The organism is Chryseomicrobium palamuruense, from assembly GCF_042649045.1.
Lineage (GTDB): Bacteria > Bacillota > Bacilli > Bacillales_A > Planococcaceae > Chryseomicrobium > Chryseomicrobium palamuruense.
The window spans coordinates 115,344-220,730 of record NZ_JBHSEF010000022.1 but is presented as its reverse complement, the minus strand read 5'-3'; the positions used below and the strand labels follow the sequence as shown (position 1 = coordinate 220,730).

112 protein-coding genes, 2 pseudogenes and 1 riboswitch (1 of these 115 cut by a window edge) are annotated in these 105,387 nt (G+C 42.0%); of the genes and pseudogenes, 94 read left to right on the top strand and 20 right to left on the bottom strand.

Annotation, left to right across the window (positions count from 1 at the left end):
• Window positions 1-163: 163 nt before the first annotated feature.
• The 12 genes from ACFO0S_RS09520 to ACFO0S_RS09465 all read left to right on the top strand — a co-directional run bounded on the left by ACFO0S_RS09520 (window position 164) and on the right by ACFO0S_RS09465 (window position 8,766).
• A complete protein-coding gene (locus tag ACFO0S_RS09520) occupies window positions 164-859 on the top strand; it encodes a glucosaminidase domain-containing protein (RefSeq protein ID WP_378141713.1) in 696 nt (231 codons plus the stop codon).
• Window positions 860-1,228: 369 nt separating this feature from the next.
• Window positions 1,229-1,582, top strand: a complete 354-nt coding sequence (locus tag ACFO0S_RS09515) for a flagellar protein FlaG (RefSeq protein ID WP_378141710.1) — start codon at window positions 1,229-1,231, stop codon at window positions 1,580-1,582.
• 15 nt (window positions 1,583-1,597) lie between these two features.
• Window positions 1,598-3,082, top strand: a complete 1,485-nt coding sequence (gene fliD, locus ACFO0S_RS09510) for a flagellar filament capping protein FliD (protein WP_378141708.1) — start codon at window positions 1,598-1,600, stop codon at window positions 3,080-3,082.
• 3 nt (window positions 3,083-3,085) lie between these two features.
• Window positions 3,086-3,445: a hypothetical protein gene (locus tag ACFO0S_RS09505; RefSeq protein ID WP_378141707.1), complete on the top strand. Its 360-nt coding sequence runs from the start codon at window positions 3,086-3,088 to the stop codon at window positions 3,443-3,445.
• Between the two features lie 15 nt (window positions 3,446-3,460).
• Entirely contained in the window at window positions 3,461-3,841 is a 381-nt protein-coding gene (gene fliS / locus ACFO0S_RS09500) for a flagellar export chaperone FliS (RefSeq protein WP_378141705.1), read from the top strand.
• Between the two features lie 16 nt (window positions 3,842-3,857).
• Complete coding sequence (gene motA, locus ACFO0S_RS09495) at window positions 3,858-4,676, top strand: flagellar motor stator protein MotA (RefSeq protein ID WP_378141703.1); 819 nt, start codon at window positions 3,858-3,860, stop codon at window positions 4,674-4,676.
• On the top strand, window positions 4,657-5,499 hold the full coding sequence (locus tag ACFO0S_RS09490) for a flagellar motor protein MotB (RefSeq protein ID WP_378141701.1): 843 nt from the start codon (window positions 4,657-4,659) through the stop codon (window positions 5,497-5,499). Before motA ends, ACFO0S_RS09490 begins: the two co-directional genes overlap by 20 nt.
• A gap of 5 nt (window positions 5,500-5,504) precedes the next feature.
• Window positions 5,505-5,921: a flagellar basal body-associated FliL family protein gene (locus tag ACFO0S_RS09485; RefSeq protein WP_378141698.1), complete on the top strand. Its 417-nt coding sequence runs from the start codon at window positions 5,505-5,507 to the stop codon at window positions 5,919-5,921.
• A gap of 55 nt (window positions 5,922-5,976) precedes the next feature.
• A complete protein-coding gene (gene flgM, locus ACFO0S_RS09480) occupies window positions 5,977-6,255 on the top strand; it encodes a flagellar biosynthesis anti-sigma factor FlgM (RefSeq protein ID WP_378141696.1) in 279 nt (92 codons plus the stop codon).
• The gene (locus tag ACFO0S_RS09475; protein WP_378141693.1) at window positions 6,252-6,632 is read left to right on the top strand and encodes a hypothetical protein; all 381 of its coding nucleotides are present in this window, start codon (window positions 6,252-6,254) and stop codon (window positions 6,630-6,632) included. The genes flgM and ACFO0S_RS09475 overlap by 4 nt, the downstream gene beginning before the upstream one ends.
• A 15-nt stretch (window positions 6,633-6,647) precedes the next feature.
• The gene (gene flgK / locus ACFO0S_RS09470; RefSeq protein ID WP_378141690.1) at window positions 6,648-7,904 is read left to right on the top strand and encodes a flagellar hook-associated protein FlgK; all 1,257 of its coding nucleotides are present in this window, start codon (window positions 6,648-6,650) and stop codon (window positions 7,902-7,904) included.
• A gap of 13 nt (window positions 7,905-7,917) precedes the next feature.
• A complete protein-coding gene (locus ACFO0S_RS09465) occupies window positions 7,918-8,766 on the top strand; it encodes a flagellin N-terminal helical domain-containing protein (protein WP_378141689.1) in 849 nt (282 codons plus the stop codon).
• 310 nt (window positions 8,767-9,076) lie between these two features.
• Here the strand turns inward: ACFO0S_RS09465 and ACFO0S_RS09460 are convergent, their stop codons facing one another.
• Both ACFO0S_RS09460 and ACFO0S_RS09455 read right to left on the bottom strand, forming a co-directional pair.
• Window positions 9,077-9,904: a flagellar hook-basal body protein gene (locus tag ACFO0S_RS09460; protein ID WP_378141687.1), complete on the bottom strand. Its 828-nt coding sequence runs from the start codon at window positions 9,902-9,904 to the stop codon at window positions 9,077-9,079.
• Window positions 9,905-9,915: 11 nt separating this feature from the next.
• Complete coding sequence (locus ACFO0S_RS09455; RefSeq protein ID WP_378141686.1) at window positions 9,916-10,749, bottom strand: flagellar hook-basal body protein; 834 nt, start codon at window positions 10,747-10,749, stop codon at window positions 9,916-9,918.
• A 239-nt stretch (window positions 10,750-10,988) separates the two neighbouring features.
• On the opposite strand from ACFO0S_RS09455, the gene flgB reads away from it, so the two are divergent.
• From flgB to nagA, 33 genes are all read left to right on the top strand, one after another.
• Window positions 10,989-11,390, top strand: a complete 402-nt coding sequence (flgB, locus tag ACFO0S_RS09450; RefSeq protein ID WP_378141685.1) for a flagellar basal body rod protein FlgB — start codon at window positions 10,989-10,991, stop codon at window positions 11,388-11,390.
• 5 nt (window positions 11,391-11,395) lie between these two features.
• Window positions 11,396-11,836, top strand: a complete 441-nt coding sequence (gene flgC / locus ACFO0S_RS09445; protein ID WP_378141683.1) for a flagellar basal body rod protein FlgC — start codon at window positions 11,396-11,398, stop codon at window positions 11,834-11,836.
• 12 nt (window positions 11,837-11,848) lie between these two features.
• Window positions 11,849-12,145, top strand: a complete 297-nt coding sequence (gene fliE / locus ACFO0S_RS09440) for a flagellar hook-basal body complex protein FliE (protein WP_378141682.1) — start codon at window positions 11,849-11,851, stop codon at window positions 12,143-12,145.
• 24 nt (window positions 12,146-12,169) lie between these two features.
• Entirely contained in the window at window positions 12,170-13,786 is a 1,617-nt protein-coding gene (gene fliF / locus ACFO0S_RS09435; protein ID WP_378141680.1) for a flagellar basal-body MS-ring/collar protein FliF, read from the top strand.
• 12 nt (window positions 13,787-13,798) lie between these two features.
• Window positions 13,799-14,827: a flagellar motor switch protein FliG gene (gene fliG / locus ACFO0S_RS09430; protein ID WP_378141679.1), complete on the top strand. Its 1,029-nt coding sequence runs from the start codon at window positions 13,799-13,801 to the stop codon at window positions 14,825-14,827.
• Between the two features lies 1 nt (window position 14,828).
• Entirely contained in the window at window positions 14,829-15,596 is a 768-nt protein-coding gene (locus ACFO0S_RS09425; protein ID WP_378141730.1) for a FliH/SctL family protein, read from the top strand.
• Window positions 15,577-16,902 (top strand): FliI/YscN family ATPase, encoded by a 1,326-nt coding sequence (locus ACFO0S_RS09420; RefSeq protein WP_378141677.1) that lies wholly within the window; start codon window positions 15,577-15,579, stop codon window positions 16,900-16,902. The genes ACFO0S_RS09425 and ACFO0S_RS09420 overlap by 20 nt, the downstream gene beginning before the upstream one ends.
• A complete protein-coding gene (locus ACFO0S_RS09415; RefSeq protein ID WP_378141676.1) occupies window positions 16,899-17,345 on the top strand; it encodes a flagellar FliJ family protein in 447 nt (148 codons plus the stop codon). The genes ACFO0S_RS09420 and ACFO0S_RS09415 overlap by 4 nt, the downstream gene beginning before the upstream one ends.
• Window positions 17,346-17,348: 3 nt before the next feature.
• On the top strand, window positions 17,349-18,689 hold the full coding sequence (locus ACFO0S_RS09410; RefSeq protein ID WP_378141674.1) for a flagellar hook-length control protein FliK: 1,341 nt from the start codon (window positions 17,349-17,351) through the stop codon (window positions 18,687-18,689).
• An 11-nt stretch (window positions 18,690-18,700) separates the two neighbouring features.
• Complete coding sequence (locus tag ACFO0S_RS09405) at window positions 18,701-19,153, top strand: flagellar hook capping FlgD N-terminal domain-containing protein (protein WP_378141672.1); 453 nt, start codon at window positions 18,701-18,703, stop codon at window positions 19,151-19,153.
• Window positions 19,154-19,167: 14 nt separating this feature from the next.
• A complete protein-coding gene (locus ACFO0S_RS09400; protein ID WP_378141670.1) occupies window positions 19,168-20,007 on the top strand; it encodes a flagellar hook-basal body complex protein in 840 nt (279 codons plus the stop codon).
• Window positions 20,008-20,025: 18 nt separating this feature from the next.
• Window positions 20,026-20,244, top strand: coding sequence for a flagellar FlbD family protein (locus ACFO0S_RS09395; RefSeq protein WP_378141669.1), 219 nt, complete (start codon window positions 20,026-20,028; stop codon window positions 20,242-20,244).
• A gap of 14 nt (window positions 20,245-20,258) precedes the next feature.
• Entirely contained in the window at window positions 20,259-21,143 is an 885-nt protein-coding gene (locus ACFO0S_RS09390; protein WP_378141668.1) for a flagellar motor switch protein FliM, read from the top strand.
• 5 nt (window positions 21,144-21,148) lie between these two features.
• Complete coding sequence (gene fliN, locus ACFO0S_RS09385; protein WP_378141666.1) at window positions 21,149-22,081, top strand: flagellar motor switch protein FliN; 933 nt, start codon at window positions 21,149-21,151, stop codon at window positions 22,079-22,081.
• A 16-nt stretch (window positions 22,082-22,097) separates the two neighbouring features.
• Entirely contained in the window at window positions 22,098-22,733 is a 636-nt protein-coding gene (locus ACFO0S_RS09380) for a flagellar biosynthetic protein FliO (protein ID WP_378141665.1), read from the top strand.
• Entirely contained in the window at window positions 22,730-23,419 is a 690-nt protein-coding gene (fliP, locus tag ACFO0S_RS09375) for a flagellar type III secretion system pore protein FliP (protein WP_378141664.1), read from the top strand. The genes ACFO0S_RS09380 and fliP overlap by 4 nt, the downstream gene beginning before the upstream one ends.
• A 15-nt stretch (window positions 23,420-23,434) precedes the next feature.
• Window positions 23,435-23,704, top strand: a complete 270-nt coding sequence (gene fliQ, locus ACFO0S_RS09370) for a flagellar biosynthesis protein FliQ (RefSeq protein WP_378141663.1) — start codon at window positions 23,435-23,437, stop codon at window positions 23,702-23,704.
• Window positions 23,704-24,486 carry a flagellar biosynthetic protein FliR gene (gene fliR, locus ACFO0S_RS09365; RefSeq protein ID WP_378141661.1) on the top strand — a complete coding sequence of 261 codons (783 nt, stop codon included), beginning with the start codon at window positions 23,704-23,706 and terminating at the stop codon, window positions 24,484-24,486. The genes fliQ and fliR overlap by 1 nt, the downstream gene beginning before the upstream one ends.
• Window positions 24,487-24,490: 4 nt before the next feature.
• Window positions 24,491-25,594 carry a flagellar biosynthesis protein FlhB gene (flhB, locus tag ACFO0S_RS09360; protein ID WP_378141660.1) on the top strand — a complete coding sequence of 368 codons (1,104 nt, stop codon included), beginning with the start codon at window positions 24,491-24,493 and terminating at the stop codon, window positions 25,592-25,594.
• Window positions 25,591-27,645, top strand: coding sequence for a flagellar biosynthesis protein FlhA (gene flhA, locus ACFO0S_RS09355; protein ID WP_378141659.1), 2,055 nt, complete (start codon window positions 25,591-25,593; stop codon window positions 27,643-27,645). The genes flhB and flhA overlap by 4 nt, the downstream gene beginning before the upstream one ends.
• Window positions 27,642-28,775, top strand: a complete 1,134-nt coding sequence (flhF, locus tag ACFO0S_RS09350; protein ID WP_378141658.1) for a flagellar biosynthesis protein FlhF — start codon at window positions 27,642-27,644, stop codon at window positions 28,773-28,775. Before flhA ends, flhF begins: the two co-directional genes overlap by 4 nt.
• Complete coding sequence (locus ACFO0S_RS09345) at window positions 28,750-29,595, top strand: MinD/ParA family protein (RefSeq protein ID WP_378141657.1); 846 nt, start codon at window positions 28,750-28,752, stop codon at window positions 29,593-29,595. Before flhF ends, ACFO0S_RS09345 begins: the two co-directional genes overlap by 26 nt.
• Before the next feature lie 12 nt (window positions 29,596-29,607).
• Window positions 29,608-30,366: a FliA/WhiG family RNA polymerase sigma factor gene (locus ACFO0S_RS09340; RefSeq protein ID WP_378141656.1), complete on the top strand. Its 759-nt coding sequence runs from the start codon at window positions 29,608-29,610 to the stop codon at window positions 30,364-30,366.
• 11 nt (window positions 30,367-30,377) lie between these two features.
• A complete protein-coding gene (locus ACFO0S_RS09335; protein WP_378141655.1) occupies window positions 30,378-30,887 on the top strand; it encodes a hypothetical protein in 510 nt (169 codons plus the stop codon).
• Window positions 30,884-31,312, top strand: a complete 429-nt coding sequence (locus tag ACFO0S_RS09330) for a DUF327 family protein (protein ID WP_378141654.1) — start codon at window positions 30,884-30,886, stop codon at window positions 31,310-31,312. Before ACFO0S_RS09335 ends, ACFO0S_RS09330 begins: the two co-directional genes overlap by 4 nt.
• 1 nt (window position 31,313) lies before the next feature.
• Window positions 31,314-31,673 (top strand): PilZ domain-containing protein, encoded by a 360-nt coding sequence (locus ACFO0S_RS09325; protein WP_378141653.1) that lies wholly within the window; start codon window positions 31,314-31,316, stop codon window positions 31,671-31,673.
• A 200-nt stretch (window positions 31,674-31,873) separates the two neighbouring features.
• Window positions 31,874-31,958, top strand: a riboswitch (cyclic di-GMP riboswitch).
• 92 nt (window positions 31,959-32,050) lie between these two features.
• On the top strand, window positions 32,051-32,686 hold the full coding sequence (locus ACFO0S_RS09320) for a LuxR C-terminal-related transcriptional regulator (RefSeq protein WP_378141652.1): 636 nt from the start codon (window positions 32,051-32,053) through the stop codon (window positions 32,684-32,686).
• Between the two features lie 191 nt (window positions 32,687-32,877).
• Entirely contained in the window at window positions 32,878-33,306 is a 429-nt protein-coding gene (locus ACFO0S_RS09315; RefSeq protein WP_378141651.1) for a hypothetical protein, read from the top strand.
• A gap of 51 nt (window positions 33,307-33,357) precedes the next feature.
• Window positions 33,358-34,131: a hypothetical protein gene (locus ACFO0S_RS09310; protein ID WP_378141650.1), complete on the top strand. Its 774-nt coding sequence runs from the start codon at window positions 33,358-33,360 to the stop codon at window positions 34,129-34,131.
• 61 nt (window positions 34,132-34,192) lie between these two features.
• On the top strand, window positions 34,193-34,939 hold the full coding sequence (locus tag ACFO0S_RS09305) for a hypothetical protein (protein WP_378141648.1): 747 nt from the start codon (window positions 34,193-34,195) through the stop codon (window positions 34,937-34,939).
• A 3-nt stretch (window positions 34,940-34,942) separates the two neighbouring features.
• Window positions 34,943-35,488, top strand: a complete 546-nt coding sequence (lepB, locus tag ACFO0S_RS09300) for a signal peptidase I (protein ID WP_378141647.1) — start codon at window positions 34,943-34,945, stop codon at window positions 35,486-35,488.
• Between the two features lie 249 nt (window positions 35,489-35,737).
• Entirely contained in the window at window positions 35,738-36,070 is a 333-nt protein-coding gene (locus ACFO0S_RS09295) for a MurR/RpiR family transcriptional regulator (protein ID WP_378141646.1), read from the top strand.
• Window positions 36,067-37,182: an N-acetylglucosamine-6-phosphate deacetylase gene (nagA, locus tag ACFO0S_RS09290; RefSeq protein WP_378141645.1), complete on the top strand. Its 1,116-nt coding sequence runs from the start codon at window positions 36,067-36,069 to the stop codon at window positions 37,180-37,182. The genes ACFO0S_RS09295 and nagA overlap by 4 nt, the downstream gene beginning before the upstream one ends.
• Window positions 37,183-37,264: 82 nt before the next feature.
• On the opposite strand, the gene ACFO0S_RS09285 is transcribed toward nagA, so the two are convergent.
• On the bottom strand, window positions 37,265-37,522 hold the full coding sequence (locus tag ACFO0S_RS09285; protein WP_378141643.1) for a DUF3006 family protein: 258 nt from the start codon (window positions 37,520-37,522) through the stop codon (window positions 37,265-37,267).
• A 230-nt stretch (window positions 37,523-37,752) separates the two neighbouring features.
• Here ACFO0S_RS09285 and ACFO0S_RS09280 point away from each other — a divergent pair.
• From ACFO0S_RS09280 to ACFO0S_RS09235, 10 genes and pseudogenes are all read left to right on the top strand, one after another.
• Window positions 37,753-38,088, top strand: a pseudogene (locus ACFO0S_RS09280) (YeeE/YedE thiosulfate transporter family protein); the annotation flags it as partial.
• Between the two features lie 182 nt (window positions 38,089-38,270).
• On the top strand, window positions 38,271-39,899 hold the full coding sequence (locus tag ACFO0S_RS09275) for a M20/M25/M40 family metallo-hydrolase (RefSeq protein WP_378141642.1): 1,629 nt from the start codon (window positions 38,271-38,273) through the stop codon (window positions 39,897-39,899).
• A gap of 176 nt (window positions 39,900-40,075) precedes the next feature.
• Window positions 40,076-40,708, top strand: coding sequence for a hypothetical protein (locus tag ACFO0S_RS09270; protein ID WP_378141641.1), 633 nt, complete (start codon window positions 40,076-40,078; stop codon window positions 40,706-40,708).
• On the top strand, window positions 40,705-41,592 hold the full coding sequence (locus ACFO0S_RS09265; protein ID WP_378141640.1) for an ATP-grasp domain-containing protein: 888 nt from the start codon (window positions 40,705-40,707) through the stop codon (window positions 41,590-41,592). Before ACFO0S_RS09270 ends, ACFO0S_RS09265 begins: the two co-directional genes overlap by 4 nt.
• A complete protein-coding gene (locus tag ACFO0S_RS09260; protein ID WP_378141639.1) occupies window positions 41,589-42,362 on the top strand; it encodes an ATP-grasp domain-containing protein in 774 nt (257 codons plus the stop codon). Before ACFO0S_RS09265 ends, ACFO0S_RS09260 begins: the two co-directional genes overlap by 4 nt.
• A 272-nt stretch (window positions 42,363-42,634) precedes the next feature.
• A complete protein-coding gene (locus ACFO0S_RS09255) occupies window positions 42,635-43,486 on the top strand; it encodes a MurR/RpiR family transcriptional regulator (protein WP_378141637.1) in 852 nt (283 codons plus the stop codon).
• A 6-nt stretch (window positions 43,487-43,492) separates the two neighbouring features.
• Window positions 43,493-44,617, top strand: coding sequence for an amidohydrolase (locus tag ACFO0S_RS09250; RefSeq protein WP_378141635.1), 1,125 nt, complete (start codon window positions 43,493-43,495; stop codon window positions 44,615-44,617).
• Complete coding sequence (locus tag ACFO0S_RS09245) at window positions 44,614-45,441, top strand: GNAT family N-acetyltransferase (protein WP_378141633.1); 828 nt, start codon at window positions 44,614-44,616, stop codon at window positions 45,439-45,441. The genes ACFO0S_RS09250 and ACFO0S_RS09245 overlap by 4 nt, the downstream gene beginning before the upstream one ends.
• Window positions 45,438-46,547, top strand: a complete 1,110-nt coding sequence (menC, locus tag ACFO0S_RS09240; RefSeq protein ID WP_378141631.1) for an o-succinylbenzoate synthase — start codon at window positions 45,438-45,440, stop codon at window positions 46,545-46,547. Before ACFO0S_RS09245 ends, menC begins: the two co-directional genes overlap by 4 nt.
• A 45-nt stretch (window positions 46,548-46,592) precedes the next feature.
• A complete protein-coding gene (locus ACFO0S_RS09235; RefSeq protein ID WP_378141630.1) occupies window positions 46,593-47,645 on the top strand; it encodes a YkvI family membrane protein in 1,053 nt (350 codons plus the stop codon).
• A gap of 430 nt (window positions 47,646-48,075) precedes the next feature.
• Here ACFO0S_RS09235 and ACFO0S_RS09230 read toward each other — a convergent pair whose 3' ends face one another.
• Together ACFO0S_RS09230 and ACFO0S_RS09225 are read right to left on the bottom strand one after the other, a co-directional pair.
• Entirely contained in the window at window positions 48,076-49,074 is a 999-nt protein-coding gene (locus ACFO0S_RS09230) for a bile acid:sodium symporter family protein (protein ID WP_378141628.1), read from the bottom strand.
• The gene (locus ACFO0S_RS09225; protein WP_378141627.1) at window positions 49,058-50,461 is read right to left on the bottom strand and encodes an FAD-binding oxidoreductase; all 1,404 of its coding nucleotides are present in this window, start codon (window positions 50,459-50,461) and stop codon (window positions 49,058-49,060) included. The genes ACFO0S_RS09230 and ACFO0S_RS09225 overlap by 17 nt, the downstream gene beginning before the upstream one ends.
• A gap of 102 nt (window positions 50,462-50,563) precedes the next feature.
• On the opposite strand from ACFO0S_RS09225, the gene ACFO0S_RS09220 reads away from it, so the two are divergent.
• From ACFO0S_RS09220 to ACFO0S_RS09180, 9 genes and pseudogenes are all read left to right on the top strand, one after another.
• Window positions 50,564-51,265, top strand: coding sequence for a FadR/GntR family transcriptional regulator (locus ACFO0S_RS09220; RefSeq protein WP_378141626.1), 702 nt, complete (start codon window positions 50,564-50,566; stop codon window positions 51,263-51,265).
• 79 nt (window positions 51,266-51,344) lie between these two features.
• Entirely contained in the window at window positions 51,345-51,959 is a 615-nt protein-coding gene (locus tag ACFO0S_RS09215) for a PH domain-containing protein (protein ID WP_378141624.1), read from the top strand.
• Window positions 51,960-52,025: 66 nt separating this feature from the next.
• Window positions 52,026-52,583 (top strand): annotated as a pseudogene (locus ACFO0S_RS09210) (UTP--glucose-1-phosphate uridylyltransferase); the annotation flags it as partial.
• 261 nt (window positions 52,584-52,844) lie between these two features.
• The gene (locus ACFO0S_RS09205; protein WP_378141623.1) at window positions 52,845-53,963 is read left to right on the top strand and encodes an SEC-C metal-binding domain-containing protein; all 1,119 of its coding nucleotides are present in this window, start codon (window positions 52,845-52,847) and stop codon (window positions 53,961-53,963) included.
• A 255-nt stretch (window positions 53,964-54,218) separates the two neighbouring features.
• A complete protein-coding gene (locus ACFO0S_RS09200) occupies window positions 54,219-55,079 on the top strand; it encodes a class I SAM-dependent methyltransferase (protein WP_378141622.1) in 861 nt (286 codons plus the stop codon).
• A 387-nt stretch (window positions 55,080-55,466) separates the two neighbouring features.
• Entirely contained in the window at window positions 55,467-56,009 is a 543-nt protein-coding gene (locus tag ACFO0S_RS09195) for a hypothetical protein (RefSeq protein ID WP_378141621.1), read from the top strand.
• Between the two features lie 428 nt (window positions 56,010-56,437).
• The gene (locus tag ACFO0S_RS09190; RefSeq protein ID WP_378141619.1) at window positions 56,438-56,737 is read left to right on the top strand and encodes a GGDEF domain-containing protein; all 300 of its coding nucleotides are present in this window, start codon (window positions 56,438-56,440) and stop codon (window positions 56,735-56,737) included.
• A gap of 46 nt (window positions 56,738-56,783) precedes the next feature.
• Window positions 56,784-57,128: a hypothetical protein gene (locus tag ACFO0S_RS09185; protein ID WP_378141618.1), complete on the top strand. Its 345-nt coding sequence runs from the start codon at window positions 56,784-56,786 to the stop codon at window positions 57,126-57,128.
• Window positions 57,129-57,257: 129 nt separating this feature from the next.
• Window positions 57,258-58,118, top strand: a complete 861-nt coding sequence (locus ACFO0S_RS09180) for a DegV family protein (protein WP_378141617.1) — start codon at window positions 57,258-57,260, stop codon at window positions 58,116-58,118.
• 1,224 nt (window positions 58,119-59,342) lie between these two features.
• Here ACFO0S_RS09180 and ACFO0S_RS09175 read toward each other — a convergent pair.
• From ACFO0S_RS09175 to ACFO0S_RS09165, 3 genes are all read right to left on the bottom strand, one after another.
• Window positions 59,343-60,887 (bottom strand): malate:quinone oxidoreductase, encoded by a 1,545-nt coding sequence (locus tag ACFO0S_RS09175; RefSeq protein WP_378141616.1) that lies wholly within the window; start codon window positions 60,885-60,887, stop codon window positions 59,343-59,345.
• Window positions 60,888-61,102: 215 nt separating this feature from the next.
• Window positions 61,103-61,600 (bottom strand): CarD family transcriptional regulator, encoded by a 498-nt coding sequence (locus tag ACFO0S_RS09170; RefSeq protein ID WP_378141615.1) that lies wholly within the window; start codon window positions 61,598-61,600, stop codon window positions 61,103-61,105.
• Window positions 61,601-61,717: 117 nt separating this feature from the next.
• A complete protein-coding gene (locus ACFO0S_RS09165) occupies window positions 61,718-62,887 on the bottom strand; it encodes a dicarboxylate/amino acid:cation symporter (RefSeq protein WP_378141728.1) in 1,170 nt (389 codons plus the stop codon).
• 192 nt (window positions 62,888-63,079) lie between these two features.
• Between ACFO0S_RS09165 and ACFO0S_RS09160 the strand changes: the two genes are divergently transcribed.
• Window positions 63,080-64,705, top strand: coding sequence for a BCCT family transporter (locus tag ACFO0S_RS09160; protein WP_378141614.1), 1,626 nt, complete (start codon window positions 63,080-63,082; stop codon window positions 64,703-64,705).
• Window positions 64,706-64,772: 67 nt separating this feature from the next.
• Here the strand turns inward: ACFO0S_RS09160 and ACFO0S_RS09155 are convergent, their stop codons facing one another.
• Window positions 64,773-65,111 (bottom strand): YflT domain-containing protein, encoded by a 339-nt coding sequence (locus ACFO0S_RS09155; RefSeq protein WP_378141613.1) that lies wholly within the window; start codon window positions 65,109-65,111, stop codon window positions 64,773-64,775.
• A gap of 200 nt (window positions 65,112-65,311) precedes the next feature.
• Between ACFO0S_RS09155 and ACFO0S_RS09150 the strand changes: the two genes are divergently transcribed.
• Both ACFO0S_RS09150 and ACFO0S_RS09145 read left to right on the top strand, forming a co-directional pair.
• The gene (locus tag ACFO0S_RS09150; RefSeq protein WP_378141612.1) at window positions 65,312-65,857 is read left to right on the top strand and encodes a DUF2179 domain-containing protein; all 546 of its coding nucleotides are present in this window, start codon (window positions 65,312-65,314) and stop codon (window positions 65,855-65,857) included.
• A 9-nt stretch (window positions 65,858-65,866) separates the two neighbouring features.
• On the top strand, window positions 65,867-66,484 hold the full coding sequence (locus tag ACFO0S_RS09145) for an HAD family hydrolase (RefSeq protein ID WP_378141611.1): 618 nt from the start codon (window positions 65,867-65,869) through the stop codon (window positions 66,482-66,484).
• Window positions 66,485-66,532: 48 nt separating this feature from the next.
• On the opposite strand, the gene ACFO0S_RS09140 is transcribed toward ACFO0S_RS09145, so the two are convergent.
• The gene (locus ACFO0S_RS09140) at window positions 66,533-70,321 is read right to left on the bottom strand and encodes a S8 family serine peptidase (RefSeq protein ID WP_378141610.1); all 3,789 of its coding nucleotides are present in this window, start codon (window positions 70,319-70,321) and stop codon (window positions 66,533-66,535) included.
• A 264-nt stretch (window positions 70,322-70,585) separates the two neighbouring features.
• On the opposite strand from ACFO0S_RS09140, the gene ACFO0S_RS09135 reads away from it, so the two are divergent.
• The 5 genes from ACFO0S_RS09135 to ACFO0S_RS09115 all read left to right on the top strand — a co-directional run bounded on the left by ACFO0S_RS09135 (window position 70,586) and on the right by ACFO0S_RS09115 (window position 75,691).
• Complete coding sequence (locus ACFO0S_RS09135; protein ID WP_378141609.1) at window positions 70,586-70,906, top strand: SCP2 sterol-binding domain-containing protein; 321 nt, start codon at window positions 70,586-70,588, stop codon at window positions 70,904-70,906.
• A 65-nt stretch (window positions 70,907-70,971) separates the two neighbouring features.
• Entirely contained in the window at window positions 70,972-71,262 is a 291-nt protein-coding gene (locus ACFO0S_RS09130) for a hypothetical protein (RefSeq protein WP_378141608.1), read from the top strand.
• Between the two features lie 300 nt (window positions 71,263-71,562).
• Window positions 71,563-72,609, top strand: coding sequence for an S-layer homology domain-containing protein (locus tag ACFO0S_RS09125; protein ID WP_378141607.1), 1,047 nt, complete (start codon window positions 71,563-71,565; stop codon window positions 72,607-72,609).
• A gap of 142 nt (window positions 72,610-72,751) precedes the next feature.
• Window positions 72,752-75,130 carry a bifunctional 2',3'-cyclic-nucleotide 2'-phosphodiesterase/3'-nucleotidase gene (locus ACFO0S_RS09120; RefSeq protein ID WP_378141605.1) on the top strand — a complete coding sequence of 793 codons (2,379 nt, stop codon included), beginning with the start codon at window positions 72,752-72,754 and terminating at the stop codon, window positions 75,128-75,130.
• A gap of 141 nt (window positions 75,131-75,271) precedes the next feature.
• Window positions 75,272-75,691, top strand: coding sequence for a hypothetical protein (locus ACFO0S_RS09115; RefSeq protein WP_378141603.1), 420 nt, complete (start codon window positions 75,272-75,274; stop codon window positions 75,689-75,691).
• Window positions 75,692-75,708: 17 nt separating this feature from the next.
• On the opposite strand, the gene ACFO0S_RS09110 is transcribed toward ACFO0S_RS09115, so the two are convergent.
• Window positions 75,709-77,289 (bottom strand): M14 family zinc carboxypeptidase, encoded by a 1,581-nt coding sequence (locus ACFO0S_RS09110; RefSeq protein WP_378141602.1) that lies wholly within the window; start codon window positions 77,287-77,289, stop codon window positions 75,709-75,711.
• Window positions 77,290-77,435: 146 nt separating this feature from the next.
• On the opposite strand from ACFO0S_RS09110, the gene ACFO0S_RS09105 reads away from it, so the two are divergent.
• Both ACFO0S_RS09105 and ACFO0S_RS09100 read left to right on the top strand, forming a co-directional pair.
• Window positions 77,436-77,882: a VanZ family protein gene (locus ACFO0S_RS09105; RefSeq protein WP_378141601.1), complete on the top strand. Its 447-nt coding sequence runs from the start codon at window positions 77,436-77,438 to the stop codon at window positions 77,880-77,882.
• Between the two features lie 99 nt (window positions 77,883-77,981).
• Window positions 77,982-78,995 (top strand): S-layer homology domain-containing protein, encoded by a 1,014-nt coding sequence (locus ACFO0S_RS09100; protein ID WP_378141599.1) that lies wholly within the window; start codon window positions 77,982-77,984, stop codon window positions 78,993-78,995.
• 32 nt (window positions 78,996-79,027) lie between these two features.
• On the opposite strand, the gene ACFO0S_RS09095 is transcribed toward ACFO0S_RS09100, so the two are convergent.
• Complete coding sequence (locus ACFO0S_RS09095; RefSeq protein ID WP_378141597.1) at window positions 79,028-79,588, bottom strand: biotin transporter BioY; 561 nt, start codon at window positions 79,586-79,588, stop codon at window positions 79,028-79,030.
• A 166-nt stretch (window positions 79,589-79,754) separates the two neighbouring features.
• Between ACFO0S_RS09095 and ACFO0S_RS09090 the strand changes: the two genes are divergently transcribed.
• Both ACFO0S_RS09090 and ACFO0S_RS09085 read left to right on the top strand, forming a co-directional pair.
• Window positions 79,755-80,282 (top strand): CAP domain-containing protein, encoded by a 528-nt coding sequence (locus tag ACFO0S_RS09090; protein ID WP_378141596.1) that lies wholly within the window; start codon window positions 79,755-79,757, stop codon window positions 80,280-80,282.
• 61 nt (window positions 80,283-80,343) lie between these two features.
• Entirely contained in the window at window positions 80,344-80,757 is a 414-nt protein-coding gene (locus tag ACFO0S_RS09085; RefSeq protein ID WP_378141595.1) for a pyridoxamine 5'-phosphate oxidase family protein, read from the top strand.
• Between the two features lie 40 nt (window positions 80,758-80,797).
• Here ACFO0S_RS09085 and ACFO0S_RS09080 read toward each other — a convergent pair whose 3' ends face one another.
• Window positions 80,798-81,256 carry a GDYXXLXY domain-containing protein gene (locus tag ACFO0S_RS09080; protein ID WP_378141593.1) on the bottom strand — a complete coding sequence of 153 codons (459 nt, stop codon included), beginning with the start codon at window positions 81,254-81,256 and terminating at the stop codon, window positions 80,798-80,800.
• A complete protein-coding gene (locus ACFO0S_RS09075) occupies window positions 81,253-82,425 on the bottom strand; it encodes a DUF2157 domain-containing protein (protein ID WP_378141592.1) in 1,173 nt (390 codons plus the stop codon). Before ACFO0S_RS09075 ends, ACFO0S_RS09080 begins: the two co-directional genes overlap by 4 nt.
• Before the next feature lie 202 nt (window positions 82,426-82,627).
• Between ACFO0S_RS09075 and ACFO0S_RS09070 the strand changes: the two genes are divergently transcribed.
• Together ACFO0S_RS09070 and ACFO0S_RS09065 are read left to right on the top strand one after the other, a co-directional pair.
• A complete protein-coding gene (locus tag ACFO0S_RS09070; protein ID WP_378141726.1) occupies window positions 82,628-84,280 on the top strand; it encodes a phospho-sugar mutase in 1,653 nt (550 codons plus the stop codon).
• Window positions 84,281-84,366: 86 nt separating this feature from the next.
• Complete coding sequence (locus tag ACFO0S_RS09065) at window positions 84,367-84,678, top strand: helix-turn-helix domain-containing protein (protein WP_378141591.1); 312 nt, start codon at window positions 84,367-84,369, stop codon at window positions 84,676-84,678.
• A gap of 110 nt (window positions 84,679-84,788) precedes the next feature.
• Here the strand turns inward: ACFO0S_RS09065 and ACFO0S_RS09060 are convergent, their stop codons facing one another.
• Window positions 84,789-85,250, bottom strand: coding sequence for an RNA polymerase sigma factor (locus ACFO0S_RS09060; RefSeq protein WP_378141588.1), 462 nt, complete (start codon window positions 85,248-85,250; stop codon window positions 84,789-84,791).
• A 245-nt stretch (window positions 85,251-85,495) separates the two neighbouring features.
• Between ACFO0S_RS09060 and ACFO0S_RS09055 the strand changes: the two genes are divergently transcribed.
• A complete protein-coding gene (locus ACFO0S_RS09055; protein WP_378141586.1) occupies window positions 85,496-85,966 on the top strand; it encodes a competence protein ComK in 471 nt (156 codons plus the stop codon).
• A 42-nt stretch (window positions 85,967-86,008) separates the two neighbouring features.
• On the opposite strand, the gene ACFO0S_RS09050 is transcribed toward ACFO0S_RS09055, so the two are convergent.
• Together ACFO0S_RS09050 and ACFO0S_RS09045 are read right to left on the bottom strand one after the other, a co-directional pair.
• Window positions 86,009-87,280: a S8 family peptidase gene (locus ACFO0S_RS09050; protein WP_378141724.1), complete on the bottom strand. Its 1,272-nt coding sequence runs from the start codon at window positions 87,278-87,280 to the stop codon at window positions 86,009-86,011.
• Between the two features lie 63 nt (window positions 87,281-87,343).
• Window positions 87,344-87,550, bottom strand: coding sequence for a hypothetical protein (locus ACFO0S_RS09045; protein WP_378141584.1), 207 nt, complete (start codon window positions 87,548-87,550; stop codon window positions 87,344-87,346).
• A 223-nt stretch (window positions 87,551-87,773) separates the two neighbouring features.
• Here ACFO0S_RS09045 and ACFO0S_RS09040 point away from each other — a divergent pair, with 223 nt between their 5' ends.
• The 3 genes from ACFO0S_RS09040 to ACFO0S_RS09030 all read left to right on the top strand — a co-directional run bounded on the left by ACFO0S_RS09040 (window position 87,774) and on the right by ACFO0S_RS09030 (window position 90,521).
• The gene (locus ACFO0S_RS09040; RefSeq protein ID WP_378141582.1) at window positions 87,774-88,991 is read left to right on the top strand and encodes a helix-turn-helix domain-containing protein; all 1,218 of its coding nucleotides are present in this window, start codon (window positions 87,774-87,776) and stop codon (window positions 88,989-88,991) included.
• Window positions 88,992-89,009: 18 nt separating this feature from the next.
• A complete protein-coding gene (locus ACFO0S_RS09035; protein WP_378141580.1) occupies window positions 89,010-89,162 on the top strand; it encodes a hypothetical protein in 153 nt (50 codons plus the stop codon).
• Window positions 89,163-89,297: 135 nt separating this feature from the next.
• A complete protein-coding gene (locus tag ACFO0S_RS09030; protein WP_378141579.1) occupies window positions 89,298-90,521 on the top strand; it encodes a tetratricopeptide repeat protein in 1,224 nt (407 codons plus the stop codon).
• Window positions 90,522-90,584: 63 nt separating this feature from the next.
• Here ACFO0S_RS09030 and ACFO0S_RS09025 read toward each other — a convergent pair whose 3' ends face one another.
• A complete protein-coding gene (locus ACFO0S_RS09025) occupies window positions 90,585-90,803 on the bottom strand; it encodes an antibiotic biosynthesis monooxygenase family protein (protein ID WP_378141577.1) in 219 nt (72 codons plus the stop codon).
• A 135-nt stretch (window positions 90,804-90,938) separates the two neighbouring features.
• Here ACFO0S_RS09025 and ACFO0S_RS09020 point away from each other — a divergent pair, with 135 nt between their 5' ends.
• From ACFO0S_RS09020 to ACFO0S_RS09000, 5 genes are all read left to right on the top strand, one after another.
• Window positions 90,939-91,622 carry a response regulator transcription factor gene (locus ACFO0S_RS09020; protein ID WP_378141575.1) on the top strand — a complete coding sequence of 228 codons (684 nt, stop codon included), beginning with the start codon at window positions 90,939-90,941 and terminating at the stop codon, window positions 91,620-91,622.
• The gene (locus tag ACFO0S_RS09015; RefSeq protein ID WP_378141573.1) at window positions 91,612-92,934 is read left to right on the top strand and encodes a sensor histidine kinase; all 1,323 of its coding nucleotides are present in this window, start codon (window positions 91,612-91,614) and stop codon (window positions 92,932-92,934) included. The genes ACFO0S_RS09020 and ACFO0S_RS09015 overlap by 11 nt, the downstream gene beginning before the upstream one ends.
• 58 nt (window positions 92,935-92,992) lie before the next feature.
• The gene (locus ACFO0S_RS09010) at window positions 92,993-93,577 is read left to right on the top strand and encodes a PepSY domain-containing protein (protein WP_378141571.1); all 585 of its coding nucleotides are present in this window, start codon (window positions 92,993-92,995) and stop codon (window positions 93,575-93,577) included.
• A gap of 88 nt (window positions 93,578-93,665) precedes the next feature.
• On the top strand, window positions 93,666-94,226 hold the full coding sequence (locus ACFO0S_RS09005; RefSeq protein WP_378141569.1) for a PepSY domain-containing protein: 561 nt from the start codon (window positions 93,666-93,668) through the stop codon (window positions 94,224-94,226).
• Between the two features lie 112 nt (window positions 94,227-94,338).
• A complete protein-coding gene (locus tag ACFO0S_RS09000) occupies window positions 94,339-94,824 on the top strand; it encodes a divergent PAP2 family protein (RefSeq protein ID WP_378141567.1) in 486 nt (161 codons plus the stop codon).
• A gap of 31 nt (window positions 94,825-94,855) precedes the next feature.
• Here ACFO0S_RS09000 and ACFO0S_RS08995 read toward each other — a convergent pair whose 3' ends face one another.
• Window positions 94,856-95,137, bottom strand: coding sequence for a hypothetical protein (locus tag ACFO0S_RS08995; RefSeq protein ID WP_378141565.1), 282 nt, complete (start codon window positions 95,135-95,137; stop codon window positions 94,856-94,858).
• 120 nt (window positions 95,138-95,257) lie between these two features.
• Here ACFO0S_RS08995 and ACFO0S_RS08990 point away from each other — a divergent pair, with 120 nt between their 5' ends.
• The 3 genes from ACFO0S_RS08990 (at window position 95,258) to ACFO0S_RS08980 (ending at window position 98,193) form a co-directional block, all read left to right on the top strand.
• Complete coding sequence (locus ACFO0S_RS08990) at window positions 95,258-96,070, top strand: DUF1206 domain-containing protein (protein WP_378141562.1); 813 nt, start codon at window positions 95,258-95,260, stop codon at window positions 96,068-96,070.
• A gap of 429 nt (window positions 96,071-96,499) precedes the next feature.
• Complete coding sequence (locus ACFO0S_RS08985; protein ID WP_378141560.1) at window positions 96,500-96,979, top strand: C40 family peptidase; 480 nt, start codon at window positions 96,500-96,502, stop codon at window positions 96,977-96,979.
• A gap of 146 nt (window positions 96,980-97,125) precedes the next feature.
• Window positions 97,126-98,193: a branched-chain amino acid aminotransferase gene (locus tag ACFO0S_RS08980; RefSeq protein WP_378141557.1), complete on the top strand. Its 1,068-nt coding sequence runs from the start codon at window positions 97,126-97,128 to the stop codon at window positions 98,191-98,193.
• A 48-nt stretch (window positions 98,194-98,241) separates the two neighbouring features.
• Here ACFO0S_RS08980 and ACFO0S_RS08975 read toward each other — a convergent pair whose 3' ends face one another.
• Entirely contained in the window at window positions 98,242-99,216 is a 975-nt protein-coding gene (locus ACFO0S_RS08975) for a proline dehydrogenase family protein (protein ID WP_378141555.1), read from the bottom strand.
• A gap of 157 nt (window positions 99,217-99,373) precedes the next feature.
• On the opposite strand from ACFO0S_RS08975, the gene ACFO0S_RS08970 reads away from it, so the two are divergent.
• The 4 genes from ACFO0S_RS08970 to ACFO0S_RS08955 form a co-directional block, all read left to right on the top strand.
• Window positions 99,374-100,573 carry an aminotransferase class I/II-fold pyridoxal phosphate-dependent enzyme gene (locus ACFO0S_RS08970; protein ID WP_378141553.1) on the top strand — a complete coding sequence of 400 codons (1,200 nt, stop codon included), beginning with the start codon at window positions 99,374-99,376 and terminating at the stop codon, window positions 100,571-100,573.
• An 86-nt stretch (window positions 100,574-100,659) separates the two neighbouring features.
• Entirely contained in the window at window positions 100,660-102,132 is a 1,473-nt protein-coding gene (locus ACFO0S_RS08965) for an O-antigen ligase family protein (RefSeq protein ID WP_378141551.1), read from the top strand.
• The gene (locus tag ACFO0S_RS08960; protein ID WP_378141549.1) at window positions 102,113-103,204 is read left to right on the top strand and encodes a glycosyltransferase family 4 protein; all 1,092 of its coding nucleotides are present in this window, start codon (window positions 102,113-102,115) and stop codon (window positions 103,202-103,204) included. Before ACFO0S_RS08965 ends, ACFO0S_RS08960 begins: the two co-directional genes overlap by 20 nt.
• 127 nt (window positions 103,205-103,331) lie before the next feature.
• Window positions 103,332-105,387, top strand: the 5' portion of a protein-coding gene (locus ACFO0S_RS08955) for an S-layer homology domain-containing protein (protein WP_378141547.1). The gene runs 677 nt beyond the window's last position; only the first 2,056 of its 2,733 coding nucleotides appear in the window; the start codon lies at window positions 103,332-103,334; its stop codon lies beyond the right edge, outside the window.

Below are 105,387 nucleotides of genomic sequence, written 5' to 3'. Positions count from 1 at the left end.
CCCATTCGTGATACCACGATCATACCGGGAAGTGCATTCGAAAAATATGCGTTATTTGAATTCGGGCTTACTTTCTTTTGGTTAAAAAATAGGAATTAGGACTTTGCAAATAAGTAGATGCTTAGTATCATAAAAGAAACACTTCGGAAATTAGGTGAACAATATGTCTTCAATTATCGATTCAAATTGGTTTTACTTGTCAACGATGCAATCGATCTCACAACCATTACAAGAACTTTCGAGCAAGGGTGCAACCACTTCAGCGCAATCAATTTTGTTTTCATCGATGCTGAATTCGATTATGAATCCAAACGAGAGTTTGAATTGGGTATCGTTACAAACAGAATCTCGACCGCAACCTCAATTTTGGAGTTCAGTCGCACCAGAAATGAACAACTCGATTGTAAGTACATTGAATTCTTCTATTGGACTAGACACCGCTACGTCTCAGCTTTCCTTCCAAGCAACTTCTCTGTTACAGTTAGAACAGAAATTGGGTGGGAAGCTAGCTGGCACAGCGAAAGACTTCATTGCGGCTGGACAAAAATTTGATTTAAATCCACTTTTTTTGGCATCCATTGCGATGCACGAGACCGGCAATGGAACCTCCAAAGCCATTCGTGAGAAAAATAATGTTGCAGGTATGATGGGACTAAACGGCTTGCGCACTTACGCAACTATGCAAGAAAGTATTGAAGCAATGGCAAGCAATCTGCGTAGAAACTATTTGAATCAAGGTCTCACAACTATTACTCAAATAGGAAACAAGTATGCTCCAGTTGGGGCGTCAAACGATCCGACAGGTCTTAACAATCACTGGGTCTCCGGAGTTAACAAAAAATTAAACTCGTTCATTTGATCAGACTCCTAGAGTTTGGTCTTTTTATTTGAAAAGCTTTGAAATACTAAATAAAAGTTTCTCTTATTTAATCTTTTTCAGAAGAGAATAAATCTGAGAAAATCATGAAGACTTCCGAAGAATCAGTGTGCCTTCGAGACCTCGCATGGGTAGGTAAAGCGCAAGCTTTGAGGAACCTGGAGGAGGCTTAAAGGTGCCCCCTTGGAAAAGCGAAGAGATTTTTCAGGATTTACTATTGAGTTTATGGTCAACCTAAAGGTTTAAAAGAATTATTAACAACAAATAATTTATTCTTTGCATATTCCCCTTCAATTTTCCTAGAAAACGCCGATAGTACATTTAAGAATCATAAAAAGGAGTAGTGCAACCATGGATATTCAGGGAATTACATTCGCAGAGGTCAAACCTGTCAAAGAACCTGTCGGCTCGCCTACAAATGAATTACAATCACAACAGCAGCAACCACAGCAAGATTTACCTTCTAATAAAACAATTCCTTCGCAAGAAGAAGCACAAAATAAAGTTGAAACTATGAATCAATGGATTCAACCACATTCCACAGCATTGAAGTTTCAATATCATGAAAAATTAAATGATTATTATGTTCAAGTAGTGGATAGTATTACGGATGAAGTGGCCCGTGAAATTCCAAGTCGAAAGTTTTTAGACTATTTTGCTGCAGTCGCGGAAAAATTAGGACTTGTCGTAGATGAACGTTACTAAGTGAGGTGAATGATAATGCGAATTACTGGTTTAGGATCAGGAATGGATATTGATTACATGGTCAAAGAAATGATGACCGCTGAACGAATACCAATGGATAAGCTGAGTCAAAAGAAAATTTGGACAGAATGGCAGCAACAAGCCTATCGTGAGTCCAATTTATCCCTTTCAAATTTCCGTACGGCATTTGAAAGTTTACGTTTTAGCCGCTCATTTAATGCGTACAGTGCGACTATATCTGGAGGAGCTGCTACTGCTACAGCAACAAGTACAACAGTTCCTGGAACATATTCGATTGACGTACAATCCCTTGCATCATCTGCAAAAATGCACAGTGCAAGTTCTCTAGTAGAAGGGGATGGCAGTGCGTCTACTGGTGCGTCTCCTTTGGGTATTGATGGAAAAGTAACTATTGAAGATAGCGCTGGTGAAATAGTCGAAATAAATCTAGTTGCTACGGATAAATTAAGTGATGTAGCCTCAAAAATTCAGACTGCAACAGCAGGAACAACGACAGAACTGAGAGCAGGCTTTGATGCGACCACCTCACGATTCTTTATTTCCACCAAAGGAATGGGCGAAAATCAAAACTTTACCATGAAGTTTGATTCTACTGCATTGGGTCAACGTCTTATGGGGGGCGCTGGAACGGACGTTTCGACAACATCAGGTGGAGCTAATGTTACTGCAGCTACTGATGGCAGTTTCCTTTATGATGGAATTCCAGTTACAGGGTTAACAGAGAATAAAGCTACTATTAACGGGTTGAACATTGAACTTAAAAGCATTGGAAATTCAACAGTGTCGATAAGTACAGACACAGAAGCTCCTTTCCAAACAATTAAAAAAGCAATCGAATCCTATAATGAAATGATTGAAAAATTTGAAAAGCAGGTTGTTGAAAAGCACTACAAAGATTTTCCTCCGTTAACAGATGATCAACGTAAAGAACTATCAGAGAGTGAAATTAAACTGTGGGATGAAAAGGCGCGTAGTGGACTTTTACGTTCTGACCCTATTCTACGGGAGACGTTAACAAATCTAAGAAGAGCTTTTGCTGACCCGGTAGAAGGCTTACCAGCTGGAAGTCTCAATACCTTATCAGCTATTGGGATTACAACAGGTAATTTTCGAGAAGGTGGTAAATTAAATATTGACGAAGCCAAGCTACGTCAAGCATTAGCAGAAAAACCAGATGAAGTGATGCAGTTATTTACTAAGAAAACAGCTGGTCAAGGTGTAGCTGAGCGCGTGTATACGGAATTGAATGATAGCATTCGTAAGTTAAGTAATAAAGCAGGTGCACCAACTGCATTAAATGACAATAGTACATTGACACAGAGATTAAAGCAGATGGATACTCAGATTAAGACTTGGCAAAGTCGTTTGGTTAGTATTGAAGATCGTTATTGGAAGCAGTTTTCAGCCATGGAAAAAGCCATGAACCAAATGAATCAACAAAGTTCATGGATTCAACAGAACATGATGGGTGGTATGTAAACAATGACAACCCTAACGCTCGACCCAATCATCGAGCTCACCCAGACGATTAACGCACACTGTGATGACATGAAATCACACCTCACGGATGAAAATTTTCTAGGGGCAATTGAGTTTCTTCAATCACTTCTTGATAAACGTCAAGTCATGATTGATAACTTAGAATCTCGAGATATGAATCAGTTTTCAAAAGACCAGAAAGAACAACTGCTGCAACTCGATATTTCTGCAAGCAAAAAAATAAATGCACTCTTCACAGCAACAGCCGAAAAAATGTCAAACCTACGAAGCCAACAACGTGCTTCAGAAGGCTATAAAGTGAATGCAAACGAACAAGGCTCATTTTTCGATGCCCGGAATTAAATAGGAGGAACTGTCATGAATCAAGCGTATCAAGTCTATCAAACCAATTCTGTTCAGACTGCATCTCCCCAAGAACTTTCTTTAATGCTTTACAATGGATGTTTGAAATTTATGAAACTTGCGAAGAAGGCTTTCGATGAAAAGAATATTGAAGCGAAGCATACGAATTTAACAAAAGCACAAGCTATTATCAATCAGTTCCGGATTACACTGGACATGGACGTAGAACTTTCAAAAGACTTAGATGCTCTTTATGAATTTATTAACGATCAACTCGTCAAAGCAAATATTCAAAACAATTTAGAAGCTCTTCAAGTTGCAGAAGACATGGTGCGTGAGCTTCGTGACACATGGAAACAAATGATGAAGCAGGGAACTGCTCCAGTGAGCGTATAGAAAAGAGGGGTCAACTATGGACCGTACATCATGGATAGGATTTATATTTGCATTCGTCGTACTTATTGGTGGGTTGATTTTAAAAGGATCAAGTCCCACTGTCTTGTTAAACGGTGCAGCCCTCGTCATTATTTTTGCGGGAACAGCAGCGTCCATCATGATCGCTTTCCCAATGAGCGAGATCAAACGATTGCCACAACTTTTCCGCGTCATCTTTAAAGAATCAAAAGAACTAACAGTTCGTGACTTGATTCCATTGTTTTCAGAGTGGACTGTCCTCGCTCGTCGTGAAGGGTTACTTGCTCTTGAAGAACCTTCTGAGCGTTTAGATGATGAATTCTTGAAACGGGGTCTTCGAATGGTTGTTGACGGCGAATCTCAAGAGATGATCCGTAACTTACTTGAAGAAGATATTGCAGCAATGGAAGAACGCCATACGGTTGGAGCAAAGATTTTTAGTCAAGCAGGTACATATGCACCGACACTAGGGGTGCTTGGGGCAGTTATCGGTCTCGTTGCTGCACTTAGTCACTTAGAGGATGTAGCCTTACTTGGAAAATCGATTTCTGCTGCGTTCATTGCGACGCTATTCGGAATTTTCTCGGGCTACGTTCTGTGGCACCCATTTGCAAACAAGTTAAAACAAAAATCAGCTGCGGAAGCACAAATCAAACAAATAATGATTGAAGGAATTCTTGCTGTTCAAGAGGGATTACCTGCACGTGTCGTTGAAGAAAAGCTGAAGACGTATCTACCGTCAAAAGAGCGTAATTTAGAAGCCGTGGGCAAAAAAGGGAAGGCAAAAGGAAAAGCAGGTGAGTCCGTTGAAGCGTAAGAAAAAACATGATGAACATATTGACGAATCGTGGTTGATTCCTTATGCCGATATTCTGACGCTCTTACTCGCTCTATTTATTGTTCTTTTTGCTGCGAGTTCGATTGATGCTCAGAAATTTCAAGCCGTCGCTGATTCTTTCGCTGCAGAGTTGGACGGAGGAACAGGGATACTAGATTCGAATTCTCCGACAGACAGCGAAGACAATGGAACCAACTCTGAACTTCCTTCTATAGTTGATCAAGAGAAAGATACGGAAGAAACAGAATCTGAAACGGAACCAGGTGCCGGTGGTGATTCAGACATAGAAGTAGACGGGGAACAGGCGTGGACTGCAGCAAGAGATCAAAAGGAACTCGAAGAAATGCAACAAGCCTTCCTTAATTATAAGGAAAAAAATAATTTAGAGTCCCGCTTAACAACGGAACTCGACGAAAAAGGCCTCATCATCAAAATTAAAGAAGGCACATTATTCTCTTCTGGAAGTGCGGATTTGAGTGAGCAGGCTGAACAATTTGCACGCGAGATTTCTTTAATGTTTGAGACGGAAATTCCACGTACTATTTTTATCGAAGGACATACAGATAATGTACCAACTAATCCTGAAAAATTCGCATCGAACTGGGAACTTAGTTCAGCGCGTGCCATCAACTTTATGAAAATCATTCTAGAGAATGAAGAATTGGATCCACGTAAATTTAGTGCGACCGGTTACGGAGAATACCGTCCGATTGCATCAAACGATACAGCTGAAGGGAAAAGTGAGAACCGTCGTGTGGAAATCTTGATTTCTCGAATTGCTGAGGAGGGGTTAGAGGAGTGAAACAAATGAAGAAGATACTCATTACGATCGTCGCCACTCTTCTCGTTTTGGCAATTGGGTATTTCGGGTATGGATTTTATACAGATTACCGTGTGAAAGCGCAAGAAGAGAAGCAAGTTGAGGAAATAGGTTTGAAACGGTTAACTACTGACACGGTAACAACAAACTTAGCCTCGAATGAATTCGCAGTTATCCAATTTGCGATTGAAATGGAAGAAGTAAAAGGGCGAGAACATCTCGATCATTACTTACCAGAAGTTCGTGCAGCAATCATTACCACGATGACCAGTTTGAATCGTAATCAAGTAAGTGGTCCGGAAGGATTAAAGTTACTTGAAGACACCATGAAACAAGCAGTGCAGGATATTGTGCCTGATTATCCAGTTTCACGTGTTATGGTAACTGAATTTAAAGTACAATAGATACTCTAAACAAATGACAAAACAAACCGATAATATAGATAAGGTGGTGATAGAAATGAATGTGGACAAAACAGGCAACTCGCCGTATTTACACTCTTACCAGAAGACAGCCAAAATTGAAAAATCAATCCCGTCTACACCGGTGTCGAGTGAAGACCATGTTCAAATCTCGAACCGCGCACAGGAATTGTATCAGCAGACAGCGAAAGAACGTGCACGACAAGAACGTGTGGCTGAAATTAAGTTACAAGTTGAAGAAGGTACGTATCAGGTGAATAGCAAAAAACTCGCTGATGATATGACAAACTTCTGGTTGGGAGGTTCTGCGAAATGAGTCATCCAGCAGAACGATTAATCTCCTCTCAACAACAACTACTTGATTTAGCCAAACGAAAAGAACAAAGTATTATCTCGCGTCATGTAGATAGAATAAATGAATTAAATAAACAAGAAGTACTAATTTTGAAACAAATTAGTCAACTTGAGAAAGAAGGAATTTCGAGTGTTTCCGAGGATCTCCTTCTAAAAAGTCAACAACTACAAGATGAATTGAAACAACAACTTGCATTAAATGAACAATTATTAAAAGATGCACTGCAATTTACCACTCAAATGATCTCCCATTTAACAGGCGATCATCAAAACCCAAACTATTCAAAATCAAATGAGTCAAAGTCAGCAAAATCAATGGCATTTGACAGTAAAGCGTAAAAAGGAGGCATCCAGATGTCGACATTTCATGGTTTAGAGGTAGGACGACGCGGAATTACAACAGCCCAGAACCAAATCAATACAACCGGTCACAACATGACAAACGCCGCAACGCCTGGGTACTCCAGACAAAATGTTTCTGCATCTGCGACAACCCCTCAGTCCGTGTTCACTTCGAGTTCCACTCCTGGTCAACTTGGCACAGGCTTGCTGACAGATGCCATTGTGCGTTTACGTGATCATTTCTTAGACGGTAAGTTCTGGACACAGAACTCCAATACAGGAAGCCTTGAAGCACAGGCACGTACGATGAAAGAGTTAGAGTCTATCGTGAAAACGGCAGGCGAAGGGACACTCCCACAATCCATGCAAGATGTATGGAACGCATGGCAAAATGTTGCGAATAATCCTACGGATGCTGGTGCAAAAAAAATTCTTCAAGAACGTGCAAAGTCCTTTTTGACAACAGCTCAAACAATGGACAAACAGTTTGCTCAAGTTGAAATGGACTTACAATCGAAAGTGGATTTTGCAGTTACGGAAACCAATCAATTGTTGCAGGGAATTCGCGACCTGAATGAAGTGATTCAACGATCGAGCGGAAAAGACAACGATGCGATGGATCAGCGGGATCGACTCATTGATCAGCTTTCTAAGAAAGTTGGGATTGACGTTGTTCGAACGAATAGTGGCATGGTACAGATTTCGTTAAAGACTGCGGATGCATCTGCTACGCCAACTATTTTAGTGAATGGCAGAGACGATATCACACCTATTGTGGATGGTACAGACATCGTATCTGGTGAACTTGCAGGACTTGTGAAAAGCCAAGACGATGTCGCTAATTACCGAGCAGAGTTTCAAGATACAGTGAAAAGCTTTATCGAATCGAATGGCATAGCTAATGATAATAGCCAACTGTTCGTTGGAGATGCTATAAGTTTTGATTTAGATACAATTACCGTGTCTACATCAAAGGCGTTGACGGAACCTACTACTGTTGAATCTGAAAAATACGCGATTCAATCTAAATGGCAATCAACAGTTGCGAATTTAGGGACCAAAGCCAATGGTGTCTACCGTGCACATCAGACAGCAGAGCTTGCAACTACTGGCATCAACAATGACCGACAATCAGTCATGGGGGTTTCCCTTGACGAAGAGATGTCCAACTTAATCAAGTTCCAACATGCATACAATGCAGCAGCTCGAATGGTTTCAACAACCGACCAATTACTTGATACATTAATTAACCGCTTAGGTGCACGTTAAGGAGGCGAATCTCATGCGAATCAGTCATCAAATGTTACATAATCAAACAATCAACCGCATGCAACAAAACGCATCGCGTATGGCAGAGACTTATGAGCAAGCCGCATCTGGTAAAAAAGTTGTCAGAGCTTCCGATTCTCCTCAAGCTGCAGTCGATGCGATGAAACTACACGGTCAGCTTGCAGAAATGGAACAGTTCAAGGCCAACCAAGATAAAGGTGTCTTGTTCATGGATGAACTCGATTCCAAACTACAAAATATGTCATCGATTCTTCAACGAATCAATGAACTTGGAATCCAAGCAAACTCCGATGTCCTATTCAATGGAGAACGCGATTTGCTTAATAAAGAACTTGGAGAATTGACGGAGGAATTGAAGTCCATAGCGAGTCACTCCATTCAAGGTGAATTTTTATTTACTGGCTCAGCTGCAACTGGGCTGGCACCTGGTCAAGAAACATCACCTGCAAAACATATTTTAGCTGCACGAGGTACGGCAGTCGAAGTGAGTATTCCTGCCGAAACAGTGTTTGGACCGAACAATGAATTATTCGATATGCTCAGCACTATGAAAACAGCACTCGATAACAATGAGCATGTTGATTTAGGGGCTATCAAAGAGTCAAGTGATCGTGTAGCTGATGCCCTAGCATTAACAGGCGCTCGAAAGAACCGCCTCGACTCTATTCAAAATCGAATGGAAGACTCAAAGATTGAACAAAAAGCTCTTCTTTCGAAAGTCGAAGATATAGATTTCGCCGAAGTCTTAACCAAATTAAAAAGCGAAGAAGCTGTCTACCAAGCCAGCCTAGCTGCAACAAGCAAACTTTACACCACATCACTCGTAGATTATTTACGATAAATTAACTAAAAAATTACAATGCTGCCTTTCCCTTTAGGGAAGGGTGGTTTTTTTGTTGTATAAGCTTGGGATTGGCATTCACTATGATTATTAAAAAATCGTCAATATCTTATGGTTTTGTAGAGAATCTTGGTAAATGGATAGGTTGAGTACTTCAAATGGACCGGGTAAACCCTCTAAATGGACCTGTCAAAGTAACAGAATGGACCCACCCACTTCACCTCACCTAAATTACTTCCCAAATATGAATTAGTACAAAACTTAGTATACAAAAATGCTATCTTCCTCCAATGAGAAAGATAGCCTAGGTTTATCTATTAATCGTATTAATCAAGCCGCGCATGTCATCCGCAAATGAAAGGGCCCGACTTGTAGACTGAATGAGACGTTGAGTCGCAATCATTTCTGCTGTTTCTGAAGTCAAGTCTACATTTGATTGCTCAATTGCCCCTTGCAAAACAAGATTCGAACGTTGACCGCCAATCAATTGTTCATAACTTCCTTCACCAATCATCGCTGCTTGATTTCCAACAAATTGATATCGAGAGTTTCCACTTTCTACGAGTGTAGAGGGGCGGTCGATACGAGTTAAATCAAGGCTGTATGCTACTGCTGGTTTAGCAGGATTTTTAAAACGACCAATCACAATCCCTTGATCCGTAATTTCTAGGGAAGAAAAGTCGTTATCAAACTGAATGGGTTGTCCAGTCACATCAAGAACTCGGGCCCCACCAGAAGATTGAAGATAATTTCGATCGGTTGTTTGGTCATAATAAATGTCTAAGTTCCCACTTCGGGTAAAATAGGATTCCCCACCAGCTTGCACCGTAAAGTAAATCGACTTTTCCATAAGGGCGATGTCATACGAACGATTCGTCGTCTTAATACTTCCTTGTTCATTGAGCGTCGCTTTACCAGAATTGATAACACCGTTCCCTACTCGAATCCCATTCGGTGTTTGACGTCCTGCTTCGTACCGCCCGGCTTGCATCGTCATTGCATTATTGAGTGCGTCACTGAATAATACATCTTGTCGTTTGTATGCTGTTGTATCCATATTGGATAAGTTATGTGCAATCGTGTCCATCTTATATTGGAGCTGCTTAAGAGAGGATGCAGCCGAATTCAATTGAATCATCTAGTTTCCTCCTACACTCGGCCGATTTCTGTCACTGCTTTTTGCATACTTTGATCATATGCCTGTAGTACTTTCTGGTTCGATTCAAATCCGCGGTATGTGCGGAGCATATCTGTCATGACTTTTGACAAGTCTACATTCGATTGTTCTAGAAATCCTTGCATCAGTAAAGTATCTGCCGCGTTAATTAGAGGGGCATTCGCAGCAAGTTGTGGTGAATTAGCTTCCTCACCTTCATAACGAAGTAAACCAGAACCTTCTTTCACAAGTGATTTTGGATCTGATGTATATCCGATCCATAAGGTAGGACCAGGTTCACCTGCTACCGTCAATCTTCCGCGCCCATCTACTTGAAAGTCCATAGAATTAAGACGAATTGGTTGTTGATTGGAATTAAGTACTTGTTCACCTTGAGCAGTTACTAGAAATCCTTCTTGATTTACTTGAAGTTGCCCATTTTGAGTATAGCGAATATCGCCATTCACGGTTTCAACAGCAAAAACAAGTGCGCCTTTTTGATTAGTCGCTGGGTCTAAGGGTAAGAAGCTACTTTGAAGGGCAAAGTCTGTTGAATTCTTTGTTTCCTTCAAAATTCCTTGCGAAAAGTTTGGAATGGCTTCTTGTGCATAGGTACCGACACTCATCGTTCCGGCAAGGGATCCGGAAAGGCCATTTAAATTTCCATTGCCTAATTTTTCAATTAATTGTTGAGGAAATGAGCGAAATGCTGTAGTATCACTCTTGTAGCCTGGTGTGACAGCATTCGACAAGTTATTCGTTAACACCTGTTGTTGACGATTATAAGCCATCATCCCCGATGTGGCCGCATGAAGACCTCGAAACATACCATACTCTTCCTTTCTCAGAAAAACATACTTATCTTCCCTAAATATTAGCATAATAAACAGGATTAAAGTAGGAATAATTTCTTATTTTTTCAAAAAATAATTCTAAATACCTAATCTATTTTCATAAATCATGTGTTACTATTCTCTTTATATTGTTACAAAACCATTAAATTTCGACAACAAGATTTTGACAAAATACAATTTTATTCGATGTTTTCAGAAAGGATGGGTATTTCTTGGACCTTTTTTCATCGACCATAGGTCAGTTAGAAACCGGATTACAAGCAGCGGCTATGAAACAAAAAGCACATGCTGCCAATATAGCCAATGTCGATACACCTAATTACAAAGCAACGAGAGTTTCCTTTCAAGCAGAACTTGATCAGAGGTTGTCATTTGCTCCTTTGCAAAGTTATAAAACAAATGCCAAACATCTTTCGTTTACGGGAGAATCCAATACCCCCAACATTCGTACCCACACATTGTCGTCAACACAGAGACAACCGAATGGAAATAATGTGGATATGGATCTTGAAATGTCAGAGTTGGCGAAAAATCAATTGTGGTATAACGCGATGACCGAACGTATTAGCGGGAAATTCAACAGTCTTCGCTCAGTCATTAACGAAGGGAAGTAATCGACATGTCTTTGTTTAACGGAATGAATATTAGTGCTTCAGGTCTTACCGTCAATCGCCTGCGTATGGATGTCGTTTCTTCAAATATTGCGAATGCAGAAACCACTCGTGGTTCACTAGAAAATGGGGAATGGATTCCCTACAGGCGTAAAGTCGTAGAGCTGGGAAGTTTTCAACAACAATTAACAACTGCAATGAATGGACAAAAGTCTCCTTTTGCCGGTGTCACAGTGGACCGGATTAAAGGGGACCAAACACCGTTTCAGCAGATTTTTGACCCGGAACATCCAGATGCGGATGAGAATGGGTACATTCAAATGCCAAACGTCGATCCACTAAAAGAAATGGTTGACCTTATGTCAGCGACTCGTTCGTATGAAGCGAACGTGACCGCATTTAATGCATCGAAAAGTATGTTTATGAAAGCGCTCGAGATTGGCAAATAAGGAGGAACGTAAATGAATCCGTTGCAAGGAGTGGCAGCAAATTTTTTGCAGCCTGAATTTATAAAGCCTATAGAACCTAAAGTGGCAGGTGCTGATTTTCAACAGTTCTTATCTCAGTCGATTCAAAAAGTAGATCACGCACAAAAAGCGTCAGATCAACTCACAACAGGACTCGTCACAGGACAAGTCGAAGACGTGCATCAAGTGATGGTAGCTGCACAAAAAGCAAGTCTGTCACTCGAACTCACCATGCAAGTCCGGAACAAAATGATTGAAGCTTATCAAGAAGTCATGCGAATGCAAGTCTAGGTAATGAATGGGCGTGGAACGTAGATGAAGGAACAATTTAATCAAATTCGAATAAAGACAATGGATACTTGGAAGTCAACTCCACGCAAAACGAAACTCATTGCGGGAGGAAGTTTCTTCGCGACACTTCTTCTTTTATGGCTTGTGGTGTTCTTTCTGACACGTACGCCAATGGCTGTTTTATACAACGATTTGACACCAGCAGAAGCAGGAGAAGTGAAAGCGGCGATTGAAGAGCGAGGAATTGCAGTAGAGGTGGCACCAGACGGGACCTCACTAAGCGTACCGCGAGAAGAGGTCAACGAACTGAAGTTGGCACTTGCTGCAGAAGGAATTCCACGAAACGGGAGCGTCAGCTACAACATCTTCAGTGAAAATATGGGGATGGGAATGACCGATCGACATTTCGATGTCGTCGAACGTGACGCGATGCAAACCGAAATCTCCAACTTGATTCGTCAAATTGAAGGTGTACAGAATGCTAATGTCATGATCACTCTTCCGAAAGAGTCTATCTGGATCAGTGAAGATACAAAAACGGCAAGTGCTTCAGTTGTTCTTCGCAGTAATCCGGGATTTTACCTTGAGCAGGCACAAGTAAACGGCTTGTATCACTTGATCAGTAAGAGTGTGCCAAACCTTCCGCCGGAAGAGATTGTCATCATGGACCAAAACGGTCAAGTATATGAGGCGCAAAGTGAAGGACAAGCGGACACCACACTTTCGATTTACCAACAACAACGTGAAGTCAAAAAAGGTATAGAAACGGATATTCAGCGTGAAATCCAACAAATGTTGGGCATGCTAGTAGGACAAGACAAAGTCATTGTCTCTGTCACAGCAAGTGTCGATTTCACAACGGAAAAACGTGAAGAAAATTTAGTGGAAGCACCGATTGAAGAAACCAATCAAGGCCTTGATATTAGTGTCGAGCGAATTGTGGAATCGTATACCGGTGAAAATGGGGGAGAAGAAGACGCTACAGGAACGGATGAATCTGAAATTCCAAACTTCCCAGGTGTGGGTGGATCATCCACGAGTGATTCTGAACGAACAGAAGAGCGGATCAACCGTGAGATCAACCGAATCCAGCGCCAGATTGAAAAGAACCCATACATCATTGATGATTTAACCGTCAACGTAGGGATTGAACCCCCGGTTCCAGGTGATGCAACAAGTCTTTCACCTGAACTCATGAACGAAATTCGTTCACTTGTATCCAATATCGTATTAGCGTCACTAAGTTTGAATGATATGCCAGAAGATGAATTGATTGTGGATGACAGAGTGACGGTATTTGCAACCGAGTTCTTAGGGAAACAAGGCTTGGTTGCTGAAGAAGAACCTCTTTCAATCGATCGTTTATTAAGCAATCCATATTTCTACATAATTGCTGGAGCTGCACTACTTGCACTTGTCATCGTGGCATTTATCATCATTGCACGCATGCGCAAACAGAAAGAAGAAGAGTTCTACGATACGATGGAACAAGAGGCTCTCGTTCAGATAGCTGAAAAAGAAGCAGAAGAATTTGCCGTTGAAATGAAAACCAATCCAAAACGTGACGTCATTGAAAATCTGGCCAAGAATCAGCCAGACGATTTTGCGAAATTATTACGTTCATGGATGACAGATAAGTAAAGGAGGGATTCGATGACAGCCATTGCCACTACTACACCGCCTCTACGAGGAATTCAAAAAGCAGCCATCTTAATGGTCGGGCTTGGTCCGGATTCCTCTGCAGAGATTTTTAAGCATCTAAGTGAAGCGGAAATCGATATGTTATCGATTGAAATTGCAAAAGTACGACACTTGAAGAACAGTCAAACGAAAAATGTCATTGATGAATTCTACGAATTGATGATGGCTCAAGACTATATCAACGAGGGCGGGATTGATTACGCGCAAGAAGTACTCGAGAAAGCATTAGGACCAGAAAAAGCAAAAGAAGTAGTTTTACGTATTACTTCGAAAGCACGTCCTAAACCATTCCAATTTGCTCGTAGTGTCGATACGCAGAGTATCTTTGTGGCATTAAAAGATGAGCACCCACAAACAATTGCTGTGGTTTTATCACAACTCGATTCGATTAAAGCTTCTGCTATTTTATCGTTATTGCAAGATCCAAAACGTTCCGAAGTGGCGAAGCGAATTGCGTTATTAACTCCGCCCTCGTATGAGATCGTAGAGGAAATCGAACGGGTTATCGAATCGAAGCTCTCTACGTCATCATCGGGTACGTATAGTGACTATGATGGTGTCGATTCTATTGTTACCCTTCTAAATCAAGTGGAGCGCAGTACAGAGAAGTCAATTCTTGAGAATCTCGAACAGTCGGATCCGTTACTTGTCGCGAAGATTCGCAAAAAGATGTTCGTGTTCGAGAACTTACCGCTTCTTGATGCAAGGTCTTTACAGCGCGTCATGCAGGACGTTACGGACGAGGATCTGGTTCGTGCATTAAAAGTAACAGACGAAGAACTACGTGCCTTGCTTCTTAAGAGTATTTCGACACGTCGAGCTGAAAATATTCTAGAGGAACTTGAAATAACCGGCCCACTCAAACTGAAAGATGTGGAAGAGTCACAAGCGACCATCGTCAACATCGTCCGCCAGCTTGAGCAAGATGGTGAAATTATGATTAGACGCCCAGACGGCGAAGGGGATGACATTATTGAGTAATGTGATCAAAGCTTCAGCAGTAACGGCGATTCCAAAAGCCATCCCAACTCGTATTGTTCGTACTACCGTACACCAATCGGCGGACGAACAAGAAGAGCCTTTGCTAGTTGATAAAATCACACAACTAAGACAACAACATGATGAGCTTGCCAATCAGTTGCAACTTCTCCGAGTCCAACTTGAAGAAGAACGACACGATTACTTACAGGAAAATGCACGGCTTGCGAGTGAGCAAGCAGATGAATTAAAAGTGCAGGCGGTTGAACTGGGTTACCAAGAAGGAAAGCAGAAGGCAGAAGCAGAAGCGGAAGCTTGGTTAGAAGAGCAAACAAATGTGATTCATGCAATTGTCTTATCAGCGACAGAAGATAGGCGTAGGTACTTGCTACAAGCAGAACAAGAACTGATTGAAATAGCAACTGCCATTGCTCGAAAAATCATGACAGATGCCATTCAAGTTCAACCAGATGCGGTCATGCACCTCGTCAAACAACACATCAAGCTTGTTGAAGATGCGCAAGAAGTAACGCTTCAAGTATCTGTTCCGGACTATGAGTATGTTCATGTACGAAAAGAGGAACTTGAAAGCTTGTTGCCACCATTTACACCACTCGTCATCATGCCCGTAAAAGAACTTGTTCCTGGTGATGTGTTGATTCATACCCAAGCGAGCAGGTATGATGCCCGTCTCGATAGTCAGTTAGCCGCAATTAAAGGTCATTTGATGTCGCTAGTTGAGGAGCATACCGATGAACAAGCCGAATCTTGATTTGTATTTGGATGAAATCAAAGCTGTCCAGCCTGTCAGAAAACATGGCAAGGTGACGCAAGTCATCGGTCTCACAGTAGAATCTCTTGGGCCGCATGCAACAATTGGGGAGATTTGCTTGATCTATCCGAGCGAATTCGCAACACCTATTGAAGCGGAAGTTGTGGGGTTTCGGGAAAGCCGGTTAATGCTCATGCCATTTGGTGATTTGTCGCAAATCGGACCAGGATGTCTCGTCGTAGCAACACAACGTTCGTTGCAAATCAAGGTCGGACAAGCATTACTTGGTTCATTTATTGACGGATTTGGTCGTCCGATAGATGCGACAAAGCTGCCGTCCGGTCTAGTTAACATGAAAACAGAGCAAGCACCACCTAGCCCTTTAACAAGGCCACGTATAACTGAACCGCTTGAACTGGGTGTGAAGGCTATCGACGGGCTACTAACCGTCGGAAAAGGTCAAAGGATTGGCCTCTTCGCAGGTAGTGGTGTTGGAAAAAGCACACTTCTTGGAATGATTGCTCGTCAAACAGAAGCTGACATCATTGTGATTGCTCTTATTGGGGAACGTGGAAGAGAAGTGCGCGAGTTCATTGAGCGAGATCTGAGTGATGAAACGAGAAAGAAATCCGTTGTCGTTGCAGTGACTTCCGATCAGTCACCACTGCAACGTATTAAAGGAGCGATGACGGCTACTGCTGTTGCCGAATACTTCCGGGAGCAAGGCAATCAAGTGCTGCTTCTGATGGACTCTGTTACGCGATTTGCAATGGCACAACGGGAACTTGGACTCGCTATTGGTGAACCACCAACGACAAAAGGGTACACACCAAGTGTTTTTACGAAACTTCCGCAGCTTCTCGAAAGGTCTGGTACATCCGCGAAAGGAAGCATAACAGCTATCTATACGGTCTTAGTTGACGGGGATGATTTTAATGAACCGATTTCGGATGCGGTGCGTGGAATCTTAGATGGTCATATCATCTTAAGTCGGAAAATTGCACAAAAAGGATTATTTCCAGCTATCGATATCACAGCTAGTGTTAGCCGTTTGATGGACGATTTGGTCACGCTTGAACATAGAGAAGCGGCCCGGAAGTTTAAACGAATGCTCGCAACTTACCAAGAAGCAGAAGATTTGCTCGCCATTGGTGCCTATAAACCGGGTGGCCAACCAGAACTGGATGAAGCAGTCAACCTGTATCCGTTAATCCGGCAGTTCATCGTACAAGAAAGAGAAGAACCGAATGCTTTTGAACATACTGTTGATCAGTTGATCCGTGAATTTGGAGGGAAGACGACATGACGTTTCACTACAAATATCAACGCATCTTAGATGTGAAAGAAATGGAACAAAAAGCTGTACAGACAGAAGTGTCCCAGGTTAAACAGTCCATTGAACAATCGGAACAAGAAAAATTAAAGTGGCTTCACCACTTGAATGAGCTCGAAGAAAAGAAGTTACTTGAACAACAACAAGGGATACGGGTAGCCGATTTGAAAAACTATATGTATATCGAAGACTATGTAGGCGAACAGATCCAATCGAGTGAACGGGCCCAATTCTTCCTTAATCAGAAAATGTCCAAAGTCGAAAGGCAACTGATGGAAACCTCGATTGAACAAAAGAAGTGGGACCGCTTAAAGGAAACGGCAAAAACCACATTCCTTCATGAAGCAACAAAGCTAGAACAAAAAGTTGCTGACGAAACCAGTACTCTTCGTTATGCACAACCGATACCACGTTAGGAGGTGATTCTTATTCAACTCTCAAAAGCTAGTTTATTATTCGCAGAATTAACAGGTGACAAAGCCGAAACTACAGTACATACAAAGCCGTCATACACCCCGGGATTGTTTCAAAGTTTGTTAACAGGTATGCAAAGTTCAACCGTGCCATCTAGTGAATCTTTCACAGAGACAAAAGCCAACCAGGTTCCTCTCGAAGAAGAGACGGTTGAAACGGCCGAAACTATACGAACGGATTTTGTAGAAACTATGAGTTCTATACCCACAGCGCCAGTGGAAGAAACCTTGAACATGAGTTCTGAACAGCAAGAAAATGCTGAAGTTCATATGAATCAAGACAAATCCGACACATTGAGCGAAAGTCTAGACTCTCAACAAAGTTCCGCATCTATCCCCTTATTCGCTATACGAACGCATTTTGAGGGGGGAGACGGAAGAAAATTCATCTCAACATCTACTCCTATACTATCGACAAAGCAACTCGAAAGTTTAGCAAAATGGTCGGTGAATAAAGGAGGAGAGGGCAGACCTGTTCTTCAAAGTAATTTAAGCCCTGTTCTTGAAACCGGAATGAGCGCTGTTCTAAAAGTAGATTCGAGCCCTGTTCTCGAAAGTGATGTGAACCCTGTTCTAAAAGTAGATTCTAGCACAGGTCTCGAAAGTGATGTGAACCCTGTTCTACAAACAGATTCGAGCCCTGTTCTGAATGAAGAAACAACAACCCTTCTCGATTCAGAAACCAACCCTATTCTTGAAAGTGATTTAAGTCCTGTTTTGAAAGCTGAAACAAGCCCTGTTCTCAAATCACCAATACCAGCTGAACCACAAGTGATAGTTCCACTTCAAGCACCTGAACTACCTAATGAATTTCAGCAGGACAGTGTAGAGAGTTTGGATGTGACGAAGCCGGAATTTGAGAAGTTCCGATTTGAGTTTGCGAGGAATATGGCAGTGCCACTGAGACAAGCAATTGGTGATGGGGGTCAGACGCTCCGGATTCAAGTATTCCCAGAAAATTTAGGGCACATTGATATTGTCGTTTCGATGCAAGACGGGAAGATGCATGCACAGCTCACGGCCTCTTCTACAATTACTAAAGACATTTTAGAGATGCAGTTGCCACAACTTCGTCAGTCTTTACAGGATCAAGGGATTCAAGTAGACCAACTGGATATAGAGTTGTTTGGTGAAGAAGACTTTGAACGTGAGCGACCAAACTATCAACCAGGTACAGAGCAAAACACTTCTAACAAAGACAATCAACTGGATTGGTCAGATGAAGTAAACGAAGAGATAGAGATTCATGATGAAGACACGTCTCGAGCAGTGGATTACAGCGTTTAGGAGGCATGAGAATGGAGATTACATCAACTACTTCAGCTGCTACACAGTCAGCAACAGTGAACAAAAAAGAAGAGGCTAGTCGTGGACTTGGACAAGATGCATTTATGAAAATTCTCATTGCTCAGCTGAGAAATCAAAATCCACTTGAGCCGATGAAAGATGCAGACTTTATTGCCCAGATGGCTCAGTTTACAAGTCTTGAGCAGTTAACTTCGTTAAATAAAACCATGACATCCTATACAGAACGGATGAACGGGAAATCCATGGCAGATTATGCGGAGATGATCGGGAAGCAAATTTCCTGGAAAGTCCCTGACACAGACACCACAGAGAGTGGAATCATTCAATCGATTATTCAAGAAGAAGGGAAATACTTTGCCCAACTTCAAAATTCGGATCAGCGCATTGCCTTAGACACGGTTTATCTGCTTGAAAGTGCACCTGCCACGGAAACTAACCAATAAAGGGGAAATGACACATGTTACGTTCAATGTACTCAGGAGTTTCAGGTATGAAAGGGTTTCAAACAAAGTTAGATGTTATCGGGAATAACATCGCCAATGTTAACACTGTTGGATTTAAAAAAGGCTCGGTTGTCTTCCAAGATATGCTCAGTCAAACGGTTTCAAGCGTTGGCGTCAACCCAGCGCAGGTCGGTCTAGGGTCATCGGCTGCAAGTATTCAACAAAATCATAACCCTGGTTCGGGGATGATGACGGGTGTAGGAACGGACCTTGCTATCATGGGGAAAGGGTTCTTTGTTGTAAAAGATTCGAATGTTAGCGCTGATGGTCTTCCTCTTCCGGTCACAGCACCTAGAAAAGAATATTTGACTAGAACAGGTAATCTTGTTGTTGATAAAATTGGTTATTTGAAAACACCGCAAGGTCATCATTTGTTAGATACAAAAGGGAATGAAATTCAAATTAATCCAACTGCTTTTGATTCATTTGCAATTGAGAGTAACGGGACAATTAAAGTCAAAAATAAAGCAGACGGTTCAGAAGAAATTCTGAAATATCCAAATAACGATGTGGTTCAAATTGCAATTTTCGCACCGCCAAATCCGTCGGGGTTACGTAAATCAGGTGGCTCTCTCTATGAAATGACGGATGCTGCTGGTCCTGGGGGAATTTTATACACTACACCAGAATCAAACGACACGCAAATCCAATCCGGAATGCTTGAAATGTCAAACGTCGAGTTAACAGAAGAATTCACGGAAATGATCATTGCACAACGCGGATTCCAAGCGAACTCAAAAATCATTTCAACATCTGATGAAATCTTACAAGAGCTTGTGAACCTGAAACGATAAGCTTAGGAGCTCATAACGATGATTATACTGACTAAATTAAATCGAAACAAAGTAACCATTAATGCCCTCTACATTGAGCGCATTGAGGAGACGCCGGATACGTATATCACTCTTACTTCCGGACGGACACTCCACGTCTTGGAATCTGCTGCAGACGTGTCGAAACTCGTGACTGCATTTTATCAAGAGTTGACACTTCTTCACACGCTTCCCAAATTAAATCGTACGGATCTATAGAAAGGGGCTTGACCATGGTGCCGCGTTCCGATGCAGCGAGCTATGATTTTAGACGCGCTAGTAAATTATCACAACTTCATGTCCGGTCGTTTTTGCGTGTCAACGAAAAAGTATCGCGTCTGATCGGGAATCAGCTGACTGGAAAACTCGATAAGTTTACAACAGCTGCTCCGAGTTCCATTCGTCAGATGACCTATGAAGAATTAAGCCTAAGTACCGATCCGTTAACAGTGGTCGTCATTTGTTCCTTTCCACCGTTACGCGGTGATTTTCAACTCATCATTTCGAATAAATTGATTCACTCCTGCATTGAACGTTTGCTTGGTGGGGATCTTGGTGAAACGGATGAGAAAGAGTTAACGGAAATCGACAAAGTGTTGCTAAAGCAACTAGCCGACGAATGGTTAGCATTATATGCGGAATCGTTATCTGCCATTCTTCCAGTCGATACGAAGTTACATCGAATTGAACTTGCTCAAGATTATAATTTCCCCCTACACGTACGTGAGAAAGTGGTCGTACTCGACACGGAAGTTCAGTTGATGAGTACTTCCGGATTGTTCGAATTGGTCGTGCCAAATAGCGCAATGGAATCCATCGTGCCCCGCCTGACAGCTTCTGAAAAGATAGCGAGAAAAGAAGATGAGGAATCTGTTCAGGTTCGCAAAATGGTGGAATCAGGAATCCAACAGACAGAACTTGAAGTACGGGCTGTCCTTGGTCATTGCGACTTAGACGTGCGAGACTTTTTAACACTTCAACAAGGCGATGTGCTCAGACTCTCAACGGCTTATGATGAACCGATTGAAGTCTACGTCGATCAAAAGAAGATGTACAGTGCACAAATGGGGACTCACCGTGGAAAAAGGGCGATACAAATATTAGAGCAGGAGGAGTAATAGCAATGAATAAGTTTGGATCCCTCTCGAATGATGAGGTCAAGAAATTATTAACGATGATTCCGGATGAAGGTTCCGATGAAATGCTCCGTCGGTTCGAACAGCGCATTCAAAATCAAATTCCAGTCATGGAACAAGGTTTTGAAAAACGTGGATGGAAAACGTCTGTGCAGCTGATAGAACTTCAGGATGTGACATCCCGTGCTCTGATGATTGAAGGCCCGAATCACTTGATTCGTTTAAAAGCGAAAGACTCCGATGAAGATATGCTACTGATTGTGCCACAAGCTATGGTTCGCCACATATCGAATGAAACCGAAATTGACTTAACACGAATGGGGAAATTTGCATCCGATGTGGCCCTTCGGTTTCAATACGATAATCCATTTGAAGTCGTTAGTATCGATGAAGTGACGACGCAAGAAGTCGAATGGCAACTTCTATCTGAAGAACTTTTATGGGTGGAAGCTAAAGTCGATATCTCTGTTGAATCTACTTACTACACAGTCCGCATGCTATGGCCCACTGCTTTTGTTCAAAAACTTGTTGGCCAACACGAAGGGGGAGAATCACAAATGACAGAACAACAGCCGTTAAAAAAGAGCGCCATGAAACAACCGAATATTCAACCGGCTCAGTTTGAGCAATTGAAAGAAACAACTCTTTCAAGTGACCATCAGACGAATTTGTCGATGCTTCTCGATATTCCTCTTCAGGTCACTGTGGAACTTGGGCGTAGTCGTAAGACAGTGAAAGATATTCTAGAAATTACTCAAGGTTCAATTATTGAGCTCGATAAAATGGCGGGAGACCCCGTCGATATTCTCGTCAATCAGAAACTGATTGCCGTAGGAGAAGTCGTTGTAGTGGATGAACAGTTCGGAATTCGTGTCACGGAGATTAGCAGTCAAGCGGATCGTTTAGCAAAGCTGCGATAGAAAAGAGGTACCTGCTTTGAAAAAAGGATTGATGGTTATTCTGGCGCTGTGGATCGTTGTACTCGGCAGTGAACTGCCAGTAAATGCAGCAACCAACCCATCCGTTGCGGATTATATCAAAAATGGCTCACCTGTGGAACAACCGGAAGAAGTTCCCCCTGCAGAGTCTACAGATCGAAGTTTGGCATCCATCATCGGCGCATTGATTTTTTATACGCTCTTAATTGTTGGTCTTATCTATTTATTGATCCGTTTCCTTGCAACACGCCAACGTTCCTTGCAAACGAATCAACTTGTCCAAATCATGGGTGGCGGGTCTGTTGGTCAACAAAAATCTGTGCAACTTGTCAAAGTGGGAAATCAAGTTCTCGTTGTGGGAATTGGTCAAGACGTGACATTACTGAAGGAAATTGAGGATGAAGCGGAAAAGGCGAGATTAATTGAAGCGATGGAAGAACAGTCTGAACTCTTAAAAGAGAAGCCAAAATGGCTTGAAAAAGGACTCGAAATGATACGTCCTAAAGCGTCTTCAAATCAAGATTCCGCGCAATCATTCCAGACATTATTCCAACAAAGTCTCGAGAAACAAAAAGACACGTTACACTCCGTACGGAAACGGATGTCACGTAATGAGAAGGAGAGAGACGAATGAACTATTTATCTCTTCTTGCTATCACCATTCCGGGAATATCCGTAGGGACAGATGGTTCAGGCGACGTATCGACGACGTTGCAACTCCTGTTTTTACTGACCATATTATCACTTGCACCAGCCATCTTAATCTTACTCACAAGCTTTACTCGTATCATTATCGTCTTGTCCTTTGTTCGAACCGGGTTAGGTACACAAAGTATGCCACCAAACCAAGTACTAATAGGACTCGCATTATTCCTAACCTTTTTTGTGATGAGTCCTGTATTGAGTGAAATCAACGATAATGCTTTACAACCGTTTTTGAATGATGAAATTTCACAAGAACAAGCACTGGATAACGCATCGTCTCCGATGAAGGAATTCATGGCAAAGCATACAAGGGAAAAAGACCTTGCATTATTTTATAGCTACCAAGGTTTAGAAAAGCCGACGACGATTGATGAGATTCCATTCACGTCACTCATTCCAGCGTTTGCCATCAGTGAACTCAAGACTGCGTTTCAAATTGGCTTTATCATCTTCATTCCATTTTTGATTATCGATATGGTCGTTGCAAGTACGTTAATGTCGATGGGGATGATGATGTTGCCACCAGTCATGATTTCGTTGCCATTTAAAATTTTGTTATTCGTTCTCGTCGATGGGTGGAACTTAATTGTCGAGTCGCTACTGATGAGTTTTTAGGAAGGGGAATATCGCATGACACCAGATACTGTTATTAAACTTGCCGAGCAATCAGTGTATACCGTCATTCTTTTATGTGCTCCTCTACTCCTTGTCGCACTCGGAGTGGGACTACTCGTCAGTATTTTTCAGGCGATGACGCAAATTCAAGAACAGACGCTGTCATTTATCCCGAAAATCTTAGCGGTCTTTATTTCCCTCGTCCTCTTTGGACCTTGGATGCTCACGACCATCGTAGACTTTACACGCAACTTGTTCCGTGAGTTGCCGACGTTGATCGGCTGATGACACTTGAAAATGCACTGAACGCGTTTCCGTATTTTTTACTTGTTCTTGTGCGGATGAGTGCCTTCTTTATTGTCGCACCGATCTTTTCACAACGAACGATTCCCTCTCAGTTCAAAATTGGTCTTGCGGGCGCACTTTCACTCATTGCGACTTCCGTAGTACCGTTTGAAAATGAAATTGTGTTAGATGGGTATTACACGGTACTCATTTTCAAAGAAATTTTGATTGGCTTATCGTTTGGATTTTTGACTGCTTTGATTTTATTCATGGTACAAGTTGCCGGTGCCTTTATTGATTTCCAAATGGGGTTTGCACTAGCAAATGTCATTGATCCACAAACGGGGACACAAGTGCCGATTATCGGTCAGTTCAAATACATACTAGCGATCCTCTTTTTACTTGCCATCAATGGACATCATTTTATGATTAACGGGATGCTCCACAGTGTCCGTCTTGTACCTGTAGGAGTTCCGGAGTGGGGCTTTGCTGCTGGGGAATTGTCTCAGTTTATGGTGACGGTATTCGCAGCGATGTTTGCCGTAGCCTTTCAGCTTGCGCTTCCGATTGTTGGGTCGCTATTTTTAGTGGATGCTGCACTCGGTCTCCTTGCGAAGACAGTGCCTCAGATGAACATCTTTGCTGTCGGATTTCCACTTAAAATCGGAATTGGGTTCATTTTATTGTTACTGCTTATGCCATCGTTTTTCTTTATGCTACAAGTGATTGTCGAACGTATGGTGAAGTTGATGAATGAGTTAATGGGAATTTTAGGAGGGTAATCGCATGACACGTCTTCAACTGGACTTGCAATTTTTCTCTGGCGAGAAGACAGAAAAAGCGACGCCTCAAAAGCGGCAAGAGTCCCGAAAGAAAGGACAAGTGGCGAAGTCCCAAGAAGTACCTGCTGCATTCATCTTGTTTGGAAGTGCTCTCGTCCTTTACTTTCTCGGTGGGTGGTACTTAGAACGAGTATTAATGTTCTTTCAATTCATTTATCAAGACGTTTTCTTGACGACACTGACCGTTCAAAATGTTCCAGAACTTATGAACGAATTGTTCGTCGATCTTGCGATTGTTGTCGCACCTATTTTTGTCATTGCCATAGTGTTTGGAATCGGTGGAAACTTCGTACAGTTTGGTTTCCTGTTCGCACCTGAGGCCGTACTCGCGAAACTAGAACGTATCGACCCGATTAGTGGAGCAAAACGAATCTTTTCGCTTCGTGCCCTCGTGGAGCTCTTTAAGTCGATTGCCAAAGTAGTAGTGATTAGTACTGCCGCAGGCGTTATCTTATGGACGAATAAAGAGCAAGTGATGGGATTGTCTCATTTACCTGTACGCCAAAGTGCAGCAGTCATCGGGCAACTGACGTTTGAACTTTTCCTCACGGTATCGCTGATTTTAGTCGTTTTAGCGATTGCGGATTATATGTACCAAAAGTATGAATTTGAAAAACAAATTCGAATGTCGAAACAAGACCTAAAAGATGAGTTCAAGAAGATGGAAGGGGACCCCTTAATCAAATCTAAGATTAAGGAAAAACAGCGTCAGATGAGTCTCAACCGGATGATCCAGGATCTTCCGAGGGCAGATGTTCTGATCACCAACCCAACTCACTTTGCTGTAGCTCTCGAATACAATGACGCTAAAATGGACGCACCCACAGTAATTGCCATGGGGATGGACTTTCAAGCACTCAAACTGCGAGAGAAAGCAAAAGAATACAACGTAACGATTGTTGAAAATAAACCACTTGCTCGTGCACTATATGCGCAAACGGATATCGGAGACCCGGTACCTGAAGAGCTCTTCGGAGCCGTTGCAGAAATACTCGCTTACGTCTACCGCATCAATGGGAAGATGAAAGAGGAAAGGAGAACACCATGAAAATACGTGATTTTGCCGTCTTACTATCTGTTATATTAATCATCGTGATGATGGTGATCCCTCTCCCGCCACTGCTTCTTGATTTACTAATCATGGTAAACCTGAGTTTGGCAATTACCATTCTTCTCGTTGCTATGAACACGAAAGAGCCTCTGCAATTTTCTATTTTCCCGACGCTTTTGCTGCTAACTACATTATTCCGCCTGGCCCTCAATGTCTCGACGACACGTTCGATTTTATCGGAACGGACAGGTGGTCAAGTCATTGAAACCTTTGGAAACTTCGTCGTAGGTGGAAGTGCCGTTATTGGGATTTTGGTATTTTTGATTTTAGTTATTATTCAGTTCCTCGTCATCACAAAAGGTTCTGAGCGTGTGGCGGAGGTAGCTGCACGTTTCACCTTGGACTCCATGCCTGGTAAACAAATGAGTATCGATGCGGATCTAGGTGCTGGGATGATCAGTGAACAAGAAGCGAAAAGTCGTCGTGAGAAAATCAGTAAGGAAGCTGATTTTTACGGAGCGATGGACGGGGCGAGTAAATTCGTCAAAGGTGACGCGATTGCCGGAATTGTCATTACCCTTATCAACATCATCGGTGGTTTTATTATCGGGATGCTTGTACACGGCATGGCTGCTGGTGAAGCGGCATCTACATTTACGTTATTATCGATTGGAGACGGACTTGTCAGTCAGATCCCTGCTCTCTTAATTTCTACAGCAATGGGTATCATCGTGACGCGTGCTGCTTCAGACGGAAACCTTGGTTCAGATATCACGAAACAACTGTTTGCGTATCCGAAAATGATGTATGTTGTTGCGGGAACGCTCTTTGCGATTGGGATCTTTACACCCATCAGTAAAGGGTTGATCCTACCGGTTGCAGCCATCGTTGCTGGGTTCGGTTTCTTCTTGCAGCGAAACTTAGATAAAGCAGAGAGTCAGGAAGATGAAACCGTTGTTGAAGAGAAAGAAATCGACGCCATGAAAAGTCCGGAGAGTGTTTTGGATCTACTAAATGTCGATGTCATTGAATTTGAGTTCGGATATGGGCTCATCCCACTTGCCGATAAAAAGCAAGGTGGAGACTTACTTGACCGCGTCATTATGATACGAAGGCAGCTTGCTCTTGAACTAGGTGTTGTTGTTCCGGTTATCAGGATTCGGGACAATGTACAGCTAGGTCCACAAGAATACATGATTAAAATCCGTGGAAATGAAGTGGCAAAAGGTTCGTTGATGCTTGATCATTACCTTGCTTTAAAATCCGAAGATGATGATAGTATCATAGGCATTGAAACGGTAGAACCGGCATTCGGTATGCCTGCTTTGTGGATTGATGAACTAACAAAGGAAGATGCGGAACTGTACGGCTACGTCATTATCGATCCACCGTCTGTTGTTTCGACCCATCTAACAGAAGTCATCAAACGTCATGCGCATGAACTGATTGGTCGTGAAGAAGTGAAGGCACTGATCGACCATCTACGAGAGACCACACCTTCTGTTGTAGAAGAATTGATTCCACAGCAAATGACGATTGGGGAAGTGCAAAAAGTACTTGCGAAGTTACTAAAAGAGAAAGTATCTATTCGGAACATGGTAACAATCTTAGAAACACTTGCCGATTATGCACCTTCTACTAAAGATCCAGACATATTGACGGAGTATGTTCGTCAAGCACTGTCACGCCAGATTACACAACAGTTCTCACCAACTGGAGAACCTCTTCGTGTGATTACTGTTGGAGCATCCGTTGAGAAACGATTTGCGAATGCAATCCAACGTACGGAACAAGGCAGCTTCTTATCGCTTGATCCAGATTCGACGCAGCAAATCTATGAAGTATTACTTGAACAGGTGCAGCGTGTCCAGCAACAGGGCGTTCAACCAGTATTACTTACTACACCAGGTATCCGGCACTATATGCGCCAGTATTTGGACCGCTTCTCGGCAGATATTCCGGTATTGTCTTATAACGAACTAGAACCACAACTCGAAATACAAAGTATTGGCGTCGTCCAAATCAGTGGGGTGAATGAATTCGCATGAAACTGAAAACGTATACCGCAGAAAATTTAGATAAAGCCCTTGATCAGGTTCGAGATGAACTCGGTAGTGATGCTGTTATCGTGCAGACGAAGAGAGTGAAATCTGGTGGGTTTCTAGGGTTCTTTCAAAAAGAGCATATGGAAGTCGTGGCAGCTCTCTCGGAAACGAAACCAAAAGAAGTTCCCGTTGAGGAAGTGGCAGCAACTGTTACCTCGCCCGTTGTGGAACCGTTAATCGACAACCGTCCTCCTGCACGAGATGTTCGCTATGACAAAGTGCTTGTGGAGATGAAAGAGTTAAAAGAACTGTTGTACGACCAAACGAAAGCACCGAAGCTTCCGAAACTCTTGCGTGAGTTTGATGACGACCTGAAGCAACAAGGGGTCCATAGTGAAGCGCGCATGAAACTGATTGCCGCTATTTTAGAGCATCAAGGTGACAAGCGCGTTACAGCTTCCGCTCTTTTACAAAACGTTCGAAAAGCATTTGATGAACTCGAGTACGCGGAACCGGAATACAGTCGCATCTTATGTTTTTCTGGACCAACAGGTGTCGGTAAAACAACAACGATTGCGAAGTGGGCGACCGAGGAATTTATTACGAAAAAGCGTAAGGTCGGTCTCGTCACAACGGATACATTCCGGATTGGTGCTGTAGAACAATTGAAGACCTATGCATCCATTTTAGGGGTTCCACTCGAAGTCGTTACAGACGTTAAAGACATGGGTCCTGCTCTTGAGCGCTTAAAAGACTGCGAACGAATCTTGATTGATACAGCTGGCCGTAACTTCCAGCAGGAACAATTCATTGATGAGGTACGCGCAATTACTTCCTATGAAGAGATGACGACTCAGCTTGTCTTGAGTCTGACAGCAAGTTATCCTGACAGTCAAAAGTTGATTCAATCGTTTGAACAAGTGGGGTTCACGAATATCATTGCCACGAAACTCGATGAAACGAGTCAACCGGGACATCTCCTGAATTTGATGCACGATTATTCGTATCCGATTTCATATGTCACTACAGGGCAACATGTCCCCCATGATATTCGACCGTTCAACTCGATGTTGTTGCGCGAAGTGTTCTTAGGGGAGGAAACGTCTCATGGATCAAGCAGCAGCACTTCGTGATTTGATGAAACAAGCGACGTCACCTAAACCTCGCATACTCGCTGTGACAAGTGGCAAGGGAGGCGTCGGGAAGTCGACACTTACGATCAATATGGCGCTTGCTCTTGCGAAGACAGGAAAACGTGTTGTGATTCTCGATCTGGACGTAGGGTTTGGGAACATTGAAACGCTTGTCGGCGCAAATGCAACGTACTCGTTTGCGGATGTGAAATCGGGTGACGTATTGATGAAAGATGCACTTGTCGAAGGCCCGCTTGGAGTCCGATTTTTATCCGGGGGCAGTGGGTTTCTCGAAATGGTGCGCTGGTCGGAAGAAGAAATCGCACGTGTACATGAACAGTTCCAAGAGATGGAGCAGCATTTCGATGTTGTCTTACTCGATACGGGTGCCGGGATGACGGATATCCAGATGTCCTTCTTAGTGGCGGCAGATGAGGGTATTCTTGTTACCACTCCGGAGCCGACAGCCCTTACCGATGCCTACTCGGTACTGAAGATGATTCATCATCATCGGCCGGATTTTGCGTTTCATCTTGTGGTCAATCAATGTGTCTCTCTTATGGAAGGTCGACAGACAGCGACGCAGTTCCAAAAAGTTTGCAAAGAATTTTTGCAACGAGAGTTACAATTTGCAGGACTCATTCTAAAAGACGATGAAGTAAACCGTGCTGTAAAACGGCAGTATCCATTATTATTGCATGCACCAAAAAGTCAAGCAGCTAAGTCGATTGAAAAAGTCGTCTACGATTTAGTGGGGATGCCACCGCGTCCGACAGCGGGACTTAGTGGCTTTTTACGAAAGCTCGTCGCAATCAGATAAGGAGGTGGGAAGATGACCGTACTAGAGGACCAAAAGCAATTGCTGGAGTGGCAGAAAACAAAAGATGATGTGCAGGGTAATCAATTAGTGGAGCGCTACATGCCTCTTGTCGAGTACGTTACCCACCGAATTGGACTACAGCTTCCTCCGTCTGTCGATCCTGGAGAAATCCGGAGTTTAGGACTTGAGGGATTATATGACGCGTTAACCAAATACAAACCGTCGTTTGAGACGAAATTTGAGACGTACGCAACCTGGCGGATTAAAGGTGCCATATTAGATGGACTCCGGAAGTTGGACTGGCTACCTCGGGGTCTCCGGGATGAAGTGAAGAAAATCGATCAAGCCTACCTCACTCTTCAACAACAGCATCAACGGGAAGTGACGGATGATGAGGTAGCAGCGTATTTAGAGATGACCGTTCCTCAAGTGAAGCGTGTGGTTCGAAATTCTTCTCTTGCGCTCGTCAGCAGTCTGCATCAGGAACAGTTTCAGGAAGCGGAAATAGACAGTCAATCGTCTCTTCATAAAGCACAGGTGACCATTCCAGAACAAGAAATTGTCAAGCAAGCTGTGCGTGATCAACTGCAAGAAGCCATCCAGCAGTTACCTGAAAAAGAGAAACTCGTTGTGTCGCTTGCGTATCAAGAAGAGCTACGATTTACGGAAATTGCCGAAATTCTGTCGGTTAGTGTGTCACGTGTATCACAAATCCATTCAAAAGCCATGTCTCGCTTGCGTTTAGCGGTTTATGATGTGCTCGAGTATTAGGGGTGAATTCGTTGGAAGTAATTTTATATGCCATTATCTTTGTGATGATTTTGCTGCACATCCGGTCGTTCTACTTATTGCAGCAGTTCAAGAAGACGAAGAATGAAATTGAGCGGTCGAATCAACAATTAGAGGACCAGCTTCAGGAATTTCTTAGTGCCGTGGAAATAAAGAACCAAGAATTGGTCTCTGAAGTGGAAGGATACATAGCGACTGCTCAAAAACCTGTGGTTCGTCGACAAGAAGTGTCTATACCTGTAGAAAATAAACAAGAAGTGGTAGTGCCAGTCAAGAAAAAACCAGCTCCGAAAAAGAAACCGACGCCATCTACACCAACGCACGTTGCAGCAACCTACCAACAAAATGCAGGAGTGGGGAGTAAAGCGGCGGATGAACTGGAACAAATTCGTCTCTATGATAAACAAGGGAAAACCGTCAGTGAAATCGCAGCCCTTCTTGGCCGTGCGGAAAGTGAAGTCAATCTACTGTTATTTATGGCACGAAAGGAGTCAAACGGATGATGAAAGTGCAAGCAGGATTCATACCGCCCACTCCGAAAACAGACATTCGAAAAATGGATACGACGCCTGCGATGTCTTTTCAGCGATTGCTAAGTTCGAAAGATAAACAGCTCTCAGAAAATCATCTTGACAGTCTTTTTGAACAGTTGGATAATTGTGGTAAGCATTTAACTGAATGGAAGACGATGGATGCCTTTTACCGCTACAAACGAGCTGTGAAAGACGTGTTGAGTGAACTGGCGAGTGGCTATCAACTTGTCGAGAATTCAAGCCTCATGACGGGATCGACTCATCAGACTGTACAAATCGTTGAGGTGAAATTACTTGAGTTACAACAAAAGCTTTTACAAGACGAAGTGCATCATTTAGAGATTTTAGATCTTATTGGGGAACTAAAGGGGATTTTAGTGGATAGGAGAGGGTAGTGTGACGACGGAAGATCGCCGCGAGTTATTTCGTGTGGACTTTAAAGAAAACGTCTTCGGCAAAATGTCGATTGCCGGATATGACGTGGAGATTGTAAAATTCATTAACATAAGCTCAATGGGAGCTTTGATTGAAACGGATACAGACATACGGGCAAAAACTAAAATGGAATTACGTTTTTCTATTAATGGGGTACCCTTTTTAGTGGAAGGCACGATTGTACGTAAGGTGGTCTTTCCAGACTATAATCACTACGGCATCGTGTTTAAAGAAGATCGGACTCAGTTCCAACAGCTATTCCGAGAGCTTAATTCATACAAAATTCGTAAAGCCAAACCTCATCTTGTGGATGAGGATTGAAGAAAAAGAAAGAAAAATTGGAACCTATTCTTATTTTTACTAAGCAAGAATTCTTCTTGTGCAGTAAGTAAGGATAGTTTTTTATTTATTAAGACAAATGACATAACTTATGTCGGTTTTTGTAGTCCCGTTGTAGTAATATGTAGTCTTTTTTATGTTGTATTTTACTAATTATTACCTTATAGTGAAGTGGAAAGAATTATCTGATAGGAAGCGACGACCTATTCTCTTTAAGTGGGCACCTGGAGAAATAGTGAGCTTATGGTGCACCCGGCCTATCATCTGTTTAGGGATAACAGATGATAGGTCTTTTCCGTCACCCAGAATTTCACACATTTGTCCGAATGTCATGGAAACTAAACAAAGGTGGTAGGGGAATGAGAGTCTTAGTGATGAACGACCATCCATTCATACGAAAAGGAATAGTTGGTTTACTGGAGAGCGATGCCGTGTTCGAATGGATTGTGGAAGCTACAAGTTTTGACATTGGTCTAAGTATTTTAGAGAAGGAACACATGGATATTGTCATTGTTGATGTAAAATTAGGAAAAAGTAGCGGATATGACTTTATCATAAGAGGGAAGAAGATTTCGTCTGCTAGTCGCTTCGTGATTTTTACAGCGTCCATGAAACAGAGTGATTTTATTCAAGCAAAAGAAATAGGTATTGACGGGTATATTTTTAAAAATGTATTACTAGAAGAGTTTGTTCATGCACTCAAAGTGATTCATAAGGGCCGCAAATATTATGACCCGGATGTTGTGGATTTAACGTATATGATTCCTGTCCCTTCTCAAGAAATCACAGATCATCTCACAGCAAAAGAAAAAGAAGTACTTATTGAACTAGGAAAAGGGAAGTCCAATAGAGAAATTGCTTTGGAACTGTTCATCTCAGAATTTACAGTTAAGAAGCATGTCAGTCAGATTCTCTCAAAGCTAGAATTGAGTGATCGAACCCAAGCAGCCCTCCATGCGAATGCATTAGGGCTCGTCACATATGCAGTCAACTAAGATTTAGGCAACGTTGCCTAAGTCTTTTTTTTGCGTTTATATGGTACGAAAGTATACCTTCTCTACTCCCAATGGAGAGCATTAAAGTAGACTTTAGTGACTTGGAAAGTATCCCCAAGAGGTGAGTAGCATTCACATTAAACGTCTATAGTGAAGGTAGTTCTTACATCAACTAAAAAGGGAGGAGGCCAATGATTAAGAAACTCGTTGTTTCGTTTACACTCGCCACAGTTGTTTTCGCGGGTCCTGCAGCTGCAAGTCTCGATAGCAGTGTCTATTTTCAAAACTGGTACAAAGGACAGTGGAGTCAATCAAAAGATGAAGTGAGTAAAGAAGTATTCGCACATTCCATCACAGTCGGTTTGAGCTGGCTGAGCTGGTTGGATGAGATGGATCAAACGATTGTATCCAGATTGAATGTGACGGGTTTAATCAACTCCACTTCTAATGAGATGCAAGACTATGCGGATGCGCAAGCGATCCGGTTAGAAGAAGCCAAACGTTCCCTGCACATGAACGAGCTGGATGCATTCGAAGCGGAGCGAAAACAAAACCTTCCGGGTGAGATGGAAAGCGAACTGGAAGAATACTTTAAGTCGGAATTTTTAAACGGGGAATAATGGAGTCATTGATTCCACTAAAATAAAACCACATTTGAGGAGATGGGAATTATGAAAAAAACATTGAAAACGAAAATGATCGCAGGTACAACGGCAGTCGCACTATTTTCAGGTGCAGGGTTTGCGTTTGCGAATACGAATGCGGGGGATGCGTTTAAAGCTTGGTATGATGGGCAGTTTGGGAGAGCTGAAACACATGTGGCTCAACAAGTTGCTGCTTATGCTTACGGCAAAGAACAAGATGCTAGAACTTACTACGCTGCAGAACTTTCAAAGCTGAATACTCAAATTGATAATGAACGAAAAGACCAGAAAGACGCTAAATCGAACTCTATGGATGCTAAAGCTCAAGGTCACATCGATTCTATGAATGCAGAAAAAACGGAAATTTTGAATGGGATGGAAGGTCAGTTTCTAGCATTGGAATCTGAAGTGAAAGGGATTATTGATTTTGCTGCAGATGAACTCGAGAAAGCAGCCAATACTCATTTTGAAGGAAAAGCTACAGAAGCTGGAGATGCTGCGTTTACATCGCTTCAAACAGATTTAAATACAGCCAAAGGTGATGCCAATAACAAATTATCGGATGCTATCACAGCGGCTAAAGGTGATGTGAATAGAGCGTTAAGAACTAATACGAATGATTCTGTTGGGGAACTAAAAGGTTATCTTGACGAGGTCTATGCACAATTAAAATTAGATGTAACAGCCATTGTGGATGGCTATATTACTACTCAAAAAGAACGCTTAGCAGCAGAAGCAACTAGAATCGAAGGCGAGAGCACAAGCGATCTTGATACAATCGTTTCTAACATCAATAAATAATAAAACAACTGAAGAGTCTCTCAAACGGGAGGCTCTTTCCTTTTTAAAGGAGGAACAATCAATGAAACTTAAAACGAAACTATCTAAATTTCTCATTGGAACTGTCTTTTTAATCGCAATATGCATCTCAAGCATCCAGGTCGCCTTTGCTGAGCAGGACATTTCGACACTCATCAGCCAGTGGTTCGATCAACAGAAAACGTCAGCTGTCGCTTCTATGGAATCGTCAATAGAAAGTGAGAAAGAACAACAAGTGATTCGATTAAAAGCGCACTTGCAATCGGAAATGGAACGAGCTCAAGGAGAATTGTCTGCTTTTGAACAACAACAAATTGATGAAACTGTAGAAGCACTAAGACAGCATACGAGTCAATTGATGGCTTCGGTCTCTTATAGTAATGAAGCGGAGAAACAAGCAATCATCAATGAATTAAACTTCATTTTTAACTCTGCCATTTTAGCAATGGGTAGTGTAAATCTGGTAGAGATTCCTCCTGTCGAAACCGAGCCACCAGGACCACCTGGAGGCAATAACGGGAACCCTGGAAATAGTGGGAATGGTCAAGGAGCAGGAAACGATGGTAATAACAATGGTAATGGTCCCGGAGGAAACAATGGCAATGGACCCGGAGAAAATAATGGCAGTGGAAAAGGGAATGACAAACCGGGGAATGGAAAAGGGAATGGGAAGAACAAAGGGGTAGAAGATACAGAATCTGTAGAACAACCGGTCACAGAAAGTACAGTGACACCAGTTGTACAGGAAGAGGATGATTCATCAACAAAGGAAACGTCTGGAGGACAATAGGCCATGACATCGATTCGCTTTGAAACGACAAACAAATCCGTAGAGTCTAAGTCACTCAAAAATGAAATTTGGAGCAGTATACGGTTCTTCGGAATCTTAATTCTTCTCTTTCTTTTCTTAAAGTTTGGATTTTCAATCTCTACGATTAGCGGCTATTCCATGGTACCAACATTTGATGATGGCAGCTTGGTGATTACGAATAATCTGATTTATGAGCCTGAACACGGTGACATCGTAATTTACACGGATTCAAATGGATTTAACGTCATCAAACGCGTCATCGGACTACCTGGTGATCAAATTTTAATTTCAAACGGGGTTGTCTATCTTAACAACGTCGCTTTAGAAGAAAACTATACGTTTGGCAGCGCATCCGATATGTCCTTACAAACTTTACCCGCAGATTCCTATTTCCTAATTGGTGATCACCGCACACCTGGAGAAAGTTTTGATAGCCGCTCTCCAGAGGTTGGTTCGATTCACCGTGAAGACATTAAAGGTGAGATGTTGCTTGCTCTTAATCCTTTTATATTGGGTAGTGGAAGATAATAAGAGATACACATAAATGCAACTTATTCTCGAGTGACGATTCGAGGGTAGGTTGTATTTTTTAATTTAAAGATTTTAAAGTGGAAATGAGCTTTAAGTACTGGTCTCAAACACCACTCTCAGACCAGGACGCGATCTTGTCACTCATCTATTTGAAATAATATTTCACTAAATAGTTTTGATATTCGGAATATTGTTTTATATACTAAGGGTAATCTTTTAAGTGTTTTCATGAAGACGTTGGGGAAGATGACAGTGGCTCAAATGATGATTGCGCAGATTTTACAGTTGATGAATGAGGAAGGTCATCAGGTGCCTCAAGCAGTAAAGCAGGTGTTGCCTGTTCGTGAGATGGCGGACATCTCTCTATTCACATCATCGACAAAAGAAGCCGCTTTCCGCAGTGCTGCGACGTCTTCTCGCCTAGCACAATTACATATGATTGATATTTTATTCATGTACGTGGCATCGCAAGACTATGAGCAATCCGTGAAATTTTTAGACGAGACCCGCGAAGCGATTCATACGCTCAGCAAAAAAGTCTCACGATCGGAGCGTGGAAAAGGATTCTTTCGAATGTGAAAATTTTTAAGGATAATGCTGAGTGGATAGATGGAACGATTGCCTGTGAAAACGGAAAAATTCATTCGATTACCCCGGAACTATTGACGGGAGAAGATGTGATAGATGGACAGGGGATGCTTGTAGTTCCAGGCTTTGTTGACGTTCATATCCACGGGTTATACGGTGTCGATACGATGGATGATGACCCTGAAGCGCTCCTTAAGATGGCTGCGAAGTTGCCGACAGAAGGCACGACGGCTTTTTTGGCGACGACGATGACAGCGGATTTAGTCGATGTAGAGCGAGTGTTGAAGCGGGCAAATGAAATTGTGGGGAAGATGCAGCTTAATGGTGGTGCGGAACTTTTAGGCATTCATGTAGAAGGGCCTTTTGTAAACCCAGACTACGCAGGTGCCCAGCCAAAAGAGTTTATGGTGATTCCGACGAGAACACTCCTTGAGAAATGGTTATCGTACGGTGTGATTCGTCAGATGACGGTCGCTCCTGAGCGAGTGGAAGCAGAATTGATTGAGTTACTTACTTCGTATGGTGTCACCGTATCTGTAGGGCACACATCAGCTGGATTTGAAGTGATGGGAGACGCAGTGGCGTCTGGCGTGACACAAATGACGCATCTCGCAAATGCTATGACAGGATTGCACCACCGGGAAATCGGCGCCCTTGGGTATGCGATGTTATCGGATTCAATTTTCTGCGAGTTGATTGTAGATGGACATCATTTGTCTCGAGAGATGGTGCAACTTCTCTATAAAGTTCTCGGAGCTGAACGTATCTTACTGGTTACCGATGCCATGCGGGCGAAAGGCCTCGCTGATGGTTCTTACGATCTCGGTGGTCAACAGGTTGCTGTTGCAAATAAAAAAGCGACACTTCCCGGTGGCGTCCTCGCCGGGAGTATCATCTCGATGATTGATGAAGTTCGCCTCATGCGGTCAATTATCAGTGCTCCTATTGAACACTTAATTCAGATGGCCTCGGTCAACCCAGCCCGCCAAATCGGCGTATGGAATCGTAAAGGAAGCCTCACTGTTGGTAAAGATGCTGACTTCTTACTAGTCGATGACGAATTAACTCTTTATGCCACGTATTGTCGTGGTGTGCGCTTGTAAGAGATGGAAGCAGGTCCCCAAAATAACAGACTACTATGCAGTCGGTCATTTTGGGGACCTGCTTCCTTTTAGTAAACTTTACTTAACGATTTCGTTTATCTCGCGTCCGCAAGTGTTCAATCATCTCTCCCATCTTCAATTCCGTCGTACCTTCCCCTTCTCGCATACGCTCAAAGATATACCCTTCCTTACTTTCATGAATTCGAACCGTGTCACCTTCCTTTAAAGAGATTGGAATTTCTTTCAACGGCAATCGTAACTCATTGGCCTCAGAACCATTCACTAAAAACACAGCTTCTTCGTTTTCAAAACGATCGAGAATCGTATCAGTGGTTGACATGTTGGTACCTCACTTTTTTATCCTTAAAGTATATTTTATTTTTGTTCTTGTACTGTTCAGTATACAGAATTCCAGTTTTGCTACAAAGCTATAGGAAGAATCCGAGCTTTACTCTGCTAAATGATTTTAAGCCCTATTCTGCTGGAATAGAGCTAGAGAAGCCATCGAAGTTGACTTGTGGTTAGCAATCTCATAACATTAAACATTATTCCTACTAAATTGATAAGAAAAGCTTACAAGCCACTATTTTTGCTGACTCTACGACCGTTTTAAACTTCGGTGTTATACTTGGCGCATTCATTGCATCTGCAGCCGGCGGACTGTTCCAGTTCACGAATGTAACTACGGGTAATTTCTTTGCTTCTGTCATCGGTGGGTTACTCATGGGTTATGGAGCACGTCTTGCATTTGGTTGTAATATAGGTGCCTATTTCGGAGGAATTGCATCATTCAGTTTACACGGGTACATTTGGGGTATCCTCGCAATTGCAGGTACGTTCTTAGCCCTTTATTTGCGACCACTCTTTGGACTTTCCGTTCCCAAATCGACGGATTCTGTATGTTAATAACATAGAGACCTTTCTAGCCCATTTCTTTTCGGAGAGATGGGCTTGCGTTATTTGTAGCAAGGCACTAAACTCCATGTCAAAACACGTGGTAACCGATCTTCTTTCTCAAGTCCCATTGTCCAGAATACGTGGATAAGTTACTATGGACATATTGTGTAATGAGGAAGGCAGGAAGTAGTATGTTGAATTGGCAGACACCTGAACAGCTTGAAACGTTGGTAAAAGAACTTGTGAGCTGGGAAAGTATCAGTACCACTCCGGGGGAAATCGATTTTGCTCATCGCGTCGCAGAGAAATTATGTACGTTACCCTATTTTCAAACCAATCAAGAGTACTTGCACGTAGGTGACGCAGGAGAAGGAAGGCTATTTTTAGCTGCACGTACAAAGCATCCAGAAGCGGTGAAGACGATTGTGCTCATTAGTCACTTTGATACGGTCGGAATTGAAGAGTACGGGGAACTTGCGCCCCTCGCTTTTCATCCGGACGAGTTAGGAAATGCCTTGCAACGCCATAAGGACCTTCTCCCTCCTGATGCACAGCGTGATTTGGAGTCCGGTGATTACCTATGGGGCCGAGGAACAATGGATATGAAAGCAGGACTTGTCATCCATATGGCGACTCTGGAAAAAGCGATTGTGGAAGAGTGGCCGATCAATATGGTGTTACTGACCGTTCCTGACGAGGAAATGAACTCTGCTGGGATGCGCGCAGCTGTGACGCACCTCGCGAAGTGGCAGGAAGAACTAGGGCTGGATTATGGTCTCTTTCTTAACGGAGAACCCGTGTTTTCCATGAATCCATCAGACACGAGTTACCGAATCTATTCCGGGTCGATTGGAAAAATCATGCCGTCTGCTTTATTTTTTGGAAAAGAAACACATGTCGGTGAACCGATGAGAGGGATGACCTCAAGTCTACTTGCTGCATTTATGACCCGCCGTATGGAGATGAACCCGCTATTTAAAGAAGAAGTTCACGGGGAAGTCACACCACTTCCTGTCACGCTCCAGCAAAAGGATATGCGCGAGAGTTATTCGACGCAGACACCATTTATGACATCTGCACTCTATAATGTGTTTACGATGAAACAAAGTGCAGCGGACGTCATGAACCAATTTGAAACAGTAGCTCACGCTGCAGCTAAGGAAATTAATGAGTGGTACGAAGCCATCTGTCAAATGGAGAAGGTGCACCCCGTCGGTAAGGTGCAGGTTCTGCGGTACGAAGAACTGTTCGCGTATGCGGTAAAGAAGCTTGGCGAAAAGACAATCGAGGCAATCAAACAAGAATGTATCCAAAGGGATGAACATGATGACCGGGAGAAAGCGTTGCAAATCGGCAAGAAGCTATTGACCCGTTGTCCGGAACTTGCGCCTGCTATCATCCTTCTTTATACGCCACCCTATTATCCGGCGGTTAATTCATCTGAAGATGCATTGATTCAGGAATGTATTGAAGCTGTAAAGAATGTTGCGAATGAACAATTTGGTTTGAAAGTAGAACTTGGACATTATTTTAATGGAATTTCTGATTTGAGCTATGTAAATTACCAAGGAGATGTTAATGGGTGGGGCGCGTACGAGTCCAATTCACCTGTATGGAATGCAACGTATTCGATTCCATTTGCAGACATGGAAAAGCTTCAAGCACCCGTTCTTAATGTCGGTCCTTTCGGAAAAGACGCCCACAAACGCACGGAGCGCCTACATATCCGTAGCGCCTTTGTAGAAACACCTGTCCTTGTAGAAAAGGTGATTCAAACAGTGATTGCCCGTGCTGGGAAAATGGAAGAACAAGTAAAATAATATGATGTTTTTGAGGGCCGTTCTGATGGTGTAAAATCAGGGCGGTTCTCATTTTTGTTTCAGAAAAGTTCTCACATCAACTAGACAAAAACCTAAGCACCCCTTGGTATTTAGCATCTTGCATAATGATATACTATTTACATAAACATGATTGTAGTGGATTGGGGTGTTTGCCAATGAAACAAAGAATTGCAGAAATGGAACGGTTCTTTTTAGAAGAGCTGGGGAATCAGGAAATTGGGCACGAGTTTAGAAAAGGCAAGAATAAGATTTTGTTGTCAGCCCCTCATAGTGTTAGCCAGTTACGAGAAGGGCAGCCGAAATTGGGTGAGTTCCGGACAGGGGTTCTCGTTCAACTGCTTGGTGAGAAAACAGATTGTCATATTTTATATAAAACGAAAAATCTAGATGATGATGCGAATTATAGTAGAGAATCTGGCTACAGGGAAGATTTATGTAAACGAATTGAAGAATTTGACATACGGCTCGTTCTGGATTTCCATATTGCATCGTCGGAGCGCATTTTTGATGTGGAAATTGGAACGGGATACGGTGTGAATATTTTAGGACGTCAAGATTTATTAGAAACCATCACAGCACATTTAGCTCATGTTTTTGATGAAGTCCATGTCGATGAATTATTTGCGGCCAGTTACGAGCATACCGTTTCGTCAACTATTTCTCGACAAGCAGGAATTCCTGCGATACAAATGGAAATAAATTGGGATATTATGGAGTCGGATGTGAAACTAATTCAGTTAGTTGATATCTATACTGGAATCATTAGGGATTTGGAGAAAAAGCTATGAAAGCATGGGTCATCTATAACGGATCATTAAAACTACTTAAAATGAATCAACTGATTGAAAAGTTGGTCGCGGATGCATCGGTGATTGGTCTCGAACTCATTCCTATTAAAAATAATGAAATCGTGCCAGTCATCCAAAAAGATGGGTCGCTCGAGCTGACGTTTTTACAAGACGTTCCTGAGCCAGAGTTTGTAATCTTTTGGGATAAGGATATCCTGCTTGCGAGCCTATTGGAGCGGAAAGGATACAAACTCTATAACTCGGCACAGTCAATTGAAATCTGTGATGACAAATCGCTCATGCATGCAGAGCTTATCGGGCGAGAGCTTCACATGCCGAAGACGATTTTTGGACCATTCAGTTTTGATTATAATCTAGTAAATGACACGTACCTTGATTACATATTCACTGAACTTGGGGACAGACTTGTTTTAAAGGAATCAAAAGGGTCTTTTGGAATGCAAGTTTATATGATTGATTCGAGAGAAGCACTTGCTGAAAGGATTCATCAAGTGGGAAATCGAAGTTTTATTATGCAGGAAGTAATAGAATCGTCGATTGGTCGGGACATTCGCGTGAACATTGTAGGTGACCGGGTTATCGGTGCAATGCAACGAGTGAATGACAACGACTTCCGAGCGAATATTACAAATGGAGGGGTTGGACGCTCTCTCCAATTGACTAACGAACAAGAAGAGTTGGCGTTAAAAGCACATGCGGCACTTGGGCTGACGTTTAGCGGGGTGGATTTATTGTACGGACCCGATGAAGAGCCTATGTTGTGTGAAGTCAATTCGAATGTCAACTTTGTCAGTTTTGAGCTTGCGACTGGACTAGATTATGCGAAACCATTGTTGCGACATCTCATGGAGAACGTGCGATGAAAGGTCTCTTGATGTACTATGCGATGGACGCGGAGAAAAATAAATCATACATAGAGTGGTTGGTGGGGGAAGCAAAAGAGTCTGGACTCGAATTGAAACTAGTGGTTATGGAAGACTTGCGGACAGGATTTTCACTAGACGACATAGATTTCGTCATCAACCGGACGCGTGAAGTGTCGGTGAGTTGGCAATTTGAACTACAAGGGATTCGAGTGTTTAACTCATCAGAAGTGACGCTCCTTGGGAACAATAAGTTAGCAGCTTATAACTATATGCAGAACCGTAGTGTGCCTTTTGCCAAAGTACTTATCTCCCCCCTGAAAAATAAAAAAACGGTTCGGAAGCCCGTTAGTGGACATGGTGGGGAAAACGTTACGTATGGAATACAGGTAGGTCCAGTCGATCTAGCAAACTTTGTTTATCAGGAGCATGCTGGGAAGATCATTGGGGATGTGAGGTTCTGGATCATTGGCAACGAGATTCACGCAGCAGTTCTCAGGTCGAACCCGGATTCGTTTCTCTCAAATTACAGTCATGGTGGGCACTTCGAAGAGTACTCATATAACACTTCACAGGAAGCAATCGTGAAACGAGCAATTGCCGACCTCTCGATTGATTATGCGGGCATTGATTTTTTCGTCACGACAGACGACCAATTGCTGTTTAATGAAATCGAAGATGTTGTCGGAAGTCGAATGTTAAGTGAACTTGGATTGAATAAGACAACGACTGAGTGGATGCGACATATTAAGAAGGAATTGCTTAATTAAAGTTGTTATAGCCCCTTTCTGATTTTTAATTCAGAACGGGGCTATTTTCTTTTTGATCAAAACTTATTTCATCTCATAAATGATTTTGCCAAAAGGGTCGACCAGTTTTGCTAATTTTAATTTCTTTTTACTCGTAACCTCGTATGTGAATTTTAATATATCCCCTAAAAATTCAGATAACTTATTGATTAAGTAGCAATGCTTATGTTAAAGTACTACTAGGTATTGAAGCGAAAGCTTCAATAAGTGAAATTTGAAGGGAGTGCTTCGGGATGGAAAGTTTGGTTTGTTATATAGAAGAAGTGTTTCCAACGCTCTCAAAATCCCAGCAACGCGTGGCGAAGTTGATCCTCGATGATGCGCAGTTTGTCATGATGCACTCCGCTTCTGAAATAGGAAAACGTGCCGAAACCAGTGAGACGACGGTCATCCGACTTTGTTATACACTTGGTTTTTCTGGGTTTACAGAACTTCAGAATAAATTACGACGAACGCTCGTCGCTCAAAGTTCTCTTGGCAGTTACGTCGCTCGAGCGGAAGAGGACGTGGACACGGATCATTTTGTCAAGAATGAGATGACAGAATTTACTCGCCAACTGGTGGATTTGGCTTCCACAATTGATGAAGAATCGTTCTCTACTGCTACGAAGAAACTTCATGAAGCGAAGCAAATTGTCGTAATCGGTGAAGGCGCTTCCAGGATAGTCGCTGAATGGTTTGGGTTAACGCTATCGATGCTTAGGCCGGATGTGGTCGTCCCTTCCACGGATTCAGTTGCCCTAATCAATTTATACCGACAGACCACCCCAGATACAGTCGTTGTTCTGATTTCTATGCATCGCTACTACAAGGAACCGATTGACATCACACGCCATTTGAAAGATCTGGGGGCAACCATTCTTACCATTTCGGATTCCAAAGTCGCACCTGCTGCTGAATTTACCGATCAACTTTTTATCCTGAATACGCGTCAGCAATCGACGATTGAACTGATTCCGGGCGTAATAGCATTCTTAAATACTCTGGCATCAGGCATGATGCGACATGATCCACCATATTATAAGAAGCAGCGTGAGCAGTTTGAGGACATGCACAGACGCTATATACACACGAGATGGAGCTGATAATAGATGACAAATTCATTTTCTGAGCAAATCAATAAACACTTTACCCGCTTACACGGGAATCCGGAAATTAGCTGGGAAGAAATCCAGACGACGGCGTACTTGAAACATGAACTTGAGAAACTTGGTCTTCATCCCGTCACTTTTAAAGATATCACAGGGCTCTATGTAGACATTGGCACAGGCACACCAACTGTTGGTATCCGAACAGACATCGATGCCTTATGGCAGGAAGTCGACGGGGAGTTCCAGGCAAATCACTCCTGTGGACATGATGGGCATATGACGATGGGGCTTGGGGCAGCACAAATTCTCGCGGCTAAAAAAGATGAGCTTCCTGGTGCGGTCCGCATCCTTTTCCAACCAGCTGAAGAAAAAGGGAATGGTGCGCTAGCTTTGCTTGAGCGTGGTGTTACAGAGCAGCTCGATTATCTTTTTGGAGTTCACGTCCGACCACTGATTGAACTACCAGAAGGCACACACAGTCCGGCCCTTCATCACGGTGCGGCTCGCATGATTCGAGGTAAAATTTCAGGCGTAGAAGCCCACGGTGCTCGTCCGGAAGAAGGGATCAATGCCATTGAGGTCGCTTCTGCCTTAGTCGATGCAATCAAACGGATTTGGATTCAACCAGGTCGTTCCGGTTCTATAAAAATGACGAGCTTGCAAGCTGGAGGGACATCCGCAAACATCATTCCAGGTACAGCGACATTTTCTCTCGACTGCCGAGCGCAACAAAATGACACGATGGATAAATTGATGGATGGTCTTGAGCGCGCAATTCATTCAGTAGAAATCCAATTTGGAGCCACGATTACGACGGAGGTTGGAGCAGCAATTGTTGCAGCACAAGTCAATCCGGACGCTGTAGATATCCTTCGTAGGGCGATCCAATCCGAAGTTGGTGAAAAACGCTGCAGTGATGAAATTGTCACACCAGGGGGAGAAGATTTCCATTATTTCTCCTATCATAAGCCGGCTCTCAAGACGACAATGCTCGGCCTTGGTTGCGGCGTCACACCGGGTCTTCATCATCCGCAGATGACATTCAATTCTGCCTATCTTGAAGAAGGTGCGCGTATTTTGGCGGAAGCGTGCATTCTGGCGTTAGAGGTGGGGAAAACGCAATGATTGTCTTAAAAAAACTAATCACGCGCAGCGAACTCGAAGCTGTCCAAAACCTCGAATTCCTTGTCTGGGATATGCCGACAATTCCGCTCCACCAGACAATGACCGCGGTCAAGAATGGTGGACTTATCATTGGAGCATATGACGGCGACAAGCTCGTCGGTTTTAGTTATGGGTTTGCGGGATTTAGTCATGGAGAGTCGTATCTTTGCTCCCACATGCTTGGCATCCATCCGGACTACCGCTCTCAGAAAATCGGTGAACAACTGAAGCTTCGTCAACGAGAGCTTGCTATTGAGATGGGGTATACGCGGATGAAATGGACATATGATCCACTAGAGACACGAAACGGCTACCTCAATCTGACGAAACTACGGGGCATTTGTGATACATATGTAGTGGATTGCTACGGGGAGATGGAGGATGGCTTGAATTCCGGACTCCCAACCGATCGTTTTGAAGTGCATTGGCACTTGACAAGCGATTACGTGGAAAGTGGAGGGGAGAGACCTATTCCCGTACAGATTGAGCATGAACCCGTTTCTGTCGGTAGGATTTCCTGGAACGGGAAATACCCAGTCCTTGAACCTGCCCTTCCTGATAAATTAGAAGCGGCTGCTTATTCGATTCCTGTCCCAAAAAATTTTCAGGAAATGAAAAAGAACGCGCCGCAGCTTGCGCTCGATTGGCGGATGAAATCACGAGACCTGTTCATAGAACTTTTCTCAAAAAACTATGTTGTCGTAGCGCTTACACAATATGAGGAGTACAACACATACATCTTAGTGCCTATACAGACGCTGCAATTAAAGGAGATTGTCCAATGAAACTAACAGAAGTAACGATGAGACATATGAAAATGCAAATGAAGCATCCATTTACGACGAGCTTCGGAACCTTCCAGACAAAAGAATTCATTTTACTTGAAGCAAAAGAGGAAAGCGGAAAAGTCGGATACGGAGAATCCGTCGCCTTTGATTCCCCTTGGTACAACGAAGAGACCTTCAAAACCAACTGGCATATGCTCGAAGACTTTTTGATTCCGATGCTTCTTGGAAGAGAGCTCTCTCACCCTGATGAAGTCAGTGAACTTTTTTCTACCATCCGCAAAAACAATATGGCGAAATCAACTATTGAAGGCGCTGTATGGGACATCTATGCCCAACTGACGAACCAGTCCCTCGCAAAAGCACTAGGCGGAGAGAAAACGGAAATCGATGTCGGTATCAGTATCGGTATCCAGAAGTCTGTCGACGACTTGATCGAGGTGGTTCGCACACATGTCGAAGAAGGGTACAAACGAATCAAAGTGAAAATCAAACCAGGCTGGGACGTGGACATCATGCGTACACTTCGTGAGACATTCCCAGACACTGCAATCATGGCCGATGCAAACTCAGCGTATCGTTTAGAAGACACAGCTCTATTGAAGCAACTTGATGCATTCAATCTTATGATGATCGAGCAGCCACTTGCGTCCGATGACATCATCGACCATGCAAAATTACAAGCTCAGTTGACAACACCCATTTGTCTCGATGAAAGCATTCACTCGCTGGAAGACGCTCGAAAAGCGATTGAACTAGGTTCGACGAAAATCATCAATATCAAAATCGGTCGTGTCGGTGGTCTGACAGAAGCGAAGAAAATCCATGATTTCTGCATGGAAAAAGGCATACCTGTCTGGTGCGGTGGGATGCTCGAGGCAGGAATTGGCCGTGTGCACAACGTGGCCCTGACCACCCTTCCAAACTTCATCTTACCTGGTGATACGGCGGGCTCGTCTCGCTACTGGGAACAAGACATCATCACTCCGGAAGTGACTGTAGACAACGGTGTGATTCACGTTCCTCAGCAAGCAGGCATCGGCTTTGAACTAAATCACGAAGCAGTAGAGGAGTTTACGGTTTCGAAGAAGACCTATTCTCTATAACTAATCAGCTGACTATTAATAACTTAGATAAGAAAAGGTGATTCTATGAAACGAAGCATACAAATTGCCGGGGCATTCGTCGGCCTCATCGTTGGAGCAGGATTTGCATCCGGTCAAGAAATCCTGCAATACTTTACAAGCTTCGGCTACTGGGGAATCGCAGGAAGTATCCTAGCGACCGCACTATTCGCTTTTTTCGGAATGACCTTGGCGCAACTGGGGTCACAGCTACAAACGACCTCCCATAAAGGCGTGATTTACCACATTGGTGGTCGCTATATCGGTATCGTTCTTGACCTGCTAATCACCTTCTTCCTCTTCGGAGTTGCCGTTGTGATGTTTGCCGGAGCAGGTTCAACGTTTGAGCAAATGTTCGGCATCGATGCTCGAATCGGGAGTATCGTTCTCGTCGTTCTAACCATCCTGACGCTGCTTCTAAACTTGAAGAACATTATGAACTTGATTGCCGCCATCACGCCGTACTTGCTCGTCGTGATTCTCGTCATCCTCGGGTACTCTTTATTTACGATGGACGTAACATTTGGGGAAGCGCACAATCTCGCCATGGATCAGCCATCAGCCGCAACAAATTGGCTACTCGGCGCATTGCTCTACGTTTCTTATAACATCGCTTGTGGGGCTGCCCTGCTTATCGTGATGGGCGGTGCAGAGAAAGACCAGAAAGTCGCTGGAACAGGTGGGATTCTTGGTGGGATTCTCTTAGGTGTCATGATTCTTCTTGTGAACATCACACTCTATGTAAAAATAGATGTCATCGCAGGCGTCGACATGCCTACCCTTGAACTTGCCAATCAGATTCACCCCGTCGTAGGTATTCTCATGGCGATTGCCTTGCTTGGGATGATGTACAACACAGCAGTCGGTATGTTCTATTCGTTCACAGTTCGTTTCGTTGCCGCTGATCACAGATATTTCAAGTTCATTATTATTCTCGTTGGCCTTGCAGGGTACGTCGCAAGCCTCGTCGGCTTTACAACACTCGTAGGTAAAGTTTACTCAACCGTTGGCTACCTTGGCTTCGCACTTATGATTGCCATCCTCATCGCTTGGTACCGCGGAAGAAAACAACCAGCATAGTCAATGAAGATGAAGTGACAACCGTGATCGCCGTTTCCTTTCATTGCGCTAAGCAAACCGGTAGATAGTCCTGATTAGAGCACACCTTAACGAAGAGCCCCGTGCACTTGGCTGATATCCAGGTGAACGGGGTTTTTTTTGAGTTAAGTGTTCTTCCTTTCGTTATGGTCGTTTTGCTAGAGAATGGACCGGGCAAATGCCTCGAACGGACCTGGTAACTAGATAAACGAAAATACCTTACTTTCTATGGACCGGGTAAGAACCTCAAATGGACCTCCCAAGCTTAGAGAATGGCCCCATACTAACCGCTAACACCTTTTAAATATAAAGAAAGACAATGAACTACATCCCATTACTAAATATGAACAGCTAACCAACAAAGAGACCCATTCAGATTCCACCGTATCCAAATAGGTCTCTTTTTATAATGTTATAAAGACGTTTGTGCAGGACGATCTGTAGCCTTTAGTTGTTCATCTAGTTGTTCATCATTTACATCCACTGAATTTGCGTTCTTGGACCAAATTGTCGCCAGAATCGGTCCGGAAATATTGTGCCAAATGGCGCCCCACACGCTTGGTAGAGCCGCAAGAGGGCTGAAGTGAGCCGTAGCAAGTGCCACACCTAATCCGGAATTTTGCATGCCAACTTCAAGTGAAATGGCACGGCGGTCGTCTTCATTTAAACCGAAAGCCATAGCAATCAGGTAGCCGAGCAATAAACCAAAACCATTGTGTAAGAATACCGCGACGAACACCATCCATCCGGCAGACACAACGTTTGGTCCATTTGCTCCAGTGACGACACCTACGATAATCAAGATGGCCGTGACAGAAATAAGAGGGATGACTGAAAGACTCGCTTCCACTGCTTTTGGAGCAATGCGCTGAATCACAAAGCCTAGGACAATTGGTAGGATGATGACTTGAACAATCGATGTGAACATTGCCATGGCATCGACAGGTAACCACTGTCCAGCTAACAATAAAAGAAGGAGAGGGGTCGCAATTGGTGCCAATAATGTGGACAAGCTCGTCATCGCAACCGAAAGCGCAAGATTCCCTTTGGCGAGATATACCATTACATTTGAAGCCGTTCCTCCTGGTACAGAACCAAGGAGAACCAGTCCAGCAGCCAGTTCAGCAGGCAGTTGCAAAAGATACGCGATGGCAAATGCTCCAAGAGGCATGACAACGAATTGCGCGGTAACACCAAGAATCACTGGTACCGGACGTTTCGCCACTATTTTAAAGTCGACAGGTTTAAGAGTAAGGCCCATACCAAACATCACAATTCCGAGTAAAATCGTGATATACCCTCCAAAAACCGAGAAAACCTCTGGTACAAAGAAGGCAAGAAGTGCTGCCGCAATGACCCAAATTGCAAAGTATTTCCCTGCAAGTGTACTTACTTTAGACAATAGATTCATTCACAACTGCTCCTTTAATAGGTAATAGTTTTCCAGGATTTAATATACATTGTGGATCAAGGGTTGCTTTGATTTGCTGCATGATACCAAGCGCTGCACCAAATTCTTCTTCCATATACTTCTGTTTCCCATACCCCACACCGTGTTCACCAGTAGAAGTTCCATTGCGGGATAATCCGTAAGTGACGAGTCGCTCATTATAGACGTCTGCCCGCTGCTTCTCTTCTGGATTAGAGAGATCAATCATCAAGATGACATGGAAATTGCCATCGCCCACATGACCGGTCACTCCTCCAATCAGAGCAAGTTCTACGAGCTGCTCCTGTGCATAGCGAACGGCTCCTGCGAGTTCGGAAATCGGTACACATACATCTGTGACCATCATCTTTCGGCCGGGATACCCGTGAATGAAGGAGTAAGCAAGGTTGTGACGAGCTTCCCATAGGCGATTGCGTTCAGCATGATCCGTGACAAATTCAATCGCATCACAGTCATACATCGCTACAATCTCTTTCATGAACTCGACATCCTGTGCAAGCCCTGCTTCATTACCGTGAAATTCCATAAAGAGCGTCGGGATTTCCGGGTAGGCCGTTTTTTGGTGATGGTTCAGTTGTTTCAATGAAATCTCATCGAGCAATTCGACTCTCGCAATAGGAATACCGGACTGCAGCAAACTGACAACGGCTTGAACCGCATTTTCGACAGAGGGGAACGTGGCGCGTCCCGCCATCTCGTATTCCGGAATCCCATACACTTTCAATGTCAACTCTGTGATACAACCGAGAATTCCTTCTGAACCGACAAAGAGGCCGTTAAGATGAAGTCCGGCTGACGATTTTGCAGCTTTGGAACCCGTATGAATGACTTCACCACTCGCTAAAACCACTTCGAGATCACGCACTTGGTCCCTCATAATACCGTAGCGAACGGAAGTGGTCCCACTCGCATTGGTTGCTGCCATCCCCCCGAGTGTCGCGTCAGCACCAGGATCCACAGTGAAAAACAGCCCGTGTTTTTTTAGTTCACGATTCAATTGACTGCGGGTCACGCCAGGCTGCACTGTAACCAATAAATCGTCGGGTGAGACTTCTAAGACGGCATTCATCTCTGAAAAATCAATGGTTACACATTCTTGGACGGGCACGATATGGCCTTCAAGACTTGTTCCAAGTCCAAACGGAACGACCGGAATGGCATGTGCGGAAGCCGCTTTTAAAATTTGCGAGGTGTCATCTGTTGATCTTGGAAAGACGACAACTTGCGTAACTTGACCTTTATGATACGATTCGTCCACAGAATGTTGCTCGCGAATCGTTTCGTTTTGTGAAATCTGGTCTTTCTGTAAAAACTGATGTAAACTTTCAACAAATGCATGAACTGACATACAAAGGTCCCTCCTAAAGATAATTGGTCCAACCAATTCCATCTCATTATACGCAATTATCTGAATTTTTCAAGACTTACTTTTATAAAGGGAAGTGACGTCATGGGGGAACCTACTCCTAAGTATAAAAGAGTGATTGAAACTGTGATTCAAGAGTACTTACAAGGCAGTTTCGCAATTGGACACAAGTTGCCACCAGAACGAGAGCTTGCTCAAAAATTGGGAGTGAGTCGAACGGGTTTGCGAGAGGCACTTCGGTACTTGGCGGATCTTGGTGCGATTCAATCACGTCAAGGCGGAGGGCATTACTTGCGGGTATCACGTATAGAAGATGCATTAGGGAACCGCGGGACACTTAAACTAGAAGTGGATCCTATTTCGACTGCAGAAATGTTAGAGGTACGGCGAGCCCTTGAATGTGAAGCGGCATTTCTAGCAGCTTCCCAGGCGACGTCATCACAGCTTGCGGAATTAAAAGTGTATTTGTCTGATATGAAACGAGCGACTACCGAAGAAGAGGGAGCAAAGGCAGACATTGGATTTCACTTCACGCTGGTGAGAGCTTCTCATAACCCCTTATTGATCCAAGCTGTAGACGGCCTTGTGCAACAGATGGAACATAATATTCAAACGACACGTAGACGTCGTTTTCATTCGGACGCATCGAGGTATCAGGCGACCTATGAGGAACACGAAGCTATCTACCTAGCGATTTGTGAGCATAGAGCCGAAGAATCCAAGCATCTGATGCTGAAACATTTGAATCGAGCATATCAAGAGATATGGGGCGAAGGGAATAAGTGAAAACGAGTACGTTCCCACTTTTCACTTGCGTCTACAATCTGATATGCTCAGTGTAGAACTGTTGAAAGGTGTGGAGACCATGTTAAAGAAGTTTGCATCAGATGCACTTGGTATCTCTGATATCGGGAAAATTATTGATCCGGGGGATTACGACAAAACCATGTCGGATGATTACGTCCGTCATGAAGATCAAGAAGAGATCTATTTCTTAATCAAGACGAAGATGGATGAGTACTGCTTTACAAACCTTGCTTTAATCCATGTAGACGGGGATAGCGCCGTCTCTTCTAAACGCACATTAAAGCGCTACCCGTATCACCTCCATCTGATTTCAAACGTGGTTCTGGAAACTGCAGGTACCATCGATTTAGATGTTGAAATCAAATTTACGATGGGCGGTGTCGCCTTCGATATCGATGTGGATAAAAAGCAACTGGAGCGTTTAAAAGATTTGTATAAGTCCCTGCTCTACATTGCTGAAGAGGTACAAGAAAGTGAAAAATATTTAGATATGACACGTCGTAGCTTGGATATGGCGGGAAGTGTTTTACAGAGTAGCCGCTCAGAAGAAACCAGCCTATCCGCAGAGTTTGAAAAAATTAATGAATATAGTTTCAACTGGATGAAAGAAAATCACCAGAATTATGTACGGAAAGACTTTGGTGCAGTTTTTAAAAAGTATATTTTAAATTAAAGTAAGGTCTATTCTTGATATTTGCTTCGAGGATAGGCCTTCTTCTAATGAGGGAGAGAGATTCCCTTGAAACCAGTAAAAAAAGCTATCATTCCTGCTGCTGGGCTCGGCACACGCTTTTTGCCAGCGACGAAAGCGATGCCGAAAGAAATGCTGCCTATCTTGGACAAGCCGATGATTCAATACATCATCGAAGAAGCCATTGCTTCCGGCATAGAAGATATTTTAATCTTTATAGGCAAGATCAAGCGGGCTATCGAAAATCACTTTGATTATTCTCTTGAACTCGAGACGCACTTAGCAAGTAAGAACAAATAACAAGAGCTATTTGATGTACAGAAGTCGGATGCTGTAGACATTCATTACGTACGACATAAAGAACCAAAAGGGCTTGGCCATGGCGTGTGGTGCGCGAGGAGGTTCATTGGAGACGAACCGTTCGCCGTCTTACTGGGAGACGATATCATTGAGGCACCTACTCCAGGGCTTAAACAACTAATTCAACAATATGATGTGACAGGTAGTTCCATCGTTGCCGTACAGGAAGTGAACCCTGATGATCGCCATCGTTATGGAATAGTAGAATATTCTTCTCAACTAGAGCGCTTATATCAAGCTGATCAAACGTAGGGCATTTGGCTATCGCAATCTCACTAACTTTTTCATGCGATTGCGTCTGGAACTGGGAAATTAAAATAGCAACCACAAGTTATAGTGATGAACCAGAAAAGAATTGTTCTGGTTTAATTACCAGCACAATTCTTTTCTTTTGTCTGTCACGAAATTGAAACGAGACAGTTATAGGAACGAGTGGCGTTTTAGCTTATAATTGGGAACGGAACTTTTTCGAACGGATGAAATAACAGAAGGTAAGGATGAACTTGTATGACAACTAAGACAGAACTGAAGAAATACCAAAAAGATAAAAAATGGATTCAGCTAACAGGGCCGCTTTCACTCAGTGAGGCACTTCATACCATGACCAAAGATGACCTTGAACATATTCGAAAGTTCATGAATTTAAAAGGTGTCAGTAAACTAAAGAAGGCAGATTTAATCGAGAAGTTAATAGAAGAAAAAGAACAACTGTTTCTTCATGCCCTTGAGATGATGGATCTTGAGCGGTTTAAAGTACTTGAGGAAGCCATTTCCACTGGATATGTATCTACACATCCGGAGCAGCTATCCGTGATTTCATGGTGGAGAAAGACGTCTCTTCTTTTCAGTGGCATACAAGATGAGAATTTCGTGCTTGTCTTACCAACGGACTATCAGAATATGTTAGCCCAAGCTTCAACAGATGCAAAGATGCAGCAAATGCTACGTGAAAATGAAGAGTTTCTGGCAGGAGTAAAGGGGTTGACGGATACTTATGGTGTTCTTCGAATCGAAGAACTTTTCCGTCTCTTGGAAGAACTCGCTCTGGTCCCTGACCGATTGAGTGGTGGTGGAGGAATGCGTTTGCTTCAAGAGTTTGATTCGTATCATGCCTACTATCAGTTACATAATGAATGGATTGCGGATCTGCTTGTGGACGAACCGAAGAAAATGTTGAAACTCATTGATAAGCGAAAAGATATTCCTATGAAAACCTTCTCGAAAGAGGAAATCGTTAATCTTGGGAAATTTGGAGAATTACCAAAGACTAAAGAATTTGAACAGTTTGAAACATACTTGCTTACGACGTTCCAAGTTCCAAAACCGGAAGTTGCGGATTTACTTGCAGAAACTGTGGTGGATATTCGTAATGACTATCCGTTCCAAAAAGTGATGGAACACATTGTCCGTGCCTTTGAGTTTTCTAGCAAAGCGGAAGCGATTGAATTTTCTAGTCAATTGACGAAAGTAATGAACTCCACACCGCGCTGGGCTTTGAAAGGCCATGCCCCTTTGGAGCTCACTCCGGTTCAACCCGGAGCAGCTAGTACGGAAAAAACAGTAGGGCGTAATGAACCTTGTCCGTGTGGAAGTGAGAAAAAGTTTAAAAAATGCTGTGGTAAATAAAATGAGAGCCCGTTTTTCTGTTCAAAAGAAAAATGGGCTCGTTTATTATTTTGATAACACGTCTAGTAAATGCGTATTGAAATTTTCCTTCTCATCCACATTCATTCCATAACCGCTTTTCACAAACGTAACGAAGACCTATGTGGAAGCTTTTCGTGCATCTATTTCGAGAAGTTGAGAGCACATACCTGAGAATTCTTTAGTGAAGGCTGGACGGTCTTATTGTAAATTCTCAAGATCCGAAGTGTAAAATAAATGATATCTTACTACCCAATTAGTGATAGATGGTTTAATAGATATATGGATCAGAAAGGGTTTTATGGAGCTCAAGCCACAATGGAATTCGGAAAGGAGGAGGATGAAATGTGCGTAACACCCTATTATTATTCTCAATTATTACTAGAACAACTTCTTGAAATAAATACTCCTTCAAGGGTAATAGATGTGGGGTGTGGAGGAGGTTGGTTGACACGCGAATTAGCAAAGCATAACCCTGCTATTATGAAAATCGAAGGAATGGATAAACACTATAAATTAATTCAAACATGTAGCTATGAAGCCCATCAGCAAAACCTTGATATTTCTTATCGTATCGAGAATCTTGAAACGATTCCGTCAGAGAAGTATCAGGGTCACTATGATTTGATTACATGCCACAATGTTTTAGGGCATGTACAAAATGCAGAAAGTGAAATCACGAAACTCCTGTCATGGCTGAGAAAAGACGGAGTATTGTCGCTAATTATTGAAAATCCAGCTAGTAGAGGGATTGAGGCATCGATGAAAGAACAATCTATATCATTCAATGAAATAGCGAATAATTATAAGAATCAGAACCTACCTGTAGAGTTTATAGATGCCCGGTCAAAATTAATAGCACGACGCATTAAAACGCATGATCAACGAATGCTGTATAGTTGTGATGATATTGAGAGGTGGCTTCAATCACAAGAAAAGGTTTCATTTGAAATGAGAGGACTCAGTGTCTTTATGGACTATATTATTGATCCGCAAACCCATTCAATGGATCAACTTGCACTTGAAAAGGTGCTAAGTAAAAATCCATCTTGGATGCCATATGCCTATTTCTATCATTTTCAAATTAAAAAAATGTAGCCACTTGTTTACTATCTCGTTCCATTATTATTCTGTTCTTCGTCCACAGCTGACTAATTTACATTCAACCACTCCGTCGCATCTTCAACAGATCTGTTCTTGCACGTGCGAGAGCAGGTCTTTTTTTGGTCTAGCAACACTATACTAGACTATTTTTACCCATCCAAAATAAAATTTTGAAGCATTTTATTACGTGAAAACTTCATTTTAAGGTCATATTTAATCGAAAACGTGCGAAATATGCGGTGAAAATTTCATTTTCGAAGTTGAATACACTTTTTCAACAATTTCATCAAGTGTTATGCTTCGACTACCCAAAGGGAGTAGGTGATGAGCATCGAGGCACGTATTGGTTAATGGAATCTTGTATTGGGAAGGAGGAAAGCGATGACTACACAATTATACCGAGAAGCGGTTCATGTTTTGGAGTTATTAACGCAAGGAAAAGATCCTGTAACGAAAGAAATGGTGGAAGCCACCCATTTTCTTCATGACCCACAAATCTTACGTCCACTCAGTTTTTTACTAGGAACGATTCAGCACGTGAAATCTACGAAAGCGGCAAAAGAATTTATCATTCCGGAAGGGATTCTTGAAGGGCTTCCAGATTGGAAGGGGATCCAGATTGGCGTCAACGAATTTTGTCGGCACGTGAATCTGTTAATCGTACCACTGGGTAGTAAGCAAGTGAACTCGAAGCATCTGTTCGACCGACTGAAGCAGCTAGGTATTCTATCTGAAGAAACAACGGAAGAAGGTGGGAAGCGCACCATTCTCAACGAAACGTCCGAAGCTTATGGAATCTCAACGACGGAACGAAATTTTAAAGGAAGACCGTACACGCAAATCGTCTTCGACGAACAAGGAGTCAACTTGTTAACAAAGATAGTAGAAGAATTATCTCCGCACACTTTGGCCACACCAAAGTAAATTATCGTGACCTGTTCTTAGACTCCTCGCTGAGAACAGGGTGTAAAATAAGACGTACCTTTAAAACTAACTGCAGTAGGGCAGTTTGTACCTATGTTCACAGCATTCCTCTATCTAATGGGTGCAACGCCTGCTGGAATTGACCCTGTTCTCATGGTGTTGTGGATATCATCGCTACTCTATTTATGTGCGATCCGATCATCTCGATTGTTCACAATTCTTCCCGTCGCCAAAGAAACCATTTTTCATACCATGAAAGAAGGCGTACTTGTTCTCGATCAAGAAGGCCACACTGTGGAATTTAATCGTGCAGCCACGAAAATGTTTCCTTTTCTTAGGCCTCGACGATTGGGCGAGCAAATTCAATTGATATGGGAGGAGAACAACCTCCTACTAGAATGGGACCGTTTGAAAGGACAGCCTGAGGAATGGCACTATCGGAATCGTATATACAGTTTGCACTATACGTATATGGAGACGAGGAATTTGTCATTCTTCTTCCTCACGCTACTCAGCAAGAAGGTCTTTATTTAGCAACTACAATTCGGGAACGTCTTGAAAAAAGTCCCGTTGTCCTAACGGACGGAGTATTAAGTATAACAGTCAGCATCGGTATAGCAGAAGGTAAGATGAATCAACCTTCTACTCCAAATCAGTTGATGTCAAATGCCGATAAGGCCCTCTATTCAGCAAAAGATAAGGGTCGTAACCGTGTAGAAGTCTATTAAAAGTGGAACCTGTTCTCAACGAATGTTTGAGAATGGGTTCATTTTTTTGCTACTCGGCGACCGAGGGTTCAACCGTGTCACGAACCTACCCGTGCTCCTACTCGGCGACCGAGGGTTCAACCGTGTCACGAACCTACCCGTGCTCCTACTCGGCGACCCAGGGTTCAACCGTGTCACAAACCTACCCGTGCTCCTACTCGGCGACCGAGGGTTCGACCGTGTCACGAACCTACCCGTGCTCCTACTCGGCGACCGAGGGTTCGACCGTGTCACGAACCTACCCGTGCTCCTACTCGGCGACCCAGGGTTCGACCGTGTCACAAACCGTGTCACGAACCGTGCCACAAACCTTCTTTCATCCTATTCTAAAAAAATCTATCATTATTATTAAAAAAATAGTGGTATTTTGATATGTTCACAAAATGAATAGGATATTTATGCAAATGAAATAAAAAGAATGCCATTTTTAATAGAAATCGCTTACACTAAAATGAATGCAACGAGAGTGGAGAGTGACATAATGAAATTAATGGCTGATTCGACCTGCGATTTATCACAAGAAATCGTCGAGCAATATGATATCTCAATTATCCCTTTGACAGTAACGATAGATGGAAAAGACTACAAAGATCGTGAAGACCTTCGAACGGATGAATTTTTCAAGCGGATTGAAACAAGTAAAGAACCGGCGTCAACCGGTGCACCTAGTCCGTCTTTATATCAACATTATTTTAAAGAAGCAGTAGATGCTGGATATAAGGAGATTCTTGTCATCTGTATGTCGAGTGGTACTAGTGCTTCCTATCAATCAGGTGAACTGGGGAAACAGCAGTTTTTAGATGAAAATCCGGATACGGATGTGGAGATTCATGTCGTTGATTCCAAATGTATGAGTCATGGAAGTGGCTGGCTTGTATTTAAAAGTGCGCAGATGATTGAAAAAGGCGCATTGTTCGAAGAAGTCGTTAATTATGTAGAAGCTTATAAACTTAAAGTGAAACACTATTTATCGGTTGATGACTTGAATCACTTAATTCGTAGTGGACGAATTTCAGGTGCAAGTGCAATTATTGGGAAGTTATTGAACATCAAACCGATCATGACGATGAAGCAAGGAAAAGGTGCAGTGGTTGCGAAAGAACGCGGACGCAACCGCGTACTAAAATATTATGTAGAACAATTCAATAAACGCAACGATATTACACAGACAAACTTCGTGATTATCGGCTACACAACTGACATACAAGTAGCCGAAGATTTAAAAACTAAGATACAACATGAAACGCCATTTGAAGGAGACATCTTTTTGATGCAAATGGGGGTAGCGGTAGCTACACACGTCGGTCCCGGTGGACTTTCGATGTTTTATATGGAGAAATAGAAACAAGACCTGGCATTTGGGTAATTGCCTTAAGAAAATATAATTTGGTACTCATTATTTCCTGGGCATTTTTAGTTTTTTCTAAGGATTGGGTCGTATGTGCTGGTGGGTATACCAAGAATACCATTGGCGAAAATATGGAGTTGGTCGTTCGACTCCACCGTTACTTGGCAGATCACGACGCGAAGAAGCGAATTGAATTCTTTCCAGACCATGTATGCTGGACGGAAGTTCCATCTAGCTTTTCTGTTTTACGCCATATGGATCAGTTATTGAGTTATGAACAAGAGCACTATAACAAATTGCGTCCAATCAGTTTTAGTAACTGGGTAACGACAGACCTACTTAATCATCCTTCTGAACCTCTTGAAGAAGAGGACATGGTGAGCGTGAATCCAAATGTCATTCACTTAAGACAACAGATGCAAGACATCGGACAATTTGCATCGTACCATGTCTACCCTTATCATCCTGATTTTTTTAATGTTGATTTGGCTTATAGCGAATACATTGATCAAGACGGAGATAAAAACAGTTATGCGGGATATTTAAATGATCTACAGCAAGCGCACAACATGCCTGTTCTCATTGCGAAATTTGGAATTCCGGCTTCTCGTGGAGGAACACATATCAATCCGTACGGATGGAATCAAGGGAATGTAGATGAAAAGGCTCAAGGAGAAATCGTTGCAAAATTGTATCGAACCATTCTCGCAGAAGAATACCTTGGAGGAGTGGTGTTTAGTTGGCAAGACGAGTGGTTTAAGCGAACCTGGAACACAATGGACTATGACAATCCGGAACGAAGACCCTATTGGTCCAATCAGCAGACCAATGAACAGCATTTCGGATTGCTCAGTTTTGATTCTATGAAAATACAACCGGATGGAGAACGAGAGGAGTGGCAGGAAGACCCACTGGTGGAATCTGAAGGGTTGGCTCTGGCAGTTACTCACGATGAAGCTTATTTATATATCCGGATTGATGGAATATCAGAACAAGACTATGAAACTCAGTCAGGATTTATTGAATACACCGATGCTACTTCATTAGGACAAGAAGCTAAACCAAATGAGGTGGCGAGCGCTTGTAATTTAGTAAACATTACATCGCTGACTTTAGACACCTTCACTCAGTATGAACCAGAAAACGTCCAAATCTCTAACATTATTTATCCATATAAAAAGCCATTTTCTCACTCTGAGGAAATGGCTTTTGTGTATATCATGTATTTTCTGGTAAAGCTGGTTCAGATACGTGCTGATCTTCTTGACGTTCGATATGCATCTCTGTCAATTTTAATGTGCGCGCAGTTGAATTCAGTAAATCGAAGAAGAGTTCACGGTTTTCAGAAAGAGAAATTCCATAAGATGGCACCATCTCTTTCACTTGTGGTTCCCATTCTTCCACGAATTCTGGGAAGCAACGCTCTAAAACTTCGAGCATGACGTGAACAGCCGTTGAAGCACCAGGTGATGCACCAAGTAGAGCTGCGATGGAACCATCTGAAGCCGTTACTACTTCTGTTCCGAATTGAAGTGTCCCTTTACCGCCTATTTCTGTATCTTTAATGACTTGCACACGTTGTCCTGCTACAACAGTTTCCCAATCTTCAAGTTTAGCATCCGGAATGAATTCACGAAGTTCTTCGACGCGTTTTTCATTAGATAACATCACTTGTTCAATCAAGTATTTTGTTAGTGACATTTCTTTCGCACCTGCTGCAAGCATGGTGAACACATTGTTCGGCATTACTGATTTGATTAAGTCTAAGTTGGAACCAGTCTTTAAGAATTTCGGTGAGAAACCTGCAAATGGTCCAAACAATAAACACTTCTTGCCATCAATATAGCGCGTATCTAAGTGTGGCACAGACATCGGTGGAGCGCCGACTTTTGCTTTTCCGTAGACTTTCGCATGGTGTTTCTCAACGATTTCCGGGTTGTTACACACAAGGAAGAGACCACTTACTGGGAACCCACCGATATTGCGTGATTCCGGGATACCTGATTTTTGAAGTAAGTGAAGGCTTCCGCCACCACCACCGATAAACACGAAATCTGCTTGGTGATATTCCCATTTTTTGTTTTCTTGGTTGGTCACTTTAACTTCCCAGCGACGGTCATTGAGACGGGTTAAGTTATCTACACGGTGATTGTAGTTAAGTTCAACATTTTGTCGCTCAAGATGATCAAATAGCATACGAGTTAAAGCACCGAAGTTTACGTCTGTTCCCGTGTCAATTTTCGTAGCAGCAATAGGCTCTGAATCGGTACGATTATTCATGATAAGTGGAATCCATTCAGCAAGTTTCTTCGGGTCATCAGAGAATTCCATTCCTTCAAATAAAGGATTGTCTTTCAACGCTTCAAACCGTTTTTGTAGAAACTCAACGTTCGCTTCCCCTTGTACCATACTCATATGAGGAATGGGCATAATGAAGTCCTCAGGATTTTTGAGTAGACCTTTTTCGATTAGGAAAGACCAAAATTGTCGAGATAGCTGAAATTGTTCATTCACTTTAATGGCTTTTGTAATTTCGATGGAGCCGTCTTTTAATTGAGGCGTGTAATTTAGTTCACACAAAGCAGCGTGACCTGTCCCTGCATTGTTCCATTCGTTGGAGCTCTCAATTCCTGGCGCATCTAGTTTTTCGAATACTTTTATGTTCCAGTTGGGAGCAAGTTCCTTTAAAATCGCACCAAGGGTCGCACTCATGACACCGGCGCCGATTAAAATAACATCCATCTTTGTTTCATGGCTTTTCATGGCTTCATTCCACATCCTCTAACATAATCGTTTCTTAAGTTGATTCAAAAAAAAAGCAGGTTCTCCCGCAACCTGATGGGGAACATACTTCATGATTTATATACGTACAAACTTTATTATACGCCTGCTAATAGACAAATTTCTACTATTATTTACGATGCGTCTGAGCAATACAAAAAAACTCCCACATTCCGAGATGGAAGAGGGAGATTTAGTCAGCTTGCCATTCGTTCGGAAATTCGTTCACGAATCGTGTCTACAGAGCAACTATAACAAGCAGCAAGTTCTTTGAAAAGAATACGAGTGGCATTATCTAATAGCTTTCTGTCATTATCTTGCATTCGATTTTGATTCACTGCGGGATCATTCTCACGATGAAGATAGGAGAGTACGAGGTGAGCGATATTCATTCGGTCCCCACTATTGATGGCTTCCAAAAATTTACGGTGACGCTGTGTAGGATGATCTGGCCATTCACCAGCTGGGCCACTAAAGATTTCCATGATTTTTTCTGCTTCTGCAATCTTAAGTAATTCAAGCATCGATACCTTGTCGTTGTCGACCGGTGTCATGATGGTCATTTTAAAGTTGCTTTCCATTGGTTGGAGCACATAATACAGTCGTGTGGTTCCGTTGATCGTCTTCTCACAAATATCTTCGACTCGACACATGCCTTGAGACGAATAAATCATTAGGTCACCCACTTGAAACATTAAAAAAGACCTCCTCAAATTACGTACATACACTTTAGTATATCAAAGTTTTTTGATTTTGTCACTTTTCCTAAGGAAAAGGCCCTTCTTGTCAAATAAGAAAGGGCCTGCTAATTACTATGCAGTCATTTTATTTCCCGTTAATCGGTTAACTAGGACCGTTAAAGCACCGTCGCCTGTTACGTTAGTGGCTGTACCAAAGCTATCTTGCGCTAGGTAAAGAGCAATCATAAGAGATAACATCGTTTGATCGAATCCTAACATCGTTTCCAGTAAGCCAAGTGCTGCCATAACCGCTCCACCCGGAACGCCAGGTGCTGCAATCATCATAACTCCTAAAAGTAAAATGAATGGGAAAAGCTCCCCGATTGCCGGCGTTGTGCCCGTTAGAAACATTACACCCATTGCACAACTTACAAGTGTGATGGTGCTACCTGATAAATGAATGGTTGCAAACAACGGAATCGAGAATTCCGCTACTTTCGGATTCACTCCTGTTTTCTTTGCAGAGTCTAGAGTGACTGGAATTGTCGCCGCAGACGATTGAGTTCCAAGCGCTGTAAAATAGGCCGGTAACATTTTACGAAGTAGCTTAAATGGGTTTTGGCCACTCGCAGCACCTGCGACTGTGTATTGTAGAAGTAACATTGCAATATGCAATGCAATTATTACAATAAATACTTTTGAGAACACAACAAGAATCGACTGAACTTGGCCACCATATGTCATGTTCATAAAGATTCCTAAGATATGAATCGGAAGCAATGGAATAATAATATATGTGATAACCTTTTCAATGATTCGCTGAAAATCATCTAGAATGTTACGCAATGCAACCCCGTTTGTTGCTGAAATCCCAATCCCTAAAATGAAAGAAAAAATAAGAGCACTCATGACACCCATAATCGGAGCCATTTCAATTGTAAAAAAACCAGACTGTAAAAACTCTTCCGGATTTTCAAGGTTAATCAATTGTTGATTTTTCACAAAACCCGGTAGGAGGAAACTACCTACTACAAACGCTAAGAAACCTGCAACAATCGTTGAGATATAGGCCGTTGTAGTTGTCAGACCTAACATTTTTCCGGCACCTTTCCCCATATGTGCAATACCTGGTGTAATAAATCCGATAATAATCAATGGAATAGCGAAGCTTAGAAAGGCACCAAAAATACCGTTGAATGTGGCAAACGTGCGAATAAACCACTCTGGCATAAAAGATCCCAGTAGTACGCCAAGTGCAATCGCTAAAATGATACGAGGCAATAGACCGAACTTAATATTCATCTTCATACGTCCTTCCTAGAAACACATTTGTTTTTCATGGAAGTATCATATCATAGAAAAATAAATTCAATTAATTTTTGAAAAGGTAGAATAATTAGATAGAATCATCATCCCACAATTAGGCGTCTACTGTAATCTTTGTTACACTAAATAGGTAATAGGAATGAAAAAAATAGAAATGAGGGGACTTCGATGAAACAAAAACTGATTGATTGGCCCACATTTATTGGGTCATTCCTCTTGCTTATGGCTGTCGTGTTGCCGCTCATCCTGTTTCCTGAAGCGGGGAGAGAGTATGTAGGCATCGCCAATACGTTTATGACCTCTAATTTTGGAGTCCTCTACTTAGCGATGGGATTACTTGTATTTTTCTTTTTGATTTATGTCGCTTTTAGTAAAAATGGACACATCAAATTGGGGGAAGAGCAAGAAGAGCCTGAATTTAATACGTTTTCCTGGGCAGCTATGCTCTTTGCTGCGGGAATTGGATCAAGTATTTTATATTGGTCTGTCATTGAGTGGGTGTACTATTATCAAGGCCCCCCGTTTGGATTAGAACCTGAATCAACGGATGCCATTGCGTGGGCAACAGCATATGGTATGTTCCACTGGGGACCAATTGCCTGGGCGATCTATACAGTTCCTGCGCTACCGATTGCCTATTTCTTTTATGTTCGAAAAAGGAATGTACTAAAGATAAGCGAAGCCATTCGGCCGGTTCTTGGGAAATGGGTGGACGGTCCAGTAGGTAAAATCATTGATATCCTCTTTATCTTTGGTTTACTTGGTGGAGCAGGAACGACACTTGCACTAGGAACGCCGATGATTGCAGAAGGGGTTAGTTATCTGACAGGGATTCCAGTCACACTCGGCATGCAGGCAATTATTATGTTGATTTGTACGGTCATCTTTGCCATCAGTTCGGCATCTGGTCTGAAAAAAGGAATCAAAGTGTTGAGTGATCTAAATATTTGGCTTGCACTATTTATTTTAGTGGTCGTATTAATCTTTGGACCTACACGGTTTATTGTTGAAACAACATTTAATGGAATTGGATTAGTTCTCGATAATTTCTTCCGCATGGCTACTTGGGTGGAACCATTTGGCAACCTAGGAGGTTTCACGGAAACTGGGTTCCCGGAAGCTTGGACCGTGTTCTACTGGGCCTGGTGGTTAGTGTATGCTCCATTTGTTGGGCTATTTATTGCACGCATCTCGAGAGGACGAACGATTCGTTCGATGATTTTTGGAACGATGATTTACGGTACACTGGGATGTATGTTGTTCTTTGGTATATTCGGGAATTACGGACTGCACCTTCAGTTGTCAGGTCAGTTTGATGTCATTTCCTTCATGAATGACAATGGGCCAGCTGCAACGATCATTGCAGTCGTTGCTCAACTGCCATTTGCGTATCTCATGGTCATCGTATTTACGGTGTTGTCGATTATTTTCCTTGCGACGACGTTTGATTCTTCTTCCTACATTTTGGCATCCGTTGTACAGAAGTCTGTGGATGGTGAACCTATCTTATGGAATCGACTCTTCTGGGCATTCACGTTATGTATATTGCCGCTGTCATTATTGTTCTTAGGTGGCTTAGATACTCTTCAAACCGCAAGTATCGTGGGTGGATTCCCACTCATCTTCATAATGTTCTTGTTAGCTTGGTCGTTTATGCGTGCGTCCAATCGAGACATTGAAGCATCAGATGACTATGAATCTCCAACAATTTACTTAAAACTTCGTCCTAAGAAAAAGAAACGGACGCCGCTAGACGCATTAAAAGATTCGAATCCGAATCGCCCGAAAGAATAAGAAAAGCCGGGACGACACCTTAAGAGTGGCGTTCCGGCTTATTAAGATAGGATATATACGCTACGCACTAATAGGGACGATGTCCAAATTCTCGATCCGCGTATAACAAGTGCTTTCCATTTGTAACATCATCGTAATATTGTCTTCTTTCATCTTCCTCAAAACTCATCCGGTTGAATTGCTCATCCGTTTCGTCTCCAGTCACAAATTCTTTAAACTTTTCCCATAAGGACTCTTTCTCGTGTCCTTCATGTTCCCCATTGTGGCCACGATAGATGCCCATCCGGTCATCGCGTTTTGACATGATGTACATGTCCTCATCTGTATAACCCTCTGCACGTAATCGATCCATTTCAGTCTGAAGGTCCTGCTCATTGTCAAACGTTCGATAATAACGGTTTTCCATGATTATTTGCCTCCTTAAATTTTGGTTGAAATGTGTTACTGTGCTGCCATTCTTTTCATTCCACTTTTTTCCCTTCTTAAAACGTAATTACTTAAAAACGGGAGAAAATTCCTATTTCTATAAAGGTGTTGTTTCCTTGCATGAGGTTTAGTTCTACTGATAGACTAGACGAAGCTAACCGCATGAGAGGGAGGGATTCTGTGCTCGATGCACTCATCATTTTTGTAGCCCAGTTAATTTATGTTCCAATCCTAACACTTCGAACGATTATGATGGTCAAAGGAATGAAAGCAAAGGCAGCAGGATTTGGTATTCTGGAGGGAATTATTTATGTCGTAGCCCTTGCCATTATTTTTAGTGATTTATCGAACTATATGAATATGATTGCCTATGCACTCGGGTTCGGTGTTGGTCTGTATCTCGGTCAAATCTTAGAACAGCGCTTAGCCATTGGATTTGTCTCCCTTGAAGTGAATGTAATGAATAAAAATGAAGACATGATTCAACGACTTCGCGATGAAGGATTTAGTGTATCTACTTCAGAAGTGGAAGGGATGAATGAAGCTCGGAGGTACCGTTTGGATTGTACAGCTCGGCGTGACAGAGAGCAAGAATTTATTCGCATCGTCAGTGACTATGAACCAAATGCTTTTATTGTGTCCTATGAACCTAGAAACTTTAAAGGTGGCTACATTACGAAAGCCATGAAACGAAATCGAAAATTAGCAAAAGAACGAGCCGAATAGGAGGCACCTATGGAAAGTATTATATTTGATTTAGATGGGACCCTTTGGGATTCCAGACAAACGATTGCAGAAGCATGGACGACAGCAGTGCAAGAACAAGGCTACGAAGAACGGGTATTTACAAAAGACGATATCGGCAGCATAATGGGTCTTCAAATTCCTGTGATCGCTGAAAGACTATTTCCGATGGAAACTCTTGAACGCCGGAAAGAGATTATGGACGCTTGTGCAAGAGAAGATCAACAAATGATTCGTGAACAAGGTGGCGTACTTTTTCCAAAACTTGAAGAGACGTTAAAAGAACTTAAAAAGACACATCGTTTATTCATTGTTTCGAATTGCGAAGATGGGTATATTGAGGCGTTTTACGCTGCACATGGTCTTGAAGCGTATTTTGAAGACTTCGAAAATCCAGGCCGAACAGGTCTCTCAAAAGGTGAAAATATCCAACTTATTATGGAAAGAAACTCAATTTCTTCGGCTATTTATGTAGGGGATACACAAGGGGACTTAGATGCGGCTCGTCATGCGGGAATCCCATTCGTCTTTGCAGCATATGGATTTGGAGAACCAGAAGCTTATGATTATAAGATAGAAGCTTTTGATCAATTACTAATACTAACATGAAAATGACCTTCTCAGATTCGTTCTCTGAGAAGGTCATTTTGTGATTGATTATTTATTACCTTTACCTTTGCCTTTGCCCTTGCCAGGTTTGTCTAAATTTGTTTGGTCAATCGTTACTTCAAAGTTTGTTTCATTTCCGGCAAGGTCCGTCACTTTAATTACAGCTGTTGTAATTGACCCATTTAATGGAATCGTTACAGTGGTATCATAACGGTATCCATTCATTTCATAAGGCTCTGAAAGTGAGTTATAGAAAATTTCGCTATCGTTAACATATAAGCGAACTTCATCAAAGTTATCCGTTAGTGTGATTGGTAATTCGAACGATTTTGCATCTTTTGATGCAGAGAAGTTTTTCACTTTTGTCGTAATTCTCGCAGCTTGTGTATCTACGAAAATTCGACGTTGTATAGAAGTTGTATTTCCTTCGTCATCTGATGCTTCTACTCGTACGATATGAACACCATCTTTAAATTCCAATGTACTAGAGAAATTTGTACCGTCAAAGTTCGCATTTACGCCATTTATTTTTACATTTGTGACTTTTGTGTTATCTTTCACTTCACCAGCAACAAGTACATTTGACGTCTTATGAACTGAGAAGAATCCAGGTTCGTCAATGTATATAACAGGTGCGTCATAACCCGACTCCCATTTTGAATCGCCCTTGTTATCTGAACCAGGTGTTTCTTCAGCTCCAGTTGGAGGTGTATCTTCTTCCGGTGTCGTTGAACCGAAGTTATTTGTCCACGCATCATAGTTTCCAGCAACGTCCCATACGACAACATCAACTTGACCAACTTCATAGCTGCTAAGGTCGATTGCAGTAGTTTCTGTAAAATGCATGTCGACAATTTCACCGTCATGGTAAATTTCAACGCGGTCAATTCCTGAACCGACTTCAACAGTAGAAGCTTCCAATATTTTCGTTTCTTCATTGAAGACAAATTCTGTCTCCGGAGCTTTCGTATCTAATTTGAGCGCATAGTTTTCAGTTTGCCACACTGCACCTTCAAAATCGATTTTTGCTTTTAATTGGATCGTGTAATCCCCATCTGGGGCAAACTGACCATTAATCTTCCCGTCCCAAGCATAGACTGGATTAAATGTGTATGGATTTGTTGAAATATAATTCTTTCTCAACTCAAATTCGTTTCGGATTGTACGAACGACTTTCCCCGTAGAATCTAATACATTTACTTGAAACTCTTTCGCGTTTCTCATAAGTGAGAATATGGGTAGAGCTGTATCAAGAGTGCCATCTCCATTTGGAGAGAAGGCAAAAGTGGATGGGTCAACTGAGCCATTTTCTAAAGCTTTTCCAGGTATGCCCTTTCCTTCAGCTGTATAAAGGCCTTGAATTCCCCAAAAGCTTGTAGGACCTTCCCAATAGTTTTCATCAAAGATTGATGCATCGTCCCATGAGCCATTAAAGCCAAAGAATGGGACGACAAGTGACGGTAATACCTCATCTTCTTCACCTGGAGTAGCATCTTCTAGTGTGACAAAGCCGTCAATGAAATAACCGTTAGTGAAATAATCCTTCAACCATCCTGAGGTCGAAGCATCTACTTCAAAGGTAAGCTCTTTTGTTTCCTTTTTACCTAAAGTAATTGTTTCATTAAATAGAGATTCATAATCGCTACCATTTTCAAGCACGATTGAACCATATGCTGCATTGTTTGGTAATGTTATAAATCCATTAGCTCCAGCATTAACTGGCGCATCTGTTTGTAATTGAAGGCCAACGTTATATGTCTTTTTCGAATCTCCAAAGTTCTCTACTTTCAAAGTAAACGTGAATGTACCATCTTTGATTTCTTTCAAAGCAACTTTTGCTTCACCTGTTGCTTTATTTGTTACCATTACGTCCGTTTCAAGGGCATTCGCAAGTTGCATGATTCCAGCACCTTGACGACGAGGGGATACATACTCACCTGGATTTAATTCTACAGGCTTAGCTGTGTTCATTAACAGGTTTTTCGCGTGTAATGAACGCTTTGCACCTTTTAGCTTAAACTCATTATCGACCCGCTCAAGTACTAAAGCAGATCCTCCTGCAACGTGAGGAGCAGCCATAGATGTTCCTGACATCAAACCATATTGATCAGAATTTAGAGTAGAGAAAATGTTTCCGCCAGGAGCTGTGATTTCAGGTTTGAAATCTAGATTCGGAGTTGGGCCCCAAGATGTGAAACTACTCATTTTACCGGCTTGTGGATTTGGAGTATTCACGATACGACCGTCAAAATTAACGGCTACAGAATTCCCATCATCTAACTGCTTTTTCATAGCCAGACCATCGACTTGTAATGCAGACATATAAGGAATTGTGATTCTAGGGTCACTTGCCATATTGATTGTCCCTGCAGCGTTATTATAAACAATCACTCCTGCGGCCCCAGCAGATTGAGCGTTTAATCCTTTAGCCGTGAAGTTAATTTCTCCTCGAGCAACCAGTGCATATTTTCCTGAAAAGTCTTTCCCGGCGAAATCTTCAGGCTTTCCAAGTCCAGCATCTAAAATCTCAATATTTGTATTGGCTTCAGGGTCAACACCATTTGCAAGTAGAAATAATCCTTCTCCAGCTTCTACTCCATTGACTAAATATTTGAACCCACTCGCAGCAATACTTGTATTTTCAAATGATGCGACTCCAAACGAATCTTTCGAAACGGAAGGGGAGCCTGTTAATCCATAATCTTGATTCGTAGTGGATGGATACCAAGTTCCTGACCCGAACATATCCGAGTTACCAGCTGAAATTGAAACAATCAATCCATTTTTCTGAGCACGTGAGACGGCTTTCTGTTCCGGGCTGTTTTCATCTTGATAACCTGCAGTTGAACCAAGTGACATGTTAATCACGTCTGCACCAAGCTTAATCGCATCGTCAATCGCTTTTACATATATATCTCCATACGTAGATGGGAAAAGTGGATCGTTTCCAAATACTTTTAGGGCAAGAATCTGGGCTTCAGGAGCTACACCTTTGATTCCGCCATTTGATTCGTCACCATTTGCCCCTACTGTTCCAGAAACGTGCTGCCCGTGCATGGACGCATCCGGGCCAAGGTCACGAACTTCTTGATTGTCGTCCATGTAGTTATAGCCGAATGGTACTTTTTCAGAGAAGTATTTACCAGCATCAATCGAACCTTTTTTCACTAATTTATCAATTTCTTTTTTTGTAAGTTCTTCATCAGTTTCAGGAGATAAAACAAAGTCTCGGTGAGATGGATCAATACCGGAGTCGATAACTCCTATTACCATACCTTCACCTTTAAACTGATACTTATCCCACGCAAGCTGAGCTTGTACCAGTTCCTTTGAAGTCACCATATTTGGTTGTTCCACAGGACGAGAATATTCTAGTGACTCGTAAACACGTTTTACACCTTCTGTACTTGCAAGTGCTTCTAAGTCTTTAGCTTCCACTTCAGCAGAAAAGCCATTAAATACGGTTGTAAATTCTTCTTTGAACTTAACGCTCTTTGCTTTTCCTTTAGCTTTATCCTTTACATTCTTCTGTTTACCTTTTAGCTTTGCTTCGATGGTTTCTTTTTCTGTATCCGATAAATCTTTATATCGTTTCCCTTTTTTCGTTGCTTCTTCAATCGCAGGGGCATCATCAAGTTCAACGATGACACGAATAACTTCATTTTGATTTTTTGGAACTTCCAATTGAAGAGGAGAAATCTGTGCAGGTTTCTGTTGAATAAGAGTAGGAATGGTCTTTTGTAATTCTGCGGATGCTTTTGGAGCAGGAACGCCTGCTGCCGTACTGAGAGCTAGAGTGGCTACTAAAGAAACCACCAATGATTTACGTTGTTTCAAATTTTATCCCCCTCGATAAATATTGTTAGAATAGTGTAACGATTAAAAATTTAACATATAGTTTAATAAAATTTACATTACAAAATGATTACAAATATTAAGAAATGATGACATTAGATTTTTATGAACCTTAGAGCCTGTAGAATTCGTGATTAATTGAATCTATACTACTATCTAAATTAATAGGTAGTTATTATTGATTACGTCAAAAGATTTAGGTAATATTGAATATTCGGTGTTCGACAAAATCTGAGGAGGAACAAAATGTCCATTTGGAATGAAATTGAAGAGAAACTGAATGCAAATCCTACACCAATTCAAGATGAAAGTGTCCGTTATGAATTTCATTTATTAGGAGACTCAGAGGAGAATAAACAACTCGTTCTCATAAATGGTAAAGCGACAATTGAAGAAGTAGGCTCCGGAGAACCGAACTGTATTCTTAAGATGTCAGCTTCAGATTTCGCAAAATTGATTCATGGAGATCTGAAAGCTACTTCTGCATTTATGTTTGGAAAACTGAAAGTAGAGGGAAGCATGGGGTATGCGTTAAAACTTGAAAAAATACTTAGTGAATATCAGTGATGCTGAAACCTTCCTTGTCTTCATTCGTATAGACTAGTACTAATTATAAGAAGGAGCGATTGTTTATGAGCAATCTGCGTGTTGCAAAAATTATTGCATTAATTTTTGAAGTGGTCTTGGCGATTCCAATCTTAGGCGGATCGATTGTAATTATGTCAGGCTATTCCGCACTAGGTGTTGCATTTATTATCCACTTAGTGGTCTTCATTCTTGCTCTTAAAATGCACGGCGCTAAATTAGGATCAATTTTTGGAATGGTGACTAGTTTAATTGCTTGGATTCCTGGTATCGGCTGGTTATTCCATACGATTACAGCTATTGTTTATGCGGTTGAAGTTTTAACACGTAAAGAATAACAAAAGGCCTTTCATTTCATTCGAAATGACGGGCCTTTTCCGTTGTGACTCGGAATAAAAACTAAGTCATCGATTGTATCAAATGTTTGCATGAATAGAGGCAAAAAAATCACTTTCAATACATAGAAAATCTCATGAATCTTCATTTCATTCCCCCAGCTTGTTTCTTCTATTCTGTCACAGCTGACAAACACGGTAGATAGTGAATGTTTTAACTAATAGGGAATTGTACATGGGAAGAAAAGGAGAAGTGTTTGTTAAACTATAGTAAAATTGGGTCTACTAAAGGAGTTGAACACTATGAAAAAATGGATTGTGTTACTTGTTATCCTATTTACCTTTTTGATGATGACCCCTGTCTCTGCACAAAATACTGTGTATAAAGATGTCCCACCTAATTATCCAAGTTACGGGGAAATCATGTTTCTATTAGAGCGAGGTGTGGTTACACCTCGGCAGACTTTTGGTACAGGAAAGCTCGTGACACGGGAAGAGGCGGCTGTTTTACTTGCTAGAGCTGTAGGTTTAAAAGGCGACCCCCGTCAAACGAAGTTTTCTGATGTTGCAAGTAGTCGAAACTCATCAGGTTACGTTCAATCGGCTGTAGAACGAGACATTATTTCAGGCTATTTAGACGGAACATTTCGTCCAGAAGGTCTTGTGACACGTGGTCACATGGCAAAATTTTTAGTTCAAGGGTTTCAATTAACGAATGAACAGGATATTACATTCTCGGACGTCGGACAAAGTACAGCTGCATATCCGTTCATCCGAAAATTAATTCCAAGTCAGATAACGATTGGTTTTCCAGACGGAACATTCCGACCGGACGAAAACTTGACACGCGCTCAAGTAGCAATTTTTCTAGCACGGGCGTTAGGGTATACTAAAAATCAACAACCACAGGAAGTAAAGCCAACTCTCCTACCCAAATCGATTCAACTTGGGCAAAGCCAAACGCAAGTAGTAACCCTATCACCAGGACGTCTGGTGGAGCAACAATCAGATACACTCATATTTGCAGATGTTCCTTTCCTGGAAAATTTCCTTACAGCGAATTATGAGTTCGTCAACAATCAACTTGTAGCGGTCCACTTTACAAAATCAGTAAGTAAACAAACGACAAAAGATGAATTGAAAAGTGAATTTGAAAACGTGACAAGTGCCTTAACAGCTGTGTATGGAAATCCTGCCTATGCTGAGTTAAATTGGGTAAAAGAAGGGGCGGATGAATTTCTATATGCAGATTGGTACGAATTGCAGCAGGAATTTATCGTATTTAGTGTCTGGAATTCTACACTTCCAGAGTTTAATGTAACGATCAATCGTCCTGGATTTTATGAGTAAGGCGCTAGACGGAGGGAGTCCCTTCCGTCTTTTTTAATGCAATGAAAAGATTGTGAAGTATTTGAAAATTCATTTCACAACTCAAAATAGTTCAGGTATACTTAAATCGTTTCATTCAAACTTTCCATAGGGAGGAAATATTATGAATAAAAAGGTGAAGGTAACATCTGCTGCTTTAGTTGCAGGTCTTGTACTGTCTTCATTTGGACCCGCGATAAGCGCTGCACCAGTTGTTGATGTTACAAGGGGTGAATATGTAAAGAGTCTAATCACTGCAATGGATGTCGAATTAGGAGATGGCAGTTCCGTTAAATTCAGTGATGTCGAATCGAGTTTAAAACCGTATGTCGAAAAAGCATTAGAGCTTGGACTGACAAAAGGGAAAAACTCAAAACTCTTTGGTACTACGGAACGCGTCACGCGAGAACAAGCATTCGTGATGACGGTCCGCGGACTCGAAGCTGACAAGACGTATCCAGCTACAGTTGTTGAAAAGTTCAAAGACCATAAAACAATCAGTCGTACGCTACTTCCAGAAGTATCAAAGGGTGTGGGAATGGGCTTTTTCTTAGGCTACCCGGATAAAACCATTCAACCAGGAAAACTAGTAGCACCAGGCGAAATGAAGCGTATTGTTGATCGTTTCTTAAAGGAATATAGCCCAAGTCAAACGAACACAACAGTGGCAATGCAAATTCTAGGGACGACGGATATCCATACAAATATCATGCCATATGATTATTATAAAGATAATGCAACGCAGTCACTTGGACTTGCCAAAACAGCTACTCTTATCAAACAAGCACGTCAAGAAAACCCAAATAGTATCTTAGTCGATAATGGCGACTTGATCCAAGGGACACCTTTTGGGTCGTATGTGGCGACAGTGGACCCATTAAAAGATGGTCAGGAGCATCCATCCATTACGACAATGGAATTATTAGGTTATGATGCAGGGACTCTTGGAAATCACGAATTCAACTACGGACTTGATTTCTTAGATGAAGTGCTTGATGATGCGGATTATCCGGTAATTAATGCCAACGTGAAAGATGCAACGAGCGGTGAACGTCTATTCCAACCGTATGTAGTAGAAACAAAGACATTTAAAGATTCCACAGGAAAAGACGCTCAAGTCAAAGTGGGAATTACGGGCATCGTCCCTCCAGATATTTTAAAATGGGATAAATCTCATTTAGAAGGGAAAGTAACAGTTCAAGATTCTGTTCACGCTGTAGAATGGGCTGTCAAAGAGATGAAAAAAGAAGGAGCTGACGTCGTTGTTGTCTTGGCTCACTCGGGCTTTGGAGATGACATTCATACAGTCGGTGAAGAGGATGTAGGTTACCTACTGACAAAAGTGAAAGGCGTAGATGCGCTCGTTACGGGCCATGCCCACTCAACATTCCCAGATGCGAAAAACGCACCGAAACTTCCTAATGTGGATGTAGCAACAGGTTTGATCAATGGCGTGCCAACTGTGATGCCAGGAAAATATGGTAGCCATTTAGGGGTGATTGACTTAGAACTGGTGAAACAAGGGAACGGGTGGATAGTATCTTCTTCCTCTTCAGAACTACGTGCAATTTCTTCAGATGTGACAGCTGTAGATCAAGAAATTGTCGAAGCAGTCAAAACGATTCACGAGAAGACACTTGAATACGTGCGTGAAGCTGTTGGTACGATCACTTCAGACATCCACAGTTACTTTGCACAAGTACAGGATGACCCATCCATTCAAATCGTGACAGATGCTCAAAAATGGTATATGGAGAAGAACATTGCTCAAATCGCTGCAGCTAATCCGGAATACGCAAACCTTCCAATTTTATCAGCTGGAGCACCATTTAAAGCGGGAACACGTTCAAATCCAGACTACTACACGTTTGTTCCTAAAGGTGAAATCGCTATTAAAAACGTTGCAGACCTCTACTTATATGACAATACATTGGCAGCCCTTATCGTGACAGGTGAGGATGTAAAAGAATGGTTAGAAATGTCTGCAGGTCAGTTCAAGCAGATTTCAACAGATGCAACAGGTGAACAACAATTAATTAACACAGACTTCCGCTCATACAACTACGATGTTATTGACGGTGTCACGTATGAAATTGATGTAACTCAGCCTGCGAAATATAGTCCAGACGGTGTCCTAGCGAATGAAGATGCGTCTCGTATCCTTAACTTAATGTATGATGGAAAACCGATTGATTTAAATCAGAAATTCATTGTGGCAACAAATAACTATCGTGCAAATGGATTGTTCCCAGGGGTACGCGATAAAGAAGCCGTCATCATGTTCCCAGATGAGAACCGTCAGGCCATTATTGACTACATTTTAGAAAAGAAAACCATTGATCCTTCAGCGGATAACAACTGGAAGTTCGCTCCTCTGCCAAGTACGGCAAATGTTGTGTTTGAGTCTTCGCCAAAAGCAAAAGCTGCAATCACTACGGAAAGCGGAATTACGTATGTGGGTGAAGGAACAGATGGATTTAGTAAATATCAATTAAAAAAATAAGCAAACAAATTAAATGACAGTTCTGACAAATGCATGTAAACTAATGATAGAACATTAGTTTACGCGATTTGATGAAACTGGGTTGGAAGGTCACAGATCCCCATTGGTCTGTGATCTTTTTTCTTGTAAGGAGTGGAAAGAGTGTCTAAACGTACGAAAATTTCGTTCTACATACTAATTGGCCTGCTTTTTGTATTTTCTTTTTTTGAGCCATTTATCTTACTTTTTGTTACGTTACCGCTTGTGCTTGTTGGAATCGGCTATCTTACGTCTAAGAAAGTGTTAACGAAACTACCAGAAGGAATGTTATCCATTTTAATTGCTGTTCTTGCAGGTGGGGTAGCTGTCTTTTTAGCTTCCATTGTGGGGTATACGCTTGTTGAAATGTTGATATATGGAACTACCAATGCAGAACTGGACCGTCAGGATGTGTTGATTTCAGCTGGTCGCACCGCTCAAAACGTGAGTGTCTTTTTAGCTTTCTTACTAGGTTATATGAATTTTTTACGCTATCTCGATAATCGACGAAAACAAAAGAAGACTCCGTCCTCATCCAAATGAGTGACAGAGTCTTCTTATTATTTGCGGCTAAATGCTTCAACTGCAAGGTAGAGACCGACTTTGCTATTTTGCTTCCAAATCCGGTCCCAGTTAGCAAGTGGAACAGGTCGTTCGCCAACGAATGTCGAGATTTCTAAAGAAATTCCAGGTTTCTTCGTTTCTTGAATAAAGTAATCTGCAGATGCCCCTGAACCTGGTAAATATTGCGGAGGCATCACTTTGTATCCTGTGATGGTGCTCAAATTTCGCGCTAATGCTAAATCTCGTTTATATTCTTTACTTGCTTGATAATTGAACCAGTACATAATTTGACCAGAAGAATGGTACGAAACATATGATTCAAACGGACGAGATTTCATAAAGTCTTTTAGTGCTTTTGCTTCCGGTTCAGAGAACGGGGCAGGTCCTTTATATGCCATGTAGGCAGGCTTTGTATTGCCACCTCGAATCGTTTCCCAACGGGAGGCAAAATTGTCATTTAAGTCGACGCCCCGAACATTCGCTTTCCAGCGGTTGAAGTTCGTACTTCCTCCATTAATCCGTGTGGCGAGTGCGCCATTTTTAACTGCGCTCGCACCGCTTTGTACGAGCGTCACCCCATCCGGATTGACCATAGGAACGAACCAGACGGAAGCTTTATTGAATGCATTTCGAGCATTGTACCCGGCGTACACAGAATTATTTAAATAATGGTAGCTGTATGTATCAATCATTTCCGCAAGAACATTTGAGGTCATATGTTCTCTCGCATGAACAGAAGCATCCATCAATACTTCTTTTTTACTTGTTCCTAACTTGAAAGCAAGAATTTCACGTCCTTCTACAGAATATCCAATACGTTTTAATTCAGTGAATTCCGGATACATTCCATGAAGCGTGCGTAAGAAATAGTTCAGTTCGGTATGAGACAAATTCTTTTTCGGATTGAAATAATCACTGTGAACGAAGTCAGAAAGGTTGATCCATCCTTCTTGAGACAAGTAGTTGATCTTTCCTTTGCCGTTTTGCTGGTCGAGTAAGTAGACAAATTGTCCTCGAGCCAAAGTGCCGATACGTTGTCCAGCTTTATTTGTCACGACCGCTTCAACTTCAGGGAGCATCCGGTAGCTAAATACCGCTTTTCCGGTAAAGTCGGTTGGGGCAGCTGTAATTACAGGAAGAGTGCCTTGTTCTGGTACAAAATACTCCATGCCGTTATAGACAATCGAATGGTAACCTCCTGAACTTCCGGAACGTTTGAACACCGCCCCTGGTTCAAGCATTCCACGACGGAATAAGTCCCCATTTTTTAAATTATAATAAGGAATGGCTTGATCGGCCACTTGAAATGCGGAAGTGGATGCCTCAAAGAGGGACCGAGCCTGAGAAGATGAAATATAGCCAGTCATCCCATTATAAGAGACGGTATAAAAACCATTTTCATAGTGGGAAGCAGGAAGTTGTAATGACTCTGCTAGTTGAGTAGCTGGTGTAGAAGTCGTATCTGGTGCGGAATAGAGAATCGCATTTTGAGACGTTTCAACTGTCCAGGAATTTTCAGCATTTACGATGAAAGGGAAAGTAAAAAAGAATAGCAAGCTTATAATCCACTTTTTCATAGAAATCTCCTTTTTTCTTTTCACTTTAGCATTGTCCTTTATAACTGTCATGGTGCATTTAGATTTTTTGCAAAAATAGGTCCATAGAAGGCGTCTAATAAAACTGGTATAATGGGAGAATATTGGTAAAGAGATAGGGGTACATAATGAAGACATGGAAATGGTGGGCATTGGTGGGAATCTACATGGGAGTGATTTTTTATCTTTCTCACCAACCTGCCACAAGCTCAAATGAATTGAGTACAGATTTGACTGAGGTCATTACAGAAACTGTCGGAAAAATAATAAAGACCAATGAGTTATCCATCTCCGATTGGAATCATTTGTTGCGAAAGAACACGCATTTTTTCGCTTACTTAGGCCTTGGATTGCTCACTTGGAAAGCATTGTCTCAGCATTTCACAGGGATGAAAAACTATATTTTTGCTTGGGGAATCACAACCATCTATGCGATGACGGATGAATTACATCAATTGTTCGTTCCGGGGCGGGGCGGTCAAGTCAGCGATGTTCTCCTCGATAGCGCAGGGGCTGCCACAGGTTTATTGCTATTGTACCTAGTGCGTACAAAAATGCGTTTGTCACGTAAGTGAAATAAAGTTGTTATCAAGATGTTAGATTATTTAGGCAAGATGGTTCTATGACAAAAAATGAGGCTATGAAAAAATTAAGATATTGGAAGGAGAGGTTTTATGCGAAAATACAAACTCATGATACTCACTTTACTTATCTTAATTCTCTCTACCACTCAAGTCACGGCAAGTAGTCTATTTAAAGACATTTCATCTTCGGACTGGACGTATCCAGCTATTGAGAAATTAGTCAATGATCAAGTCATTCAAGGGTATGCTGATGGAACGTTTCGTCCCAATGCAAACGTAACGAGGGCACAAAGTGCTGTCTTTCTTGGTAGAGCTTTAGACATTGATGTGACAAATGTCAAAAACCCAGGTTACTCGGATGTTACTTCGAAAACGTTTGGCTATGCGTATATTGCGAAGTTAACGGAACTAGGTATCTTTGCGAAGGCCGAGCGTTTTAACCCGGAACAAACATTGACACGTGCTCAAATGGCAAAAATAATTGCACTTAGTTTTGAACTAAATGGAGATGTAACGAATCAATTCAAAGATGTATCATCTTCTAGTTTTGCTTATCTCTATATTGGGCAGCTAGTAAAAGCAGGTATTACGACAGGAACTACAGCGACCACGTTTAGTCCGGGCGCATTTGTAAATCGTCAACAGTTGGTTCTCTTTATTTATCGAGCTCAAAATCCGGAACGACCCGTCACGCCACCTGTTCAATCAGATGGACCTACGACAGCAGAAGCCCGTGAGCTCCTTCAGCAAGTAAACAAAGCGCGTGCTGAAGCAGGTCTTCCTGCACTGAAATACGATTCAGCTGTTGAAAACGTCGCAATGATCAAGGCGAAAGACATGCGAGACAATACTTATTTTGCACACCTCTCTCCTACGTATGGTCAGCCCCATGAGATGTTGACACAGTTTGGCATTAAGTGGACATATTCGGGTGAAAACATTGCCGCAGGTCAAAATACAGTGAGCGCTGTTCATACAGCATGGATGAACAGTCCTGGACACCGCGCAAATATTTTAAATCAAAATTATACTCATGTCGGCTTTGGCTATGTCAATGGTGGAAGTTATCGTACGTACTGGGTGCAGATGTTTATCCGCAAATAGAAAGAAGGAGCTCGGTGTGAGCTCCTTCTTTTTTATACGGTAGTTGTCGATAACAAGCGGGCAGATTGCAGACGGTTTCGTACAGCAATCCCTCCTACAGCAGCAAGAACGGCTTTGACAATTCCCAGTGGAATAAATGGCGTGACGCCTCCAGCGATGGCAGCAGCCCATGATAAATCCGCAGCAATCTTAAGCCAAGCGGTTCCGAAAGCAAGCGTGATGACCATTCCAATTAAGTTCGCCACAATTGCCTGTTTGACTGTAAAGCTTGTTTTTTCTAAGTAATACCCCATGATGAAAGCTGTTGGTAAGAAGCCAATCAAGTATCCTCCAGTTGGACCTACGAGTGCTCCAAGTCCACCGTTCATTCCTGCAAATACAGGGGCTCCGATGGCGCCGAGCAATAAATAAATAGCAACGGAAATCGTCCCGTAGCGTTTCCCTAAAATCGTAGCAGCAAGTCCGATAGCCAATGTTTGCCCAGTAATAGGAACAGGGGAGAATGGTAGGGGTACTGATATTTGAGCAAATACAGCGATGATAGCAGCAAACAATGCACTAACAATCATCATTTTTAAACGGTCATTTCTCATGTTGTCATCCACCTTTATGTATAATGAGTTAACTAATTATATTTAAATCGGTTAACACAATTTTAGAATATCGGACAATCTATATGACGTCAAGTTTTTTTCGATTAGAGTAGGGGCCTACGGCAAATGATGATACAGTAGTAGAAACAAGTGAGGGGGTCATGAGATGAGGCTAATAAGATGGGTGCCACTATTTTTTATTCTACTTCTTGTAAGCGGATGTATTATGATTCCGCTTGGAGTCGAACTTTCTCCAACTGAAAAAGTGAAGATTGCATTACCAGGCACTGAAGAGCCTGTGAACCTAAGTACGTACGAACAGCAATTATTGAACCTGGTGAACAAAGAACGTGAAGCGGAAGGCCTTCAGCCACTACAATATGACTCAAAAGTCGCTAAGGTCGCCCAATTGAAAGCACAAGATTTGTTGACCAATAACTATTTTGAGCATGAATCGCCCACCTATGGAAGTCCGAGTGAGATGTTAACACAGTTTGATGTGAGCTGGACAGCATCGGGGGAAAATATAGCAGCTGGTCAACGATCTGTTGAAGAAGTGCATGAAGGTTGGATGAATAGTCCGGGGCATCGTGAGAATATTCTGCAGGAGATCTATACTCATGTAGGCTTTGGTTTTACTGAAGGCGGAGGAGATTACGGTACGTACTGGGTGCAGCTATTTACTCGGTATTGATGGTTTAGGCGTTCTCTGGTTGGGAATACTCTAAATAATTCAGTCAAAGGAGCGTGTTAGAATGTCAGCAAAAGAAACCGCATTACGTATTATAGATGAAAGTCGCTTAGGTACGATGGCTACCGTAAATGAAGGGAAGCCGTACAGCCGGTATATGACATTTATGAATGATGGATTTACCTTGTATACACCCACCTCCAAAGAATCTGAAAAAGTAGATCAACTCGAATCCAATCCATACACGCATATTCTTATTGGATATGAAGGAGAAGGATTTAATGACGCGTATCTTGAAATTTTAGGGCGTGTCTCGATTTCCGAAGACAACTCCTTAAAAGAGAAAATTTGGAATGACCAGATGAAACACTGGTTTGATGGACCACACGATCCGAACCTTGTCATTTTAAAGGTGATGCCAGAAACGGCTCGCTTAATGAATAAAAAAGGCGAGTCCCCTCAAACGATTGATTTTTAAATAGAGAAACAGCTTGACGATTTTCGCCAAGCTGCTTTTTTTATTCGTCTCTCACATCCAACTGGTACGGTCGAATGCTCCCCCACGGGCTGATATAAATTGTTGCTTTCAAATCTACAGCTTCTTCAAGCTCGGGCCCCCGACCTTGTTCGACATAATATTGTTCTAACGCCTCAATAGATACTCGACGATCCCAGTACATCCCTTTGATTGCGCCGGAAAAATCTTCTGTTTCTAAACGGTCCACAACAGCGTATCCATCAAGACCATCCGTAAGTGTAAAGTAAATCTCATCCCCCATCTCTAAATCAGCATTTATAGCCGCTTGATTGATATCTGGGTACTGAAGAAGAACATACTCCCCGTAAAAAGGGTCCCATGGATCGAAGGGTTCTGCACGAAGGACATACTCGTCACCAAACCAGGTCGTTGCGTAGAAGCTGAGAACGAGCAGGGAAGCTACAAGTGTTTGTCCTATTGGAATCCCCCATTTTCTCATGACTGACCACCTTCTTTCCGGCGATTAAGCCACCAGCCCACTCCTGACAGTACGAATAACAGAATCGCTCCAATGAAGAAGAAGAGTGACATATCCAGTCGTTGCCATGCGTAGATAAAGTAAATTACAAACTGAATGAGAATGAAGAATACGAACCCGCCTCGTAAAGAAAGATTTTGTCTTTGAGCGACGATTAGATAACCTAGTCCCACAATTTCTGATAGAACCGCAATGGCTATTGCAGATTCGTCGAGCAGTAAGAAGCCCATGAATCCAAGTAACGCAATCCAACTGATGTCACGATGATTTTTCCATAACAGAATACCAAGTACGATGCCCGTAATGGCTAGTAAAGACGATTCTGTTGTGTTCAAATCGACAAGAGAAAGTTCTGTTTCCCCACGTGCAATCAAATATCCGATTCCGGTCAGTCCTGCAAGGAGTTGTATCACTGGTTTAATCACAACGGATTTTTCATGGGATATCCACGGCAGAAGGGCTAAGATAAAGAGCGTCCATATTGGCCACAGTGCACTGTCATATTCGACAAGTGACCAAAGAAGTAGACCTGCACCGAATAAATGCAGGAAAGCGAATGCAGTTTCTGCCGGGCGCTTCACTTTATAAAAATGAAGGAACGCGATGGCCACAAAGATCAACCATTCGATCCATCCTATCTTTTCAACAAAACTGATTAGCAAAATGACACCTGTAACCAAATGGACAACCGCATAAAAGCGATGTTTAAAGAAATACAAATGGGCGAGAGCTGCTAAATAAGCGAACCATGGCAAAATGGAATTAGACAGGGATAGGTGAAATGTTTGAGCCGTGACTAAAATGGTAGCGATGAATAACGCATAGCCGAGTAATTGAAAGAGAATCGGGTATCCAAAATCTTTCTTCTCAGAAACGTCTGAAAGAACGTAGGCAATCCACATAAAGACAAGTAACATACCCGTTTTTAGTAAATCAGGAATCAGATCCCAATTCGCTGCGATAAAACTAAAGGTGGCTAGTGTAAAAAAGATAAGGCCAACGGTTAGTAGTAGTGGAATTTTTCGTCTCTGAGGTTGCTTTTCCTCATAGGCCTGTATTGCTGCTACGGTGATTTCATCGATGACGCCATGTTCACGCCATTCCTGAAGCTTTCGTTGCCAGTCATACACGATGAACACCTTCCTTTCTATTTATCTCATTCGACATAGCAGTCTATTCTCCTTTTCGGTATACTAAAAGGAAATAGTTGCCTGTTTACTTTATTAGACGTCATCAATAACGAACGGGTTACAGGTAATCTTACTATGGAGGATATTAATTTTGAACACTACATATTCAAATTGGCTATCATCCGACATCATTTCTGAAGGGATGAAAAATCAACTTTCTAAAATGTCCCAGACAGAAATTGAGGATGCTTTTTACCAGGATCTTGCATTCGGAACAGGAGGGATGCGCGGCATTCTTGGTCCTGGCACCAATCGGATGAATGTTTTAACTGTGCGTCGTGCAGCACATGGTATTGCAACCTACATAAAATCATTAGGTGATGAATTTGTTAAGAAAGGTTTTGTGATTGCGTTCGATAATCGAAGGATGTCAAAAGAGTTTTCACTTGAAGTAGCATCCGTACTCTCCACCTACGAGATTCCTGTCTACCTTTACGATGCGCCGCGTACAACTCCGCAGCTTTCCTATTCCGTTCGAGCGCTAGGTACGGCGATGGGGATGATGATTACGGCGAGTCATAATCCACCAGAATATAACGGCTTAAAAGTTTATGGCTCCGATGGGGCACAACTCAATTTAAAAGACGCCGAAGATCTTGTTCACATCATTTATCAAATGGATGCACCTGAGAGAGTGATGGAGTCAGAAGCGAATACCTCTTTTATACAAACGATCAACTACAAAATGGATGTGGCCTATCAGCAAGAAGTGACCAACGTTATTTTTTCAAAAGAACGGCTTAAGGAAACGAATCTGAAGGTCGTCTTTACACCGCTTCACGGAGCTTCCGGAGAAACAGTTGCATCTATAGCGGAACAATTGCAACTACAACATTTTCATTATGTAGAAGATCAAATGAAGCCTGACGGAGAATTTCCAACGGTCCGTTCAGCCAATCCAGAAGAACAAGATGCATTTCAACTGGCAATTAAAAAAGGTACAGAGCTAGAGGCTGATGTATTAATTGCTGTCGATCCGGACGGGGACCGCGTAGGTCTCGCCGTTTGGCATGAAGGAGGATATCAACTTCTTAACGGAAATGAGACGGGAGCACTAGCCCTAAATTTCTTGCTCAGCCAGCATCTAGAAAACGGCACATTACCTGAAGATGGCATGATATTTAAGACGATCGTTACTTCTGAGATGGGTAGAGCAATCGCATCTACTTATGGAGTAGACACAGAAAACGTTCTAACAGGATTTAAATTTATCGGGGAAAAAATTCGGGAAAATGAATCGGCAAGGCGCTTCACCTACTTGTTTGGCTATGAAGAGAGTTACGGCTATTTAGTAAAACCTTTTGCCCGAGATAAAGATGCGGTACAAATGGTGTTTCTGTTAACCGAGATGGCTGCCTATTATAAGGAACAAAATCTGACTCTGTTCGACGCGTTGCAGTCCCTTTATAAAAAAGTAGGAGTTTATAAAGAAAAGCTTATTTCAGTTACTGTACCTGGGGCTTCTGGTGCAGAGGTTATAGCAAAAGCACTCGAAAGTGTACGAGAGGATTTGCCAAAAGAAATGGCAAATACAACTGTAGAACATGTAGAAGATTATCTTTCCCAAGTTCGAAAGTCACGTGAAAATGTAAACTCGATTTCTTTGCCAAGAGCAAATGTCATCAAATTCATCTTAGAGGATGAAACATGGGTGTGCTTACGTCCAAGTGGAACCGAGCCTAAAATCAAATACTATATCGGGGTGAAAAACGACTCCCTATCAAAGGCTGAAGAGCATCTTCTTAAAGTGGCGAATTGGGTCGAAAGCTGGATGAAAGTTAAACTCCAATCTTAAACTTTCCCAACCCAGGAGACCTATCTATCACTCTACTCCCTTGGTATAATTAGACCAACGAAATGAACCAAAGGGAGAGATTCAAGATGAATGCAAACTCGATTTTAACGGCACGTCCGCTGGATCATCTTTATGTTACGGGATTAAAGAAACGCTTTGTAGAAACACTCAAAACAGATTCGATGGTATTTTCAAATCACGCACCAAACCGTGTGCATGCAGTCTTACAAGCAGTTTTTGATCTGATGAATACAGAACGCATAGTTGAAGCTTCTAAAAGTGAGATTGCGGAACGTGCAGGACTCACTTTATACTTTGCTTCACAAATTTTAAAGCAGCTTGAAAAAGAAGGCTATGTCCTCCTACGCCGTGGAATCATGGTTTTGAACTTCAAATAATGTACCCCCTACACCCGATGCTCTTCTAGCATCAGGTGTTTTTTAATAAGATGGTTGTGGAACGAGCTCAGAGCTGTTAAGAGCGAGTAAGCTCTTTATCCGAAAGTACTTTAACAGCCGTTGGTGATCAGTTCTCTCAACACACGTAACGCTACTTTTTTTCTCTTTTTTACTCCCGCTTCAGAGATGTTTAGTAAATGTGCGATTTCTAATGCCGTATAGCCATAAATATAAGAGAGGATGATGACTTTTTGCTGAGCGTCTGACAAATCCTTAAGTATATCTAAGAAACATTCTTCTTCTTTCCATGTTGTCAACTGTTCAAAAAACGGTGTGTCGAGCGGGATATCTTTGGATGTTCGTTTTAATTCGTCAAGCACAGCCCCGTACATAGAACGGTAAGCGAAACCTGCAAATGAACCTTTTGATTCGTCATAGGTTTCCCATACTTTCCATAATGCAATTGTGGCTGCTTGTCTAAAGACGTCATGGTCACGATAAATCTGTGTCTTTCTTAAGATAGAAGAAATCATTGGTTGATATGCTTCTGCTACTTCTTCAAACGTGGTCATGTGGAGCAATCCTTTGTCTTGTGCACAAGAAGTATTCCTAGGTAAGACTTAGTGTAAAGGGGAGTGGAAAGGCGGTCGAATGAATAATTGATGAGTTTCACGAACCAAATTGTACGTTTAATAGAGAAAACTTCATTTATACAGAATCAAATTTTCGAAAAATATGAATATTGTAAATTTACTATTTACGGGAATAAATGGCAAGGGTATACTAGGAGTATTCTGGAATATTGAGGAGACTATGAATGGATCAACAGGCATTTGCACAGTTATCGAGTATACCTGTTCGGAAAATCTATGCGATTGGAAGCTGGCCTTTCCAGCCCTATCGTTCTGTCGTTTTTACTGTAGAGAAAGTGCATTATAGTGAAAGTAAGCCCGCAGACTTATTAGATGGAATCTGTTTATTGCACGGAGCTTCCTATAAAGGAAGAGAAGAAGCGACTCGACGACTCAGTCAAGAACAATATAAAAAGAAAGTACCTGTGATGATTTCCGAGCCTCTTGTGGCGGCCTTTCCGACAAGTTCACCTCAACACAATCAGTGCATTTGGTTATTCAATCATCCCATGACATTTATTTCATTAAATCCACAACGAACAAAAATTATTTTTCCAAACGGTGAATCATTGGAAGCTGAAGCGTCCCTTGCGATGCTACATAAACAGCGTAGTCGGATGTTTAGCGTTCTTGGTTATCCATCTCTCTATACATAAGAAAAGACCCTTGTCCTCCAACTGACAAGGGTCTTACTCATGTTATTGAACGCGTGCAAATCCAAAACCTGATGCATAATCATCGCCAGTTGCTGCACCGGTTCCTCCTTTAATGTCATATGCTTTCGCACGATTTTGAAGGTTTGTACGTAATTGTGTATGGGACCACAATGGGTTTTGTGCCCAAATTTTTGCAGCTAAACCTGCTACGTGTGGTGAAGCCATCGATGTACCACTGATTGAGTTATATCCACCATTGTTCCAAGTTGAATAGATAGCTGCACCAGGTGCAGAAATTTCCACATCACCGGTTTGAATAATATAGTCCCCATCTGTTGATGAATAGCCTCGCGAGGAGAAGTCAGCCACACGGTGAGTACCATTAACGAAACGGTTCTCAAGAGCTGCAACTGCAATGGCATTCGGAAGAGCCGCCGGATAGCCGATTGATCCCATCTGAGGTCCTGAATTTCCTGCAGCAGCTACGATTAATACGCCTTTAGAGTACGCATAGTTCACAGCACTAGAGATCAAGCTATTGTTACTTGAGGAACCTAGTGACATATTGATTACAGTTTTTGTACCAGTAGCAGAAGCTTGGTCTGCTGCGTGACGGATAGCTGCAGCAATGTCATCTGAGTACCCCGAACCATTGTCACCTAGAACTTTATATGCCCAAAGATCCGCATCCGGTGCAACGCCGTAAACCCCTGCTTTGTCGCTACCTCCATCTGCTAGAGCCGTACCTGCTACGTGAGTCCCGTGCCCGTTGGCATCATTACACTGTCCATTCGTTAATCCAGAAGCTGTCGTAAAGTCTTTGCACTGCTCTACGGTATTAACTAAGTCGTAGTGGTTTACATTAACTCCTGTATCAAGAACAGCGATGTTGATTCCTGAACCACCAGAAGTCGTCGTCAAGCCACTATTGTTGTAGATGGCCTTCATACCCCATGGCACTTGTTCGGATGGATACTCCGCCAGCACTTCCACATCACCTGGCTTATTCGCTGCGCGAAGGTCAGCCGCAACAGTTACTTCTTCTACTTTAGTCAACTTTAAGTTCTTGTTCTTCTGAAGAGCTTCAAATTGCTTCTCCGTCATCTCAGTCGAGAAAGTCGTCGCTGTGAACTCCCAGCGTTTGCCGTGTTGACCCTTCACTGTATTCGCTTGAGTTTGTGACGAAGCTTCCACAAAAACACGAATTTTTTCAACACCTTTATTTGATATGTCAGCTGCTGACACGCTAATGACAGTTCCAGCTAGAGATAATGCAAGTAGACCACTCATTACGACTGCTTTAGCTTTGTTCATCTTCATTTTGATTTCTCCTCCACCATTGTCAGTTTAGTGGGAGAACGTTTAACGCCTACCGAATTAGTCGCCAATCGATCTGTACGAATCACCAATGGGTGTCCAACCGTCTCCAATTGGTTTGTTGCGATCTCCAACGGGCTTCCAATTTTCTTCAATAGGAGCGAAACGATCTCCAATTGGTTGTACGAGTATAGAATTTGTGCCAACAGGTGATGCGAATGTTAGCGCTGGACATCCGACAATCACGTATGAGTTGACTTTGTTCATAAATCCCAATCTCCTTTGCAAAGGTTTAGGTTTGGGGGGTGTTGCTGATTACACTGTATCATGCTCAGAATTTTTTGTTTATTGGGAAAAAATAAAAGCGATTATGCGTTCGATTTTCCCAACATCTTATAGAAGTTGGAAATGAAATCGATTCCATTATTTGTTTTGTTTATTCCGAAAATTTGTTCTAAAATGGGAATGAGTGGAGAGGAGGCAGGAAAAAATGAAGATTGGATCGTTAATTAAATTCCATCGAACGAAGCAAGGGCTAACCCAACAAACGCTGGCTGATGGAATTTGTTCTGTTCCGCACTTAAGTAAGATTGAGAACAATAGTAAAGAAGCGAACGAAGAAACAATACGCCTACTCTTAGAGCGGCTAAATATAGACTTGCAGGATGTAGAGAAGTTAGAGGGTGAAATTAAACTTTTATTAAGAAGATTTGTCGATGAAATGTATTACTTAGAAATGGATCAATTAGAAAAAACCTATAATGAACTTATTACTAAAGATGAATTAATTCCATTTACAGATCAACTTTATTTATATGAATTATATAAAGCAAGATATTATTTACTCATTCATAAAGCAGACAAAGCAGAAAAACAATTGAAGTGGTTAACAGTTCACAAGCAAAACTTTTCCCAACTCGAAAAGCATTTACATACGTACATTAGTGCTTTAGCATTAGCTATAAGGGGAAAGGTGGAAGATGCAGAAGAACAATTATCATATCTAATTGAAAATGCTTTGATGAGTCCAGAAATGATTGGGGAAATTAATTATAATTTTTCTGTGTTAAAGTCCAGTTTAAATCAATATGGCCCATCCATTTATTATGGGAAAAATGCGTTACAACAATTTAAAGAAGATTTTAATTTTATACGAATTGTTCAAGTGCAAATGTTACTTGCAGTTAATTATTCAAGAGCATTGATGTTTAATGAAGCATTGGAGATTTATCAACATCTTATTAGAAATACAATGTTGTTAAATAAGAAGGAATATTTGCCAAGTATATATCATAACATGGGGGATATGTACCACATGATTGATAAATATGATATGGCAGGTGAGTATTTTTCTAAGGCAATGGAATTATTGCCAAAGACATCTGAACTATATCTCTTATCACTACACAATAAAGGGATATCAGAGATGGAAAATAAGAATTACGTAAAAAGTAAAAGTAGTTTCGAACTATTAAATTCAGTTTCTAGACAAATACAAAATACTCACTATCAATTGTTTTCTCAGTTCTACTTAATAAAAGTCTCAGGAAAAATAGATGAAGCAATGAAGTATTTAGAAACCAAAATATTGCCATATACTAATAAAAAAACTGAGCTAAAAGAATCACATAAACATTTTTCTCAATTATTAGCTGACTATTTTAAGGAAAAAGGTCAGTTTGATAAAGCTTTACACCTATTAGATTAATAAGGAGAGATATTGGATATGAAAAAAAGAATAGTTATAACATTATTTTTCGCTTGTGCATTGATTTTTACTTTTGGAAATGACATCGCAATGGTTGCTGCTCCAGAACTGTTTTCACCAATGGGTGCCGGTAGAACACCTACTATCCCAATCCTACCACCAATCAATTAATCTACTAAGCCGTCTCGTAAATTTACGAGACGGCTTTTAATATGTAAAAGACTTTAGTGATAAATGTAAAATATTGTTTTGTAACAGTGACTTTTTTCCACTACTATTAAGAAAACAAGTAAAGTAGGACGTCATATGAATTATAAAGGATACATCTTATATGAACTTGACCATCAGAAAATCAACGATAAAATACTTGAGAAACAAAATTTGTCAATAGACCGTTTAAAAAGTGTAGAAGAATTATCAGCGAAAGAATTAAAAGCGTATTTAAAAGTAATAGGCCTTACACAAGCTATGATTGACCAAAAGCTTAATCATTTGGACAATTTAATTGCTCAATTCACAAAACATGTCATATATATTAATGTTGAAAAAGCAGATTTTGTATATTATGAAATCGCAACCTATGATGAGTTTCTCCCATATACGGAATACTACCATATGGCCGAGCTATTAAAGTTGAGATATTTTATTTCTGCGCGGAAAAATGAATATATTACGAGTTCAGTTAAAAAGCTTAAGAAATTAAAACCTCACTTTTCATCATCAGAGGAAATTTTATTTGAGTATTTTCTGGGAATGGTAGAAATGATGCAATCAAATTTTATTAATGCAAATGAGAGATTTGAAAATTTAGCAAGGACCTACACTACTTTCATTGGATTTGAAGCGGAATTCTACTATCATTTAAGTCTGATTAAAACTAATCTAGAAGAGCAAAGTCGAGCAATCTATTATGGTAAGAAAGCACTCGAGTATGCCTCTGCCCAATATAACTTTAAGCGAATTTTACTTATTCAAATGGGATTAGCTGTGAACTTTTCAAATGCTCATATTTATGAGGATGCAGCAGAATGTTATGATCATGTGTTAAGAAACGCAGAGATGTTGGACCAAAAAGATATGATTCCTTATATTTATCATAATATGGCTGATTTACATTATAAGACGCAAAACTATTCAGTTGCATTGGCATATTTTAAAATTGCTCAACAGCATTTTTCACAGAATGATATGTACTATGTAAACTGCCTCTTTAATATTGGATTAACTGAAATCGAATTAAAAAAGCATGGGGATGCATTAAATACATTTGAGGAACTCTACCAAATTGCTAAAGAAAAGAGACTGGAAAACTTTCAACTATACTCTAGTTATTACTTGATGTCGTTAAGTGGTCCTGAACAAGAAGCGATGGACTATTTAGAAAATGAGGTCTTGCCTTTTACCAAATCTCTTCCAGAAGAAAAGTATATGGAGGATTTATTCTCCCAACTATTAGTTCGGTATTATCGTAAACTAAAAAAATTCGATAAAGCTTTTCAATTTATTTCAGACTACAAATACACCCATTAGAAAAAGCGTGGCAGCCAACTCGGCTCCTACGCTTCTATTTATATAATTCCTTTAATGCAGTTTCTAGTTTAATTGTTGACTTCGAACCCACGACAAATAATGTTGCTTAGATTCCCATTCCACATAGACACTGATTTCGCCTTGTTTCTTGGCATTTTGAAGCAATTGAAAGCGTGAAAAACCACGTTCTTGGTCTACTTTTCGTGATCGTTTCTTATAAATCCTGATGACTTCATCTGCTTTTTCTGCAGATACTAAAAATGTAGATGTCACTACATACATAGACCAAACCTCCTTTTTCTGTATATTCAAGTGTAACACTGTCCAATGATCATGTCTAAACTAGGAGTGAACATTCTGACCAACAGAAGAAATTTCTGGTACGATGAACAAAACAGCAGGAATGGAGAAGGTGCCATGACGGAAACCATTTTAATTGTTGAAGATGAAGTGAAAATTGCGAGGCTCCTTCAACTGGAGTTGGAGTATGAAGGCTATTATACAGTGATTGCCCATACAGGAATGGATGGTCTAATTTCCTTTCGTGAAAAAGAAATTGACTTAGTGTTGCTCGATGTTATGCTTCCGGAAATGAACGGGTTCGAAGTGTTGAAGCGAATTCGAGCAACAGATGAACATACGCCTGTACTTATGCTAACCGCAAAAGGAACGGTGAAGGATAAAGTGGAGGGGCTGGATCTCGGGGCAAACGATTACATTACCAAACCTTTTGAGATGGAAGAAGTTTTCGCCAGAATCCGGTCAGCTTTAAGACGTACAGCCAACAAACAAACGGGAATGCATAAGGGGAGTCTCATGCTGGATGAGACAAAGCATGAAGTGATGCGTGACGGGGAATTGATTCCATTCACACCTCGAGAATTCGAACTCCTCGCGTACTTTATGAAAAATCCGGAACAGGTACTTACTCGTGAACAAATTCTTGATCGAGTATGGGGCTTCGATTATTACGGAGATACGAATGTAGTGGATGTCTATGTCCGCTACGTACGAAAAAAACTAGAAACGCCAGGCAAAAGTTATTTGCAAACTATACGTGGTGTTGGTTACATGCTGAAGGAGACAAAAGATGAAGCTTAAGGCAAAGATTCATATTTACTCAACACTTCTTGCTTGTATCACGATCCTTTTCGTGAACGGTCTCACGTTCTTCCTTGTCCAACAAAATGCGTATTCCAATGCTGCCAATCCACTGCGAAACGATATTCAACAGATTGCGGCCGCACTTACATCCGTTCAAGAGGAGCGTGACATTCCAACCATTCTGCGTGCGTATATACCGGAAAACGGAGCCATCCGCGTAGTCGAAAACAATCAACTACTTTTTTCTATTGATACTGTCGACAGACTTCACAATTATGAAGTAGCCATCCCGCCATCAAAACCCTTTATTCAATCGGAATGGAATAATCAAACGGTTCTTTCTGTGGCCACCGAAGCGCTGATAGGAACAGGCCAGATTGTTCAAATCCAGCTTCATCAGACGCAACAAGAACTCGATGACACATTGACTTTACTTATGCGAACATTTCTATTTGTTACCATTGCGGGCATCTTACTACTCTTCACATCGAATTTTATTTTAGGTCGCCAAATTACTGCACCAATTGAAAAATTAATCTCTCAAATGAGAGCGAATCGCCAACATGCTGCTTATCAAGAAATAGATGTTGATGCGGAAATGAGAGATGAGACGGCTCAGTTGAGTCGAGAATTTAATGCAATGATGCGGCAGCTTGAAGAAAACTACCGGAAGCAAGAACAATTTGTATCGAATGCGTCACATGAATTGAAGACACCTCTAACAATCATTGAAAGCTATGCAAATCTACTAAAGCGGCGCGGGGTAGAAGATCCTGCTGTCACTCAAGAAGCAATTAACGCCATCACAAGTGAGACGGATCGAATGAAAAAGTTGCTTGAACAATTTTTAGAATTGGCTCGGAGTACGCAACCAGTAGACGTGGATTTAGTATGGATGGACCTTTCACCTATAGTTAGACAGGTTGCCATGCAGATGGAGCGAATAACGGAGAGAACTGTTCTTCTGTCCATTCCCGAGATTTTGCAAAAACAAATGGAACCATCTCGCTTTCGTCAGCTCCTGACGTTACTTTTAGACAACGCCATCAAATATAGCGAAAAAGACGTACGTATTGAAATGGATTCCTCCGCAATTCGAATCCATGATCAAGGACAGGGTATCCCTGAAGACGCGTTACCTCACGTCTTTGACCGCTTTTACCGTGTGGATGAAGCGCGTTCCCGAGTTGCTGGGGGGAGCGGCATTGGACTTGCCCTTGCCAAAGAACTTGCCGGACAAGTGAATATGGATCTCACTCTGCGAAGTGAAGTGGGCCTCGGGACAACGGCTATTCTTACGTTCCGATAGTTCTCATCAACTTTTAATGTCGACATTGTAACCTAGAGTAAAGGAGGTGCCTGAGACGATGAAGAAAAGATGGGGAATTGTCATTCTAGCTGTAGGTGCTATTGGTCTGATCAGCTTGTTTATCCACCAATTTGTTACGTCTGGTGAAGAACGTTTAGACCCTGCGGAAGTGCAACAACAATTGGAACGAATGTATGCGGGTGAAGTTACTGCACTAGAAGTGGTGGGTGAAGAATACAAAGCCACCATTACTCGCGATGATGGTATCTATGAAGTACGTACGGACCGGCTATACGGAAATGTTTTCTCTCTAGTAAAACTCCAGGAAGGGGAAAGAATCACTGAAAATTCAAGCCCGACACAAGAAGAACCATCAAGTGCTCCGGAAACGACCCCGGAACCCAATGAGGAAAAACCAGCTGCCTCTTCCACACGGTTAACGGAGCAACAAATAAGTGAAATTGCCCTTGCTCAAGTTCAAGGTACCATTGAAGACATTGATTTTGAAGAGTCTCAAGATGGTGGGTATTACCTCGTAGAAGTGGAGCGACCTGCTCAAAATGGGGATGACGATGGTCCAGAAGCGACCCTCCAAATTCAAGCGATTACAGGGGAAGTTCTGTCGATTGTCTGGGATGATTAGTCTCTCATGAAACTCTAATGTTTTTCTCAGTGTGTTCTCATCTAACCTGGATAAGATAAGAGTAAGAAAAACAAAGGAGGAAGTTATAATGAACTTAACAAAAACAAACAAATGGGTAATCGGAGCAGCAGCAGTCGGAGCATTGGCTATAGGGGGCGTCGCGTTAGCAGACGATCGGGATGATCTAGTGAATGTAATTCCAGTCACTCAAAACAGTGCAGACTTTATTGGAGAAGAGCGTGCAAAAGAAATTGCAGCAGAGACCGGAAAAGGAGACATTGTCAGTTTCTCTCTTGATACAGATGATGGTAGAGCCCATTATGATGTGGAAATGAAGGATGGGCAATTACAGTATGAGTTTGATATTGATGCGGTCACCGGTGACGTACGTGATTACGAAGAAGATCGTGAGGATGACGACTCGAATGCTACGAACAATGGAACTGTCACTTCGGCAACTGACCAGAAAATGTTGACACAAGATGAAGCCGTGGCTAAAGTTCAGGACCGTGTTTCGGGAACGCTCACAAAATTTGAGCTAGATGATAACCAGTACGAGCTTGAATTTCGTGACGGATCGACTGAGTATGAAATCGAAATGAACCCATATACAGGAGACATCATTGAGTTTGAAAAAGACAATGATTAACACCGACAAGGAGGGCGCTATGCCCTTCTTTTTTAATGCACATTTGTTCGTTTACGATACCTTGTTCGAGGGGTATAGTAGGAGAAATTAGTTTACATAGGAGGACCTATTCATGAAAACACCTACACCCGATTTTAAAATGAATCGTGGGATTTTGACGGCCATCAGTGCCATTGGAATTGCACAAGGACTTAAAATTTTGACTCATAAGAAAGTGACCGGAAAATGGGAGGTTGGAAAAGCCATATCAACTGGCGGTATGCCAAGTTCCCACTCGGCGGGCGTTACGGCACTGGCTTCATATATTGCCACAAATAAAGGATTCCGTCATACAGAAACCGCTTTAGCTGTAACATTCGGAATCATTGTGATGTATGATGCGCAAGGAATTCGTCGGCATACAGGAGAAATTGCAAAGCTTGTAAACGATCTTGAGGATCATTTCTCAAAAATCAGTGGAGAATTCCCGAGCTATGAATATGTAGAACGCGAAAAAGAACTAAAAGAATTGCTCGGTCATCAACCGATAGAAGTGGTGGCTGGAGCTATGTTAGGAACCGTGCTTGGAATTATTTCTGCGAAAATTGAAGGTCAATAAAAAATGGTCACCCATTCTGGGTGCTCATTTTTTATGCTTCAAGTTTTGCGAGTCTCTCAGCGACAAATTGTTGATCTAAAGGTTGTAATGATTCTTCGTTGTAGTGTGCCATAGTATAAACGCTCATTTCTTGTCGAACTATTTTATCAGGTATCAGACGATACGCATCCAGAACGGCTAACAGCACATTGACATCTTCTCTTCCATAATGGACAATCCCTGAAAACGTAGAATGCAGTAATTCCTGATCTGATAATTGTGAATAAATCACTTTTCCATAGAAAACACGGTGAAGAGGGTAGGTGTTAACCAAATACTATCATTCAATCGGAAGAGAAATTTTTTTATCGTATGCCCCCTTTTTCATAGTATAGCAGGTTTCTATATACATAGAATCGGGGAAAGAAGAGCATTGAGAAAAGGGGGAGCGAGTGTGGAAGAGACAAAACCATGGATTCGTCGGTTCAGCCGAACTGGTTATATGACAAAAGGAATCGTCTACATAATTATTGGTGTGTTGGCATTGCTTGCTGCCTTTGGTCCAGGAGGCAATACAACTGGAACAACAGGAGCTGTCGAATATGTATCAACAATGCCTTTCGGAAAGTTATTATTATGGTTGATTGGCATCGGATTATTCGGATACATCATTTGGAATTTAATTAAAGCAATTAAAGACCCTCAGTATGAGGGGAAAGATGGGAAAGGTCTCATCAAACGCATTGGTTATTTTGTTAGTGCTATTATCCATGGGAATCTTGCTATAGCAGCCATACTATTAGCAATTCGGAAGAAATCATCGTCAAGTGGTGGAGAATCTGAAAGAGAGATCTCTGCTCGTTTGATGGAGCAACCTTTTGGTGTGTGGCTCGTGGGACTTATCGGTGCCATTATTTTGATTTATGGAATTTATGAACTGCAAAGTGGTGCACGACTCAAATTTTTAAAGCAATTAAAAACACATGAAATGAATGATAAGGAAATAAAAATGGCGAAACAAGCAGGTCGAACGGGACTGATTGCTCGCGGGATTGTGCTAGGATTAATCGGATTCTTCTTTTTACGAACAGCATGGACACACAATCCCGATAACTCCAAAGGAATTGGGGGCGCACTAGATGAACTAGCTGCGCAGCCTTATGGGATGTTTATTTTAGCAGCTGTAGCAGCTGGTCTCATTCTTTATGGTATCTATCAAATTGTCCGAGGCCGTTACGAACGAATGAACTTTGGGCACGGCTCATAAAATAGGAAGAATCTTTTTGATGGATATGGGTATGATGAAGCCTGCTGATAGACAAAAGAAGAATGCATACTTCCCCTAAAAGATTTGAATTCGTTCACATGAGTTATGGAAGATGTGTTTCTATTAAAGAAGAAATAAGAATAGGGATGAATTGTGCATAGTTTCAGCACAATTCACCCCTATTTACGTAGCTTATCATCCTATTAAATTAGCATCTAGAATATTTTAATCGAACTTATTTCTAATAATGGTTCTAATTAAAAACACGTACAACAATTCTAATTTCCTTTTCTATGAAGCTTCAAACCTAAATATGCCTTTTGTAACACGATTGTAATGTAATTGTAAAATAATTTAAGTACCTTACGTGGTAAGATAACTTCAGATAAGTTATCTGACAATTTGAAATCCACGGAGGAATTATATCTGATGTCATTACTTAAGAAGCTCATAGCCACGGTCATCGTATCGTTTGTATTAACAACCAGCTTATTTGCAGGATCTGCAGATGCAAGCTCAGTCAATGCTAACCAACTCGTTGCCAGTGCGAAAAGTGTCATGGGAGTAAAATATCGTTCAGGTGGAACAACTGCCGCTGGTTTTGATTGCTCAGGTTACGTTACCTACGTATTCAAAAAACAAGGAATCAACCTACCACGTACAAGTGGGGGAATGTATGCAACAGGTAAGGCTGTTGCGAAATCCAATCTTCAAGTAGGAGACCTCGTCTTCTTCAACACATCCGGTAAAGGAGTTTCTCATGTGGGAATCTACATCGGAAACAATAAATTTGCGCACTCTTCATCATCTAAAGGCGTTAGTGTTTCAAGCATTAATGATCCTTACTACTGGGGTAAACGCTACATTGGAGCAAAACGAGTAACAGGAGTATCTGTTGCGAAAAAATAAATAAATCATCTCAACCGCTTTGGCTCATGCTGAGGCGGTTTTATTATGCGAAAATTTTAAAAAATCACTTCCCTTTTTCGAGAGAGTGTGTATAATTGCATATAATATATTGCAAATAACTGCAAAGTCGAAAGGTTGTGCCGTGAATGGTAGTTAGCTTAGAAAAACACGTTTGTCATGATAAAAAGGCAAAGGTACCTGATCAACAATTAGTTTTTGGAAGAACGTTTACAGACCATATGTTTGTTGCTGATTATACTGCGGGGGTGGGGTGGCATGATTTGCGTATTCAACCTTATCAACCGCTCACTCTCGATCCTTCTGCCATTGTCTTTCATTATGGACAAACGGTATTTGAAGGCCTGAAAGCGTATAAATCACCTAATGGAATGGTGCGCCTCTTCCGTCCAAACCTAAACTTCGAGCGGATGAATGAGTCGTGTCAACGAATGAGCATGCCCGCAATCGACCCAGAAGCCATGCTCGAATCCTTGATTGAATTAATAAAAATTGAAAAAGACTGGATTCCGACCGCTCCTGGAACGAGTCTCTATATTCGTCCGTTTATGATTGCAACAGAAGGGTACCTCGGAGTAGCTCCTTCACAGAAATATAAATTTATGATTATTCTGTCCCCAGTAGGTTCTTACTACAAAGAAGGAATTGCACCAGTCAAAATTCTTGTTGAAAATCAATATGTTCGTGCTGTGGCAGGTGGAACAGGAACAGCAAAAACAGCCGGGAACTATGCAGCAAGTTTAAAGGCACAAGAAAAGGCGACAGAAGAAGGCTATTCCCAAGTCATGTGGCTGGATGGAGTTGAACGAAAATATATAGAAGAAGTGGGTAGTATGAATATCTTCTTTAAAATTGACGGGAAAGTAGTGACACCTGCGTTGAACGGAAGTATTTTGGACGGGATCACACGACGCTCCATCATTGATATGCTACGATACTGGGAAGTGCCCGTAATCGAACGACGCATTTCTATGGAAGAGATTCGGGAAGCTCATCGCACTGGAAAACTTGAAGAAGCGTGGGGAACGGGGACAGCTGCTGTCATTTCACCAATTGGAGAATTTAAATGGCAGAACGAATTATTCTATGTGAACAACGGTCAAGCAGGAGAGTTGTCTTCTCGTCTCTACGATACATTAACGGGCATTCAAAGTGGCCAACTGCCAGATCCATTTGGATGGACCATTGAATTTTAAACAAATAAAAGCTCTATCCCATATTTTTTTTGGGATAGAGCTTCTTTTTTAGCGTTTTTTGCGTTTAGATAGACGTCCTACTGCAAATGCAGCAGCTGCTAAACCAAGCATCTTGTTTGTATCTTTTGTGAATACTTGCTTTACAACAAGGTTCATATTTTGTGGACGTTCTGCTAAACGTCTCATAAAATAACCGTACCAGTCTTGTCCGAACGGTACGTATACACAGAAGTTGTAGCCTTCGTTAGCTAATTCTTTCTGCATATCTGTACGGAATCCATAAAGCATTTGGAACTCAAATTTATCAGTAGAAATATTGTGATCTTTTACAAATTGTTTTACATGGTTGATCACGTTATGGTCATGTGTAGCAATCGACGTGAATTTTCCATTCATTAAATGATACTCAATTAATTGGATATAGTTTGCATCGATTTCTTCTTTTGTTTGATAGGCAACTTCTGCTGGCTCTTTGTAAGCGCCCTTTACAATACGAAGGCGGAAGTTTTTATATTTTTCGATGTCTTCTTCCGCGCGGAAGAAGTAGGCTTGAATCACAGTTCCGACATTGTCATAGTCCTTTGATAATTCATCTAAAATATCAAATGACGGTTGGAGGTGTTTATTTGACTCCATGTCAATGTTAATAAAGATATCTGTTTTGCTAGCATGATCAACGATCTCACGAAGGTTTTCAAGAGCGAAATCATAGTCGATGTCTAGACCTAATTGAGAAGGTTTTAGAGAAATGTGTGCATCTACTTGATGTTCGTTGATTGCGTCCACGACTGCCAAGATTTGTTCTTTTGCAGCAAGTGCTTCTTCACGTTCAAAAACGAATTCCCCTAAGTTATCTACTGTTGCAGAAATACCCATGGCATTTAATTTCTTGATACTTTCAATTGTTTCTTCTACTGTAGTACCGGCAACGACGTGTTGCGCGCCCATTTTCAAACCATAGCGCTTAGCAGCAGCATTTAACGTCTGGTTCTCAGATAACGCGATAAAAAAATCTCTTAACATGGCGATTCCCCTATCTTTTCAAATTAGTTAGAGTATATCATATATCGCTACTGAAAACGATGATTCTGAAAATTAGGAAGATGTATGAAAAGGCTAGGAGGAAGGGGAGAGAGAAGGTATAGTTAAGAGAAAGAAACCGATATAAAGGAGATCATTTATGTCATTATCCATTAATCCGCGTTCGCGCCAAATAAAACCTCCTGGAATACGTCAGTTTTCCAATCAATTGATCCATTATCCGGATGCTGTGAATCTAACAGTAGGGCAACCGGATTTCCCTACACCAGAAGCCGTCAAGCAGGCTGGAATTGCCGCTATTCAAGCTAATCAAACTGGCTATTCCCATAATGCAGGGTTACCTGCTTTACGAGAAGCAGCCTCTCGTTTCATCTCGCAGAAATTCAACGCAACATATGATCCTATCAAAGAAATCATAGTCACAAACGGTGCAACGGAAGCAATTGATAGTATCTTCCGAACAATTTTAGAACCAGGCGATGAAGTCATCATTCCTGCTCCGATCTATTCCGGTTATGAGCCTTTGATTGAGTTGTCTGGTGCCCGTGTGGTCTACTTAGATACGTCTCATACAGGGCTTCAACCGGATGCCTATTCGATTGAACAAGCGATTACACCTTCCACAAAAGCAATTCTGTTTAATAATCCTTCGAACCCGACAGGCGTCACGATGGATAAACAACGGATCGATGAAATCGTTGAGGTGTTGAAGAACAAAGACCTGTTTATTCTCTCAGATGAAATTTACTCGGAGAATGTCTTTGATGGACAGCACGTATCCTTTGCTAGCTACCCGGAAATACGGAGACAACTATTTTTAATTCATGGCGTTTCGAAATCGCATTCTATGACAGGGTGGCGGATTGGCTTTATATTCGGAGATGCCGAGTGGATTGCTACTATTACTTTGCTTCATGCATATAACACCATTTGTGCATCGGTACCTGCTCAGCATGCTACGATTGAGGCGTTGACAGGTTCGATTGATGCTCCGCTTGAAATGAATAAAGCTTACCGAGTACGGCGTGACTTTGTTTACGATCGATTACTAAAACTCGGTATGGAAGTAGAAAAACCGCAAGGAGCATTTTATATTTTCCCTTCCATCCGGACATATGGTTTATCGAGCTTCGATTTCGCAACTCGTTTACTGCAAGAGGGAGGTGTCGCTGTCGTACCAGGTAGCGTATTTACACCGTTCGGAGAAGGATTCATTCGAATCTCTTTTGCTTATTCTATGGAACAACTGATTCTTGGAATGGATCGATTGGAAGCATTTACCCTTAATTTACAGCGCGAAACTTCACCAGTGATCAGTGCGTCTAATTCCAAGATGTAACATAGTTGTCACGTTATTTTTATCTCCATCAAAGGGGGTTTATGCTATACTGAAACCTTGAATGAAGACGAGAGAGGAACTGAAACATGAATAATCGCATCGATCGACAGGTGCTTGGAGTAGTGGTTGGCGTACTTGCCCTACTGATCGCCTTCGTATTTAACATTCCGGCAATTTCTTATGCCGTCACTTTAGTACTTGTTGTACTTGCATTTTTACAACCGAAAACAGGAATTTATCTGTTATTTGTATATTTCCCAGCGCGTGCGCTGTTAACAGAAGTCGCTCCGTCCCTCAAACTTTTAGGAGATTTACTCATCATCGCAGCGTTTCTCCGTATTGTTTGGGACCAACGAAACAACTGGAAATCCATTTTCCAATTTGAAAAGTTTGAGTGGGCATTTATTGCGTTTGTCGCATTAGGCGCTATTGCCAGTTTGCTAAATGATGTCTCCATCGGAGCTATCGTCTTCCAGATTCGCGCATTTGTGATTACGTTCTTATTGATTTACATTGTTAAGCGTCTGCGAATTACTAAAGATGATATCCGTTTATTCCTCTGGATTACTTTCGCCATGGCCATGGTGATTGTGTTACAAGCCTTTATTGAAAAGTTATCTATGCGTTCGGCATGGATGCCTGAAAAATGGATCAATCGTCAATTATCTCCAGGAAATGCATCACGTATTTATGGTGTATTGAATAATCCGAATGTGCTTTCTGTCTATTTAACGATTGCAGCCATTTTGACAATTTACTTGAAACGTATGATGAAGCCTGCGAATTGGGCAAACATCGTCTTCTATATTTCCCTTATTTTATTGAGTGGGATCTGGATTATGACATATAGCCGAGGCACCTGGATTGCTGTTGCAATCGGACTTAGCTTGTATGTACTCTATACGCGCAAGTGGAAATTTGCAGTGAAAGTTGCTCTCGTGTTGGCATTATCGTTTGGTGCAGTAGTACTTCCAACGACATACGCTGCTCAGTGGATTAAACAGAATACAGAAATTGGAAACTTCGAGCGGACGGGTGAAGTGGAAGAAGGTCCTGTAGTTGGAGCTGTCGAAGCGGATCGCCTTCGGGAGACAATCTCTGCATCGACTCTTGAAAAGAGTTTAACAACCGGCCGACTCTATGTTGTGGTCAAAGGGTTTGAAGTCTATAAAGATTATCCAATCATCGGATCTGGATTTGGGACATTTGGGGATAGTGCAACGAAAAGTTACCTCTCACCGATTTACGCAGATTATGGAATTTTGACAAACATCTATGCGGATAATCAATACATTGAAATCATTGCCCAAAACGGGACAGTAGGAGTCATTCTATTTGCGATTTTCCTACTTGGCATGCTGTGGTTCTTCTGGAAGAAACGCCACGTCACGCCGGTCGCAATTCCGCTCGTCGTATCGTTGATTGCGATTTTCTGGTGCGGCCTGGTCTACAACATTTGGGAAGATAAAACATTTACGCTATACTACTACACACTGACAGGGGCGTTTATTGCCTTTGTCCGTGCGAAGGAGCAAAGCAATGATTCTCCACATAATTAGCGGGGGGGAGACAGGTGGTTCTAAGAACCACCTGCTCTCTTTGCTTCAAGAACTTCCAAAAGATCAAGTGGAACTTGCGGTTTTACAAGAAGGCCGACTTGCTGAGGAAGCGAGAGCTTTTGGGATTACTGTACATTCCTTTCAACAATCCAGCCGTTACGATGTATCTGCTATCCAAAAACTGAAGAAGCTGATTGAAGCGAAACACGTGAAAATTGTTCACTCCCACGGTCCTCGTGCAAATCTATTTGTATTCTTTGTGAAGAAAATGACGAAGTTTTACTGGATGACGACGATTCATAGCGATCCGACGCTAGATTTTGTGAAAGGCGGAATTAAAGGAAGAGTGTTTACAGCCCTTAACCGGAGCGTCTTCTCCAGTATCGATCACTTCTTTGCAGTCAGTGAACGTTTCAAACAAATGCTGGTGACGCTAGGAATACCTGCTGAAAAGATTTCCGTCATTTATAACGGCATCGATTTTACAACGCCAGATTCCCCCAATATCACGCGGACAGAACTTGGGGTGGAAGAAGAGTCGTTCGTCATTACGATGGTGGCCAGGCTTCACCCGATCAAGAACTACCCAGACGCATTTGAACTCATACGGAAATTACGTGAAAAAGGGCATTCTGTTGAGCTGTTAGCTGTAGGGGATGGACCTCTGAAAGAAGACCTTCATCAACAAGTGAAGGCTTATGAGGGGATTCATTTCCTAGGGTTCCGAACAGATGTGGATGCTGTCTTACGTCAATCGGACTGCCTGCTTCTCGCATCAACTAGTGAGAGTTTTCCGCTAGTGTTATTGGAAGCAGCGAAAGCTAAAATACCTGTACTGACCACAGATGTAGGTGGTGTAAGAGAACTTATACAATCTGACGAGATGGGGGCCGTCGTTCCTGTGCACGGAATCGATGAAATGGTGCTAGAAATCGAACGACTCATTGGTCGAAAAGCGCAGGGTGTTCTCAGCGAAGGTGGTCAAGCATTATACGAACACGCATCGAACCACTATTCGGTAACCCAACTTGCCAAAGCAACCTGGCATACCTATCAACAACATATGGAATAATTCAGACTGCTCACCACGTGGGCAGTTTTTTCTATATGGATGAAAAGATGACAGGACAAATGAAGTATAGTTACCATTCCTTTCCTGTTGTATACTTGAGGAAGATTATTTCAGGAGGAGAATGTGCGTGCACCCATCAAAAAAATTTTTAATATCCCTCGTAACAGCTGCAATTGTTGTTACACTTCCCGTATCTTCCTTAGCCGCTGTGACAGACCAGTATAAATTATCTCAAGGAACGGAGTATCAAAAGCGATCCGATACGGTATCCGGTAGACCTGTTCAAGTCAACATAGTGACTTCTGACTTATCCGATCCGTTCACGAAAGTCGATGTCGGATTTCCAAATCCATTAACGACTCTGCAACGACCAACCGTTCAAGCGAATAACCTCACAGGACCTGGCCAACAAGTCACCGGTGTCATTAATGGATCCTTCTTTGGACAAGACCGATTGCCAATGTACTTGATTTCTTACCGTAATCGCCTCATGAACGCAGGGATTATCGCTTCCGGACGTGATCAATATGTCAACGAACCCTGGGCATTTGGTGTCACTGAAAATGGTCTACCCAAAATTGATACATATGCGCTCGACCTTTCATTTATACATAATGGAGTAAAGAAAAGCATTACAAGTTCCAATAAACAACGTTCAGATAATAGCTTGATTCTTTTCACAAGTGACTACCCGAAATCAACAACAGAGACCAATCAATTTGGTTATGAAGTGGTTCTACGTGCGATTGATGGCAATGCAGCACTTGATTTTGGTCGTACCATTCAAGCGGAAGTCATTGGTATCCGTCCACATGGGGATACATCTGTATCACAAATTCCGAAAGACGGATTTGTTCTTTCGGCTCATGGAACAGCTATGGACAATATCAAAAATCTTCAAATTGGCGAACAACTTACTGTCGGGGCAACGATTGATCAAAAATGGATGAACTCTAGCTTCATGCTGACGTCAGGCCCACTGCTGGTTTCCAATGGTCAAATTGATTTAAATATTGATCCAAAGAGTTCTCGTGCGACAGAAAGAGCGCCTCGGACCGCTATAGCTATCGATGCAACAGGTAAAAAAGTATGGATGGTCACGGTAGATGGGCGTCAACCGGGTATTTCTGAGGGGATGACGCTGATGGAATTTTCGTCCTACTTGAAATCTCTTGGTGCTTCCTATGCACTTAACCTAGATGGTGGAGGGTCGACTGCACTTGGAATCCGTGAACCTGGAAGCTTCAATGTATCTTTGAAAAACCGTCCATCAGATGGTTCAGAACGTGGGGTTTCGACTGTCCTCTATTCCATGTCGACAGCTCCAGCTGGAACGCCTACAACGATTGCAGCAACAATGAACCGTGAAGGTGTGTTCTTGGTTGGTGCGAAAGGAAGCGTTTCAACAGGTAACTTAATGGATAACTACTACAACCCAGTGGCTATCGATCAGTCACGTTACACGCTATCTTCACCTCAACAGCTAGCGACCGTGTCGGGCATGACATTCACGGCATCAAAAGCTGGTAAAGGTACACTGGATGTGAAGTATGATGCGGCTGTGAAATCTTTCCCATTTGAAGTGGTCGCTACGCCAACAACTCTTCGACCAAGTCAATCGGAAATGACGGTGCGCATCAATGAGAAACAAACGATTTCAGTAAAAGCCTATGATGCGTCAAACCGAGAAATCCATTTTGATCCGACACAAGTTGCTTGGAGCGTGACTGGTGGTGTGGGTACCATTACTTCGGCCGGTGTATTTACGGCGTCTGCGCAAGAAGGTAAAGGAAGCATTGTGGGAACACTCGGAGGGAAAACAGTATCAATTCCTGTTTCAGTGAGTGGCAGTACTTTAAAATTAAGTTCACTCGATCATCCTGCAGAATGGACTGCTTCAGCCGTTCGAGGGAGTGCGACACTTTCCGGCCTTACTGCAAAAGAAGTTCCTTTTGAAGGAGCAAATGCATTAAAAGTAACTTATGATTTCACAGGGCAAACGGGTACGTCTGCAGCTTACGTATCTCCGAAAACAGCAATGAAGCTGGATGGCATTCCACTAGCCCTATCTGCGCGTGTTTATGGAGACGCTAGCCAATCTTGGGTACGTGGGAAGCTGAAAGATGCAACAGGAAAGGAAGTACTAGTTAACTTTACGGAAGAAAAAGGTCTGAAGTGGAGTG

What these genes read in the sequence shown, in the direction of transcription:
- ACFO0S_RS09520 (WP_378141713.1), top strand. Translation starts at nt 164, where the DNA reads ATGTCTTCAATTATCGATTCAAATTGGTTTTACTTGTCAACGATGCAA.
- ACFO0S_RS09515 (WP_378141710.1), top strand. Translation starts at nt 1,229, where the DNA reads ATGGATATTCAGGGAATTACATTCGCAGAGGTCAAACCTGTCAAAGAA.
- fliD (WP_378141708.1), top strand. Translation starts at nt 1,598, where the DNA reads ATGCGAATTACTGGTTTAGGATCAGGAATGGATATTGATTACATGGTC.
- ACFO0S_RS09505 (WP_378141707.1), top strand. Translation starts at nt 3,086, where the DNA reads ATGACAACCCTAACGCTCGACCCAATCATCGAGCTCACCCAGACGATT.
- fliS (WP_378141705.1), top strand. Translation starts at nt 3,461, where the DNA reads ATGAATCAAGCGTATCAAGTCTATCAAACCAATTCTGTTCAGACTGCA.
- motA (WP_378141703.1), top strand. Translation starts at nt 3,858, where the DNA reads ATGGACCGTACATCATGGATAGGATTTATATTTGCATTCGTCGTACTT.
- ACFO0S_RS09485 (WP_378141698.1), top strand. Translation starts at nt 5,505, where the DNA reads ATGAAGAAGATACTCATTACGATCGTCGCCACTCTTCTCGTTTTGGCA.
- flgM (WP_378141696.1), top strand. Translation starts at nt 5,977, where the DNA reads ATGAATGTGGACAAAACAGGCAACTCGCCGTATTTACACTCTTACCAG.
- ACFO0S_RS09475 (WP_378141693.1), top strand. Translation starts at nt 6,252, where the DNA reads ATGAGTCATCCAGCAGAACGATTAATCTCCTCTCAACAACAACTACTT.
- flgK (WP_378141690.1), top strand. Translation starts at nt 6,648, where the DNA reads ATGTCGACATTTCATGGTTTAGAGGTAGGACGACGCGGAATTACAACA.
- ACFO0S_RS09465 (WP_378141689.1), top strand. Translation starts at nt 7,918, where the DNA reads ATGCGAATCAGTCATCAAATGTTACATAATCAAACAATCAACCGCATG.
- ACFO0S_RS09460 (WP_378141687.1), bottom strand. Translation starts at nt 9,904, where the DNA reads ATGATTCAATTGAATTCGGCTGCATCCTCTCTTAAGCAGCTCCAATAT.
- ACFO0S_RS09455 (WP_378141686.1), bottom strand. Translation starts at nt 10,749, where the DNA reads ATGTTTCGAGGTCTTCATGCGGCCACATCGGGGATGATGGCTTATAAT.
- flgC (WP_378141683.1), top strand. Translation starts at nt 11,396, where the DNA reads ATGTCTTTGTTTAACGGAATGAATATTAGTGCTTCAGGTCTTACCGTC.
- fliE (WP_378141682.1), top strand. Translation starts at nt 11,849, where the DNA reads ATGAATCCGTTGCAAGGAGTGGCAGCAAATTTTTTGCAGCCTGAATTT.
- fliF (WP_378141680.1), top strand. Translation starts at nt 12,170, where the DNA reads ATGAAGGAACAATTTAATCAAATTCGAATAAAGACAATGGATACTTGG.
- fliG (WP_378141679.1), top strand. Translation starts at nt 13,799, where the DNA reads ATGACAGCCATTGCCACTACTACACCGCCTCTACGAGGAATTCAAAAA.
- ACFO0S_RS09420 (WP_378141677.1), top strand. Translation starts at nt 15,577, where the DNA reads ATGAACAAGCCGAATCTTGATTTGTATTTGGATGAAATCAAAGCTGTC.
- ACFO0S_RS09415 (WP_378141676.1), top strand. Translation starts at nt 16,899, where the DNA reads ATGACGTTTCACTACAAATATCAACGCATCTTAGATGTGAAAGAAATG.
- ACFO0S_RS09405 (WP_378141672.1), top strand. Translation starts at nt 18,701, where the DNA reads ATGGAGATTACATCAACTACTTCAGCTGCTACACAGTCAGCAACAGTG.
- ACFO0S_RS09400 (WP_378141670.1), top strand. Translation starts at nt 19,168, where the DNA reads ATGTTACGTTCAATGTACTCAGGAGTTTCAGGTATGAAAGGGTTTCAA.
- ACFO0S_RS09395 (WP_378141669.1), top strand. Translation starts at nt 20,026, where the DNA reads ATGATTATACTGACTAAATTAAATCGAAACAAAGTAACCATTAATGCC.
- ACFO0S_RS09390 (WP_378141668.1), top strand. Translation starts at nt 20,259, where the DNA reads ATGGTGCCGCGTTCCGATGCAGCGAGCTATGATTTTAGACGCGCTAGT.
- fliN (WP_378141666.1), top strand. Translation starts at nt 21,149, where the DNA reads ATGAATAAGTTTGGATCCCTCTCGAATGATGAGGTCAAGAAATTATTA.
- fliP (WP_378141664.1), top strand. Translation starts at nt 22,730, where the DNA reads ATGAACTATTTATCTCTTCTTGCTATCACCATTCCGGGAATATCCGTA.
- fliQ (WP_378141663.1), top strand. Translation starts at nt 23,435, where the DNA reads ATGACACCAGATACTGTTATTAAACTTGCCGAGCAATCAGTGTATACC.
- fliR (WP_378141661.1), top strand. Translation starts at nt 23,704, where the DNA reads ATGACACTTGAAAATGCACTGAACGCGTTTCCGTATTTTTTACTTGTT.
- flhB (WP_378141660.1), top strand. Translation starts at nt 24,491, where the DNA reads ATGACACGTCTTCAACTGGACTTGCAATTTTTCTCTGGCGAGAAGACA.
- flhA (WP_378141659.1), top strand. Translation starts at nt 25,591, where the DNA reads ATGAAAATACGTGATTTTGCCGTCTTACTATCTGTTATATTAATCATC.
- flhF (WP_378141658.1), top strand. Translation starts at nt 27,642, where the DNA reads ATGAAACTGAAAACGTATACCGCAGAAAATTTAGATAAAGCCCTTGAT.
- ACFO0S_RS09345 (WP_378141657.1), top strand. Translation starts at nt 28,750, where the DNA reads ATGGATCAAGCAGCAGCACTTCGTGATTTGATGAAACAAGCGACGTCA.
- ACFO0S_RS09340 (WP_378141656.1), top strand. Translation starts at nt 29,608, where the DNA reads ATGACCGTACTAGAGGACCAAAAGCAATTGCTGGAGTGGCAGAAAACA.
- ACFO0S_RS09330 (WP_378141654.1), top strand. Translation starts at nt 30,884, where the DNA reads ATGATGAAAGTGCAAGCAGGATTCATACCGCCCACTCCGAAAACAGAC.
- ACFO0S_RS09320 (WP_378141652.1), top strand. Translation starts at nt 32,051, where the DNA reads ATGAGAGTCTTAGTGATGAACGACCATCCATTCATACGAAAAGGAATA.
- ACFO0S_RS09315 (WP_378141651.1), top strand. Translation starts at nt 32,878, where the DNA reads ATGATTAAGAAACTCGTTGTTTCGTTTACACTCGCCACAGTTGTTTTC.
- ACFO0S_RS09310 (WP_378141650.1), top strand. Translation starts at nt 33,358, where the DNA reads ATGAAAAAAACATTGAAAACGAAAATGATCGCAGGTACAACGGCAGTC.
- ACFO0S_RS09305 (WP_378141648.1), top strand. Translation starts at nt 34,193, where the DNA reads ATGAAACTTAAAACGAAACTATCTAAATTTCTCATTGGAACTGTCTTT.
- lepB (WP_378141647.1), top strand. Translation starts at nt 34,943, where the DNA reads ATGACATCGATTCGCTTTGAAACGACAAACAAATCCGTAGAGTCTAAG.
- ACFO0S_RS09295 (WP_378141646.1), top strand. Translation starts at nt 35,738, where the DNA reads ATGACAGTGGCTCAAATGATGATTGCGCAGATTTTACAGTTGATGAAT.
- ACFO0S_RS09285 (WP_378141643.1), bottom strand. Translation starts at nt 37,522, where the DNA reads ATGTCAACCACTGATACGATTCTCGATCGTTTTGAAAACGAAGAAGCT.
- ACFO0S_RS09275 (WP_378141642.1), top strand. Translation starts at nt 38,271, where the DNA reads ATGTTGAATTGGCAGACACCTGAACAGCTTGAAACGTTGGTAAAAGAA.
- ACFO0S_RS09270 (WP_378141641.1), top strand. Translation starts at nt 40,076, where the DNA reads ATGAAACAAAGAATTGCAGAAATGGAACGGTTCTTTTTAGAAGAGCTG.
- ACFO0S_RS09265 (WP_378141640.1), top strand. Translation starts at nt 40,705, where the DNA reads ATGAAAGCATGGGTCATCTATAACGGATCATTAAAACTACTTAAAATG.
- ACFO0S_RS09260 (WP_378141639.1), top strand. Translation starts at nt 41,589, where the DNA reads ATGAAAGGTCTCTTGATGTACTATGCGATGGACGCGGAGAAAAATAAA.
- ACFO0S_RS09255 (WP_378141637.1), top strand. Translation starts at nt 42,635, where the DNA reads ATGGAAAGTTTGGTTTGTTATATAGAAGAAGTGTTTCCAACGCTCTCA.
- ACFO0S_RS09250 (WP_378141635.1), top strand. Translation starts at nt 43,493, where the DNA reads ATGACAAATTCATTTTCTGAGCAAATCAATAAACACTTTACCCGCTTA.
- ACFO0S_RS09245 (WP_378141633.1), top strand. Translation starts at nt 44,614, where the DNA reads ATGATTGTCTTAAAAAAACTAATCACGCGCAGCGAACTCGAAGCTGTC.
- menC (WP_378141631.1), top strand. Translation starts at nt 45,438, where the DNA reads ATGAAACTAACAGAAGTAACGATGAGACATATGAAAATGCAAATGAAG.
- ACFO0S_RS09235 (WP_378141630.1), top strand. Translation starts at nt 46,593, where the DNA reads ATGAAACGAAGCATACAAATTGCCGGGGCATTCGTCGGCCTCATCGTT.
- ACFO0S_RS09230 (WP_378141628.1), bottom strand. Translation starts at nt 49,074, where the DNA reads ATGAATCTATTGTCTAAAGTAAGTACACTTGCAGGGAAATACTTTGCA.
- ACFO0S_RS09225 (WP_378141627.1), bottom strand. Translation starts at nt 50,461, where the DNA reads ATGTCAGTTCATGCATTTGTTGAAAGTTTACATCAGTTTTTACAGAAA.
- ACFO0S_RS09220 (WP_378141626.1), top strand. Translation starts at nt 50,564, where the DNA reads ATGGGGGAACCTACTCCTAAGTATAAAAGAGTGATTGAAACTGTGATT.
- ACFO0S_RS09215 (WP_378141624.1), top strand. Translation starts at nt 51,345, where the DNA reads ATGTTAAAGAAGTTTGCATCAGATGCACTTGGTATCTCTGATATCGGG.
- ACFO0S_RS09205 (WP_378141623.1), top strand. Translation starts at nt 52,845, where the DNA reads ATGACAACTAAGACAGAACTGAAGAAATACCAAAAAGATAAAAAATGG.
- ACFO0S_RS09200 (WP_378141622.1), top strand. Translation starts at nt 54,219, where the DNA reads ATGATATCTTACTACCCAATTAGTGATAGATGGTTTAATAGATATATG.
- ACFO0S_RS09195 (WP_378141621.1), top strand. Translation starts at nt 55,467, where the DNA reads ATGACTACACAATTATACCGAGAAGCGGTTCATGTTTTGGAGTTATTA.
- ACFO0S_RS09190 (WP_378141619.1), top strand. Translation starts at nt 56,438, where the DNA reads ATGGCACTATCGGAATCGTATATACAGTTTGCACTATACGTATATGGA.
- ACFO0S_RS09180 (WP_378141617.1), top strand. Translation starts at nt 57,258, where the DNA reads ATGAAATTAATGGCTGATTCGACCTGCGATTTATCACAAGAAATCGTC.
- ACFO0S_RS09175 (WP_378141616.1), bottom strand. Translation starts at nt 60,887, where the DNA reads ATGAAAAGCCATGAAACAAAGATGGATGTTATTTTAATCGGCGCCGGT.
- ACFO0S_RS09170 (WP_378141615.1), bottom strand. Translation starts at nt 61,600, where the DNA reads ATGTTTCAAGTGGGTGACCTAATGATTTATTCGTCTCAAGGCATGTGT.
- ACFO0S_RS09165 (WP_378141728.1), bottom strand. Translation starts at nt 62,887, where the DNA reads ATGAATATTAAGTTCGGTCTATTGCCTCGTATCATTTTAGCGATTGCA.
- ACFO0S_RS09160 (WP_378141614.1), top strand. Translation starts at nt 63,080, where the DNA reads ATGAAACAAAAACTGATTGATTGGCCCACATTTATTGGGTCATTCCTC.
- ACFO0S_RS09155 (WP_378141613.1), bottom strand. Translation starts at nt 65,111, where the DNA reads ATGGAAAACCGTTATTATCGAACGTTTGACAATGAGCAGGACCTTCAG.
- ACFO0S_RS09145 (WP_378141611.1), top strand. Translation starts at nt 65,867, where the DNA reads ATGGAAAGTATTATATTTGATTTAGATGGGACCCTTTGGGATTCCAGA.
- ACFO0S_RS09135 (WP_378141609.1), top strand. Translation starts at nt 70,586, where the DNA reads ATGTCCATTTGGAATGAAATTGAAGAGAAACTGAATGCAAATCCTACA.
- ACFO0S_RS09130 (WP_378141608.1), top strand. Translation starts at nt 70,972, where the DNA reads ATGAGCAATCTGCGTGTTGCAAAAATTATTGCATTAATTTTTGAAGTG.
- ACFO0S_RS09125 (WP_378141607.1), top strand. Translation starts at nt 71,563, where the DNA reads ATGAAAAAATGGATTGTGTTACTTGTTATCCTATTTACCTTTTTGATG.
- ACFO0S_RS09120 (WP_378141605.1), top strand. Translation starts at nt 72,752, where the DNA reads ATGAATAAAAAGGTGAAGGTAACATCTGCTGCTTTAGTTGCAGGTCTT.
- ACFO0S_RS09110 (WP_378141602.1), bottom strand. Translation starts at nt 77,289, where the DNA reads ATGAAAAAGTGGATTATAAGCTTGCTATTCTTTTTTACTTTCCCTTTC.
- ACFO0S_RS09105 (WP_378141601.1), top strand. Translation starts at nt 77,436, where the DNA reads ATGAAGACATGGAAATGGTGGGCATTGGTGGGAATCTACATGGGAGTG.
- ACFO0S_RS09100 (WP_378141599.1), top strand. Translation starts at nt 77,982, where the DNA reads ATGCGAAAATACAAACTCATGATACTCACTTTACTTATCTTAATTCTC.
- ACFO0S_RS09095 (WP_378141597.1), bottom strand. Translation starts at nt 79,588, where the DNA reads ATGAGAAATGACCGTTTAAAAATGATGATTGTTAGTGCATTGTTTGCT.
- ACFO0S_RS09090 (WP_378141596.1), top strand. Translation starts at nt 79,755, where the DNA reads ATGAGGCTAATAAGATGGGTGCCACTATTTTTTATTCTACTTCTTGTA.
- ACFO0S_RS09085 (WP_378141595.1), top strand. Translation starts at nt 80,344, where the DNA reads ATGTCAGCAAAAGAAACCGCATTACGTATTATAGATGAAAGTCGCTTA.
- ACFO0S_RS09080 (WP_378141593.1), bottom strand. Translation starts at nt 81,256, where the DNA reads ATGAGAAAATGGGGGATTCCAATAGGACAAACACTTGTAGCTTCCCTG.
- ACFO0S_RS09070 (WP_378141726.1), top strand. Translation starts at nt 82,628, where the DNA reads ATGAAAAATCAACTTTCTAAAATGTCCCAGACAGAAATTGAGGATGCT.
- ACFO0S_RS09065 (WP_378141591.1), top strand. Translation starts at nt 84,367, where the DNA reads ATGAATGCAAACTCGATTTTAACGGCACGTCCGCTGGATCATCTTTAT.
- ACFO0S_RS09060 (WP_378141588.1), bottom strand. Translation starts at nt 85,250, where the DNA reads ATGACCACGTTTGAAGAAGTAGCAGAAGCATATCAACCAATGATTTCT.
- ACFO0S_RS09055 (WP_378141586.1), top strand. Translation starts at nt 85,496, where the DNA reads ATGGATCAACAGGCATTTGCACAGTTATCGAGTATACCTGTTCGGAAA.
- ACFO0S_RS09050 (WP_378141724.1), bottom strand. Translation starts at nt 87,280, where the DNA reads ATGAACAAAGCTAAAGCAGTCGTAATGAGTGGTCTACTTGCATTATCT.
- ACFO0S_RS09045 (WP_378141584.1), bottom strand. Translation starts at nt 87,550, where the DNA reads ATGAACAAAGTCAACTCATACGTGATTGTCGGATGTCCAGCGCTAACA.
- ACFO0S_RS09040 (WP_378141582.1), top strand. Translation starts at nt 87,774, where the DNA reads ATGAAGATTGGATCGTTAATTAAATTCCATCGAACGAAGCAAGGGCTA.
- ACFO0S_RS09035 (WP_378141580.1), top strand. Translation starts at nt 89,010, where the DNA reads ATGAAAAAAAGAATAGTTATAACATTATTTTTCGCTTGTGCATTGATT.
- ACFO0S_RS09030 (WP_378141579.1), top strand. Translation starts at nt 89,298, where the DNA reads ATGAATTATAAAGGATACATCTTATATGAACTTGACCATCAGAAAATC.
- ACFO0S_RS09025 (WP_378141577.1), bottom strand. Translation starts at nt 90,803, where the DNA reads ATGTATGTAGTGACATCTACATTTTTAGTATCTGCAGAAAAAGCAGAT.
- ACFO0S_RS09020 (WP_378141575.1), top strand. Translation starts at nt 90,939, where the DNA reads ATGACGGAAACCATTTTAATTGTTGAAGATGAAGTGAAAATTGCGAGG.
- ACFO0S_RS09015 (WP_378141573.1), top strand. Translation starts at nt 91,612, where the DNA reads ATGAAGCTTAAGGCAAAGATTCATATTTACTCAACACTTCTTGCTTGT.
- ACFO0S_RS09010 (WP_378141571.1), top strand. Translation starts at nt 92,993, where the DNA reads ATGAAGAAAAGATGGGGAATTGTCATTCTAGCTGTAGGTGCTATTGGT.
- ACFO0S_RS09005 (WP_378141569.1), top strand. Translation starts at nt 93,666, where the DNA reads ATGAACTTAACAAAAACAAACAAATGGGTAATCGGAGCAGCAGCAGTC.
- ACFO0S_RS09000 (WP_378141567.1), top strand. Translation starts at nt 94,339, where the DNA reads ATGAAAACACCTACACCCGATTTTAAAATGAATCGTGGGATTTTGACG.
- ACFO0S_RS08985 (WP_378141560.1), top strand. Translation starts at nt 96,500, where the DNA reads ATGTCATTACTTAAGAAGCTCATAGCCACGGTCATCGTATCGTTTGTA.
- ACFO0S_RS08980 (WP_378141557.1), top strand. Translation starts at nt 97,126, where the DNA reads ATGGTAGTTAGCTTAGAAAAACACGTTTGTCATGATAAAAAGGCAAAG.
- ACFO0S_RS08975 (WP_378141555.1), bottom strand. Translation starts at nt 99,216, where the DNA reads ATGTTAAGAGATTTTTTTATCGCGTTATCTGAGAACCAGACGTTAAAT.
- ACFO0S_RS08970 (WP_378141553.1), top strand. Translation starts at nt 99,374, where the DNA reads ATGTCATTATCCATTAATCCGCGTTCGCGCCAAATAAAACCTCCTGGA.
- ACFO0S_RS08965 (WP_378141551.1), top strand. Translation starts at nt 100,660, where the DNA reads ATGAATAATCGCATCGATCGACAGGTGCTTGGAGTAGTGGTTGGCGTA.
- ACFO0S_RS08960 (WP_378141549.1), top strand. Translation starts at nt 102,113, where the DNA reads ATGATTCTCCACATAATTAGCGGGGGGGAGACAGGTGGTTCTAAGAAC.